This window comes from Mycobacterium sp. NGS49 (assembly GCF_059812565.1).
Window position 1 is genome coordinate 173014 of sequence record NZ_JCALCX010000002.1, and the last position, 114754, is coordinate 287767.

Annotated in this window: 100 protein-coding genes, 1 tRNA gene and 5 pseudogenes (2 of these 106 running past the window's edge); 43 read left to right on the plus strand and 63 right to left on the minus strand. The window is 65.9% G+C overall.

What is annotated here, in order from left to right; translation table 11 throughout:
* Positions 1-1334: the 3' portion of a DUF2339 domain-containing protein gene (locus AC5Y7D_RS02740; protein WP_499921280.1), read on the plus strand. It extends 514 nt beyond the left edge of the window; 1334 of the gene's 1848 nt are visible here — the last part of the coding sequence; its start codon lies off the left edge, out of view; the stop codon is at positions 1332-1334.
* 83 nt (positions 1335-1417) lie between these two features.
* On the opposite strand, the gene AC5Y7D_RS02745 is transcribed toward AC5Y7D_RS02740, so the two are convergent.
* The 6 genes from AC5Y7D_RS02745 to AC5Y7D_RS02770 all read right to left on the minus strand — a co-directional run bounded on the left by AC5Y7D_RS02745 (position 1418) and on the right by AC5Y7D_RS02770 (position 15025).
* A complete protein-coding gene (locus AC5Y7D_RS02745) occupies positions 1418-2428 on the minus strand; it encodes a succinylglutamate desuccinylase/aspartoacylase family protein (protein ID WP_499921282.1) in 1011 nt (336 codons plus the stop codon).
* Entirely contained in the window at positions 2425-3330 is a 906-nt protein-coding gene (gene rimK, locus AC5Y7D_RS02750) for a 30S ribosomal protein S6--L-glutamate ligase (protein ID WP_499921284.1), read from the minus strand. The genes AC5Y7D_RS02745 and rimK overlap by 4 nt, the downstream gene beginning before the upstream one ends.
* Complete coding sequence (locus AC5Y7D_RS02755) at positions 3327-3809, minus strand: ATP-dependent zinc protease family protein (RefSeq protein ID WP_499921287.1); 483 nt, start codon at positions 3807-3809, stop codon at positions 3327-3329. The genes rimK and AC5Y7D_RS02755 overlap by 4 nt, the downstream gene beginning before the upstream one ends.
* 240 nt (positions 3810-4049) lie before the next feature.
* Entirely contained in the window at positions 4050-4442 is a 393-nt protein-coding gene (gene acpS / locus AC5Y7D_RS02760; RefSeq protein WP_499921289.1) for a holo-ACP synthase AcpS, read from the minus strand.
* Positions 4443-4470: 28 nt separating this feature from the next.
* Positions 4471-13755: a fatty acid synthase subunit beta domain-containing protein gene (locus AC5Y7D_RS02765; RefSeq protein ID WP_499921292.1), complete on the minus strand. Its 9285-nt coding sequence runs from the start codon at positions 13753-13755 to the stop codon at positions 4471-4473.
* A gap of 550 nt (positions 13756-14305) precedes the next feature.
* Entirely contained in the window at positions 14306-15025 is a 720-nt protein-coding gene (locus tag AC5Y7D_RS02770) for a DUF1906 domain-containing protein (RefSeq protein ID WP_499921294.1), read from the minus strand.
* Between the two features lie 164 nt (positions 15026-15189).
* On the opposite strand from AC5Y7D_RS02770, the gene AC5Y7D_RS02775 reads away from it, so the two are divergent.
* Positions 15190-16341, plus strand: coding sequence for an aromatic ring-hydroxylating oxygenase subunit alpha (locus AC5Y7D_RS02775; RefSeq protein ID WP_499921297.1), 1152 nt, complete (start codon positions 15190-15192; stop codon positions 16339-16341).
* On the opposite strand, the gene AC5Y7D_RS02780 is transcribed toward AC5Y7D_RS02775, so the two are convergent.
* Positions 16330-17655 carry a lipocalin-like domain-containing protein gene (locus AC5Y7D_RS02780; protein WP_499921299.1) on the minus strand — a complete coding sequence of 442 codons (1326 nt, stop codon included), beginning with the start codon at positions 17653-17655 and terminating at the stop codon, positions 16330-16332. The two genes, AC5Y7D_RS02775 and AC5Y7D_RS02780, sit on opposite strands and share 12 nt — an antisense overlap.
* A gap of 92 nt (positions 17656-17747) precedes the next feature.
* Here AC5Y7D_RS02780 and AC5Y7D_RS02785 point away from each other — a divergent pair, with 92 nt between their 5' ends.
* Complete coding sequence (locus tag AC5Y7D_RS02785; RefSeq protein WP_499921302.1) at positions 17748-19232, plus strand: aldehyde dehydrogenase; 1485 nt, start codon at positions 17748-17750, stop codon at positions 19230-19232.
* On the opposite strand, the gene AC5Y7D_RS02790 is transcribed toward AC5Y7D_RS02785, so the two are convergent.
* The 9 genes from AC5Y7D_RS02790 to AC5Y7D_RS02830 form a co-directional block, all read right to left on the minus strand.
* The gene (locus tag AC5Y7D_RS02790) at positions 19204-19644 is read right to left on the minus strand and encodes a MaoC family dehydratase (RefSeq protein WP_499921305.1); all 441 of its coding nucleotides are present in this window, start codon (positions 19642-19644) and stop codon (positions 19204-19206) included. The genes AC5Y7D_RS02785 and AC5Y7D_RS02790 overlap by 29 nt on opposite strands.
* On the minus strand, positions 19641-20114 hold the full coding sequence (locus AC5Y7D_RS02795; protein ID WP_499921702.1) for a MaoC family dehydratase: 474 nt from the start codon (positions 20112-20114) through the stop codon (positions 19641-19643). Before AC5Y7D_RS02795 ends, AC5Y7D_RS02790 begins: the two co-directional genes overlap by 4 nt.
* Positions 20115-20172: 58 nt before the next feature.
* On the minus strand, positions 20173-20598 hold the full coding sequence (locus AC5Y7D_RS02800) for a nuclear transport factor 2 family protein (RefSeq protein ID WP_499921307.1): 426 nt from the start codon (positions 20596-20598) through the stop codon (positions 20173-20175).
* 21 nt (positions 20599-20619) lie between these two features.
* Positions 20620-22179, minus strand: a complete 1560-nt coding sequence (locus tag AC5Y7D_RS02805; RefSeq protein ID WP_499921309.1) for an AMP-binding protein — start codon at positions 22177-22179, stop codon at positions 20620-20622.
* Entirely contained in the window at positions 22179-23300 is a 1122-nt protein-coding gene (locus AC5Y7D_RS02810) for a Rieske 2Fe-2S domain-containing protein (RefSeq protein WP_499921311.1), read from the minus strand. Before AC5Y7D_RS02810 ends, AC5Y7D_RS02805 begins: the two co-directional genes overlap by 1 nt.
* A gap of 476 nt (positions 23301-23776) precedes the next feature.
* A complete protein-coding gene (locus AC5Y7D_RS02815) occupies positions 23777-24829 on the minus strand; it encodes a hemolysin family protein (RefSeq protein ID WP_499921313.1) in 1053 nt (350 codons plus the stop codon).
* Positions 24822-26195 (minus strand): hemolysin family protein, encoded by a 1374-nt coding sequence (locus AC5Y7D_RS02820; RefSeq protein WP_499921315.1) that lies wholly within the window; start codon positions 26193-26195, stop codon positions 24822-24824. The genes AC5Y7D_RS02815 and AC5Y7D_RS02820 overlap by 8 nt, the downstream gene beginning before the upstream one ends.
* Before the next feature lie 784 nt (positions 26196-26979).
* Positions 26980-27171, minus strand: a complete 192-nt coding sequence (locus AC5Y7D_RS02825) for a ferredoxin (RefSeq protein WP_499921317.1) — start codon at positions 27169-27171, stop codon at positions 26980-26982.
* Between the two features lie 15 nt (positions 27172-27186).
* Entirely contained in the window at positions 27187-29577 is a 2391-nt protein-coding gene (locus AC5Y7D_RS02830; RefSeq protein ID WP_499921704.1) for a CaiB/BaiF CoA-transferase family protein, read from the minus strand.
* An 86-nt stretch (positions 29578-29663) separates the two neighbouring features.
* Between AC5Y7D_RS02830 and AC5Y7D_RS02835 the strand changes: the two genes are divergently transcribed.
* Positions 29664-30485, plus strand: a complete 822-nt coding sequence (locus AC5Y7D_RS02835; RefSeq protein WP_499921320.1) for a FadR/GntR family transcriptional regulator — start codon at positions 29664-29666, stop codon at positions 30483-30485.
* Positions 30482-31210, plus strand: coding sequence for an SDR family oxidoreductase (locus tag AC5Y7D_RS02840; protein ID WP_499921322.1), 729 nt, complete (start codon positions 30482-30484; stop codon positions 31208-31210). The genes AC5Y7D_RS02835 and AC5Y7D_RS02840 overlap by 4 nt, the downstream gene beginning before the upstream one ends.
* Here AC5Y7D_RS02840 and AC5Y7D_RS02845 read toward each other — a convergent pair.
* Positions 31173-32024 carry an LLM class flavin-dependent oxidoreductase gene (locus AC5Y7D_RS02845; RefSeq protein ID WP_499921324.1) on the minus strand — a complete coding sequence of 284 codons (852 nt, stop codon included), beginning with the start codon at positions 32022-32024 and terminating at the stop codon, positions 31173-31175. The genes AC5Y7D_RS02840 and AC5Y7D_RS02845 overlap by 38 nt on opposite strands.
* 74 nt (positions 32025-32098) lie before the next feature.
* Between AC5Y7D_RS02845 and AC5Y7D_RS02850 the strand changes: the two genes are divergently transcribed.
* The 8 genes from AC5Y7D_RS02850 (at position 32099) to AC5Y7D_RS02885 (ending at position 39941) form a co-directional block, all read left to right on the plus strand.
* Positions 32099-33163 (plus strand): acyl-CoA dehydrogenase family protein, encoded by a 1065-nt coding sequence (locus AC5Y7D_RS02850; RefSeq protein ID WP_499921326.1) that lies wholly within the window; start codon positions 32099-32101, stop codon positions 33161-33163.
* Positions 33160-34254 carry an acyl-CoA dehydrogenase family protein gene (locus AC5Y7D_RS02855; RefSeq protein ID WP_499921328.1) on the plus strand — a complete coding sequence of 365 codons (1095 nt, stop codon included), beginning with the start codon at positions 33160-33162 and terminating at the stop codon, positions 34252-34254. Before AC5Y7D_RS02850 ends, AC5Y7D_RS02855 begins: the two co-directional genes overlap by 4 nt.
* Positions 34255-34260: 6 nt before the next feature.
* Positions 34261-35409, plus strand: a complete 1149-nt coding sequence (locus tag AC5Y7D_RS02860; RefSeq protein WP_499921330.1) for an acyl-CoA dehydrogenase family protein — start codon at positions 34261-34263, stop codon at positions 35407-35409.
* Positions 35406-36341, plus strand: coding sequence for an acyl-CoA dehydrogenase family protein (locus AC5Y7D_RS02865; protein ID WP_499921333.1), 936 nt, complete (start codon positions 35406-35408; stop codon positions 36339-36341). The genes AC5Y7D_RS02860 and AC5Y7D_RS02865 overlap by 4 nt, the downstream gene beginning before the upstream one ends.
* A complete protein-coding gene (locus AC5Y7D_RS02870) occupies positions 36338-37828 on the plus strand; it encodes a class I adenylate-forming enzyme family protein (protein WP_499921336.1) in 1491 nt (496 codons plus the stop codon). The genes AC5Y7D_RS02865 and AC5Y7D_RS02870 overlap by 4 nt, the downstream gene beginning before the upstream one ends.
* 181 nt (positions 37829-38009) lie before the next feature.
* A complete protein-coding gene (locus AC5Y7D_RS02875) occupies positions 38010-38600 on the plus strand; it encodes a hypothetical protein (RefSeq protein ID WP_499921338.1) in 591 nt (196 codons plus the stop codon).
* Positions 38601-38605: 5 nt separating this feature from the next.
* Positions 38606-39064 carry a ParA family protein gene (locus AC5Y7D_RS02880; RefSeq protein ID WP_499921340.1) on the plus strand — a complete coding sequence of 153 codons (459 nt, stop codon included), beginning with the start codon at positions 38606-38608 and terminating at the stop codon, positions 39062-39064.
* A 577-nt stretch (positions 39065-39641) separates the two neighbouring features.
* Positions 39642-39941 (plus strand): hypothetical protein, encoded by a 300-nt coding sequence (locus AC5Y7D_RS02885; protein ID WP_499921342.1) that lies wholly within the window; start codon positions 39642-39644, stop codon positions 39939-39941.
* A gap of 230 nt (positions 39942-40171) precedes the next feature.
* Here AC5Y7D_RS02885 and AC5Y7D_RS02890 read toward each other — a convergent pair whose 3' ends face one another.
* Positions 40172-41605, minus strand: coding sequence for a B12-binding domain-containing radical SAM protein (locus tag AC5Y7D_RS02890; RefSeq protein ID WP_499921344.1), 1434 nt, complete (start codon positions 41603-41605; stop codon positions 40172-40174).
* A gap of 230 nt (positions 41606-41835) precedes the next feature.
* Positions 41836-42021: pseudogene (locus AC5Y7D_RS02895) on the minus strand (MinD/ParA family ATP-binding protein); the annotation flags it as partial.
* A gap of 206 nt (positions 42022-42227) precedes the next feature.
* Between AC5Y7D_RS02895 and AC5Y7D_RS02900 the strand changes: the two are divergent.
* The gene (locus tag AC5Y7D_RS02900; RefSeq protein ID WP_499921346.1) at positions 42228-42677 is read left to right on the plus strand and encodes a hypothetical protein; all 450 of its coding nucleotides are present in this window, start codon (positions 42228-42230) and stop codon (positions 42675-42677) included.
* Between the two features lie 18 nt (positions 42678-42695).
* Positions 42696-43799, plus strand: a complete 1104-nt coding sequence (locus AC5Y7D_RS02905; protein WP_499921348.1) for a hypothetical protein — start codon at positions 42696-42698, stop codon at positions 43797-43799.
* A gap of 69 nt (positions 43800-43868) precedes the next feature.
* Here the strand turns inward: AC5Y7D_RS02905 and AC5Y7D_RS02910 are convergent.
* Together AC5Y7D_RS02910 and AC5Y7D_RS02915 are read right to left on the minus strand one after the other, a co-directional pair.
* Positions 43869-44249 (minus strand): annotated as a pseudogene (locus tag AC5Y7D_RS02910) (MinD/ParA family ATP-binding protein); the annotation flags it as partial.
* A gap of 52 nt (positions 44250-44301) precedes the next feature.
* Positions 44302-45435: an FHA domain-containing protein gene (locus AC5Y7D_RS02915; protein WP_499921349.1), complete on the minus strand. Its 1134-nt coding sequence runs from the start codon at positions 45433-45435 to the stop codon at positions 44302-44304.
* A gap of 345 nt (positions 45436-45780) precedes the next feature.
* Between AC5Y7D_RS02915 and AC5Y7D_RS02920 the strand changes: the two genes are divergently transcribed.
* Entirely contained in the window at positions 45781-46098 is a 318-nt protein-coding gene (locus AC5Y7D_RS02920) for a WhiB family transcriptional regulator (protein WP_499921352.1), read from the plus strand.
* Here the strand turns inward: AC5Y7D_RS02920 and AC5Y7D_RS02925 are convergent.
* A complete protein-coding gene (locus AC5Y7D_RS02925; protein WP_499921354.1) occupies positions 46050-46496 on the minus strand; it encodes a 9-bladed beta-propeller domain-containing protein in 447 nt (148 codons plus the stop codon). The genes AC5Y7D_RS02920 and AC5Y7D_RS02925 overlap by 49 nt on opposite strands.
* Between AC5Y7D_RS02925 and AC5Y7D_RS02930 the strand changes: the two genes are divergently transcribed.
* The 4 genes from AC5Y7D_RS02930 to AC5Y7D_RS02945 all read left to right on the plus strand — a co-directional run bounded on the left by AC5Y7D_RS02930 (position 46392) and on the right by AC5Y7D_RS02945 (position 51396).
* Positions 46392-47432: a hotdog fold thioesterase gene (locus AC5Y7D_RS02930; RefSeq protein WP_499921357.1), complete on the plus strand. Its 1041-nt coding sequence runs from the start codon at positions 46392-46394 to the stop codon at positions 47430-47432. The genes AC5Y7D_RS02925 and AC5Y7D_RS02930 overlap by 105 nt on opposite strands.
* A 79-nt stretch (positions 47433-47511) precedes the next feature.
* Positions 47512-48717, plus strand: coding sequence for an amidohydrolase family protein (locus tag AC5Y7D_RS02935; RefSeq protein ID WP_499921359.1), 1206 nt, complete (start codon positions 47512-47514; stop codon positions 48715-48717).
* Positions 48718-48866: 149 nt separating this feature from the next.
* Positions 48867-49292, plus strand: coding sequence for an anti-sigma factor antagonist (locus AC5Y7D_RS02940; RefSeq protein WP_499921362.1), 426 nt, complete (start codon positions 48867-48869; stop codon positions 49290-49292).
* Positions 49293-49431: 139 nt separating this feature from the next.
* Entirely contained in the window at positions 49432-51396 is a 1965-nt protein-coding gene (locus AC5Y7D_RS02945) for a SpoIIE family protein phosphatase (protein WP_499921364.1), read from the plus strand.
* A gap of 8 nt (positions 51397-51404) precedes the next feature.
* Here AC5Y7D_RS02945 and AC5Y7D_RS02950 read toward each other — a convergent pair whose 3' ends face one another.
* Together AC5Y7D_RS02950 and AC5Y7D_RS02955 are read right to left on the minus strand one after the other, a co-directional pair.
* A complete protein-coding gene (locus tag AC5Y7D_RS02950; RefSeq protein ID WP_499921366.1) occupies positions 51405-52640 on the minus strand; it encodes an acyl-CoA dehydrogenase family protein in 1236 nt (411 codons plus the stop codon).
* Entirely contained in the window at positions 52637-53767 is a 1131-nt protein-coding gene (locus AC5Y7D_RS02955; RefSeq protein ID WP_499921368.1) for an acyl-CoA dehydrogenase family protein, read from the minus strand. Before AC5Y7D_RS02955 ends, AC5Y7D_RS02950 begins: the two co-directional genes overlap by 4 nt.
* A gap of 184 nt (positions 53768-53951) precedes the next feature.
* Here AC5Y7D_RS02955 and AC5Y7D_RS02960 point away from each other — a divergent pair, with 184 nt between their 5' ends.
* Both AC5Y7D_RS02960 and AC5Y7D_RS02965 read left to right on the plus strand, forming a co-directional pair.
* Entirely contained in the window at positions 53952-54821 is an 870-nt protein-coding gene (locus AC5Y7D_RS02960) for an Rv1363c family protein (RefSeq protein WP_499921371.1), read from the plus strand.
* Positions 54822-54943: 122 nt separating this feature from the next.
* On the plus strand, positions 54944-55549 hold the full coding sequence (locus AC5Y7D_RS02965) for a hypothetical protein (protein WP_499921706.1): 606 nt from the start codon (positions 54944-54946) through the stop codon (positions 55547-55549).
* A gap of 79 nt (positions 55550-55628) precedes the next feature.
* Here AC5Y7D_RS02965 and AC5Y7D_RS02970 read toward each other — a convergent pair whose 3' ends face one another.
* Genes AC5Y7D_RS02970 through AC5Y7D_RS02985 form a run of 4 tightly spaced genes read right to left on the minus strand, consistent with a single transcriptional unit; the run spans position 55629 to position 59206 of the window.
* Complete coding sequence (locus AC5Y7D_RS02970; RefSeq protein ID WP_499921373.1) at positions 55629-56588, minus strand: alpha/beta hydrolase fold domain-containing protein; 960 nt, start codon at positions 56586-56588, stop codon at positions 55629-55631.
* 34 nt (positions 56589-56622) lie between these two features.
* The gene (locus tag AC5Y7D_RS02975; protein WP_499921375.1) at positions 56623-57795 is read right to left on the minus strand and encodes an amidohydrolase family protein; all 1173 of its coding nucleotides are present in this window, start codon (positions 57793-57795) and stop codon (positions 56623-56625) included.
* Positions 57792-58841 carry an amidohydrolase family protein gene (locus AC5Y7D_RS02980; RefSeq protein ID WP_499921708.1) on the minus strand — a complete coding sequence of 350 codons (1050 nt, stop codon included), beginning with the start codon at positions 58839-58841 and terminating at the stop codon, positions 57792-57794. Before AC5Y7D_RS02980 ends, AC5Y7D_RS02975 begins: the two co-directional genes overlap by 4 nt.
* Before the next feature lie 5 nt (positions 58842-58846).
* Complete coding sequence (locus AC5Y7D_RS02985) at positions 58847-59206, minus strand: Rieske (2Fe-2S) protein (RefSeq protein WP_499921377.1); 360 nt, start codon at positions 59204-59206, stop codon at positions 58847-58849.
* Positions 59207-59326: 120 nt separating this feature from the next.
* On the opposite strand from AC5Y7D_RS02985, the gene AC5Y7D_RS02990 reads away from it, so the two are divergent.
* Complete coding sequence (locus AC5Y7D_RS02990) at positions 59327-60562, plus strand: cytochrome P450 (RefSeq protein WP_499921379.1); 1236 nt, start codon at positions 59327-59329, stop codon at positions 60560-60562.
* A complete protein-coding gene (locus tag AC5Y7D_RS02995) occupies positions 60559-61716 on the plus strand; it encodes a Zn-dependent alcohol dehydrogenase (RefSeq protein ID WP_499921381.1) in 1158 nt (385 codons plus the stop codon). Before AC5Y7D_RS02990 ends, AC5Y7D_RS02995 begins: the two co-directional genes overlap by 4 nt.
* A gap of 83 nt (positions 61717-61799) precedes the next feature.
* Here AC5Y7D_RS02995 and AC5Y7D_RS03000 read toward each other — a convergent pair whose 3' ends face one another.
* The 5 genes from AC5Y7D_RS03000 to AC5Y7D_RS03020 are packed head-to-tail and all read right to left on the minus strand — an operon-like array spanning position 61800 to position 66149.
* The gene (locus AC5Y7D_RS03000) at positions 61800-62582 is read right to left on the minus strand and encodes an SDR family NAD(P)-dependent oxidoreductase (protein ID WP_499921383.1); all 783 of its coding nucleotides are present in this window, start codon (positions 62580-62582) and stop codon (positions 61800-61802) included.
* The gene (locus tag AC5Y7D_RS03005; protein ID WP_499921385.1) at positions 62579-63019 is read right to left on the minus strand and encodes a VOC family protein; all 441 of its coding nucleotides are present in this window, start codon (positions 63017-63019) and stop codon (positions 62579-62581) included. The genes AC5Y7D_RS03000 and AC5Y7D_RS03005 overlap by 4 nt, the downstream gene beginning before the upstream one ends.
* Positions 63020-63054: 35 nt before the next feature.
* A complete protein-coding gene (locus tag AC5Y7D_RS03010) occupies positions 63055-63885 on the minus strand; it encodes an SDR family NAD(P)-dependent oxidoreductase (protein WP_499921387.1) in 831 nt (276 codons plus the stop codon).
* A 12-nt stretch (positions 63886-63897) separates the two neighbouring features.
* A complete protein-coding gene (locus AC5Y7D_RS03015) occupies positions 63898-65133 on the minus strand; it encodes a cytochrome P450 (protein WP_499921389.1) in 1236 nt (411 codons plus the stop codon).
* On the minus strand, positions 65130-66149 hold the full coding sequence (locus tag AC5Y7D_RS03020; protein ID WP_499921391.1) for an LLM class F420-dependent oxidoreductase: 1020 nt from the start codon (positions 66147-66149) through the stop codon (positions 65130-65132). Before AC5Y7D_RS03020 ends, AC5Y7D_RS03015 begins: the two co-directional genes overlap by 4 nt.
* A 102-nt stretch (positions 66150-66251) precedes the next feature.
* Here AC5Y7D_RS03020 and AC5Y7D_RS03025 point away from each other — a divergent pair, with 102 nt between their 5' ends.
* Positions 66252-67748, plus strand: a complete 1497-nt coding sequence (locus tag AC5Y7D_RS03025) for an acyl-CoA carboxylase subunit beta (protein WP_499921393.1) — start codon at positions 66252-66254, stop codon at positions 67746-67748.
* A gap of 73 nt (positions 67749-67821) precedes the next feature.
* Here AC5Y7D_RS03025 and AC5Y7D_RS03030 read toward each other — a convergent pair whose 3' ends face one another.
* Positions 67822-68859, minus strand: coding sequence for a TIGR03857 family LLM class F420-dependent oxidoreductase (locus AC5Y7D_RS03030; RefSeq protein WP_499921396.1), 1038 nt, complete (start codon positions 68857-68859; stop codon positions 67822-67824).
* A gap of 303 nt (positions 68860-69162) precedes the next feature.
* Positions 69163-70296, minus strand: a complete 1134-nt coding sequence (locus AC5Y7D_RS03035) for a PHB depolymerase family esterase (protein ID WP_499921399.1) — start codon at positions 70294-70296, stop codon at positions 69163-69165.
* Positions 70297-70564: 268 nt separating this feature from the next.
* Between AC5Y7D_RS03035 and AC5Y7D_RS03040 the strand changes: the two genes are divergently transcribed.
* The 3 genes from AC5Y7D_RS03040 (at position 70565) to AC5Y7D_RS03050 (ending at position 73272) form a co-directional block, all read left to right on the plus strand.
* Positions 70565-71182, plus strand: a complete 618-nt coding sequence (locus AC5Y7D_RS03040; protein ID WP_499921403.1) for a PaaI family thioesterase — start codon at positions 70565-70567, stop codon at positions 71180-71182.
* Between the two features lie 78 nt (positions 71183-71260).
* A complete protein-coding gene (locus AC5Y7D_RS03045) occupies positions 71261-72898 on the plus strand; it encodes an acyl-CoA synthetase (RefSeq protein WP_499921406.1) in 1638 nt (545 codons plus the stop codon).
* On the plus strand, positions 72895-73272 hold the full coding sequence (locus tag AC5Y7D_RS03050; protein WP_499921408.1) for a lipocalin-like domain-containing protein: 378 nt from the start codon (positions 72895-72897) through the stop codon (positions 73270-73272). The genes AC5Y7D_RS03045 and AC5Y7D_RS03050 overlap by 4 nt, the downstream gene beginning before the upstream one ends.
* A gap of 123 nt (positions 73273-73395) precedes the next feature.
* On the opposite strand, the gene AC5Y7D_RS03055 is transcribed toward AC5Y7D_RS03050, so the two are convergent.
* The gene (locus AC5Y7D_RS03055; RefSeq protein ID WP_499921410.1) at positions 73396-73713 is read right to left on the minus strand and encodes a hypothetical protein; all 318 of its coding nucleotides are present in this window, start codon (positions 73711-73713) and stop codon (positions 73396-73398) included.
* A 74-nt stretch (positions 73714-73787) separates the two neighbouring features.
* A complete protein-coding gene (locus AC5Y7D_RS03060) occupies positions 73788-74537 on the minus strand; it encodes a YoaK family protein (protein WP_499921415.1) in 750 nt (249 codons plus the stop codon).
* A 152-nt stretch (positions 74538-74689) separates the two neighbouring features.
* Between AC5Y7D_RS03060 and AC5Y7D_RS03065 the strand changes: the two genes are divergently transcribed.
* Positions 74690-75757 (plus strand): YihY/virulence factor BrkB family protein, encoded by a 1068-nt coding sequence (locus AC5Y7D_RS03065; protein ID WP_499921418.1) that lies wholly within the window; start codon positions 74690-74692, stop codon positions 75755-75757.
* 218 nt (positions 75758-75975) lie between these two features.
* On the opposite strand, the pseudogene AC5Y7D_RS03070 reads toward AC5Y7D_RS03065, so the two are convergent.
* Together AC5Y7D_RS03070 and AC5Y7D_RS03075 are read right to left on the minus strand one after the other, a co-directional pair.
* Positions 75976-76419: pseudogene (locus AC5Y7D_RS03070) on the minus strand (spore photoproduct lyase family protein); the annotation flags it as partial.
* 5 nt (positions 76420-76424) lie between these two features.
* On the minus strand, positions 76425-76766 hold the full coding sequence (locus AC5Y7D_RS03075; protein ID WP_499921421.1) for a hypothetical protein: 342 nt from the start codon (positions 76764-76766) through the stop codon (positions 76425-76427).
* Positions 76767-76827: 61 nt separating this feature from the next.
* On the opposite strand from AC5Y7D_RS03075, the gene AC5Y7D_RS03080 reads away from it, so the two are divergent.
* Complete coding sequence (locus tag AC5Y7D_RS03080) at positions 76828-77076, plus strand: hypothetical protein (RefSeq protein ID WP_499921423.1); 249 nt, start codon at positions 76828-76830, stop codon at positions 77074-77076.
* A gap of 44 nt (positions 77077-77120) precedes the next feature.
* Here the strand turns inward: AC5Y7D_RS03080 and AC5Y7D_RS03085 are convergent, their stop codons facing one another.
* The 5 genes and pseudogenes from AC5Y7D_RS03085 to AC5Y7D_RS03105 all read right to left on the minus strand — a co-directional run bounded on the left by AC5Y7D_RS03085 (position 77121) and on the right by AC5Y7D_RS03105 (position 81940).
* On the minus strand, positions 77121-78329 hold the full coding sequence (locus AC5Y7D_RS03085; protein ID WP_499921425.1) for an acyl-CoA dehydrogenase family protein: 1209 nt from the start codon (positions 78327-78329) through the stop codon (positions 77121-77123).
* Positions 78330-78334: 5 nt separating this feature from the next.
* Positions 78335-79372 (minus strand): acyl-CoA dehydrogenase family protein, encoded by a 1038-nt coding sequence (locus tag AC5Y7D_RS03090; protein ID WP_499921427.1) that lies wholly within the window; start codon positions 79370-79372, stop codon positions 78335-78337.
* Positions 79373-79374: 2 nt separating this feature from the next.
* A complete protein-coding gene (locus tag AC5Y7D_RS03095; RefSeq protein ID WP_499921429.1) occupies positions 79375-80229 on the minus strand; it encodes an amidohydrolase family protein in 855 nt (284 codons plus the stop codon).
* Positions 80230-80363: 134 nt separating this feature from the next.
* Positions 80364-80654: pseudogene (locus tag AC5Y7D_RS03100) on the minus strand (acyl-CoA synthetase); the annotation flags it as partial.
* A gap of 8 nt (positions 80655-80662) precedes the next feature.
* On the minus strand, positions 80663-81940 hold the full coding sequence (locus AC5Y7D_RS03105; RefSeq protein ID WP_499921431.1) for an amidohydrolase family protein: 1278 nt from the start codon (positions 81938-81940) through the stop codon (positions 80663-80665).
* Between the two features lie 269 nt (positions 81941-82209).
* Here AC5Y7D_RS03105 and AC5Y7D_RS03110 point away from each other — a divergent pair, with 269 nt between their 5' ends.
* Entirely contained in the window at positions 82210-83424 is a 1215-nt protein-coding gene (locus AC5Y7D_RS03110) for a CaiB/BaiF CoA transferase family protein (RefSeq protein ID WP_499921710.1), read from the plus strand.
* 9 nt (positions 83425-83433) lie between these two features.
* Here AC5Y7D_RS03110 and trxA read toward each other — a convergent pair whose 3' ends face one another.
* Positions 83434-83808, minus strand: a complete 375-nt coding sequence (trxA, locus tag AC5Y7D_RS03115; RefSeq protein ID WP_499921434.1) for a thioredoxin — start codon at positions 83806-83808, stop codon at positions 83434-83436.
* 377 nt (positions 83809-84185) lie between these two features.
* Between trxA and AC5Y7D_RS03120 the strand changes: the two genes are divergently transcribed.
* Both AC5Y7D_RS03120 and AC5Y7D_RS03125 read left to right on the plus strand, forming a co-directional pair.
* Positions 84186-85643, plus strand: a complete 1458-nt coding sequence (locus tag AC5Y7D_RS03120; protein ID WP_499921436.1) for an NAD(P)/FAD-dependent oxidoreductase — start codon at positions 84186-84188, stop codon at positions 85641-85643.
* Positions 85644-85656: 13 nt separating this feature from the next.
* On the plus strand, positions 85657-85821 hold the full coding sequence (locus AC5Y7D_RS03125; protein ID WP_499921438.1) for a hypothetical protein: 165 nt from the start codon (positions 85657-85659) through the stop codon (positions 85819-85821).
* Between the two features lie 68 nt (positions 85822-85889).
* On the opposite strand, the gene AC5Y7D_RS03130 is transcribed toward AC5Y7D_RS03125, so the two are convergent.
* From AC5Y7D_RS03130 to AC5Y7D_RS03145, 4 genes are all read right to left on the minus strand, one after another.
* Positions 85890-88808, minus strand: coding sequence for an MMPL/RND family transporter (locus AC5Y7D_RS03130; protein WP_499921440.1), 2919 nt, complete (start codon positions 88806-88808; stop codon positions 85890-85892).
* Positions 88805-89236, minus strand: coding sequence for an MmpS family transport accessory protein (locus AC5Y7D_RS03135; RefSeq protein ID WP_499921442.1), 432 nt, complete (start codon positions 89234-89236; stop codon positions 88805-88807). Before AC5Y7D_RS03135 ends, AC5Y7D_RS03130 begins: the two co-directional genes overlap by 4 nt.
* Positions 89237-89582: 346 nt before the next feature.
* On the minus strand, positions 89583-90413 hold the full coding sequence (locus AC5Y7D_RS03140; RefSeq protein WP_499921444.1) for an enoyl-CoA hydratase: 831 nt from the start codon (positions 90411-90413) through the stop codon (positions 89583-89585).
* A gap of 117 nt (positions 90414-90530) precedes the next feature.
* Complete coding sequence (locus tag AC5Y7D_RS03145; protein WP_499921446.1) at positions 90531-90803, minus strand: GlsB/YeaQ/YmgE family stress response membrane protein; 273 nt, start codon at positions 90801-90803, stop codon at positions 90531-90533.
* A gap of 148 nt (positions 90804-90951) precedes the next feature.
* Here AC5Y7D_RS03145 and AC5Y7D_RS03150 point away from each other — a divergent pair, with 148 nt between their 5' ends.
* Both AC5Y7D_RS03150 and mbp1 read left to right on the plus strand, forming a co-directional pair.
* Positions 90952-91188 carry a hypothetical protein gene (locus tag AC5Y7D_RS03150; protein WP_499921449.1) on the plus strand — a complete coding sequence of 79 codons (237 nt, stop codon included), beginning with the start codon at positions 90952-90954 and terminating at the stop codon, positions 91186-91188.
* Positions 91189-91235: 47 nt separating this feature from the next.
* Positions 91236-91472 carry a microaggregate-binding protein 1 gene (gene mbp1 / locus AC5Y7D_RS03155; protein WP_499921453.1) on the plus strand — a complete coding sequence of 79 codons (237 nt, stop codon included), beginning with the start codon at positions 91236-91238 and terminating at the stop codon, positions 91470-91472.
* 82 nt (positions 91473-91554) lie between these two features.
* On the opposite strand, the gene AC5Y7D_RS03160 is transcribed toward mbp1, so the two are convergent.
* Entirely contained in the window at positions 91555-92559 is a 1005-nt protein-coding gene (locus tag AC5Y7D_RS03160; protein WP_499921455.1) for a dihydrodipicolinate synthase family protein, read from the minus strand.
* A gap of 170 nt (positions 92560-92729) precedes the next feature.
* Here AC5Y7D_RS03160 and AC5Y7D_RS03165 point away from each other — a divergent pair, with 170 nt between their 5' ends.
* Positions 92730-93554, plus strand: coding sequence for a TetR/AcrR family transcriptional regulator (locus AC5Y7D_RS03165; protein WP_499921456.1), 825 nt, complete (start codon positions 92730-92732; stop codon positions 93552-93554).
* A 16-nt stretch (positions 93555-93570) separates the two neighbouring features.
* On the opposite strand, the pseudogene AC5Y7D_RS03170 reads toward AC5Y7D_RS03165, so the two are convergent.
* Positions 93571-93976 (minus strand): annotated as a pseudogene (locus AC5Y7D_RS03170) (enoyl-CoA hydratase/isomerase family protein); the annotation flags it as partial.
* Here AC5Y7D_RS03170 and AC5Y7D_RS03175 point away from each other — a divergent pair.
* A complete protein-coding gene (locus tag AC5Y7D_RS03175) occupies positions 93973-94254 on the plus strand; it encodes a hypothetical protein (RefSeq protein ID WP_499921459.1) in 282 nt (93 codons plus the stop codon). The pseudogene AC5Y7D_RS03170 and the gene AC5Y7D_RS03175 sit on opposite strands and share 4 nt — an antisense overlap.
* A 288-nt stretch (positions 94255-94542) precedes the next feature.
* On the opposite strand, the gene AC5Y7D_RS03180 is transcribed toward AC5Y7D_RS03175, so the two are convergent.
* From AC5Y7D_RS03180 to fabG, 6 genes are all read right to left on the minus strand, one after another.
* Positions 94543-94908 (minus strand): Rv1352/Rv1906c domain-containing protein, encoded by a 366-nt coding sequence (locus tag AC5Y7D_RS03180; protein ID WP_499921462.1) that lies wholly within the window; start codon positions 94906-94908, stop codon positions 94543-94545.
* A gap of 431 nt (positions 94909-95339) precedes the next feature.
* Positions 95340-96038 (minus strand): GntR family transcriptional regulator, encoded by a 699-nt coding sequence (locus AC5Y7D_RS03185; RefSeq protein ID WP_499921464.1) that lies wholly within the window; start codon positions 96036-96038, stop codon positions 95340-95342.
* 4 nt (positions 96039-96042) lie between these two features.
* Positions 96043-97236, minus strand: a complete 1194-nt coding sequence (locus AC5Y7D_RS03190; protein WP_499921466.1) for an acyl-CoA dehydrogenase family protein — start codon at positions 97234-97236, stop codon at positions 96043-96045.
* Positions 97237-97250: 14 nt separating this feature from the next.
* The gene (locus tag AC5Y7D_RS03195; protein WP_499921467.1) at positions 97251-98453 is read right to left on the minus strand and encodes a CoA transferase; all 1203 of its coding nucleotides are present in this window, start codon (positions 98451-98453) and stop codon (positions 97251-97253) included.
* Positions 98450-99673, minus strand: coding sequence for an acetyl-CoA C-acetyltransferase (locus tag AC5Y7D_RS03200; RefSeq protein WP_499921468.1), 1224 nt, complete (start codon positions 99671-99673; stop codon positions 98450-98452). Before AC5Y7D_RS03200 ends, AC5Y7D_RS03195 begins: the two co-directional genes overlap by 4 nt.
* Positions 99670-100404: a 3-oxoacyl-ACP reductase FabG gene (gene fabG / locus AC5Y7D_RS03205; RefSeq protein WP_499921712.1), complete on the minus strand. Its 735-nt coding sequence runs from the start codon at positions 100402-100404 to the stop codon at positions 99670-99672. Before fabG ends, AC5Y7D_RS03200 begins: the two co-directional genes overlap by 4 nt.
* Before the next feature lie 111 nt (positions 100405-100515).
* Here fabG and AC5Y7D_RS03210 point away from each other — a divergent pair, with 111 nt between their 5' ends.
* The 3 genes from AC5Y7D_RS03210 (at position 100516) to AC5Y7D_RS03220 (ending at position 106620) form a co-directional block, all read left to right on the plus strand.
* Entirely contained in the window at positions 100516-101685 is a 1170-nt protein-coding gene (locus AC5Y7D_RS03210) for an acyl-CoA dehydrogenase family protein (protein WP_499921470.1), read from the plus strand.
* Positions 101686-101768: 83 nt separating this feature from the next.
* Positions 101769-105080, plus strand: a complete 3312-nt coding sequence (locus AC5Y7D_RS03215) for a helix-turn-helix transcriptional regulator (RefSeq protein WP_499921472.1) — start codon at positions 101769-101771, stop codon at positions 105078-105080.
* 148 nt (positions 105081-105228) lie between these two features.
* Positions 105229-106620: an HNH endonuclease signature motif containing protein gene (locus AC5Y7D_RS03220; protein ID WP_499921474.1), complete on the plus strand. Its 1392-nt coding sequence runs from the start codon at positions 105229-105231 to the stop codon at positions 106618-106620.
* Between the two features lie 30 nt (positions 106621-106650).
* Here AC5Y7D_RS03220 and AC5Y7D_RS03225 read toward each other — a convergent pair whose 3' ends face one another.
* The 4 genes from AC5Y7D_RS03225 to AC5Y7D_RS03240 form a co-directional block, all read right to left on the minus strand.
* Positions 106651-107727: a phosphotransferase family protein gene (locus AC5Y7D_RS03225; protein WP_499921476.1), complete on the minus strand. Its 1077-nt coding sequence runs from the start codon at positions 107725-107727 to the stop codon at positions 106651-106653.
* 45 nt (positions 107728-107772) lie between these two features.
* Positions 107773-109509, minus strand: coding sequence for an ABC transporter ATP-binding protein (locus AC5Y7D_RS03230; protein WP_499921481.1), 1737 nt, complete (start codon positions 109507-109509; stop codon positions 107773-107775).
* Complete coding sequence (locus AC5Y7D_RS03235; RefSeq protein WP_499921484.1) at positions 109506-112100, minus strand: ABC transporter ATP-binding protein/permease; 2595 nt, start codon at positions 112098-112100, stop codon at positions 109506-109508. The genes AC5Y7D_RS03230 and AC5Y7D_RS03235 overlap by 4 nt, the downstream gene beginning before the upstream one ends.
* 130 nt (positions 112101-112230) lie before the next feature.
* Entirely contained in the window at positions 112231-112851 is a 621-nt protein-coding gene (locus AC5Y7D_RS03240) for a TIGR03085 family metal-binding protein (RefSeq protein WP_499921486.1), read from the minus strand.
* Positions 112852-112975: 124 nt separating this feature from the next.
* On the opposite strand from AC5Y7D_RS03240, the gene AC5Y7D_RS03245 reads away from it, so the two are divergent.
* Complete coding sequence (locus AC5Y7D_RS03245) at positions 112976-113185, plus strand: DUF3072 domain-containing protein (protein WP_499921488.1); 210 nt, start codon at positions 112976-112978, stop codon at positions 113183-113185.
* 20 nt (positions 113186-113205) lie between these two features.
* Here the strand turns inward: AC5Y7D_RS03245 and AC5Y7D_RS03250 are convergent.
* Positions 113206-113288 (minus strand) — tRNA-Leu (locus tag AC5Y7D_RS03250).
* Between the two features lie 163 nt (positions 113289-113451).
* On the opposite strand from AC5Y7D_RS03250, the gene AC5Y7D_RS03255 reads away from it, so the two are divergent.
* On the plus strand, positions 113452-113832 hold the full coding sequence (locus AC5Y7D_RS03255; RefSeq protein WP_499921490.1) for a hypothetical protein: 381 nt from the start codon (positions 113452-113454) through the stop codon (positions 113830-113832).
* Positions 113829-114179, plus strand: coding sequence for a DUF3817 domain-containing protein (locus AC5Y7D_RS03260; protein ID WP_499921492.1), 351 nt, complete (start codon positions 113829-113831; stop codon positions 114177-114179). The genes AC5Y7D_RS03255 and AC5Y7D_RS03260 overlap by 4 nt, the downstream gene beginning before the upstream one ends.
* A 3-nt stretch (positions 114180-114182) precedes the next feature.
* Here AC5Y7D_RS03260 and rdgB read toward each other — a convergent pair whose 3' ends face one another.
* Positions 114183-114754 carry the 3' portion of an RdgB/HAM1 family non-canonical purine NTP pyrophosphatase gene (gene rdgB / locus AC5Y7D_RS03265; protein WP_499921714.1) on the minus strand. Its footprint extends 19 nt past the window's final position, so 572 of the gene's 591 nt are visible here — the last part of the coding sequence; its start codon lies off the right edge, out of view — the gene reads right to left on this strand; it ends in the stop codon at positions 114183-114185.

The following is a 114754-nucleotide window of genomic DNA, read 5'->3' on the forward strand; positions in this document are numbered from 1 at the left end:
TCGGGGCCCGGCTGCGCGGGCGACCCGGCGGGCGCATCGGCGCGATTGCGTTGGCCGCCACGGGTATTGCCGCCGCGTACCTGGACGTGATCGCCGTCGTCACCATCTACCAGTGGGTGGCGGCGCCGGCTGGGCTGGTGGTGGCCGCGGTCGTCGGTGGCGCCGGTTTGGCGCTGGCCCGCCGGTGGGACTCCGAACACCTGGCTCTGCTGGTACTGATACCGCTGATCGCCCTGGCCCCCGAGCTCACCCGTGGCGTGGACCTGCTGCTTATCAGCTTCATGCTCGCACTCTCGGCCGCCGCGTTGCCGGTGCAGTTGGGCAAGGACTGGCCGTGGATGTACGCCGCCCGCATCGCGGCGACCACGCTGCCGCTGCTGGTGGCGCTGCCTGCGGTCAGCAGGCACGACAATGCCTGGGTACTGGGCGGCGCTTGTGCGGTGGCCGCGCTGCTGGCCGTCGCCGGTGGCCTGATCCTGCTGCCGGCCAGCAAGAATCCGTCGACTCTGGCGCTGCTGACGTCGGTCGGCACCGTCCCCGTGCTGGCCAGCGCGGTCTCGGTGAATCGGGCGCTGGCCGCCGTCCTGGCCGCCGCGTTGGCCGTCGGTATGTTGGCCGCCGCGCTCATCGGCAAACGCCCACGGATTGTCACTCAAATCTGGTCGGTATGGGCGGCGATCTCGGCGTTGGTTGCCCTCACGGTTGCGCTCAACGGCTACGTCGAGGGCCCCGTGTTGCTGGCACTGGCCGTCGTCATCGCCATCGTCGGCCGCCACGACGTCGTCGCCCGCTGGGTGGCAACGGGATTCGGCCTGATCGGCATTGGCCTGTTCTACAGCTACGCGCCGCTGTATGCGCTGGTGCGGGCCACCGCGATGCCTGGTTCGGTCGCGGTGTCCACATTGGCCGCCAGCCTGCTCGTCATGACCTTCGCCCTGGTGATGACGCGGGCGTGGATGGATGCCGCCGCCGTCGGGTTGCTGGTCGCAGCGGCGGCGGCCCTGGTCGTCTACGCGATCACCGCGTTCACGGTCACCGCCGGTGTGCTGATCGGCGGCACGGCCGCCGGATTCCTGGCCGGCCACATGGCCGCCACCATCTGCTGGATCGGCATGGCGGCCGCGCTCTTCGTCTACGCCCTGCGCCTGGGCGAGGGGGAACGGCGCACCGGGGCGATCACCGGTGGGTTGGCTCTCACCGGCGCGGCCACCACAAAGCTGTTCCTGTTCGACCTCGCGACCCTGGACGGCATCTTCCGGGTGGCAGCTTTCATCGTCGTGGGTCTGGTCCTGCTGGCCATGGGCGCCGGCTACGCGCGCAGCCTGGCTCGCTGACTCCCGCTCGCGCGTGTCAGCCGTGCTCGCCCGGTCCGCGTACCTCTTTGCATCAGCACTGCGCCACAACGCTTTTCGGTCGATCAGCCGTCGTCGTGCGCGGCCTGGAAGTCCTCCACGCGCTGCGCGACCTCCACGACGTCTTCGAAGCGCGCCACATGGAACAGGGCGTCGCCCTGGTGGACGATCGGTAGTTGGGTTCGGCCGATCACCAGCCCGGAGTGGTCCGCCGTCACCTCGATCTCGGCGTCGCCGAAGGGATCGGCGACCTTGCCGATGAGCTCCCCCCGCTCAACACGCGCCCCCAGCGGTTTGGCGGCGCGGAACATGCCGCTCTCCGGCGCGCGCACCCACGCGCTCGATCGCGCCACGAACGGCTCGGTGCCGGCGCGCCGCCGGCGTGACGGCGAGAGCATGCCGAGGGCACGCATCACGTTGACGATGCCCTGCACTCCGGGTCGGATCGCCAATTCAGCGAAGCGCAGCGCCTCGCCCGCCTCGTAGATCAACGTCGGGATCCCCAATTGTGCGGCGGCCTCGCGCAGTGAGCCGTCCCGGACAGCGGCATTGATCAGCACCGGCACCCCGAAGCTGCGCGCCAGCGCCAGGGTCTCGGGATCGTCGAGATTGCCGCGGATCTGCGGGAGGTTGTCGCGATGGTTAGCCGCGGTGTGCAGGTCGATGCCGTGGGTGCAATTGGCGACGATCTCGGTCATGAATCGGTCGGCGACCTTTGCGGCGAGCGAGCCGCGTCCCGAGCCGGGGAACGAGCGGTTGAGATCGCGCCGATCGGGGAGATAGCGCGACTGGTGGAGCACCCCGTAGACGTTGACGATCGGGATCGCGACAAGCGTCCCGCGCAAACGCGATAGCAAGGGCAGGCGCAGCAGACGCCGGATGATCTCAACGCCGTTCAGCTCGTCGCCATGCACCGCGGCGCACACGAACAGCCGAGGGCCGTCGCGCCGCCCGCGCACCACCTGCACCCGCATCGTCAACGGCGTGTGGGTGTAGAGCTGCGGGACCGGCAGCTCGATGGTGGCACGGGAACCCGGCGCGATTGATTCGCCGCCGATCAGCAGGTCGGCGCTCAACCCTTACCCCTGGTCTTTGTCTTGCCACGCCGGGCGTTCTTCTCGATGAACTCGATTATGAGCCCGGCGACGTCGCGCTTGGTCGCCTCCTCGATGCCCTCTAGGCCGGGTGAGGAATTGACCTCGAGTACCACCGGCCCGTGATTCGAACGCAGGATGTCGACGCCAGACACATTGAGGCCCATGCGCTTTGCGGCACGAACCGCGGTCGAGCGCTCCTCGGGCGTGAGCCTGATGAGCGACGCGGCGCCACCGCGGTGCAGGTTGGACCTGAACTCACCGGACTTCGCCTGGCGCTTCATCGCTGCCACCACCTTGTTCCCGATCACAAAGCAGCGGAGGTCAGCCCCGCCCGCCTCCTTGATGTACTCCTGAACCAGAAAGTTCGCTTTCAACCCCCGAAACGCCTCGATAATGGCCTCAGCAGCGGAGCGGGTCTCGCACAGGACGATGCCATTGCCCTGGGACCCCTCCAGCAACTTCACCACCAGCGGGGCGCCGCCTACGATCTCGATCAACTCCGAGGTCGCGTCGGTGGAGTGCGCGAAGGCAGTGACCGGCAGCCCGATCCCCGCGCGCGCGAGAATTTGCAGCGAGCGCAGTTTGTCGCGCGACCGAGTGATCGCAACGGACTCATTCAGGCAGTACGTGCCCATCATCTCGAACTGACGCACCACGGCCGAGCCGTAGAAGGTGACCGACGCACCGATCCGGGGAATCACGGCGTCGAAGGGATCGAGTTCCTCGCCGCGGTAGTGGACGGCGGGATCGTGCGAGGCGATGTCCATGTAGCACTTGAGGTGATCGAGCACCTCGACGTCGTGCCCGCGGCACTCCGCGGCCGCGACCAGGCGGCGGGTGGAGTAGAGCTCCGCGTTGCGGGACAGAATCGCGATTCTCATCGCTGTGCTCCCGCCCGGCGGGCGGCGCGACGCGGCAATCCGGACAGGTAGGAGCGGGCCGGGTCAACCCGAAAGCGTCCGCGCAGCGCGGTTCTCCCGAGGAGCATCCGGAAGCGCATCGTCTCGCGGTCGGTGAGAGTGATCTCCGCCGAGAAGCGCTCACCGCTGACCTCGACCACGGTCTCGATCACCAGCCGTCGCTCACGGTGCCCACCCGAATCGGCGACGATGCGCTCGTCGAGGACGTCGGCGAGACAGATCCGCTCGACGCTCGGGTCGTTCTGCAGGGGCCGCATCCCGAAGCGCACCCGCCGCCGGCCGTTTTCGATGAGCGGCTCGACGAAGAAGGCGTGCAACGCGGAGGTGCGCGCGCCGGTGTCCACCTTGCACTTGATGTGTTCGATCCCGAGGCCGGGAAGCGACACCCACTCCCGCCACCCGAGCAGCGTGCATTCGCTGTTGTCGATGGTGCCCGCCATGGACGTGTAAGACTCCGACCGGAATTCGAGTTGACCGAAGCGCCGGAGGGCGTGCGACCGGCTCGGCGTTGAGAGCGGTAATGCTATCACCCGCGTGCGTCCAGAACATGAGCCCTGCGGCCCGGGCGGCTGTGGATGTTCCTGTGGCAGTGCGCTTTCGAGCACCTTTCGCGAGCAGACACAAAATCGCATTGGAGCGTGAGCTCCATTGCTGATTTTGCGTCTGCTCGCGAAAGACAGCTAGGTGGTCTCCAGGATCGCGACCGCGGCCGCGGTATCGGCTTCGTGGGTCAGCGACACGTGAATCGTCACATCGGCCAGATGCTTGGCGATCTCGCCGCTCAACCGGACCCGTGGTCGGCCCCACATATCGGTGACCACCTCGATGTCGCGGTGGATGTCCTCCGGCAACACCGGCCGCTGGGCGAACCGCGACCCGGACCAGGCCTTGATCACCGCCTCCTTGGCCGCCCACCGGGCGGCCAGATGACGCGCCGCCGACGAACTCTTGTCCGACGCATCGCGGCGCTCACCGGGAGTGAACGTCTCGGCGAACACCGTCCCCGGCTGATCGACCTGTTCCGCGAAATCAGGAATGGAGACAAGGTCAATCCCGATTCCGACGATGCCCATGGATGGCCAGGTTAACGGATCGGCCGACTCATTCCGCAGGGACCTGATAGGCCCCATAGATCTCGTCGTCGCCCAGCCGTGCGGCCGGGTTCAACAACATCGACGCCTCCTGCCGCTTCTCCGGCGCGTCGTGGTCGAAGCGGCGGTCCGGCGGGCGCTGGTACATCGGCTCACCTCCGGCGATGGCCGAAGCCAGCCGGCGCTGGCCCGCCAGCAGCCGGGCATCGGCACGGCGCTGGTAGTCGGCACGCTGCGCTGGCTCCAACGAGGCGATGAACGCCTGCGGGTGCACCAGCGCCACCAGACCCGACACGTGGCCGAATCCAAGGCTGGTCAACAGCCCCGCCTTGAGCGGGAACTTGTCCCCGAGCCGCAGCGTCTCGCGCAGCCAGACGAAGTGCGCCGAGCCGGCCAGTTCGTCGTCGACACAGTCCAGGCTGCGGTTGGGCGGAATCACCCCGTCGCGCAGCATCTGGCACAGGCCCATCATCTGGAAGACCGCGGCACCGCCCTTGGCATGTCCGGTCAGGCTCTTCTGTGACACCACGAACAGCGGGGCGCCCTCCGAGCGGCCCAGCGAGTCGGCGAGCCGCTCGTGCAACTCGGTCTCGTTGGGATCGTTGGCCAGCGTCGACGTGTCGTGCTTGGAGATCACCGCGATGTCGTCGGCGGTCACGCCCAGCTTGGCCAGAGCGCGCGCCAGCGCCGAATCCTTCCCGCCCCGGCCGGCCCCCAGCGCGCCCAGGCCCGGCGCCGGAATCGAGGTGTGCACCCCGTCACCGAACGACTGCGCGAAGGCCACCACGGCGAGCACCGGGAGCCCCATCCGCAGCGCCAGGTCGCCGCGCGCCAACAGGATGGTGCCCCCGCCCTGGGCCTCGACGAAGCCCAGCCGGCGCCGGTCGTTGGGCCGGGAGAACTTCGAGTCCTCGATGCCGCGGCCACGCATCATCGACGTGTCGGCGGTGGCGGCCATGTCGCCGAAGCCGATGATGGCCTCCAGCGTCAGGTCGTCCAGACCGCCGGCCACCACCAATTCGGCCTTGCCCAGCCGGATCTTGTCGACACCCTCCTCGACCGACACGGCCGCCGTCGCGCAGGCTGCCACGGGGTGGATCATCGACCCGTAGCTGCCAACATAGGACTGAACCACATGCGCCGCAACAACATTCGGCAGAACTTCCTGCAGGATGTCGTTCGGCTTGTTCCGGCCGAGCAGGTTTCCGTGGTACATGGTCTGCATCGACGTCATGCCGCCCATGCCGGTGCCCTGGGTGCTGGCGACCAGGCTCGGGTGCACGTAACGCATCACTTCGGCCGGGCTGAAACCGGCAGACAGGAAGGCGTCCACCGTCGTCACGATGTTCCACAGCGCGACCCGGTCGATCGAGGTGGCCATGTCCGGGCTGATCCCCCACACGGTTGGGTCGAATCCGGTCGGGATCTGTGCCCCGACGACCCGCGACAGCTTGGTCTTGCGCGGCACCCGAACCTCGGTGCCGGCTTTGCGGGTGACCTGCCAGTCGCCCGAGCCGGGGAGCGGCCGCACCACGGTGTGCTCGGGATCGAACTCGGCGAAGGAACGGGCCTCGGCCTCCGAGGACACGACGAAGGTGAAGTCTTTGTCGAGGAACACCGACACCAGCAGCGGCGAGGCGTGGTCGGGATCGATCGCACCGTCGTCGACGAACTCGCGGATGCCACAGCGTTCCACGACGGTGTCGTGATAACGCTCGACCAGCTCGGACTCGTCCACCAGGTCGCCGGACTGCGTGTCGTACCAACCCGGTTGGGGATCGTCTTCCCAGCGGATCAGTCCGGTGGTCCAGGCCAGTTCGAGAACCCCGGCGGCCGACAGTTCGTTCTCGACCTCCATCTCGAAGCGGGTGCGCGAGGATCCGTACGGTCCGAGTTCGGCGCCACCGACGATCACCACCAGATCGGCCGGGTCGACGTCGAGGTCGGCCCACTCCGGTGGCGGAGCCGGGGCGTAACCGCGCGGGGGTGACGGCAACGCGGAGATGGTGCCCTCGCCCGCGGCATCGTCGTCCGCGTGAGCTTCGGCGGTCATCTCTTCACGGGCCTTGGCCGCAAGTTCGGCCATGTCCAGGCCCGCCTCGGCCAGGCCGCCGGTGAGGTCCGCCTTGATCGGCGAACTTGCCGCAGCAACTTTGGATTCCACGTCGCACAGGTCGAGTAACAAGCCGGCCATCTCGTCGGTCGAGTAGGTGGTGACCCCGGCCTCCTCGACGGCGGTGACGATCGCGTCGTTGTGACCCATCAGCCCCGTGCCACGGGTCCAGCCGATCAGCGCGTGCGCCAGGCTGACTCGTTCGGCCCACGACGTCTCGGCGTGCCAGCGGCTCACCACCGCGTCCAGCGCCGACTTGGCTTCGCCGTAGGCACCGTCACCGCCGAACATTCCGCGGTTGGGCGAGCCGGGCAACACCACGTGCAGGCGGGAGGCGATGTCGCGCTCGGCGCCGATCTTCGACAGACCGCTGATGAGCCGTTGCACGGCCCACAGCAGCACCTTCATCTCCATCTCTGCGCGCGCACCGACCTCGGACATGTCGCCGACTACCCGCGGTGCCGCGAACGGGAACAGCAGTGTCGGGTTCTGCGCGTCCTTGATGTGAATCGACTGTGGCCCAAGGCTTTCGCTCTGCTCGTTGCCGATCCATTCCACCAGCGCGTCGATGTCGGAGTAGGACGCCATATTGGCCGGCACCACCCACAGCGCCGCGCCGTAGCGGGCGTGGTCGCGGTAGAGGGCGCGGTAGAACGACAGCCGCACATCGTCGAGCTTGGACGTCGTCGCGATGACGGTGGCACCGCCGGCGAGCAACCGGGCCGCCACCGATGCGGCGATCGAGCCCTTGGAAGCGCCTGTCACGACGGCGATTTCGTTGCTGTAGGGGCCGGGGTCGGGGTTCTCGGCGCCGGCGGCGATCCGCCCGTACAGCGAGGCGTGGATCTGTTTGCCCGCCGCCAGCGACTTGCCCTGCCACCAGGTGGCCTGGGTCGCGACGACGTGCCCGGCGCCCTCGAAGCGTTCGGACAGCCGCAGCCAGTCGGCGTCGATGTCGCCCTCGTCGGCCAGCCACAACTTGACCAGGTCCTCGCGTGCGCTGGCCCAACGGTCGTCGAAGACGACGGCTTTCTTGCCATCGAATGTCGGGGCGACCAGACGCGGCCAGTCGGCGCCCAACTCCGCGGTGACGAGGTCGATCAGCTCGGCATCGGTGGCCCCGGGCGACACAGCCGGCGCGGGGTCGTCCAGACCCAGCTGGCCCAGCACCAGCCGGGCCGCCGACGCCAGCACCCCGTCGCGTCCGGTGATCTGGTCGGTGAACTCGCTCAGCGCCGCAGCGTCGACGGTCGCGCCGCCGCCACCGCCCGAAGACGGCAGCGACACGGGGATTCCGAGCCGCGCACCCACGGCGGCCACCGCGGCGTCGATGACCTTGTCGACCGACGCGGCATCGGCCAGTGCGCCCTCGTGCAGGTGGCCCATGGCGCCGCCGCGAACGCTGGAGCCCTCTCGGGTGCCCAGCGCCACCTCGACAGTGACGTGCTTGGCCCAGCCTTCGCCCAGCTCCCAAGTCTTCATCACGCGCTCGGCGATGGCCGCCGGCCGCTTGCCGGACGGCCCGAGAACCGTGCGCAACTGGTCGTTGATCGCATCGGACAGCACTGGACCGAACGGCTTGTAGGTACGCGCCAGCTTGGTGACCTGCGCCCGCAGCCCGGCCAGGTCGGCCTCGGCGGCACCGTCGATGGCGCCGAGGTTGAGTTCGGAGCCGAGATCAACCAGCAGCTGGTTACGCCGGGACGACGCGCCGTCGGTGATGGACTCGATGGAGTCCAGCGGCTCGATCTGGTCGAGGCGCATCTTGGCCGAGATGGCGATCAGCGCCAAAGTCGCGTCGGCGGCATCGAATCCGATGTCGTCGGGGCGCGGAGCGCCGGACGGAGCTGCGGCGGGAGCCGGGGCGGCCGCCGCGGCCTCTGGTGCCGCTTCCGCTTCGACCGATTCCACCACGTCGTCTTCCGGCTCGGGGTCGGTGTCGGTGGCGAACAGCACCGCGGCGTCACGCTCGGCGTTGAGCACTTCGATTGTGCTGTGGGCATATTCGGGCAGCTTGAGGGTGTTGGCGGCCAGACCCGCGACCGTCGGCGCGGTCTTCACACCGATCTCGACGAAGCGCTCCACACCCAGGCCACCGGCGGCCTCTTCGATGAAGAGCAGGTCCTGCGTCTCGATCCAGCGCACCGGGCTGGCGAACTGCCATGCCAGCAGCTCGATCAGAACCTTGCGGGCCAGGTCACGCGGGCGCTCGTTACGCCAGGTGTCGTAATCGGCGAGGATCTCGTCGAGTGGTTCGGCGGGCACCAGATCCCGGATCTCCTGGATGAAGTCGCGATCCAGCGTGAAGGGCCGCGGCACCAGGTTCGGGATGTAGCGCCCGATGATCACCTCGGGATCCTTGTCGCGCGGCATCAGGCGCTCCAGCGACCGCCGGAATTCGGCGACACCGACTCGCAGCACCCGCGAGTGGAACGGCACGTCGATGCCCGGCACCAGGATGAATGACCGCTTGCCGCCGGTGATTTCGCGGCGGCGCTCGACCTCTTCCTCCAGCGCTTCCAGCCCGCGCACGGTCCCGGCGATCGCGTACTGCGAGCCGCGGAGGTTGAAATTGACGATCTCCAGGAATTCGCCGGTGCGTTCGGCGATTGCGGCGACGAAGTCGGTGACCTCGTCGTCGGGCAGATCGATCTGGGAGGGCCGGATTGCCGCCAGGCGGTAGTTGGACCGGCCCAACTCGTCGCGCGGGACGATGTCGTGCATCTTGGAGCCGCGATGGAACACGGCCTCCAGCAACGCATCCAGTGCGAACACGCCACTGACGCAGGCCAGCGCGGTGTACTCACCGACCGAGTGGCCGCAGGTGATCGCGGTTTCCACGAAGGCGCCCTGCTCCCGCATCTCGGCGACCTGTGCCGCCGCCACCGTCGCCATCGCGACCTGGGTGAACTGCGTCAGGAACAGCACGCCGTCCGGGTGGTGGTAGTGCACACCACTGGCGATGATGCTGGTCGGGTTGTCCCGTACCACGTGCAGCACCGAGAATCCCAGCGTGCCACGGGTGAAGCGGTCGGCCTCGTCCCACACCTTGCGGGCCGCCTTGGACCGGGCCCGGACGTCCATGCCCATGCCCTTGTGCTGGATGCCCTGGCCGGGGAACGCGTAGACCGTCTTCGGTGACGCCAGCCGCGCGGTCGCCGACATCACCGGATCCGACCCGATACGGGCCGTGACTTCCAAAACCTCTGCACCCTGGTCGATTCCGACGCGGTCGACCCGAAAGTCCACCTCGTCGCCGGGACGCACCATGCCCAGGAACCGGGCGGTCCAGCCGATCAGCCGGGCCGGCGGGCGAGCCTGGCCATCGGTGGCGGTCACGGCGTGCTGCGCCGCGGCGGACAGCCACATGCCATGCACGATCGGCGATTCCAGCCCGGCCAGCAGCGCGGCGGCCTTGTCGGTGTGGATGGGGTTGTGGTCACCAGACACCACGGCGAACGGGCGCATGTCTACCGGGGCGCCGATCGTGACATCGCGGCGGCGCCGGCGTGGGGTGTCGGTGGCGTTTTCGGACACGGCGCCACCGGCGCGGGCCGGGTCGGTGAGTTCGGCGGTTCCGGTGCGGCCGAGGATTGCGAACCGCTCCTCAAGGGTGGCGACCACGGCGCCGTCGCTCCCGGTGACGGTGACCGTGACGGGCACGACGCGGCCCATGTCGGTGTCGGTGGCCCTGGAAGCGGTTGCGGCGATGGTCAATTGGGCCGGGACCGTGGGCAGCGGACCGGCCAGCCGCACGGCGTGGTCCAGGTGCACCAGGCTGAGCAGCCCTTCGACCACAGGTACGCCGGTGTCGGTCACCGCCGCGCCGATGGCCGCGAAGACGGCGGGCCAGCAATGTCCGACGAGCGCGTCGGGCACGGTGGTGAGGCTGGGTGCCAGTTGCTCACTGAAGGTGGCGGTCACCCCGGTGTGGTCGGCAACCCGTTCGGGATCCCAGTCCACGGTGAGCGTTGCCGTGCCGTCGTGTACCTCGGGCAGCGACTGCGGTCCGTCGACGCCGGCCGCGATGGCCAGCACGGAACGCATTGCGTCGGTGGCGTCTTCGGTGGACACCACCGGGATGCCGCCGTCAATGGTGTTCGGGGGCAGGGTGAAGTGAATGTCGATCCAGGTACCCGATACCGGAACGCTGAGGCTGACGCTCGCACCGTCGGGCGTGACCTGCAACCGCGATCCGGTGGATGTGTGTGTGGCAGTCCGGTTTTCATGCACCTGCCAGTCGCCGGGCTCGGCGATGCGGTGCACCGGGTTGATGGTGGTGCGGCCCGCCCACAGCACGTCGGGTGCGTCCAGCACCACGGCCAGGGGTCCCCGGATGTCGGCGCGACCGAGCCGGCGCGCGGTGACATCCTGCGGCTCGGCGCCCGAGGATGCCAGCACCTCGAGCACTTCATTTATGGCGGCCTGTTCGAAGCGGTCCAGCAGCTCGCCGACGGGTTCGTCCAGCCGGGTAATGCCGGCGACCGCAGCCGGGCCGGGGATGATGCACACCTGGTCGGCGTCATAGCGCGCGTCGTGGGCCTGCCACAGCGAGTCGCTGCGCCACCAGCGCCGGACGTCCTTGTCGATGACCGGCACGAAGTTGACCGGCTTGCCGAGGGTCTTGCACAGGGAGATGAAGAACGGCACGTCGGCCGGGTGCAGCTGCACGGCCTCGGCGTCGGGGTAGTGCGCTACCAGGGTGGCGATGGCCCGCTCGGGGTCTTCCAGCAGCGCCGAGTCGCCGAACTGGGTTTCGATGGGTCCGAAATCCTGTGGGTGCAAACGCGCTTCGGCGCGCTTGAGCATTTCGGCGAACCGGTCGCGCCAGGTGTCGGCCAGCCACGGGCTGCCGGGGGCGGCGGTGTCTGCGGTCGAATCACCTTCGCCGATAGCGAGTTCGACGTACCGCTGCAGCCATTGCAGGTAAGTCATCTCCGCGACGTCGCCGAAGTACGGTTTGGCGGTCTTTGCCATCGCGGCGATGATCTCGTCGCGACGTTCGGCGACCGCATCGGCATCGCCGGCCACCTCGTCGAGCAGCTGCCCGCAGCGCGAGGCGCTGTTGTCGATCTCGTGGATGTCGGCGCCGAGCTGGCTGCGGCTGGAAGCCATGCCGCCCTGAGCTTTTCCGGCGCCGATCCATTGATCGGTGCCGCCGGTTTCCACCAGCATCTGCTTGACCGAGGGCGACGTGGTGGACTCCAGCGTCGCCATGGCTGCGGTGCCGACCAGGATTCCGTCGATCGGCATCAACGGGAAGCCGTAGTCCTGCGCCCACCGCCCGGACAGGTAGTCGGCGGCCCGCTCCGGCGTGCCGATGCCCCCGCCGACGCAGACAGTGATGTTGGCGCGCGAGCGCAGCTCCGAATACGTGGCCAGCAGCAGGTCGTCCAGGTCCTCCCAGGAGTGGTGGCCGCCGGCCCGGCCGCCCTCGATGTGCATGATCACCGGACGAGTGGGCACCTCGGTGGCGATGCGGATCACCGAGCGGATCTGCTCGATGGTGCCGGGCTTGAAGACCACGTGGCTGATGCCGATCTCGTTGAGTTCCTCGATCAGCTCGACGGCTTCCTCGAGATCGGGGATGCCGGCGCTGACCACGACGCCGTCGATGGCGGCGCCGGACTGACGGGCCTTCTGTACCAGTCGCTTGCCGCCCAGCTGCAGCTTCCACAGATACGGATCCAGAAACAGCGCGTTGAACTGGTAGGTGCGGCCGGGCTCGAGCAGGCCGGCCAGCTCCGCGACCCGGTCGGCGAAAATCTCTTCGGTGACCTGGCCGCCGCCGGCGAGCTCGGCCCAGTGCCCGGCGTTGGCCGCGGCCGCCACGATCTTCGCGTCCACCGTGGTCGGGGTCATGCCCGCCAGCAGGATCGGCGAGCGTCCGGTCAGCCTGGTGAATTTGGTCGACAGCTTCACCCTGCCGTCGGGCAGGCGCACGACGGTCGGCGCGTAGCTCGACCAGGCGCGGGCCACCTCGGGGGTGGCACCGACGGTGAACAGGTTGCGCTGACCGCCGCGCGTAGCCGCGGGCACGATGCCGATGCCCAGACCACGGATCACCGGCGCGGTCAGCCGGGTCAGGATGTCACCGGGGCCCAGATCGAGAATCCAGCGCGCGCCGGCGTCGTGCACGCTGGTGATTTCCTCCACCCAGTCGACCTTGTTGACCAGGATGGCGTTAGCCAGCCGGCAGGCGAGCTCCACATCGAGGCCCACTTTGTCGGCCCAGCGGCCGACGATGTCGATGGCATCGGACAAGCGCGGCGTGTGGAAGCCGACCTCGACCTTCACCGGGTCGAAGAGCGGCGCGAAGACGTCGCCACCACGCACCTTGTTCTTGCGGTCGGCTTCTTCCTTCTCCGAGATCTGCTGGCAGTAGAGCTCGAAGCGCGACAACTGCTCGGGGGTGCCGGTGATGACGACCGAACGGCGGCCGTTGCGGATGGACAGCACCGGCGGCAGCACCGTGCGGACGTCCTGGGCGAACTCGTCGAGCAGCGCCTGGATGCGTTCGGGGTCGGCATTGGTGACCGACACCATCGGCGGCCGGTCACCGAGCACCGAGATGCCCCGCCGCCGGGCCACCAGCGTTCCGGCGGCTCCGATCAGCTGGCCCATCGCCAGCAGTTCGACGTCGCGCGTCCCGCCGGCCTTGAGCGACTCGACCGCCAGGACGCCCTGTGAGTGCCCCGCCAGCGCCACCGGCGGAGTTTCGATCAGGTCCATGCCCTGGCGAGCGAGCGCGCGGATGGCGGCGATCTGAGTCAGCAGCACACCCGGCAGGGACACCGCAGCCGACGTCAGGTGCTTGTCCGACGGGACGGTGTCTTCCGCCGCGAGCGATCTCACCCACTGCAACGGCTCGAAGCCGATCGGTCGCACCACCACCAGCTCTCTGGCGACGGGCTCGAGCAGCAGCTCCACCTCGCCGACCAACTCGGCCAGGTCGGATTCGATGCCTGCTCCGGATACCAGTTCCTCAAGGGTCTCCAGCCAGGCGCTGCCCTGGCCCCCGAAGGCGACCGCGTACGGTTCGCCGGCGGTCAGACGATCGACCAGAGCATGGGTGTCCCCCGCGAGCGGGAGGTGCCCCCAGTGCGGTCCACTACCGTCGCGGTCTGCCGACACCTCCCCGCGCTCCGCTGGGGACCCCGTGTCGTGCTCGTGGATCGTCACTTTGATATCTCCCTGTATGCCTCTGTGTCGCGTGTATGCGTCTGTCGCGTCTCGGTTCGGTCGGCCCCGGTTCCCGGACGGCCCCTGCCAAAAGGCCCCGTCGATTCAGGGCGATTCCACACCGAATCGCAGCCGATAGTCGTCTGACCGAAGCCTCGTCGGCGCCCGATCTCGCTACGAAGCGGCGCCATCAACCTGCATCGGACCCCATAAGAGTGTCATAAGGATCTGTACGTTTTCTTGACGTCGGAAGGTTACTGACGAGTTCTACGCACGGGTAACCGTGTCGCGGGTAACACCCGGTCAAACTGAGGGCGCAGGCGACTCGAACAAACGTCCTGCATGCGAGTGGTTACGGTCGAGTAGCCATAACGGCGCTGTTCAAAGCAGCATTGTTACCAAATCGTTATAAGCAATTCTTTGGTCACGCCGAGCCTGCGCCGCCTGGCGCGCTGCAGCGCCGCTGCTACGCCCGTTGCAGTCAACCGCCGACACTGAGCGAACGAGTGTTTGCTGGATTGTTTGTCAGAGTCTTAGGAACGAAAATGGGTCAGGCCCACTGACCGAACTGGGGCTTGAGGATTTCGTTGACGTCCACCCCGACACCGCCCACTGTGCGCTTGTCGATCTCGACCTGGTGAAGATGAGCGGCCGGGTGGGTGTAGCCCTTGGGTGAGCCCCAGTTGTGCTGCCAGAAGTAAGCGCCCAAACCGTCATGGACGGCCCACTCGATGGTTTTCGAGTTGGCGTATACGCCCGTGCGCTGATGCCCGATCACCGACTCCCAGGACCGCAGATAGGGAACGATCTGGTTTTTGTACTGCTCCAGCGACGGGTCGTCGTCGATCGACGCGTAGATCGGGGCACCCGCGGGACCTCCGGCAGCGGCGTGCAGTTCCGCGCCCCGCTTGGCGTGCTGGATGCCGGCCGCGGCACCGCCCAGCCAGTCGGAGGTGCTGCCTTTACCGAATTGGTAGCACGAGACGATCTCGAGGCCGCTTCCGTGCAAGTCCCGCGCCTCAGCGAGCTCGATCGGTTTGCCCAGCATCCAGGAGCCACCCGGCCGCCGGTCCGAGACGTAGCGAATTGCCCCTACCGCGCCCGCGGCCCTGATTTGACTGGCCGGGATGACGCCGGCCGCATAGTCCAGCAAGGTGCCGAGCGAAGCCGACGCCGGCGCAACGCGCAGCGACGCCGCCCCGACGCCCAGGCCCAGCAGGCCAGGAGTCGCGGCCGCGAGCTTGAGCACGTCACGTCGCGACACCGACACACGCCACAGGGTACGCAACAACCCCATCTGACACGTGGATCTCAGCAGTCACATATCTGTCACTATGTCGCAACGGGCACCGGGATAAGCCCTTCTGGATGATTTCGCTTTTAATATAAAGTTAGTAAAGTTAGCCAGAACGCAGGCGCTTCTCGGGGGTAGAGATGCAACACGACCAACTGATCGACCTCACCCGTCGCGCCCTGAAACTGGCACGCGACAAGGCGACTGACCTCGCGCCGGCCCAGCACCAAGTCGATGCCCGTGGGTACACCTCGGCCGACCGGCACGAACGCGACCGCGCCATGGTGATGGCCAGCCCACAACTCGTCGGCTACGTCTCCGAACTGCCTCGACCGGGCGCCTACTGCACCAAGACCGTGATGGGCCGATCCATCCTGCTGACCAGGACTGCCGACGGTTCGGTCCGGGCCTTCGACAACGTCTGTCTGCATCGACAGGCTCAGGTGGCATCGGGATGCGGCGTAGCCAAGCGGTTTACCTGCCCGTACCACGCCTGGACCTACGACAACACCGGCCGCCTGGTCACGGTGCCGGGCCGCGAAGGCTTCCCCGACGTGATGCCGAAGGCCGACGGGCTGACCGAGCTGCCCGCCACCGAGTTCGCCGGGTTCCTCTGGGTGGCGATGGATCCCGGCGTCACATTGGATGTGGCGGCACATTTGGGGCCGTTGGCCGCGGAGCTCGACTCGTGGGGAATCGGTCGATGGTCACCACTGGGCGAAAAGGTGCTCGACTCCCCCATCAACTGGAAGCTGGCCATCGACACCTTCGCGGAGAACTACCACTTCGCCACCGTGCACCAGCAGACGTTTGCGACCATCGCCCGCAGCAATTGCACGGTCTTCGACGCCTACGGACCGCATCACCGATTGATTTTCCCCCTCAACACAATCCTGGACCTGGATGACACCGCCGAGCACCAGTGGGTTCCGTTGAACAATCTGGTTGTCATCTACGCGCTCTTCCCCAACATCGTGATCTCGGTGACGATCGCCAACGGCGAGCTGTTCCGCGTCTACCCCGGCGACCGTCCGGGCAGATCTAGCACCGTGCATCAGAACTCGACGCCGCTGGACATGTCCGACGACTCCGTGGCGGCGGGCGCACAAGCCGTCTTCGAGTATGCGCACGCCACTGTGCGCGACGAGGACTACCGGTTGGTGGAAGGGCTGCAGGCCAATCTGGAATCAGGCGCGCGGCAGCGACTTATGTTCGGGCGCAACGAACCTGGCTTGCAGCACCGACACATCGCGTGGGAGCGGGCACTCGATGGGGTCGAATCAGGCTTCTGACAAGGCCGTGCTGAGATCGTCCAGAATGGTCGCGACCTGCGGCCGTTGGCCGCCGCGCAGGTCAGCCACCAACGCCTGCGCTTCCTCCCGGCGGCCCGCTGCCAGCAGCGATGTCAACTCACCCGCCGCGGCCTGCAGTTGCGGGTCATCGGCAACGGCGGTGGCCAGCACCTCGACCAGTTCCCAGTCCCGGTACATCGCCAGTGAACGCTCGTTGAACGCGAACCCCGTCACCGGCTCACCCGCCAGCGTGCCGCGGTAACGGTAAGGACCCTCCATGTACTCGATGGGCAGGCCGTGCGCGGGCGCGGCCACCAGCGGCTCCCCGACGACGTCCAATTCCATTGCTGCACAAGTTATCCGATGACGATCAGGCAGATATCTGGCCTTGGTAGGCGGCCGGATCAGGGTCCGGATCGCTTCTGGCCACCGCACGTAACCGGTGATCCTGACGTCGAAGTCCTCGGCGCACTGCGGTGGCCGCGCGTCGGGATAGCTGGTCGTGATGCCGGTAAATGGTTGCAGCGCATTGCCTTCGGTGCGAAGAAACTGCCGCCAGATGCTCATGTCCACGCCGTTGTCGAAATTGATGGTCCGCCACTCGTGGGATCTGGTGCGGGGAGGCTCACCGGTTCCGCCGCCGGCATACTTCGGGAACCACTGCCGGTCGACGTGCCCGGCCGTGCCGCTGACCCGCTCATGCATCTGGCCCCAGCGCAGCGTGCCGTCCATCGCCATGCCGGTCTGGAAGTACGAGTAGGTGTCATCCTGGCCGAAGCAGGCGATCTTTCCCTTGTACGTGTCGGCGCCCAGCGGAGTGGGGGCCCGGGTGGGCGTGACGATCAGATCCAGACGCATGAACCGACCGGCCTGATCGGTTCCCACCAGGCTGATCCCATAGGCGAAGGGCCGCAATGCGCCGTCAGCGTCACGTAGGGCCGACCATCGGGCCGCACCGAAACCGGTGTCGTACGTCAGGTCGAGATGGCCGACGGCACTGGACATCTTGGGCTGTGCCCCCGGACCCATGCTGGCCGGCGGCATGTCGTAGTCGGTGTAGGTCCCGTACTCGCCGGTGTCCAGATCGAACAACGCCAGCGTGTAGAAATCGGCGACGATGCTGCCGCCCGGCCGGTTCTTGTTGAAGATGGTCAGGAAGGCGAAGGACCGGTCGGTGTCGGCGGACGCGAGTTCACCGGCGATGAACCAGGTGTCGGACTCCTGGTCGGGGTGTTGGCCTTCCGCCGCGGGAAACTCCAGTTGGCTGTCGCCGGGCACCAATTCGAACGGGTAGCTACGCCAGTCGCTGGTCACGTCACGCCTCGCCTTGAGGGGAAATCCCGCTTTTTTGCTATGTTAGCATCAATAGTGAAGTTAAAGTCGCCTGCCCTGAGGTGGTTGCCCCGATGACGGCGAATCTCCGTTCCTACGACGAGTTGTTCATCGGCGGCCGGTGGCAGCAGCCGTCGACCGGGGATCGTCTTGCGGTCATCTCCCCGCATACCGAGCAGCCGATCGCCCACGCGCCCGCCGGGGGACCCGAGGATGTCGACGCGGCCGTCACGGCTGCCCGGCGTGCATTCGACTGTGGCCCGTGGCCCCGGCTGTCGGTGCAGGAGCGAATGGGCAAGATCGAACAGCTGGCCGCGGTCTACGGTCGGCACCTCGATGAGATGGCCGATCTGATCACCGCGCAGATGGGCTCGCCGCGCAGTTTCAGCCGGCTCGGACAAGCGGCCGGGGCCGCCTCGATGATTCACCTGGCACTCGCGGCGGCACGCGACTTCCCGTGGGTCGAGCGCCGGCAGGGTGTACTGGGCGAGGCGCAGGTGCGCCGCGCGCCGGTGGGTGTGGTGGGGGCGATCGTGCCGTGGAATGTGCCGCAATGCCTGATCATGCCCAAGCTGATCCCCGCGCTCATTGCAGGCTGCCCCATGATCATCAAGCCGGCTCCCGAAACACCCTTGGACGCCTTGTGGTTGGCCGAAATGATCGAACCGTTGGAACTGCCGGAAGGCGTCGTGTCGGTGGTGACCGGCGGTCGGGAGGTCGGCGAGGCGCTGGTCCGCCATCCGGGTGTGGACAAGATCGCCTTCACCGGATCCAGTGCCACCGGGCGGCGCATCGCGGCCTTGTGCGGCGAGCAGCTCAAGCGGGTGAGTCTGGAACTCGGCGGCAAGTCGGCGGCCATCATTCTCGATGACGCCGACATCGCCAAAACCGTCGTGGGGCTGAAGACCGCCGGCCTGATGAACAACGGCCAGGCCTGCGTCGCGCAGACCCGCATCCTGGTCAGCCGGAACCGCCATGACGACGTCGTCGACGCACTTGCCGACATGATGTCAAGCCTCACCGTCGGGGATCCCGACGACGACAAGACCGACATCGGACCCCTTGTCTCGCAACGCCAACAGCATCGGGTACAGGATTTCATCCGGTCCGGGCAGCAGCAGGGGGCACGCCTGGTGGTCGGCGGTGACGACGCCCCGCTTGCGCGCGGCTGGTACGTGCGCCCGACGCTGTTCACCGGGGCCACCAACGACATGCGGATCGCTCGTGAGGAGATATTCGGTCCGGTCCTGACGGTGCTCACCTACACCGACGAGGACGACGCGATCCGGATCGCCAACGACAGCGACTACGGTCTTGCCGGATCGGTGTGGACCGCCGACACCGCGCACGGCCTGGACATCGCCGCTCGGGTGCGCACCGGCACGTACGGCATCAACATGTACATGCTCGACATCAGCACCCCGTTCGGCGGCTACAAACACTCGGGCATCGGGCGGGAATTCGGGCCAGAAGGCTTGGCGGAGTACGTGGAATTGCAGTCGATCGCGTGCAACGGGAAGTTGCCGTCGCTCAAGACGGTTGGGGAAGCTGCAGAGTGATCTGTACCGGGCAGCACACCACGTCATGCTGATTGCGCACCTCGATCCGCAGGTCGACCAGGTAGCGCGGCGGATTCACCGTGGTGTCACAGCGTTTCGCCACCGCCTGCCCTCGACCGACCATGGTGTCGCCCGCGTAGATCGAACCCACCAGTCGCATTGAGCGTCGTACCACCCGACTGCCGGGCCCCGCCCAGTCGGTCGCGATCCGGTCGGCGAATCCGGCCAGGTGCATGGTATTGACGAAAATCGTTGGATTACCTTGGCTCTGAGCATAAGCGGGGTCGAAGTGGCCCGGAAAGTAGTCCCAGGTGGCGCCGGCGTTCTCGACCACGCGTTGGTAGCTGATCTCATCGACCACTTCGGGAAGGTCGGTGGGAGTGCTGATCGAGTCCCAGTTCAGTTCGGTCATGGGACCGGCTCGGGGGTGAATCTGAACAGGGTGTTGCGGGAGGTTGCGACGACGGCGCCGCCCTGCCGACGGTAGGTCTCCAGCGTCTCGACGAAGTGGCCGACGCCCAGGCGGGTCCGTTTCTCCGGCGACACCGACACCAGCTCCTCCACGGCGGACAGCCGATCCCCTTCCAGGATCGGATGTAGGAACTCGACCTCGTTAGCGGCGTTGATGAAGGTGTTGCCCGGCAACGGAACCCGCAGGGCAAGAGAAGCGGTCGGCGGGCGGCCCACTGGTTGCCAAGGTGGCGGGATCAGCCAACCCATCAACAATGCCGGGGGTGCCAGCAAGCCTCCCCACCGATCACGGGCGTAATCGGCGTCCCAGTAGGACCGGTTCCCGTCCCGAACCATCGCCGCGAACAACTGGATCCGTGCCGCGCTGATCGGTGTTGCCGCCGTGCGTGTCTCACCCGTCGTGCCGACCATCCGCAGCGCGTCTTCGTAGCTGCCGAAGGCGATCTGGTAACTCAGCTCCACTACATGCTCACCCGACCAGGTGGCGGCTGGTCGCCGAATCCCAGACGAGCTCGCGCGAAGCGAAATACCAGCCTCCGCGCTCGTAGATCAGCTCGTCCCGGTAGCTGCCGGTGGACCGCAGCGTCGTGCTGTCGTTGTCGACGGCAGCGAAGAGTATTGCCACACAGTGCTGTGTCGCGTGCACGCCGTCCACGTGGATCTCATGGTCGACGGTGACCAGCCGCTGCCCCTCCCGGCCGTCGAAGGCCGACCACAGGTCGGTGAACGACTCGCCACCACGGACGTACCGGGCGCCGGAATGACGGAAGGTCGCTACCCAAGCGTCGCGGTTCCCGTCGGAGTAGGCCCGGTTGTGCCGCGCGGTCAGATCAAGGATCCCCGCACGGCCGGTCACGGCCGCGAGCATCTGGTGTTCCTGATAGGTCATCGTCATCGTTGTTCTCCAGCCTGCCTTTTACCGACTCACTACGTATCCGTGGCTCTCACGATCCCATGCGCCGCTGGACAATCCCCGAGCACGCAACAGGTCTTTGCGGATCCGCCCGATCACGTTCTTGGGGAGTTCATCGACCTTATCGACAAACCTGGGCACACAGAAGTAGGGCATCCGGGCGCCACAGAAATCCAGCAACTCCCTGAAATCCATTGTCGCTCCCGGTCGCAACGTCACGACCACCAAGATGTCGTCCTCGCCGAGGGCACTGGGGACCGCGATCGCGGCGGCTTCGGCCACGGCCGGGTGACTGAGCACCACGGCTTCTAGTTCCACCGATGAGACGTTCTCACCCCGCCGGCGCAGCGAATCCTTGACCCGGTCCACGTAGGTCAGGTTTCCCTCACCGTCCAGCTTGCCGAGGTCCCCGGTGTGGAACCAGTCCGGATGGGGATCCACCTGCGGTGCCGCCCCGTCACCGGCCCGCACGTACCCTTGGCTCATGACGTGGGCAAATCTCGGCCGGCAAATGATCTCACCGACGCACCCGGCCGGTAGCTCGGTGCCGCCGGTGTCGATGATGCGCACCTCGAAGTTCGGGTTGGTGCGGCCGGAGGTCCCGGGCACCCCGTCGTAGGAAACGCCGTTGACGGCGAGCGGAAAGGCCTCGGTCAAGCCGTACATGGTGACAACGGCGCACCCGTAACGTTTTTCGATCCTCCGATAGGAAACCATGTCGATGGGGGCCGCGGATATGAAACGTAATGGCAGGTGCGCGTCACGCGGATCTTCCGGCAGGTTCAGCAACATCGACACCATCGCACCCGCGCCCACGAAGCCGACGGCGTCGCGTGCCCGCACGTCGTCCCAGACCTCGCCGGGATGGAAAGCGCTGGCAATGACCGTTGTTCCAGCCACCAACATCGGCGCCAGCACACTGGGTGCCGCACTGAGGTGAAACAGCGGCATCGCGGTCCACAGCACCTCCCCCGGCGCGAACTCCCATGCCGCCACCGCGGTGGCCGCCACGGTGAAAAGGTAGTGCCACGATGTGGCAACGGCTTTCGACGGCCCCGTGGTGCCCGAGGTGAAGAAGAGCGAGCCGTTTTCACTCCCGGCGACCGCCGGTACCGAGATGTCTTGCCTCAGCGCCTCGACGACCGAATCATCCTGGACCGAGAGCATGCCCAGATCGGCAATCTCATCAACACGGCTCCGGCGTTCAGCATCGGTAACGACCAGCCTGGCCCTTGACAGCTGCAGGTTGTGCAGCAGAAAGTCGCCCTTGTTGGCCGCGTTCACCGCGGCGCTCACTGCACCGATCCGGGCCGCGCCCAGCCAGAAGTAGATCCACTCCGGGCAGGTCGCGGTGAACAGTGCAACGCAGTCACCTGGTCCGATACCGTTGTCCACCAATATTTTCGCCGCTGCACAGGATCGTTGCCGCAGTTGCTCGAAGGTGATATCGCTTCCCCCGACCGACAGCATCACCCGGTCGGGGTACTGCTCGGCACGACGGTCCAGTACCGCGGGGACGGTGAAGCTGTCGACACCGAAGTCGGCAGGCTCCGGGGGTGCCATCAGGCTTGCGCAGCAGCCGGGTCAGGGTCACCGTCGGCGGTGTACCCGAAGTCGTTGAGCGACGGGTGTTTTCCCGGATAGAAGCGGTGCGCCCAGCGCCGCAGCGCCGCGTAGTCGTGCGCCTCCTCCGGCGCCAGGTTGGGCTTCTCCAGGTATTTCATGTTCTCCCAGGTGAAGAAGTCCTGTTTGATCACTTCCTGCTGCAGCGCCAGGAATTTGGCCGCCCGGCCGGTCGGCGCGTCACCGCTGTCGCCGGGCTCACGGATCGAGGCCTGGGTGTAGAAGTAATCGGTGTAGTCCTCGTCGACGGGGGTCTGGCCGGTCACCTGGCAGGTGGCGACCAGGTCGCTCGGGAAGCGAACGACACCCAGGCCCAGCGAGTAGTTGTCGTAGATGATCTTGGCATCCACCGGGCCGTTCGGCGTCAGCCAGGTCTTGGCCCGGCCGCCGCCGAAGTGGGCGTTGACGGTGGCGTGCAGGTGATAGCCGGATACCTCGAACGAGGCGGTGTTGGCGGGGTTGGCGGCCTTGTGCACGTATTGCACGTGATAGGGGTCGGCGGCGTTCTCGATGATCATCTGCGCGTGCACCTTGACCCGGTTCACCATTCGGGTGTGCGGATGCAGCGGGTAGTACTCGTCGGTTTCCAGCTCGGGCAGCACCGGCGGTTGCCAGTACGGTGCTCGGCCATGCCGTTCGTGCCAGACGAGAATGAAGCCGTACCACTCGGTGGTGGGGTAGGTACGGACCCGGACGTTGTTTTTGCAGCCGATCTTGCTGTAAGGGATCAGCGCGTTGGTGCCGTCGCCGCGCCACTGCCAGCCGTGCCACGGGCAGACGATGTGTTCGCCCTCGACGGTCCCGCCGACGCCCATGTTGGCGCCCAGGTGCTGACAGTAGGCGTCCAGCACATGCACCTTCCCGGATTTGGTGCGGAACAGCACCAATTCCTCGCCGAAGTAGTGCACCCGCTTGACCTCGCCCGCGGCGAGATCGGAGGCGAAGCCGACGATGAACCAGCCTGTGGGGAAGCGGTAGCTGGACAGCGCGATCCCCGACGGCCCGAACTCCTGTTCCGAAGGGTCTTCGGCCGACGCCAGGTCTGAGGATATGTCCGTCACGAGTTCTCCGTTCCCACGCGGCGCGCGGCGATGCGGCCCCCCACACGCTTCACCGCGGTTCGGCGCGTAGATCTATTTTTACTATCTTAGACATTGAACGTCAACGCGGGTGCTGACGCGTGATTCGACGCGGGTTCACACCGGCCCGTGCGACTACGTGGCATCGGTGCGTGCCACCCGATGCCAGCCAGCAATGATCCGCAACAACTCCGCCGTGTTCGGGGTCGCAAAAGACAAACTCGCACAGCCGATCCGCGCATGCTTCGAGTCCCGCCGAGCAACCAGGGTGACAAGATGGCCGGCGGTGGCGAAATCCGCTCGGCGTCCATGACCCGGCGGCACCGCCAATAGCTCAGCGCCGCGCAGCATTCCGCGACTAAGGGATCGTCGTCGGGAACGGCGGGACTTTTGAGCGTCGACAGGCGCGCGGACCATTGCGCAGGCGTCCGTGCTGTCGGCCGCTCTGGGCCGCGCGGTTAGACGCGGTGGGTGCCGTCATGGACTGTGCCGACGAGGTCCTGGAACAAGTCTTCTAGGGCCACCATGGCGACCACCTCGCCGTGGGCGTTGGTGACCACGGCGAGGTGGCTTTTGCTGCGGCCCAGCCGTGATAGGGCCTCGGGCAGCGGGAGCGTATCGCGCACCCGCTGCAGTGGTCGCACCGCTGAGCGGTCGACGATCGCGTCGGGATCGTCGATGAGCGGCAGCACGTCTTTGATGTGGAGGTATCCGATGAAGCGGTTGGGGCCGTCGACGACCGGGAAGCGCGAATACCCGGTCTGCGCGAGCGCGCGCTCGATTGCGTGCACCGTCGGTCCGCTGCCGGGGGCGGCGACCGGTACCGCGTGGATGTCGGTGAGTGGCAAGGCGACGTCGGCCACGGTGCGGTCGCGGATCTGCAGTGCGCGGGTGAGCCGGAGGTGTTCATCGGGCTCGAGCAGCCCCTCGGAGCGGGATTCGGCGATCATTTCGGCCAGTTCGACGGTGGAGACCGTCATGTCGAGCTCGTCTTTGACTTGCACGCCCACCGCCCGGAGCGTGGTGTTGGCGCACCAGTTGTAAAACGCGATCAATGGGCGCGCGACCCGCATCCAGATCAGGTAGGGCGGAATCAGCAGCATTGCGGTCGATTCCGGCCCGGCGATGGCGATGTTCTTGGGTACCATCTCGCCGAGCAGCACGTGCAACACCACCACGATGGTGATCGCAACGACGAACGAGACGCTGTGCAAGAGTGTTTCGGGGATGCCGAACACGTCGAAAGGCTTCTCCAGCAGGTGCGCGATGGCGGGTTCACCGATGCGCCCCAGCAGAATCGAGCACACCGTGATGCCCAGCTGCGCCCCGGCCAACATGAGCGACAAGTTTTCCCCGGCGCGGACGACGGCGACCGCGGTGTGCTTGCCCTGCTCGGCCAGCGCCTCAAGCCGGTCCCGGCGCGCCGAGATCAGCGCGAACTCCGAGCCGACAAAGAATGCGTTGGCGCCCACCAGCAGCACCGTGAGCAGCACCCCCAGCAGATCACTCACCAGCACCCGCCCCCTGGGTGCCGTGTCGGTTGGCCTCGAGTTTGACGAGCTCCAGCAGGTCGATGCGCCGGCCATCCACTCGGGTGACAGTCGCGCGCCAGTGGATCGGTTCGTCATAGGGCGCGGCCGGGTTGACCTCCCGTAGCTGCACCGACTCGCCTTCGACGGCCAGGTGGCCGAGTTCATGCAGCACGAGCCCGGCGATGGTGTCGTAATCACCCTCGGGTGCGCGGTATCCGGTGGCGTCAGCCACCTCGTCGATGCGCAGCAGCCCCGGCACCTGCCAGCCGTCACCGATGGCCATCACCGCCGGCGTGGGTTGGTCGTGTTCGTCGCGTACCTCACCGACGATCTCCTCGATGAGGTCCTCAACGGTCACCATTCCGGCGGTGCCGCCGTATTCGTCGATTACCAGCGCGGTTTGTAACCCGCTTGCGCGAATTGGCCCGAACACGGCGTCGCCTTTCAGCGTCGAGGGCACCGCCACCACAGGCTGGGCCAGATCGGCCAGCCGGGTGTGTGAGCGTTCGGCCCGTGGCAGCCGGAACACCTGCTTGATATGCACGATGCCGATGGTTTCGTCGAGGTCGCCCTCGACGATCGGGAAGCGGGAATAGCCGGTTTCGATGGCCTTGGCGATCAGGTCGGCGACGGTGTCGTCGGCGTGCAGCGCCTCGATCTCCGTCCGCGGGGTCCACAGTTCTTCGGCGGTGCGCGTACCGAACTGCAGCGATCGGTCCACCAGGCTCGCGGTGATCGGGTCCAGTGAGCCGTGGCGGGCCGAGTTGCGCACAAGCGACACCAGTTCCTGCGGCGACCGTGCCGAGCGCAGTTCCTCGGCCGGGTCGATACCCAGCCGCCGCAGGATCCAATTGGCTGTGCCGTTGGTCAACCGGATCAACGGGGTCAGCAGCTTCGAAAACAGCACCTGCGGCCCCGCCGAGGCCCGCGCGGTGGCTAGCGGTCGCGCCACCGCAAGGTTCTTTGGCACCAGCTCGCCGAACACCATCGACACCGAAGTGGCGATAAGCAACGCCGAGGCCAACGCCACGCCCAGCGACAAGTTCTCGGACATACCGAGCGCGGCGAGCGCCGGACTTAGCAGGCGCGCGATGAGCGGTTCGGCCAAATACCCGGTGATGAGCGTGGTGATCGAGATACCCACCTGCGCGCCGGAGAGCTGAAACGACAGCGTGCGGTGCGCCCGCTGCACCAACTGGTCGCGCCGCCCGCCTGTGCGGGCATTGGCGTCCACGGTGCTGCGTTCCAACGCCGTCAGCGAGAACTCCGCCGCAACAAACAGCGCCGTACCGGCGGTCAATGCCACGAAAGCCGCCAGCTCCAGCAACGTGACAAACAGGTTCATCGCTGACTCGAAGAACCACCGGCGGGCCAGGCGCCCTGCCAATCAACAGGAAACTCGGCGTCCGCGTCGCCCGCAGCGCCAACGTCACAGGTGGGAGCATCGGCCCGGAGGGCCACGCTCTCCTCGGTCCCCAGCGGCACGCGGCCCCTTTCGCTTATGCATGATCAACGGTCCCAAACCAACCGGCGCGCCTGAATCTCATACTAACGGCACTCACCCACCCCTCCCCAGCGCTCGCTCGCCACCGCCCCGTCCGGTGTGTGGTCGTACGCCCCCGGTTCGCCAGCCCGCCCGACCCGCTTATCGCCACCGGCATCAGACCCTCTCGGCCGGCGCGCGGGTACAGCATCACCCGGCTGATGCCCAGCGTCTTGGCGATCCGGCACCGGCTCGCCGCGTGGGCGAAAGGCCCCGGCTTGCCTGATCTGGTCGGCGGTCAGCGCGCGGGGTCTGCCAATAGGCAGGTCGCGGGCCTTGCGTGGCGTCGGGCCGCTCCGACGGCGTTATGCCGCGACACGCCGACACAGCCATAGCCGATCAGCGCTCAGGTGCCTAGGCAAAGCCGTTGCGACACAGACAAACCCGCTTTAGCCGGGCGAGTCAGCCCTCCCCGCAGCGCGGTTCCCATCTCGGCGGTTAACTCGCCAGATAGTTTCTCGCGGCGGCGCGGTGAATGTATCCCGCCCACTCTGCTCGATCATGGACGACCCCGAACCAACGGCATGCACCGTTCCGAATGGCCCTGGGCGCCACCAGGTGCCTTCGCACGACTACCCAACCGCCGCTACTCGGTGATGCGCAGGGCCGCCCTAGGGCACTGTTCGACCGCGGCGCGGACGTCGATCTCGCGGTCCGGCGGCACCGGACCGTCGGCGATTTGCACCACGTCCTCATCCCCCAGCTCGAAGATGTCCGCTGCGATGGATTCACAGAACCCGTTGGCCTCGCACATATCCGGGTCGACGATCACCCGCATCGGATGCCCCTTTCCTCAGAGCCCGACTGGTCGGGTCCCGATCACTTTGCCGGCCGCAAGATGCGCGAGTTCGTCCTGAGTCAGACCACACTGATCGCGCAGTACCTCTTCATTGTGCTCGCCGAGCGTCGGCGGCGGGCGCAGCAGCCAATGCCGCTGGCCGGCCAGCAGGGCGAACGGCGGCGTGGGATACAGGCCGGCACCCGTTCGCGGGTGCTGCAGCAACTCGAAAAAGCCACGGGCGCGCAGTTGCGGATTCTCGGTGACCAACGACGGCGAGCCGACAGGCGCTGCCGGAACGCCGGCCACCGCCAACAGTTCGACCGTCGCATCGCGGGGTTGTGTGGCGAACCAGTCCCGCAGCACGCGGTCGATTTCGTCGGCCCGTTCGCGGCGCCCGGCTTCGGTGGCCAATTCCTCATCGCGTAACGCACCCATCAGTTCGACCAGCGCCGCCCATTGACGGTCATCGCACACACTGACCGCGATCCAATCGTCGTCTCCGGCGCACCGGTAGATGTTCTGCAGCGCACCGCCGTGACCGCGGTTTCCCCGCCGGCTCAACGTCTTACCGAAGACCTCGGCCTCGATCGGCTGTACCGCAGTGGTGTTGAGCACGGTTTCCAGCATCGGCAGCTCTACCTGCTGGCCGGTGCCGGTGCGCTCGGCGAAGTTCAGCGCGGCCAGTACCGCGAACGCCGCATGCACGCCGGCCAGCGGGTCACACGCGCCGCGCGGAGTGACCGGAGGGGTTTCGGGCAGCCCGGTCACCCAGGTCAGGCCGCCGATCTGCTCCATGGTGGGGGCGAATCCGACCCGCTCGCGCCACGGTCCGGCCAGGCCGAAGGCCGGCATCCGGGTGACCACAAGGTGCGGGTTGATCTCCAGCAGCAAGTCGGCGGTCAGCCCGAAATGGTCCATCACGCGTGGCGAGAAGTTCTCGATCACCACATCTGCGCCGGCGACCAGGGTGCGGAACAGTCCGCGGCCTTCTTCGCTTCCCAAATCCAGTGTGACCGAACGCTTGTTGGTGTTCATCGCATGGAAGACCCAGCCGTACTCCCACCAGTCGTTCACATCGGTCCGCATACCGCCCGAGTAGCGGATGCCGTCGGGGCGCTGGATAGACTCGACCTTGACCACGTCGGCGCCGAACGCGGCGAGCAGGTGGGTGGCGGCCGGTCCGGCCCAGAAGGCGGTCAAGTCGACGATGCGCACGCCGAGCAGCGGTAGCTCGGGATCGGTGACAAGAGTCCCGGATTCGCTTTGCCCCCAAGGTGATTCGTCATCAGCCGACCCGAGGGTGGGCGCAGCACGCACCGGCGCCGGTCCGCATTCCGTCATCAGCCAGGGCGGACGCGGCTGGTGAAATCCCGCAGGATTCTCGACGAACACCCCGCGTTCGGTGATGTATTCCATGTCGCGGATGGTGGCGCCGTTACCCAGCGCCGCGATCGGCAACCGGAACAGCTGACCCAGCTCGACGATCTCGGCAACGGTGCGCTCGGCCATCCACGCACCGATGGATTCGTAGATGAAGTCGCGGTACTCCCATCGGCCGATCTGGAAGCGTAATTGCGGAATCTCTTCGAACTGAGGGCATTCGACCATCGCCGCGAAGTCCAGCCATTGCTGGCCGGTGACCATCGTGATCCCGACATAGCCGTCTTTGGCCGGCACGATCGACGGCACTTCCAGGGTGCGGCGGACCGGCGGCACCCGCAGCAATTGCGAATGCAGCCACTCGCTGCTCTGCATTGCGGTGATCGCCTCGAGCATGGACAGGTCCAGGTGCTCGCCCGGACCACCTCGCTGCACCCGGCGGCGCACGGCGAGCGCGCCGAACGCCGCGTAGACGCCGCCCATGTACTCGCCCAGGTCACCGCCTATCGAAATCGGGGGACCGGCCGGGTCGCCACGGAAACCGGTGCAACCCGACCACGCCTGCAAGGTGAACTCGGTGGCGGCGCGGTCGGCGAAAGGACCGGTCCAACCGAAGTCGGAGACGGTGACGACAACCGATCCCGGCGATCGGGCCAGCAAGCGTTGCGGATCAATGCCCAGCTCCGCGGCCCGCGCGGGCGCGGTAGCCAGGATCACCACATCGGCCCCGGCCAATTCGGCTTGAAATCGTGGTGATTCCGGTGACACGCTCAGACTGTCCTTGCCGGCGTTGAGATAGCAGAACAGCGGCGATGCGTGGCCGGGCGGGACCGGCGAACAGGTCGCCGTGTAGCCCCGCAACGGGTCCCCTTGTGGCGGCTCCACTTTGCGGACCTGCGCGCCGGCGTCCACCAACAGCTTGCCGCAGTAGCTGCCGGCCAAGCGGTCACTGACCTCGACGACCCGAAGTTCTTGCAGGGGCGTCGGCCGGCGATCGGCCCGGTGACTCACGCGGCTATTTATACCATTACTGCTAAAATAGCTAAGCCAGTCGAGTTCGCGGCCCACCAACCGCGCGCTCTCTCCTGCTGCAGGTTGCGAGGAATCGGATGACCGCCTTGGGCATTGGACCCGACGCCCGTCGCCGGCTCTCGGCGCCGAGAATTGCTGAAATCGTAGCCGACGAGTTGCGCCGTCAGATCATCGACGGCGAATTGGCGGACGGTGATCTGCTGCCGCGCCAGGAAGTGCTCGTCGAGCAGTTCAAGGTCAGCCTGGTCTCGCTGCGCGAGGCGCTGCGAATCTTGGAGACCGAGGGGCTGGTCTCGGTGCGGCGCGGTAACCGAGGCGGCGCCGTCGTACACGCACCGGCCAAGACCAGCGCCGCCTACATGCTCGGCCTCGTCTTGCAGAGCGAGTCGGTCGCCGTGAGCGACCTGGGTGCCGCGCTACAGGAACTCGAGCCCGCCTGTGCGGCCCTGGCCGCCCAGCGACCCGACCGCTCCGACACCCTGGTGCCGGAGCTCAAGCGGGTCAACGACGCCATGGCCGCGAACCTCGAAGACGGGCGGCTGTTCACCGAGATCGGTCGCGAATTCCACAATCTGATCGTCCGCGGCTGCGGCAACCACACCATCATCGCCGTCGTCGGCAGCCTGGAGACGCTGTGGAGCAGCCACGAACAACAGTGGGCCGACGAGAGCTCCGCGCGCGGCACCTATCCCTCGCTGGCCAAGCGGCGGGCGGCACTCAACACCCACCTCAAACTCACCGAGACCATTGCCGACGGCGATGTCGACCGGGCCCGCCGCATCGCGGGCCGCCACCTGGCCGACACCCAGACCTACGTGCTGTCCGGCCGGCCGGAACAACGAATCTACGCGTTGTCTCCGCAGGCATTGTCCCGTCCGCGGGATGTCCGGCGCCCTTGAGAACCCGCAGAACCGCTCTGATCACCGGCGGCAGCGGCGGTATCGGAAAAGCCTGCGCAGCCAGGTTGTGCGAGCTTGGCTACGACGTCGTGGTGGTGGCCCGCCGGGCGGTACCGCTGCAGGCGGCGGCCCAGGAGATCGGTGCCCGCGCCATCGTGGCCGACGCGTCCGACCCCGAGGAATTCGCCACGGCGATAAGCCCGCTCGAGTACATCGACCTCGTCGTGCACGCCTCCGGGGCTCTGGGCGGAACATACGCGCGCAAGCAGACATTCGAGCAGTGGCGCACCATCATCTCGGCCAACCTGGACTCCTGCTTCGTGGTGACCTCGGCGGTGTTGCCCCGGATGCGGCCGGGTTCACGTCTGATCTTCATCTCCTCCTCCGCGTCGCACGAACCGATGATGGCGCGCACCGCCTATTCGGCATCCAAAGCGGGCATGAACGCGTTCGCCCGTGCCTTGGCGACGGAGGTCGACCGGGACGGTATCGCCGTGCACCTGGTGACGCCCGGCCCGGTGGAAACCGAGATGCTGCAAGATGTCCCGTTCGAGATGCACGCGATTCAGGTGTCCGACATCGCCAATGCCGTGGCATGGCTGGACACCGTCGACCCGTCGGTCGACTTACCGGAGATCCGGCTCAGTGCGGTACAACGCGGCCCATTCGCGCGTCCGCCGGTCGTGCCTACCGAAGTGCGCCGGCGTCGTTCGGAAAGCTCCTGATGACCGATTCGCCGAATTCCTCGAGGGTGTGCGGTGCCGCGAAGTCGGCGAACCAGACATAGAAGCGTTCGACCCGCTGCCCGGCCAGGCCGGCGAAGTGCGCGACCAACTCGTCGGCGACGCCACAGACCAGGCCCGGTCCCAGGTGACCGAACCGCCGGACACTCACCTCACGCACGGCGGCGGGATCGGCTCCGGTCCGCGCGAACCCGACCATCTGCTGGACAGAGATCCGGGCGGATCCCGTGGAGTCGGCCAGCCGGGGTAGCCGGTCCAGATGATTCGCCTGCAAGTTCCACCAATCTGCGTACTGGGCAACAAGTTTCATCAGCCTTCGACCGCTGCCACCGAGAATCAGCGGTATCGGATGTGCGGGCTGCGGGTTCTGGCCCCCTGCCCAATATCGCGTGATCGCCTCGAGATTGCGACCAAGTCGTTCCACCCGGGCGACGGGATCCTGCTGACCCACCTCGAATTTGGCGAATTCCTCGGGCCAGGAGCCCGACCCCAGCCCGAGGTCGAACCTACCGGCGGAGGCAGCGGACAGCGTGACGGCCTGCTTTGCCAGCACCGCCGGATGCCGGAATGCATCGCACAGCACCAGGTGTCCGATCCGCAACCGCTGCGTGCCGGCCGCAACCCAGCCGGCGATGCCCATTGCCTCCCAGATGGTTTCACCGGGCTGGCCCGGGGCTTCCAGATGGTCGATGAAGGCGATTCCGTGGAACCCGGCAGCCTCGGCGCGCTGCGCGCGGTCCACGATGTCGGCGAGCGGCAACCGTACCTGCGGCAGGAACAGATACCACTCGACCATGCGACCCACCATTCCCGGCGTCTGCGATTGCGTGCCGCTCGCTAGTTTACTATTTTTATTATGTTAGGGGTGTTATGAATGTTGGACTGACGTCGGAGCAGCTGGCGCTGCGCGACACCGTGCGGGGCATCCTGCGCGCCGAGTGCCCACCCGATGCTGCTCGCCACGCTCTGGAGGATCCGGAGCGCTGGCGCACCCTGTGGAAGACGTTCGTCGACCTGGGCTGGACGGAGCTGGCCCGGTCTGACGTGGCCGGGGAATTCGGCCCCATGGAGCTGACGGTGGTGCTCGAGGAGTGCGGCGCCGCAATCGCACCGGTCCCCTTGTTGAGCAGCATCGGCCTGGCCGCGGGCGCACTTCGCGTCGCCGGCCCGCAGTTCGACGGCGTGTTGAGCGAGATCGCCTCGGGTGCCGTCGCCACCTTGGCGGTGCACTCCCCCGGCGCCCGATCGGCCGGCGCCCCCATGACATTGCGCGACGGGCGCCTGCGCGGACGCGCGGTCACCGTCCCCGACGCAGCCCGTGCGGAGCTGATCGTCACCCTGGCCGATGCCGGCGGCCGCGGGCTGGTGGCAGCTGTCGCACGCGCCGGTGAGGGCGTCACCGTCCTGGCCGGTGAGTCGATCAACCCCGCCCGACCGGTCGCCGACGTCGAGATCGACGCCGCACCCGTCGCCGTGGGCGCGGTGGCATCCGTCGAATCCGTACTGGCGGCGCCACTGGTGGCCGCGGCCGCGGATCTGGTCGGCGTGGCCTCGGCCGCCTTGGCGCGCTCCGTCGACCACGCCAAGACCCGCCGTCAGTTCGGCACCACGATCGGCGCGTTCCAGGGCGTCAAACACGCACTCGCAGACAACTACGTGAGTGTGGAACGCGCCCGCAGTCTTACCTATGCGGCCGCGGCACGCCTCGATGATCCCGACCCATGGACCGTGGCGGCCCTGGCCAAGGCGGCCGCCGGCGAGGCGGCGACCGCCTGCGCCCGTGCCGCAGTCCAGGTGCACGGCGCGCTGGGACAGACCTGGGAGCACGACACTCACCTGTATGTCCGGCACGCATGGCAGGGCGGCGCCCTGCTGGGCGACAGCCGCGCGCTGTACTACGAGGTGGGCCGCCGGTTCGCGGGAGGCACCGAATGACCGCGCTGCTAGACGAATTCGGCACCTGGCTGAGCGACTTCCTGCCGGCCGACTATTACGAGCGGTATCGCGACTACCGCTGGGACATTCCGTTGCGGCGCGACTATCAGCGCGCAGCCTTCGAAGCCGGTTGGCTGCAGCCGACCTGGCCCCGCGAGCACGGCGGCCGGTCACTGGGCCTGCGTGAGGCGATGGAGGTACGCATCGAAGCCGCGCTGCGGTCGGCGCCCAAGCTGCCCAATATTCAGGGGCCCGGCGTCGTCGCACCCGGCATTCGACAGTTCGGTACACCGGCGCAGATCGACCGGCTGCTGGTGCCGCTGCTGCGGGGGGACGAATGGTGGGCGCTGGGCATGTCCGAGCCCGAGGCCGGATCGGACTTCGCCGGACTGCGCACCCGCGCTGAGCGGCACGGTGACGTGTTTCGGGTTACCGGCCACAAGATCTGGACCACCCAGGCCCACGAGTCACGCTGGTGCACTCTGTATGCCCGGACTGATCCGGACGCGCCCAAGCACCGCGGCATCTCCTGCCTGATTCTGGATCTTGAGTCACCTGGGGTGCGGATCGAACCCATTCGGATGGCGTCGATTTCCGACGAGACGTTCTGCGAGGTCTTCCTCGACGAAGTCGAGGTGCCGGTTAAGAACCTGCTGGGTCCGCTCAACGGCGGCTGGAACGTCGCGATGTCGTCCTTACACCATGAGCGCCAGATGATCTGGATCATGAACTGGGTCGAGATCAAGCGGGGTCTGGAGTCGGTCCGCCACGCCGCATCAGGGGGCATCTACACCGAACTCGGCGCGCTGCTCGCCGACGCCGAAGCGCTGCACGCCACCGGGTACCGGGCCTTGGGCAACGAGCTCGCCGGTCGGCCCAGCCCGGAGGCAGACACCATGAAACTGCTGGGATCGATTACCTTGCAACGGGTCTGGGAACTCAGCGCGGCCGCGGCGGGACCAGCCTCAACCGGCGATCCCGACCTGCTGTTCGAACGGCAGGACGCCCTGGCCGCGACCATCTACGGCGGGACCTCGGAGGTCCAACGCAACATCATCGCCGAGCGACTGCTCGGGTTGCCGAAGGGATGACCAACGATGGATTATGACCTCGGTGACGACGCCGGTGAACTGCGAAACCGGTTGCGGCAATTGATTGCCGAGCACATCCCCGCGGACTTCCTGGGCGCCTGTACCGACGATCCCGACGACCTGGCCACCACCGAATCGTTCTGCAAGCTACTGGCCTCCGAGGGGCTGCTGGCGCTGGCCTGGCCGAAAGAGCATGGTGGCGGCGGTGGTTCGATCTGGCAGCAGACGGTACTGCGCGAAGAGATGTGGGCCAACTACGAGCCCCGCGGACCGCAGTACATGGGGATCAACTGGGTCGGCCCGGCAATCATGCGGTACGGGACACCCGAGCAGCAGACCAAGCACCTCTCCGGAATCGCGTCCGGAGAGGTGATCTGGTGCCAGGGATTCTCCGAACCGGAAGCCGGAACCGATCTGGCATCGTTGCGCACCCGCGCCGTGCCGGACGGCAAGGGCTGGCGAATCACCGGGCAGAAAGTGTGGACGTCGTATGCCCGGATGGCCTCCTGGTGCGTGCTGGCCGCGTGCACCCACCCGGATGCCCCGAAACCCAAGCGGCTCACCCTGTTTCTCATTCCCATGGATCGGCCGGGCTTCACCGTCCGGGGTATCTCGTCCATGCTCGGACCTCATCACCTCAACGAGGTTTTCCTCGACGACCTGCCGGCCTATCCCGGCGATGTGCTGGGCGAGCCCGGCGACGGCTGGCGGGTGATGCGCGAGGCGTTGGCGTTCGAGCGGGTCGGCATCGCCCGCTACGCCCGCTGCGAGTCACTGCTGCACCGAATGCAGACCGAACTCGGCGCCGACTGGGACCGGTTACCCGAATCGATTCGCTCCCGGTGGGTTCGCGCGCTCGTCGATCTGCGGGTGGCCCGGCTGATGGCCTATCGGGCCGTGTCTCTGCAGGACGACCCTGCGGCGGGCGCGGCGGCCAGCGCTGCGCGCATCGCCACCACCACCTGCGATCAGCTGGTCGCCGAGTTGCTGTTGGATGTGCTGGGCCCCACCGCGCTGGACAGCGGCAGCTCCGCGGCGCTGTACGGGGCGGTCGACGACCACTGGCGCTATGCGCAGGCCGCGACCGTCGCCTCGGGCACCATCGAGGTGCAGCGGATGCTGGTGGCCCGCGACGTATTAGGAGAACGTCGGTGAATACCGAACTGCCACAAGATATTATCGATTTTTCCGCGGTCGCCGTCAAGCAGCTGACCCGGTTGGGTGGACCGCAGATGGCGCTGCGCGCCGAAACCGACGACAGCCTTCGGTTCGCGGCACGCGACGCGTTAGCCGGGCTCGGCGCCTTCGACCTCGACGTCCGCTCCGGAGCCGACGATCTGCTGGCAGCCGCGGTGCTCTGCCAGGCTGCCGGAGCAACGGCCCTGCCGTACCCGCTGGTCGAGGAAATGCTGGCGGTCGACGGCGCCCGGCTGAGTCTGGTGAACCCTCGAGCCCCGCGCATCGACCACGGCGATCTGCCGGGCGCGTGGCTCGCCACCGATCTGGACGGCACCGGGTACCGGCCTCAACCGGCGGCGCGGACGGCGGCCAAACTGGGGCCGTTTCTGGTGCCGGCCACCTTGTCGGCACCCATTGGCACCCTGCCCGCGGCCGACGTTAACCTTCATCTCGTGCTGGGATCATGGCGGATTCTGGGGGCGATGCAGCAGGCGTTGGACATCGCCACCGGGCACGTCCGGGCGCGGGAGCAGTTCGGGAAACCGCTGGCAGATTTTCAGGCCGTCAGATTCGCCGTCGCGGATGCCGCGGTGGCGGTGCGGGGCCTGCACGAGCTTGCCAAGTACACCTTGTGCCGACCGGATTCGCTACCGGCCCAGATGCTTTCGGCCGATGCACTGATCTTGCGCCTCAAGGCGGCCGATACGGCGCGCCAGCTGCTACGCACCGCGCATCAGCTGCTCGGCGCGCTCGGCTTCTGCGACGAGTCCGACATCAGCGTGCTCGACCGGCACACCCAGCCGCTGATCCGACTGCCGCTGAGCTCCGAGGCGCTGGCCTTGCGACTGATTCCGGATGTCCGGGACGGGCACTTCGAGACGCTGTTCAGCGGGCAAATCCCGGCATGAACCAGCCCGTCGCTGCCGAAGTGCCGCCGAATCCGTTCGCGGACGGCGTCCCGTTCGCGACCAAGCTGACTGAGCTTGCCGAGCAACAGCGCGACGACGCCGCGGTGACGGTCGTCTCGCTGAACGGCAGCGTGCAGGCCCTGACCTTCGGCGAACTCGATGCGCGGGCCAATCAGTGGGGGCGGGCACTGCTCTCGCGGGGCGTGCAGACGGGTTCGCTGGTGGCGATAGCGATTCCGAACTCGATGCACCTCGTGCTGGCCACGCTGGGGTGCTGGAAGGTCGGCGCCGTTCCCATTCCCATGCACTGGGACCTGCCCGAGTGGGAACGCGACCGGGTGCGGACGGTGATCGATCCGGCCGTGGTGGTCGACGACACCAGCCGTTGGGAGTTGGACGCAGTCGCGGCTGCCGCGCCGAGCCGTCCGCTGCCGACAGCCGTCTCCCCCACCGCCAACGGTATCTGTTCCAGCGGGTCCACCGGTGTACCCAAGGTGATCCTCAACCTGGCGCCGTCGCTGTGGATACCGCAGCAGGGTGAGCCGTTCCTGGAGAATTGGACGCCGGTGCCCAGGCCGCAGCGGATCATGGTGCCCGCACCGATGTATCACACCAACGGGTTCGCCCCGTTGTTGATGCTGCTGGGCGGCGACCACCTGGTGATCCTCGAAAAGTTCAACGCGCCAGTGTTTGTGGATACGATCGAGCGCTACCGGATCACCAATTTCACGGCCACGCCGACCATGCTGTCCCGCGTCGCCGCACTGCCGGACATCGGGCGACGCGACCTGTCCAGCATTGTGTTCATCCTGCAGGGCGCCGCGGTGATGCCACCGTCGTTGTTGCACACCTGGTTCGAGTTGCTCAGCCCGGAACAGATCGTGATGGCCTACGGCATGACCGAGAATCTCGGCCTCACCGCGCTGCGCGGCGACGAGTGGCTGAGCCATCCCGGCAGCGTGGGCCGTGGCTTCCGGGACACCGAGATCCGGATCCTGGACACCGACAAACGGCCGTTGGGTCCGGGCGAGCAGGGCGATGTCTACCTGCGTGCGCCGATGAGCGCCGGCTACCGTTATCTGGGCGGGGCTCCCCCGCTGCCGTCGACCGAGGACGGGTTTCGCTCGGCCGGCGACATCGGTCACTTGGATCCGGACGGCTACCTGCACATCACCGACCGGCGCGCTGACATGATCGTCAGCGGCGGTGCCAATGTCTTTCCGGCAGAAGTGGAATCGGCGTTGTCGGGACATCCCGGTATCGCCGATGTCGTCGTCATCGGGCTGCCCGATGCGCGGTGGGGACGGCGAGTCCACGCCGTCGTTCATGCTGCGGGCCCGCTCACCGAGCAGCAGGTGATCGAGTATGCGAAGAGCCGACTCGCACCGTACAAGGTCCCCAAGACGGTCGAATTCGTCGACAGCATCCCCCGCACCGCGGCCACCAAGGTGAACCGCGCCGCCATGATCGCGGCGCGGGGCGGCTGACCGCAACCTGTCACCGCACGCCGACACGCCGAACGTGAGTTCTACGACGTCCGACCCGCGGGTCGCGTCGCGGATTTCGCACTCGGGCGCGGCGGACGCTAGCCCCGGGACGTCCGATCCGTGCGGCATTGGAGAATGTGCTTGGAATGACTGCCGGCCAACTGATTTCGAGAACTCGATAGTGAGCGGATCCGGCGCCCCGAAGTCCACCGCGCAGTCCAAGGCGTTCAAACGCAGTAGTGACGCGGACACCAACCCGATCCCGGTCCGGGAGATCCGCGCCAAGCTCGCGCAAGAGGCCGTGGAGTCGGAAGCTGTCACCGGGGCCGAGGACGTACCGGCGCCTGCGGGACCCTCGGCGGCGGGCACCCGGGTGCTGGACCTGCCGCCGCTGCCACACCGTCCAGTGCCTGAACCGCCCCCGGCCGCGGCGCCCCCGATCCGCCCGGCACCGGTACTCAGCGAGCCACCGGTGTTCATCGAGCCACCCCCGCCGCCGGAGCGACCGACCGCGGAAGTCTCGCCAGCTGTGGAGATGCCGTTCCGTCCCGCGCCGATTCCCGGGCGGCCCGCTCCTGAATCGCCACCCCCGCCGGCACCGCCGCAACCAGTCGCGGCCGCTGTCCCAGAGCAACCCGTGCCACCGCGCCCCGATCCGAGGCTGAACCCACCCGCACCGCCGCCGGTGGCGACGCCGTTCACCAGGGCGGCGCCGAGCGCTCCGCCGCAGCACCCTCAGGACCCGCGCATGCCCTCACACACACCGACCTGAGACTGGTGCGTCGCGTCCGGCCGCTGCCGCAGAGCGGGTGGCGCAAGGTCGTGCACCGCGTCACCGGTATCAACCCCAAAGAGTCCGAACAGGAGAACACCCGGCAGAAGTTGGTGGCGCGGGTAAGTCAACCGGTGCGGGGTGACTACAGCATCGCCATATCGTCGATGAAGGGCGGCGTGGGCAAGACCACGACGACGGTCGGGTTGGGGTCGACGTTCGCGGCCATCCGGGGCGACCGCGTGATCGCGGTGGACGCCAACCCCGACTTCGGCACGCTGGCCCAACGTGGCCCGGACCAGAGCCGGTCGACGGTTCGGGATTTGTTGCTCGACGACAACGTCTTTCGCTACTCCGACATCCGCAGGCACACCTCACAGAGCACGAGTCGGCTGGAAATCCCTGCCTCCGAGCGTGATCCGGCGACGTCCGAGGCATTCTCGAGGCCGATTACCGCGTGGTGATCCGCCTGCTGCAGCGGTTCTACAACCTGATTCTCACTGACTGCGGCACCGGGCTGGTGCATTCGGCGATGTCGGCCGTGCTGGACGAGGCCGACGCCATCGTGTTGGTCGCCTCACCCGCGATCGACGCCGCCCGCAGCGCGTTCGCGGCGCTGGACTGGACTGGACTGGCTAGAACACCACGGCCGCGGGCACCTCGTTCCCAACGCGACTGTGGTCATCAGCGCATCGCCAACCGCTGGGTCGCTGCCGAACCCGAGAAACCCTCGGAGGACGACGCCGCGCGGTTTCATCGTCGCTATCACGCCATGGTCGAAGAAAGGATTGCCGACTGGCTCGACGAGAACCGTGCTACGGCAGGAGCATTCCGGTGCAGCAGCGCAAGCGGATCGAGGAATACTGTGAGCACCAGATCCAGTACCAGTGGCGTCTTTGCACACCCACGCGAGACGGACTCGATGACCAAGACGACGATGACGGGCGCGCCCCGTGGTAGGCGCAATGACGCTCACTTGCGATCGATGATCAGCGTCCGCGGCTGGTGTGGAACGACCTGCGTTGTGGCGCTCCTCGCCGGATGCTCACCGCCGAAAACGCCTGCGACATCGCCGGCCACCACGATTCGGTCGCCCGAGGTTCGTTCCCGGACCACTACAACATCTATAAGCGCACGATCACCTACCAATGGATAGGGGTGGCGCCGCCGGCCAACCAGAAGGGGCGGGCGCGAGCACCATTGGTGTCGGTGTTCGGCGACCGGTACACCAACAAATTCACGACGCACCCGTTCATGGATCCCGATTGTGCGACCAACCCGCCTCCGATCGACAAGAGCCCGGTGTCCACACCGGGTTGGCCCGATCCGCCGGAGCTGTAGCGGTGGTCGAAACTTTCCGACTGCCAACGGAAGTGGTCTACGCGTTGCAAACCGGAAAGCCTCCCCGTACCTGCGGGAGCCGGATTGCGAGGCCGCAGGTGAGCCTTAGGAATCCGTGGTGGACGACGCCGAGCGGTTCCGGAGCAAATATCGCACCGTGGTCGAAGAACGGATCTCGGACTCGACGGCTACCGCGATTAAGCGTCAAACCGTCTTACCGCGAGACGAAGTCAGCTCGCCATTTCCATGACTCGACCGGTGATGGCATCTTCCCATTCATCGAGCCGCGAGAGGAAGAACGCCTCCGCCTCGTCGAAGGTGATCTCAGGGTGCGGACCGATTTGGGCGGCGACATCGTGATATACCCGAGCGGCCTCCGGATCAACGAAATCCCATTGGCCGAGTGGCCATTCGTCGGTGAGGTAACCGGCATTCGAGTACTCCTGGTACAACGGCGTTCCGGGGTACGGAAGGATTCGCCCCATGAATTTGAATGCGTTCGTGTACTTCGTCGCCCGCAGCAGTCGTGCCGTCTCACGTAGTTCGTCGGGCTTGACCGTGGGGTGAAACATGATGGTGCCAGGGATGACCTCGATACCGAGCTGCTGCAAGGAATTGATCGTGTCCGCGGCGTCTTGTCCGCGATTGAGAATCTGCTTGCGGTAGGACCGCAGTTGATCGTATGACCCGGTCTCCACGCCGATGAATACCCGCCGCAAACCCGCCTTGTGCAGGTGTTTGTACAAGTTCAGATCGACGACGGAGTCCAGCCGGATATCGACCATGAAGTTGATGTCGATCCCCCGATCCAGGATGGCGTCGGCGAAGTCAGCGCCACGTTGCTGTGAGCTGGGGTGCTTGGACACGAACAAGTCGTCGCTGATGAAGACGAAATCAAGTTCGAATTCCGAAACCAGATAGTCGATCTCATCGACAACGAGGTCAACCGACTTGGCGCGATAGCTGTCGCGGCCGAGCATGGACGACATCGCTCCGGTACCACAAAACGTGCAGCGATAAGGGCATCCGCGGGTGGAAAACACAGACGCGGCAAAACCATCTGCCACGACGGTGGGTAACTCGTCGCGAGCCGGAGAGGGCAATTCGTCGAGGTCGACCAGCGGAGCCGGTCGGTAGACGACCCTTCCCTGCTCATCACGGCGGGCCACGCCGAGGACATCTTCAACACCGGCACCGTTTTCGATAGCCATCGCGAGCTTGGTGAATGTGACCTCTCCATCTCCGACGATCACGAAGTCAAAGCAGTCGTGTTCGCGCAGGATGCGATCGAAGTTCAGTGTCGCGATCGCATTCCCCAAGGCGATTTGCACGCCTTCCCAGCTTTGTCTTGCACGTTGCGCTAACCAAAGCACCTCGGGAAAGGTGTCGATGGACGAAAAGCCGATAAGTCGAGGCGTACCAGAGCAGCGCACCGCGTCCTGCATGGCGGCCCAAGTCTGCTCGACGGACCCATGCCCGGCAACCAATCCATTGACGCTGATGATGTCGAGACCTTGCGCCTCCGCGTAAGCCTTGATGGACATCAACCCGAGATGCTCCATCGGCAACGACGCATACAACCGGGGATCGCCAAGTTTCTGTTCGCCAACATAGGAACGTCCGTATTGGCGGACGCCGGGCGGATTGACAAGAAGACTCGTCATGTTGGCCTCCTTGAACGAAATCGGCTATGAATGAGTGAAGTATGCATTCCGTGTCCGCGGCGCGTGTCCGGATTGGCTGCGGGTTGGCCTAGATCCTTCCCTTGCGGCGGGCGCAATTTGTCCGCTGATCGGTGCTTCTTTGGGATGATTTTGATGTCCACCGATCGGGGGACACCCGGGACCGGGCCGCGATCACAACCGATGCCACGGTCGTCTCAGATTGCCTGCGGCTACGCCTGTTCCAGCGGTGCACGCAGCCGCCCGAAGTTCTCCGCCACTGACCCCGCCAGTTCGAGATAGGCCTGCCGCGTAGCAGGGTTCAACCGACCGAAATCGACTTCGGCGCCCTCGGCCAAATGTGGGTCGAACGGGATCAGGTGGATGGAGCGGCAGCGTGATTGGAAATGTTCGTACACCTAACGGGGCTTCGCCCCAGCCCGACGAGGCATGTCGTGGTCGGTTTTGGTTTGGGGCTCCGGTCGGAGGGGTTGAGACCGTGACCGGCGGACCGATCCGGTGTATCAACCGCATAGCGCGGTTGGTTGGCCTAACTGGCCGCCCGTCCGATCGGAGCCTTGTGATGACCGTAGCGCGATCCGCTGATGATGTCTTGTCTGAGCATGTGGTCTTTGAGGTCGAATGTATTGATCGGATGTTCTGCAACGTCTATGTGCCGGGGTTGCAGTACGCGGCTGGCCTGGTGGCCTATGTGCATCGGCAGCTGGGGTTGCCGCTCGCTTCGACCGCGCCGCTGGCCCGCATCACCGACGCGTTCGACAAGGCGGTACACCGGTTTGCCCGCGACCAGGGGCTGGCGTGGGTGGATTTCACCAAGGGGCAACGCAAAGACGACATTGCCCACGAGCACTTGGCCCGGTTCACCGGCACCGAGGGGGTGCTGTTCGTGGGCCGCGCCCAGGAGAAGACCAAACTGTTTCGCACCGAGAAGCGCCGCAACGCCAACGGCGATTCTTACCCGTGGATCGTTGCGAGTACCGGGCTGGTCAACCATTTCTACTTCTACTGCGTTGATGAGGACTTCGGCCCGTTCTTCGTCAAGTTCTGCTCCTAGTTCCCCTATAACGCCAAGTTGTGCACTAACGGAAACCATTGGGCCCAGCGCCAAGCCGCCAAGGCCGGCATCGCATTCACCCCGCTGGGTAACGGCTTCGCCGCGGTCGAGGACCCGGCTGCCCTGCAAGTGATCTGCGACAGGCTGGGACCCGGGCACATCGAGGCGTTGCTGGTCAAGTGGCTGGCCCTGCTGCCGCAGCCGTTCACCGCGGTCGATCATGCTGCGGGCTACCACTACGAATTGTCGATCCTGCAGGCCGAATTCTCGCTAACCCAGATGCTCGACAAACCGGTGGCGGGCCGCATGTTCTTAGAACAGGTCATCCGCGACAACCTCGACATCGGTCGCCCTGACCAGGTCACCCTGATCTTCAATCGCCGGCTGGTAAGGCGCGGACCGCGCCGCACGCCCGGGTTGTTTCGCACCCGAGTGATCACCGAGGGCATCACCCCCAGCCTGCACATCGACTACAAGCACACCCGGATCAAGCAGTATCACAAGGAAGGAAAAGCGCTGCGCACCGAAACCACCATCACCGACACCACCGACTTTTCGATCGGCAAACGGCTGACTGATCTGCCCGCCCTGCGGGAGATCGGCTTCTTAGCCAACCGACGTCTGCTGCACGCCCAACGACTCAGCCACGACCCGATCACCGGCGCCGACGCACTTGCGACCCTTACCGGCGCCACCACCACCAGCTCCGGCACCCGAATCCCCGCACTGCGGCTGGCCGAACCCCGCAGCCAGGCCCTGCTTGGGGCGCTACTGACCTTTGGCTGCCAAACCCACGGGTTCACCAGCGCCGAGCTGCGCACCCTCACAACCGAGCTCCGCGGACTGCCAGCGGGAGCCATCACCGCCGGACAAACCACCTACGACCCGCGCCGACTCAAATCCCGAGGTCTGATCACCCGCATCCCGCACACCCACAGCTACGCCGTTACCGACCGCGGCCTGCACACCGCCCACTTCCTCACCTGTGTACATGACCGACTCCTGTCCACCGGCCTGGCGCACCTGGCCGACCACAACAGCGTGCCACCGCTACAGGCAGCATCGCGCGCCTACAACACCGCCCTGGAAAACCTCAGCCGCACAACACTATTGGCTGCATAAACGCCCAATCCAGCCCAGATACGTCAAACTTGACTCAAAATTCCGGCTTCGCCGGATCTAGCGAAGCTAGTCCAGCTTTAGCGCCGCCGAACCCGGGCGGGAGGCACTCAGCACCACGTGAACCTCCCGCACCAGACCCGAATGCCCACGTTGCACAAGTCAATCCAGTGTGGCTGAAGCGCTGCGCGCAGCGTCGATCGCGGGCGAGCTGACCAGCACGTTGGTGTGCGCCAGGTCCAAGACGGCCGACATCGCCGAATGCATGATGCCGGTGCCGCAGTCGGTCACGATGATGTTGTAGTAGTGCCGCAGAATGTCGACCGTTCGCCGATAGTCGTCAGCGCCTAACACTTCCGACACCGCCGGATCCTGCTCGCTGGCAAGCACTTCCAGCCAGCTGGTCGCCATTCACGTGTGATTGCGAAAGTCGGCGTAGCGGTTGATGTTGCGACGACACCCGCCCGGCAGCAGCCGGTCTCGGACGAGCCGCGATACCGGACGTTTAGCTGACCGAAAGCTGTCCGATGAGCGTCGCAATCAGGGCGGCGACGTCATCTGGGACGGGGCGTTCGGCCTCCGCGTCGGACAACAACTCGGCGGGGAGACCCGCAGCGGCGGCGGCCTCGTCGATGCTGAGTTGGGCGCGGTGACGCGCCCCGTAGAGCCGTTGCCCCAGCGTCGCATTCGGCGACCGGGCGGCCATGGCCATCACCTCGTTGTAGGTGCGGCGCACCGTGCTCAGCGCCAGCACAACCGAGGGGGTGCCTCTGGCGTTTCGCGCCGCGCTGGCCGCCACGTTCTCGAGTTTGCGCAGGTCAGCCAGAATGTTGCTGACCTTCGGGGTGAACGCGGGATCCGACGGCTCGGGTAGCTCAGCGGTGGCCGCACTGATGGTGTGCATGGCCAGCTCGACGGCCTCGGCCATCAGCGGCGCCCGGACGGTGTCGGTGAGCGACTCGGTTGGCTCGTCGGCCGCGCCCGGCATCTCTGACGGCGCAGTGCTGGGGCCGTTGATCGGCACCACCGCGGATCCGCTGCGAATGCGGGCGATGGTGCCTGGTGACCACTGCAGCGCTTTCTCGAGCTTGGCCAAGGTGCCGCGGCGCGGCCAGCTGCGTCCCTTCTCGAAGGCGATCAGGGTGCCGGCGTTGATGATCTTGTCCTTGGCCAGGCCACGCTGAGTGATCTCGAGTTCGTTGCGACGCGCGGCCACGGCCTGACCGGCACGCGCGACGCCCGGGTCGACATCGGCCTCCCACCACTCGTCCTCGTCAAGCTCGGGCGTTTCGAGGATGCCGGTGACATCTTCAGCGGGCGCTTGGGGGGTGAGGGTGACCGCAAAACCTTCGGGGTTGGCCAGATGCAGGGTGGTAGCGTGCGCAACCAGCACCGAACTGCGCCGTACGCCGTCGAGGAACATGCCGTTGGTGCTGGTGTCGATCGCCTGCCAGCCGTCGCGATGCGGTTCGAGCCGCACATGCCACCGAGATATCCGCTCGTCGGCAAGCCGGACGGTCGCCGAGTTGTCCCGGCCGATGATGGCGACACCGGCTCGAGGGTCCAGAGTGTGAACCTCGTCGCCGAGTCGTACCACTAGGGCGGGCGGCCATTTGTACACCGCCTGGTCAGACGTCACTGCTTCTCCCCCGGCTCGGACCCCGAATCGTCGGGCACGTCGCTACAGCCATCCTTCAGCACCGCGTTGGTAGATGCTACATCTTTCCCGCGACGCACCCGCAGCCGGCACACTGCAGATAATCGCTTTGACCGGCATGTATGTCGTTTTCTCTCGCAAAGCCCCGCGGCCTGGTACAAATCCGGGCAAGACGTGCGCCACAGTTCAGTTGTAGTACATACGTCTAATACGGGCAAGGTTATTACAAAGTTGTAGCCGCTACGTTTTAGATGTTGCGTCAGTGCTAGATTTGTGGTTATGTCGTCGCAACGACGGCGCACACGCGTCCGAACTGGAAGGAAAGCGATGACTGCAACGGCGATTCCGTTGTCCACACCGCTGAACGAATACGTTCCGGCGTGCACCACCCAGCCGGAGCGGTGGACGACCACCGAGCCCGACGACGAGGCCAAGGCGCTGTGCCTTGTTTGCCCGCGACGGTGGCTGTGCGCAAGCGAGGCCTACCAAGTCACGGGCGTGGAGGGCTTGTGGGCGGGAGTGGTGATCCCCGAGTCCGGGCGGGCGCGCGACTTCGCGTTGCGCCGCCTGCGTGCGCTGGCCGAACGCGGTGGCTATTACGTCCGTCCGCGGCGCCGCGGCCGCCCCCGCGGTTCGCGCAACTGATCCGTGGTGCCGAAGTCGTGCCAAGTGCCTCGGTGTCGATGGCCACAAAGTGAGACACGACGCCGGCATGGCTGTTGGTGACCACGACGGTCGCCGCCGGAGGCGGCGTAGGCGGGCCCCAGGGCCACGCTGCACGCGGCACCGGGCGCTGCGGTGCGTAGGTCCCATTGCTGCCAGGTAGATTCCACGCCGTCGCCGCTGCCCGTGGTCCTGATGTACACCTTGGCGCCTCCGGGCCGGGCGGTAACCTCATTCTCACAGCGTCCGTAACGTCGCCGAAGAGGAGACCGCCCATGGCCGGCCCCACCGATGAAGCCGAAGTCACCCGCGCCGACCGCTTCATCAAGACCGCGGTCGAAATCCTGGGCGAGACCGGGCGCACCGACTTCACCGTGCAAGAAGTCGTGGCCCGTTCCAAGACTTCACTGCGCGCCTTCTACCAGCACTTCGCCAGCAAGGATGAGCTGTTGCTGGCGCTCTTCGAGCGCACCATGAGTCAGGCGGCCGACACCTGGCGTGCCGAGACCGCCGGTCTGGACAGCACCGCCGCGCTCAAGCTGATCATCGACCGCGTCGGCGCCCAGCCGGAGTCGTCGACCCAGGACAGCCTGAACCGGGCGCTGAGCCTCTACAACCAGAACCTGGCCGAGACCCGTCCCCGCGAATACGCCCGGGTCCTCTCCCCGCTGCACCGGCTGATGCGCGACATCATCGGACAAGGCATCACCGAGGGCGTCTTCAATCCCGGCCTGGACGTCGGTGCCGCCGCGGCGATCGTCATGCAAACCATGGTCGGCGCGCTCCGATTGCATTGGCTGGGAACCGAACTGAACGGCACACCGATCGACTCGGGCCAGTTGTACGACTTCTGCAGCCGCGCCCTCGGTATCCGGGAAACCGACGACGACACACCGGATCGCTCACTGGCGGACCTGTTCGCGCAGATCGGCCTGCGCCCGGCCGGCTTTCACCAGGGTCGATCCCAGGACGGGTTCGCGATGACGATGCCGGTCAGCCCAGCCGTGGTCAACACCTCGGGCGCGCTACAGGGCGGCCTGATCGCCACCCTGGCCGACGTGGCAGGCGGCCAACTTGGCCTGCAGTACCTGCAGCCGGGCACCGCGATGACGACCGCCGACCTCGTCATCCGCTACCTGCGGCCGATCCGGCACGGCTCGGCGCTCGCCGTCCCGAAGGTACTGCGAGCGGGGCGCCGGTCGCTGGTGATGCAGATCGACATCTTCGGCGACAGCGACACCGAGTTGGCGGCTACCGCGACCGTGAACTTCGCCATTGTCGGCCTTCCGGACCCGGACACTTCCGCCAACGACTGACCGACTTCAAATCGTCTCCGACGATAGGTGGTAACGTGATTACCATTCACCGAGATCAAGACTTCTACAGGAGATCGCCATGCCGTCTCGCGAACTTCCCTTCCCCGTCTTCGACGCCGACAACCACATGTACGAGCCGCAGGAGGCGCTGACCAAGTTCCTGCCCGAGAACCGCAAGCGCGTCATCGACTATGTGCAGGTGCGCGGCCGCACCAAGATCGTGGTGCGCGGCCACATCAGCGAGTACATCCCCAACCCGACCTTCGAGGTGGTGGCCCGGCCCGGCGCTCAGGAGGACTACTTCCGCAACGGCGCGCAGGGCAAGTCCTATCGGGAGATCCTCGGCGAGCCGATGAAGGCCATTCCCGCCTTCCGCGAACCAGGGGCGCGCCTCGAGGTCATGGACGAGCTCGGCATCGACTACGCGCTGATGTTCCCGACGCTGGCCAGCCTGGTCGAGGAGCGGATGAAGGACGACCCGGAGATGACGCACGACGTCATCCACGCGCTCAACCAATGGATGTACGAGCAGTGGTCGTTCAACTACCAGGACCGCATCTTCGCGACGCCGGTGATCACCCTGCCCATCGTCGAGCGCGCGCTCGAAGAACTCGAATGGGTCTTGGAGCGCGGCGCCCGCACCGTGCTGGTCCGCCCTGCGCCGGTGCCCGGCTACAAGGGCAGCCGCTCATTCGGCCTCGAGGAGTTCGACCCGTTCTGGCAGGCCTGCATCAAAGCCGAGCTTCCGGTGTCGATGCACGCCTCGGACAGTGGCTACTCCGAGTTCGCGAACGTCTGGGAGCCCGGCGACGAGTTCCTGCCGTTCAAGCCGACCGCCTTCCGCAGCTTCGCGATGGGGCACCGGCCGATCCTGGACGCAATGGGTGCGCTGGTGTGCCATGGCGCGCTGTCTCGCAACCCGGAGTTACGTATCCTGTCGATCGAGAACGGCGCCGACTGGGTGCCCGACCTGTTCAAAGGCCTCAAGGGCGTCTACAAGAAAATGCCGCAATCGTTCAGCGAGGACCCCATCGAGGCGTTCAAGCGCTGCGTCTACATCACCCCGTTCTGGGAGGACCGATTCACCGAGATCGTCAAGATGGTGGGTACCGATCGGGTGTTGTTCGGTTCCGACTGGCCGCACCCGGAAGGCCTCAAGGACCCCATCTCCTTCGTTGACGAGCTGACCGACTTCGACGAGGCGGATATCGCCAAGATCATGGGTGGCAACCTGATGAAGTTGATGAAGGTCTCCCAGCCTGCCAAGAAGCCGGTCTCTGCCTGACGATTGGGCGGTCCATGGTCGGATCTCGCCATTCGGCCTAATCCGCCCGCAGATTCTGCTATACACAAGGCAACACTTTGTCGTTCGGTCGCGCAGTGGATATTCCAATCGGGGGGATGCTTTCCGCGCGGCATAGTTGGGGGTGCACGATGAACCTGGGTCCGTCCGACTCTTTCTCCATTCCGGTGCAGTTGAGTGACCGGCTGTCCCTGGAGCTGGGTGAACCGACCAGCACGCTGCGGGCCACCACCGTCCGCAGCGGCTCGGCGGTGGTCATTCGCGCCGGTGGTGAAGTAGACGCGGCCAACGAGCACACCTGGCGGGGTCTGGTGGCCGAAGCTTCGGCGGTAGCCACTCGACCCGGACCACTCGTCGTCGACGTCAGCGGGCTCGATTTCATGGGTTGCTGCGCTTTCGCAGTGTTGGCCGAAGAAGCCGATCGCTGCCGCCGCCACGGCATCACGCTGCGGCTGGTGAGCAGCGACCCCGGTGTAGCACGCATCGTGGAGGCGTGCGCCTTCGGCCACATGCTGCCCGTGCACCCCACCACGGAATCGGCGCTGGCCGCGGCGTAATCGAGCGACCGGCCCGCCCCGGAAAATATTGGTGCGTGGTACGCGTGCGGCGGATTGATAGTCTGGTTGTTGTTGCTTGACGCTGGCGTCAGCGCACCCGACTTGTTTGCTCCATAGGTCCGCGGGAGGTACGGCCAATATGTCGGCCGAGAAGGACTGGGATACGACGGTGGGCGCGGCTGATGACGTGCGGCGCATCTTCGAGAACATCCCTGCGATGGTGGTCGGCCTGGACGGGCCCGACCACCGCTTCATCGCGGTCAATGCGGCCTTCCGCGCCTTCAATCCGTCGCTGAACCCGGTCGGCATGACGGCCAAAGAGGTTTATCCCGAGCTCGAGGGCCAGCAGATCTACGACATGTTCGACCGGGTTTATCGCACCGGCGAGCCACAGTCGGGAGCCGAGTGGCGATTACAGGTCGACCTACAAGGATCCGGACTCGAAGAGCGTTATTTCGACTTCCTGGTCACGCCCCGGCGCGGCCCGCAAGGAACCATCGAGGGCGTACAGCTGGTCTTCGACGACGTGACCGCCCGTGTGCAGGCGCGGCTGGCCGCGGAGGCACGTGTCGAGGAGCTCTCGCAGCGCTATCGCAACGTCCGCGATTCGGCGATCGTCATGCAGCAGGCACTGCTGGCCGCGTCGGTCCCGGTGGTTCCCGGAGCTGACATCGCGGCCGAATACCTGGTCGCGGCCGAGGACACCGCGGCCGGCGGTGACTGGCTGGATGCACTGGCCCTCGAGGGACGGTTGGTGCTGATCGTCGGTGACGTCGTCGGCCATGGCGTCGAAGCGGCGGCGGTGATGTCGCAGCTGCGCACCGCGCTGCGCATGCAGATCACCGCGGGCCACACGATCGTCGAAGCACTCGAAGCCCTCGACCGATTCCACGAGCAGGTCCCCGGATCGAAGGCGGCCACCATCTGCGTCGGCTCACTCGACCTGACTACGGGCGAATTTCAGTATTGCACCGCCGGACACCCGCCCCCGCTGATCGTCGCGGCCGACGCGACCGCGCGCTATGTCCAGCCCTCCGGCGGCGGCCCGCTGGGCAGCGGCACCGGATTCCCGCTGCGCACCGAGCTTCTCGACATCGGCGACGCAGTGCTGCTCTACAGCGACGGCCTGATCGAACGCCCCGGCCGCCCGCTGGTGGCCAGCACCGCGGAATTCGCGGATCTGGCCGGCAGTATCGCCGCCGGCACTCGCGGCTTCGTACTCGACTCGCCCGCCCGGCCGGTCGACCGCCTCTGTTCAGACACACTCGAATTGCTCTTGCGCTCAACAGGTTACAGCGACGACGTCACGCTGCTTGCGGTACAGCGCCGGACGCCCATCCCGCCGCTGCACATCCAGACGGATGCGAATATTAACGCCGCCCGAGGCATCCGGGCCAAGCTGCGGGAGTGGCTTTACGAGATCGGTGCGGACAGCACCGATGTCTCCGATGTGGTGCACGCAATCTCCGAATTCGTCGAGAACGCGGTCGAACACGGTTACGGGACCGAGGTTCCGGACGGCGTAATCGTGGAAGCCGCACTGGGCGACGACGGCAGGTTGCGGGCATCGGTAATCGACCGCGGCGAATGGAAAGACCACCGCGAGGGTGAGAAGGGTCGCGGGCGCGGCCTGGCGATGGCAGAGGCGCTGGTGACCGAATCGCACGTGATGCACACCCTCGACGGCACCACTGCCACGCTCAGCCACCGGCTCACCCGGCCGGTGAAGTTCGTCAGCGATCCGATAGCAAACCGAGTCGCTCACCAGCGCGAGATCGACAGCGAATTCGTCACGCTGGTCACCGAGGGTGGCCGGATCGTGGTGCGCGGCGAGGTCGACTCGAACACCGCGGCCACTTTGGATCGCCAGATCGCGGTCGAGAGCCGTTCTGGCATAGCGTCTTTGACGATCGATCTGAGTGCCGTCACCCATCTCGGGTCAGCCGGCGTCAGTGCCCTGGCCGCGGCACGGGAGCGTGCCCGCAAGCAGGGCGGCGAATGCGTGCTGGTAGCCCCGCCGGGTAGCCCCGCCCACCACGTCCTGTCCCTCGTTCAGATCCCGGTCAGTAGTGGAGACTCGGCAGACATCCTGGTCGAGGACTGACCGGGCAGCTACCGCGTCTTGCCGTGCCGTACCTGGTTGAACGGCACCCCACGGTCGGCGGCGAACTCCCGCGGAAAATTCAGCACCCGCTCCCCGATGACATTGCGGGCCATCTCGGTGGTGCCGCCGCCGATCGCGACCGACTGGCGCGACAGATACCGCAACCCGGTCTGCAGGCCTTCGCCCGGTTCCCCCACCACCCCGGCCGGACCGGCGATCGCCAGCGCGGTATCCATCTCGAGCATCACCGTCTCGGCGTGGAACAGCCGGATCAGCGTGCCTGCGGCCGGCGGCAGTGAACCGTCCCTGACACTGCGGTAGACGTGGTTGATCAGTTGCTCGGCGACCGCACGGTGCACCAGCGCACGGCCTGCCATTTCCTGGGCGCGCTCGCTGCCGACCTGCCCGGTGCGGGCCAGCAGATCGGCGTAATCCACGGGCATGGTGTGTCCGCCCTCGCTGCCCGAGCCGCTGGCGAACTCCGAGCCCTGCCCGACGGCGCGCCGCTCGTGGTAGAGCTGCCGTGACGCGACCGCCCAGCCCTGGTTGACTTCACCGACCACGGCGTCGTCGCCGACGTCCACCCCGTCGAGGAACTCCTCGCAGAACTCGGCACCACCGCTCACCTGGGTGATGCGTCGCAAAGTGATGCCCGGGTGGTTGATGGGAACCAGGAACATGGTCAGCCCGTCGTGCTTGGGCACGTCCCAGTCCGTGCGGGCCAGGCACAGTCCGTAGTCCGCGGCGAAGGCGCTGGTGCTCCAGGTCTTGGCGCCGTTGATGACCCAGCGATCGCCCTGACGTTCGGCACGCGTGAGCACCCCGGCCAGATCCGAGCCGCCGCTGGGTTCGGAGAGCAGCTGCACCAGGACCTCGTCTCCGCGCAGCGCAGCGGCGATGTGCTGCTTCTTCTGCTCTTCGCTGCCAGTGTCGAGCAGGGTGGCGCAACAGATGGTGAAGGTCGGCACGTTGAGGATCAACGGCATTTCGTAATTGCGGGATTCGACGTCGAAAGCCCGCTGGTATTCATAGTCCAAACCCTGGCCACCGTATTCACGGGGAAAGCAGATGCCCGCGAATCCGCCTGCGTGCAGCCGCTTTTGCAGCTCCCGTGCCCGCTGCCAAGACTGCTCGGCGTCGCGCGGCACGGCCGGTGGCGACTCGGGATCGATGCGCGGCATGTTCTCGGCCAGCCAGGTTCTGGCCCGGGCCGCGAATTCAGCAACCGTTTCGATGGAACTCATCTGGCACCGGCCTGGTAAACCCTGACGTTGTGCTCTTCGGGTGTGCCGAACATGGATCGGTACAACGTGATCCGCCGCAGGTAAAGGTGCAGATCGTGTTCCCAGGTAACGCCGATCCCGCCGTGCATCTGCACACATCGCTGCACGATCTCACCGCCCACCTCACCCACATAGGACTTGGCGATGCTCGCCGACAGGCCCGCCTCGGGTCCGCGGGCCGCGACGTCGGCGACGGCCGCGGCCGTCGTTGCGCGACACGCTTCCAGCCACAGCTTCATATCGGCGAATCCGTGTTTGAGCGCCTGGTACGACGCCAGCGGCCGACCGAAGCTGTGCCGGTCCAGCGCCCACTGCACGGTGAAGTCGAAAACGGTCTGCAATATGCCGACCGACTCGGCGCACTGCAACACTTGCGCAATCTGGCTCTGCCGCTCGATCAGACCCTCGGTCTCGGCGGCACTGCCGACCGTCGCGGATGCGACGGCGCCGTCGAACTCCACCCGCGCGTACTGCTTGACCAAGTCGACCGACTGAACGGGCGTGACGCGTACGCCCGGCGCATCGGTCGGTACCAGAAACTGACGTACCTGGTCGGCGCAGCGGGCCACCACCAGCAACACCGCGCTCTGGGATCCGGCCTCGACCCGGTCCTTGACGCCCTGGATACGGAAGTTGCGATCTCCCGAGTCGACGGCGGTCGCGGTAACCGTCGGCTGCAGCGGCGCCCAGCCCCGGCGCGGTTCCGACACCGCCCACGAGGCGACCGTCTGACCGGAGACCAACGAATCGATCAACGCCGCGTGCGATTCCCGTTCGGCGCAGTCCACCAGGCCGGCGAGCACCGTACTGACCGGGAACAGCGGCCCAGGTGCCACCGTCTTGCCCAGCAGCTCGGCGACCGCGGCCAGATCCGCGACCCCGTCACCCGATACGCTGCCGCCGCCCAGTTCCTCCGGAACCAGCAGGCCGGTCCAACCCAGTTCGGCGGCCCGCCGCCACCACGGGGGGTCCCATGACATGCCCGCGGCGTGCAGTTCCCGGACATGACGCAGCGACGCTTCTTTGGACAGAAATGCTTGGCTGGTTGAGGTAAAGAGTATCTTTTCGGGAGAGTCGACAGCGGTCATGATGCCGGCCGGACGTTCCGCGGCATTCCTTCGCCGTCGTGAAGGAAGTCGGGGGAAAAGATTGGGTGATTGATCATCCGCCTGATCGGTCCTCGTCGGAGTTCGCTGGCGACTCCGATGTTACCAATGGGCGATACCGTAAGAGATACCGGAGTTCAGTCGATAATGACGAGCGCTAGCCGAAATGGCTGAGACAGACGACGACGCAGTGCCATCGAAGGCCGACGTGCTGGCGTTGGCCGCGGAAGCCGAGGCCGAAGCCGCCGAGGCCGAGGCGCTGGCCGCCGCGGCACGCGCCAAGGCCCGCGCCGCACGGCTTCGCCGTGAAGCTCTCGCCGCCGCAGACGATGACGACGATGACGACGATTACGACGACGAGGACTACGAGTACGACGAGTCCGACGAGTCCGACGAGTCCGACGAGTACGAAGACTACGAAGAGTCGGAGGAGTACGAAGACGCCGACGAACAAGCAGCCGATTACGACGAGTCGGCCAACTACAGCGAGCTCGAGCCGGAAGTAGCTGCACAGCCGTCCCGCCGGGGCCGGCTGCGCGGCGCCGTGCATTTCCCCAAGCTGTCGACGATCGCCAATGTGGTTGCGGTGCTGCTCATCCTCGGCTTCACCGGGATCAGCACCTACTTCATGTGGCAGCACCACCAAGCCAACGATCGCGAGCAGCAGGCAGCGGCGTTCATCGCCGGCGCCAAAAAGGGTGTGGTCAATATGACTTCGCTGGATTTCAAGAAAGCCAAGGAAGATGTGCAGCGGGTCATCGACAGTTCCACCGGTGAATTCCGGGACGACTTTCAGCAGCGCGCCGCCGACTTCACCAAAGTGGTCGAACAATCCAAAGTGGTGACCGAGGGCACGGTGAACGCGGCGGCGATCGAATCCATGGACGGACACTCCGCCCAGGTGCTGGTGTCGGCGACCTCCCGTGTCACCAGTTCCGCGGGCGCCAAGGATGAGCCGCGCCCGTGGCGGCTTCGGGTGACCGTGACCGAAGAGGACGGACAGTACAAGATGTCGAAAGTCGAGTTCGTGCCGTGAGCGATGACGAACGCGGTGTGGACGTGACCAAGGACCCGGCCCCCGACACCGAGACCGAGGTGGTCGACTCGGTCCCCGATGCGCCCGGCGAAGAATACGAGAACGACGGCGACGATGACGCGGTGGGCGACGTCGATGAGAGCAGCTCCGACGACCTCGACCGCGAGGACGAGGCCGAGGTTCAACCCGTCGAACCGGCTCCGCCCAAGCGCAACTCGCGGCGCAACATCTGGCGTCGGCAGATCACCGTCAAGCCGGTCCCGGTGATCCTGATCGTGCTCGTATTGCTTTCCGGCGGCGTCACGGCCTGGCTCTACACCCATTACCACCAGCCGGATCAGCGGACCAGCCCCAGCGTCGCGCGAGCGGCGATCAAGGCGGCCTCGGATGGCACGGTCGCGTTGCTGTCCTATGCACCCGACAGCCTCGACAAGGACTTCGCTTCCGCCAGGTCGCATCTGTCCGGTGACTTTCTCTCCTATTACGACCAGTTCACGCAGCAGATCGTCGCTCCGGCGGCCAAGCAGAAGCAGCTGAAGACCTCTGCTCATGTGATGCGCGCCGGCATGCAGGAGTTGCATCCGGACTCCGCCGTCGTGCTGGTGTTCGTGAACCAGAGCACGACCAGCAAAGACAACCCCGAACCGTCGATGGCGGCCAGCAGCGCGCTGGTGAACCTGTCGCTGGTCGACGGCAAGTGGCTGATCACCAAGTTCACGCCGGTCTAGCCGCGGCTCCTGCCGAGCGTGTGGTGACAGCGGCGAATCGCGACGGATATCGCCTTGCCTGCACGCTCGGCGCGTGGGCTCAGACGGCGAACGCGCGCCGCAGCGTCTGAGCGTGTAGCGCGCGGTTCTCTTGCGAGACAATCCAATCCGGCACCACCGAGTCGAAGCCGTGGAACGTTGCGGCGACCACATGCAGGCTGGCTGGGACGTAGGCGTGCAGCAACCGGTTGGCGTAGTCGATGGCTTCGTCGCGGCACGGGTCGACGTCTGAACAGCTGACGAATGCCGGCGGCAGCCCTTCCAGGTTCGCGCGGTGTGCGGGCACAAGTTGACCGGTGGCCGTGGGATGCCCGAGGTAGTGGCCCCACGCCCGGCTGACCGCAGGGCCGTTGAGACCCGGGGTGCGCTGGAACTCCCGCCGCGACGGCGTCGCGTCCGAGTCGAGCATGGGCTGATGCAGAATCTGCACCGCGATCCTCGGCCCTTCCGCGTCGAACACCCGCTGGGCCAGTCCGGCGACCAGAGCGGCTCCGGCGTCGCGGCCCATCACGGCCAGGCGACTTGCATCGATGTTCAGTTCGGCGGCGTGCTCGACCGCGTACCACAGCGCCGCCGCCACGTCGTCGAGCGCGGCGGGACAGGGGTGCTCGGGCGCGAGTCGGTAATCGACCGAAATCAGTAGACAGTCTGCGTCGCGGGCCAATTCCACACAGCGCGCATGGTCGGTGTCCAGGTTGCCGGTGACGAATGCGCCGCCGTGTGCGTAGATCACCAGCGGCACAACGGCTTCGGTGGCGCCCCGGTACAGCCGCAACTCCAACGCATCGCCGTCGCGGACCGTTATCGACCGCGACTCAACGGTGACACCGGCGGTGTGGGCCGCGGCGGCCCGCTCGGCGGCGGCCCGATCGGCACGCTCCCGCTCCGCAGCGAGGGTCGCGGCGCTGAAATCGACCATATGCAGCGCCGCGGCGGCGTCTCTGAGCTCGGGATCGATGCGGCCAAGGCCCTGCGGCCGCGTGAGATTCGCTTGTGTCATGCCCCTCTGATCTTCCGGCCACCTGGAACGGACTTCAACGGCTAATCGTGAACCTACCGTCGTCGGTGCTCTCCCCCGGCAGGGCCGGCACGGTTGCGGGCAGACCATACAGCGCGGTCGCGTTGCCGCGCATGATCCGCTCTCGCTGCTTGCGGGGGAAACGGTTGATGGCATACAGGGGCGAGTCGTAGCTCCAGTGCGGGTAGTCCGTCGAGAACATCAAATTGTCGCCCAGGTCCATCATTTCCAGGTACTCGCGGAACTGCACCGTGTCGGCATCCTCGAGCGGCTGAGTGGTGAACCGCACGTGCTCGCGCACATACTCCGAGGGACGTCGGCGCACGTGCGGCAGGTCGCCGCGGCGCGCCTCCCAGATCCGGTCCATGCGCGTCATCACCGGCATCGCCCAGGTAAACCCGCCCTCGATGAACACCACCCGCAGATCGGGGTGGCGGTCGAACGCGCCGTCGAATACCAGGCTCATCAAATGCGACACATACAGCAGCGGCCAGGATGCGAAGAAGTCGTGCCAGTGTGCGGGATTGCCGACCGGGTACAGCGGGATGAGCTCGAACGGGGTCTGCCCCATCAGATGGGTGGCCACCGGCAGGCCGTTGCGTGCCGCCGCCTCATACAACGGGTCGAAATGCGGGCTTCCGAAAGGTATTCCGCGAGTCTGCGGTGTCATCAGCACCTGATGCATGAACGGATGGCCCGCCCAGCGCTCCACCTCGCGCGCCGCCCGCTCCGGCGTTTGCGCGCTGACGCTGATCGAACCGCGCCAGCGGCCGTGCCAATTGTGCCGGTCCAACCAGATGTCGGCGAGCCAGTCGTTGTAGGTCGACTTGAGCACGTGCTCGGCCTGCGGCAGCTGCGCATCGCACATCGGCTCCAGTGAGGCGATGCTGACTCCGGCGTCGACCAGCAGCTGTTTGGCGGCATAGTCGGGGTCGCTGCCGGCGAATCCGCCGCCGGGCGGGGCGGCGTCCAGCCGCATCGACATCGTCTTGTAGGAGTCCGGTGTGTCGTAGAAATGCGGCACCGGCGTCACCGCGTTGCCGGTCGGCCAGATCTTGTCCACCCAGTCAGCCGGTGCGTAGGACTTGAGCACCTCGGTCGAGACCGGCAGCGGGTGCACGTCGGTGTCGACGACCGTGACCGCAATCTCCTGCCCGGTCGGCGACTCGAGTCGTTCCACGATCGTCATGGTGTGGCCCTTTCGCTCACCTTCAACCCGTACAGCTCACTGGCATTGCGCCACAACAGTTTCCGGCGCTGCTCGGCACCGAGACCGTCAGCCGCGTCGGCCGCGGCAGACGTCGACCAGTGCGGGTAGCCCGATCCGTACATCACCAGGTCGGCCTTTCCGGAGAAGTCCAGCCACCGATCCGCCTGCGCGGCGTCAGGCGGCCCGTCCAACGCCGAAGAGCAGAACCGGACATGGCCCGGCAGGTATTCGCTGGGGTAGCGGTCCACCCACGGCGTCTGATCCCGCATCGACAGCCAGAAGGTGTCCAGCCGCCACATCAACGGGGTGAGGATGTCGTAGCCGCCGTCGGCGAACACGAACTTCAATCCCGGATTCCGGCCGAACACCCCCTCGACGATCAGCGTGGCGAGGTGCACGAAATAGTTCAGTGGCATGAAGGCCGCGTAACCGGGGTAGGTGTGGGCGTGTCCGGCGAACGTGGGCGGATGGTCGACGCCGTTGCCGCCGTTGATGTGTACCGCCACCGGCAGACCGAATGCGGCAGCCGCCTCCCAGATCGGCTCGAACACCGGCTTGCCGTAGGGCTCGCGGGACTGCATCGGAATGCCGACCTGGACCAGCTTTGGATGAGCTCCCAGGCGCTCGATCTCGGCGACCGCGCCCCGGGGGTCTTCCGGATTCACCCGGATGGTCCCGCGGAACCGGTCGGTCTTGTCGGGCTCGAGCCACCGATCCAGCAGCCAGTCGTTGACCGCGGCGCAGATCCGGCTGTTCAGCAGGTAGTCGGCGATGTTGCCGCGGGTCAGCGGGTTGAGGATGGCGTAGCTCGCCCCGCCTTCGTCGAACAGATGCCGGCCGACGATCTGGGGATCCGATCCCGGGTAGCCCTCGCCGTAGAGGTCGGTCCGGTAGTCGCCGCCGGGCGCCTGGTACCACTGCTGCTCGACATCGGGGATCGACCGCAGCTTGTGGGCGGCGGGCAAATACCGCCGGATCTCGGCGTTGTAGCGGAAATGCGGTTGCACATTGGTGTCGATGATCATTGCGGTCATGCGGTGACGAACACCTCCCCGTCGGTGACGTCGACCTGGTAGGTACGGACCCGCCGGGTTGGATCGGCCACATTGCGTCCGGTGGTGATGTCGAATTCCCAGTTGTGCCAAGGGCATCGGATAATCTGGCCGTCGCGCACCCGACGCACGCCGTCGGGCTCCTCTGGTGCGGGCTCATTGGTGCCGCCCACCGGGCCCAGGCACAGCGGCGCACCCTCGTGCGAGCAGTAGTTCACGATCGCGTGCAGCGAGCCGCGCACGTTGTACACCCCTACCCCGAACTTTCCGACATCGACGAGCTTCATCGCACCGGGCGGTAGTTCGTCGATCGAGCACACGAATCGGCGTTGCGGCACCCCGCATCACCGCCTTCCGCCCGGCCGCTCGTTGTCTAGATAGCTATTTATATTATGATAGCAACATTCATTTTCCAGCCTGCGTGCGCGGGCGAACTGGTTGCTCAGGGAGGAGCGTTGATGACGCTCAGCACCGACCAAGAAGGCGCGCCCGTCGCGCTCGACTTCACCGGCGAGAACAGTCCCTACCCGTTCTTCGAGTACATGCGCAAGACCGACCCGGTGTGGCACGGCGGACTCATGGACACCGAGCAGGTACCGGAGGAATTGCGGCCCAGCGATGAGTGGGTGCTGTTCGGTTACGACGATGTCTATCAGGGGTTCCGCGACGACAAGACGTTCACCTCGGCCAAATACGACGAGACCATCGGTCTGGTGATGGGCCACACGATTCTCGCGATGGGCGGCAAGGAGCACCATGACCATCGCAGCCTGGTGGCCAAGGCGTTTCGCGCCACCGCCCTGGAACGCTGGGAGCCGTCGGTCATCGGGCCGGTCTGTGACCAGTTGATCGACGAGATCAAGACAGAGGGTCACGCAGATCTGGTGAAGGCGCTGACCTTCGAGTTCCCCACCCGGATCATCTCCGAGTTGCTCGGGCTGCCACGTGAAGATCTCGACATGTTCCGTCGTCTTTCGATGGATCTGATCTCGATTTCGACCGACATCATGGCCGGTTTGACCGCCGCCGGTGAGTTGCACGGATACTTCCTCAACCAAGTCGAACAACGCCGCCGCAAGCCCACTGACGACATAATCGGCGACCTGGTGGCCGCCGAGATCGACGGCGAGAAGTTGACGGACGAGGCCATCATCGCGTTCCTGCGTCTGCTGTTGCCGGCCGGACTGGAAACCACCTATCGGTCGTCGGGTAACCTGCTGCACTCGCTGCTTACCCACCCCGAGCAGCTGGATATTGTGTCCCAGGACCGGTCGTTGATACCGATGGCGATGGAGGAAGGGTTGCGCTACGAGACTCCGCTCACCATGGTCATGCGCACGACCACCCGGGAAATTCAATTGGGCGGCAAGACGATTCCGGCCGACGCACAGATCGACATGTGTATGGGGTCGGCCAACCGCGACGAAACCCGCTGGACCGAACCGAATTCCTTCGACATCCGCCGCCCGCGCCAGGCCCACATCGCCTTCGCCGGCGGCATTCACATGTGCCTGGGCATGCACCTGGCCCGGCTGGAGACACGAGTGATGCTCAACAGCCTGTTCGACCGGGTCAAGGATCTGAAGTTCGTCCCCGACGACGGCACCGGCGAGGAGTCCAAGATCGTCGGCCTGGTCTTCCGCTCCCCCAACAAGCTTCCCGTCACGTTCAGCCCCTTGAACAGTCGAGCATGAAAAGCCGCGCGGCGATCCTGCACGGCATCGGCGGACCGTGGTCGGTGGAAGACATCGAACTCGACGCTCCGCGGGGCGGTGAGGCGCTGGTCGAGATGGCCGCAGCGGGGCTGTGTCATTCCGACGACCACATCCTCAAGGGCGACATGTCGGCGCCCAACGAGGTGATGAAGGCCCTGGGATTGCCGACCATGTTCCCGATGATCGGCGGCCATGAGGGTTCGGGCATCGTGCGCGAAGTCGGCCCTGGCGTCACCGATTTCGCGGTGGGCGACCACGTGGTGATGTCGTTCGTCGCAGTCTGCGGGCAGTGCCGCTGGTGCGCCACCGGCATGGAGTACCTCTGCGACACCGGCATAGGCACCATGGTCCCGGGCATGCCCACGGACGGCACCTTCCGTCATCACACCGCCGACGGACGCCCCCTAGGCCACTTGGCGAAGGTGGGTGCTTTCGCCGAACACACTGTGGTATCGGTCAATTCGCTGATCAAGATCGAGCGTGACCTGCCGCTGGTACCCAGCGCCCTGCTGTCTTGCGCGATCCCGACCGGCTACGGCTCGGCGGCCAACCGGGCCGGGGTGCGCGGCGGCGACACCGTCGTCGTCATCGGCGCCGGCGGCATCGGCACCGGCGCGATCCAGGGTGCCCGGATCAACGGCGCCGCGCAGATCATCGCCGTCGACCCGGTCGAGTTCAAGCAGAAGTCGGCCCTGCAGTTCGGCGCCACCCACAGCGTGGCATCGGTGGCCGAGGCCACCGACCTGGTCCGCGGGCTGACCTATGGGGTGATGGCCGACGCGGTGGTGGTCTCGCCGTCGTTGATCACCGCCGACGACGTGCGCGACGCGGTGGCGCTGACCCGCAAGGGCGGCACCTGTGTGCTCACCGGCATGACGTCGCAGTTGACGCACTCGGTCAACATCAACTTGCAGGACTTCATCCTGATGAACAAGACGTTGGCGGGCACCATCTTCGGTTCGTGCAACGGCAAGGCCGACATCGCCCGGCTGGCCAGGCTGTATCAGACCGGGCAGCTGCAACTGGACGAAATGATCACCAGGCGCTACCGCCTCGAGGACATCAATCAGGCGTACGCGGACCTGCTCAACGGCGAGATCGTGCGGGGCGTGATCGACTACGGCATCAACTAGCCCTGCCGCCGCCCCACCCACCCGCCGAGTGTGAATTCTGCGACGCGACACGCGGCGGGGTGTCGTGAAATTCGCAGTCGGCGCTACGCGCCGTCCGCCTGCTGCTTCGCCTTGTGCAGTTCCTGCAGCTTCTTGAGCCGCATCAGCTTCTCGACCTGACCGTAGGCGTCGATCGGGCTGTGCAGCGACAACCCGCCGTCGGCATGCAGCACTTGACCTGTCACCCAGGACATTTCGAGCACACCGACGATGGCCTGCGCCACGTCGCCGGGCTCGCCCAGCCGGCGCAGCGCGGTCCGCTTGGACATGCCCTCGACCCAGGCCGGCCACTTCTCGGCGTCCGGCAGCATCGGAGTCCGGGTGACGCCCGGCCCGACTGCGTTGACACGGATGCCGTGCACACCCCACTCCACGGCGGCGACCTTCACCAGCATGTCCAGTCCGGCCTTCGATACGCAGTAGGCACCCATATCCCGGTCCGCTACCGTGCCGCTGATGCTTGACACCACAACGATCGAGCCCTCCAGTCCGGCATCGACCATGGCTTGGGCGGCCGCCCGGATCGTGTAAAAGGTGCCGGTCAGATTCACCGCCAGCACCCGCTGCCATTCGGCCGGATCGATGGCCAGCAGCAGACCCGACGATCCGATACCGGCGGATGCCACCACCCGGGTCGGCACCCCGTGCTCGCGGACGGTTCGCTCCATCGCGGCCGTGACGCCGTCGAGATCGGTGATGTCGCAATCGATGTCGCCGCCGGCCACATCCCAAACGACGACGTCGTGGCCGGCATCGCGCAACATCGCGGCGGTTTGCCGCCCGATGCCGGACCCGCCGCCGGTCACCAGCGCCACCGAGGCGCTCACGCCGCGGGCCCGATCAACTCGACCAGCACGCCGTCCGGCGCGGTGATCACCGCCATCGGAACGGTCTTGCCCGCCGGCGCGGGCATGGTGATCTGACGGACGCCCTCGGTGAAGCCGAGCTCTGCCAGCGTGGCCAGAGTGGCGTCCACCTCCCGCTGCAACGAGAGCAGAAAGAAGCCGTGCCGGGGTCCCGAGTAGCCTCGCGGCGTCTCCTCGGCACCGGACAACTCGACCAACTCGACGATGCCACAATCGGGCGTCTGCGGATCACCCAGGAAGACCGATCTCAGCTGATCGGTCCTGACCCCGAACAGCTCTGGCCAATCACCGGTGAAAGTGTGATCGAACAATTCGGTCAGCCCAAGCCCGTCTCGCCAGAAGCGCAACGACCGTCCGACGTCGGCGGTACAGATGGCGGCGTGATGAACACCCAGCACGAATTCCCCTTCCGATAGGGCACCCAGTATGACCGTCAGCTCCGGCTCAGGGCAGCCAGGGTGCGGTCCCAGAGCTGGGTGGCCAGCACGGGATCGTAGGCGCTGCGGTTGGCCTTCGAGATCTTGCGCCTGGAGTAATACTCGCCCGGCTGCCAGTCGACACCCGGGGTGCTGGACGCCAGCCAGGTCAGTTGTTCGGCGCCCTGGTCTGCGGTGGCGGTGAATCGGGCCGTCACCGGAACGTACTTTTTCATGAACATCAGGGACCGCGACCCTGAGGCTTCGCCGAAGTTGGAGTTGACATACCCCGGATGAAAGGTGACGGCGGACAGTCCGGCGGTGTGATGTCGACGATGTAATTCCTTGGTGAACAACACAATTGCTAGCTTGGTGAGAGCATAGGCCATCCCGGGCCGGCGAGCCGCGGTGCGCTCCAGGTCGGCGACCGTGACCCTGGGCAGCAGCCGCTGCGACGAGCTGGTGGTGTTGACGACGGTCGCGCGGGAGTCGACGAGCATGTCCATCAGCTGTGTGGTGAGCAGAAAAGGCGCCAGATAATTCACCTGATAAGTCTTTTCGAAGCCATCGGCGGTCATTTCCACTTCTCTGCACATGCCGCCCGCATTATTGGCCAGCACGTCGACGCGCGAGTACTCGGAACGGATCTGGTCGGCCAGCGCCCGCACCTGGGCAAGGTCGGCGAAGTCGGCGACAAAGAAATCCGCGCCAAGTTGCCCTGCCACGGCGGTGGTCTTGCGTTGCGAGCGGCCGACGACGACAACGTGCGCACCGCTTCGACTTAACTGGCGCGCGGCCGCGGCGCCGATGCCGTCACTGGCGCCAGTGATGACAATAGTCCTGCTCATATCGGTGGCATCCTATGCCAGCGAGTACCGAACAGGCAGGTGCTTGAGACCCCCCACGAAGGTCGCGGCGACCAGTTGCGGATCGCCGGCCAGCTCGATGGATCGCAGTCGGGGCAGCAATTCGGTGAAGAAGCTGCTTACCTCCATCCGGGCCAGCGCCGCGCCCATGCAGAAGTGCACGCCGTACCCGAACGCCACATGCTTATTGGGCTCACGTTCGACGTCGAACCGGAACGGATCGTCGAACACTGCTTCGTCGCGGTTGGCCGACACGTATGACAGCAGCACCGATTCGCCGGCGGCGATCGGGACTCCACGCAATTCGGTATCGCCGGCGGCGGTACGCATGAAGTGCCGAACCGGGGTGACCCAGCGAATCATCTCCTCGGTAGCCCGCGGCATCAGATCGAGGTTGTCGCGCAGTCGGCGGAGCTGGTCCGGGTTCTCCACCAGCGCGTGCAACCCACCGGAGATGGTGGCGCTGGTGGTGTCGTGACCGGCGGTGGCCACGATCAGGTAGTAGGACACCGTCTCGATGTCCGACAACGGCTCACCGTCGATGCGCGCGTTGGCGATAGCGGACGCGAGGTCTTCCGTCGGGTGCTTGCGGCGAGCCTCGGTAACCCCGTTGAAGTAACCGAACATGTCCAGCAGCGCCGGCAACTGGTCCTGCGCCGATGAACCGCGCTTGTATTCGCTGTCGTCGCTGCCGAACAGCTCCTGGGTCAGCTTGAGCATGCGCGGGAAGTCCGCCTCCGGAATGCCGAGCAGCGACATGATCACGTAGAGCGGGAAATTGACCGCGACCTGCTGCACGAAGTCGCACTCAGGGCCGACCGCCACCATCTTGTCGACGTAGCGCTTCGCCAACTCGTCGACCCGAATCTTCAGCGCTCGCATTGCTTTTGGCCGAAACCAATCCGACCCGATGGCGCGCACCGCCCGGTGCTGCGGGTCGTCGAGGTGGATCAGGGTTCGTACGCCCGCGGCCGCCTGCATCTCGTCACCCTCGATCGTCGCCAATACCGGCCGCGGCCAGTTGGTGAAAAGCAGGTTGTTGCGCTCGATGGCCATCACGTCGGCGTACTTGGTGATGGCCCAGAACGGCCGGTAGCCCGGCACCTCGACCCGCGATACCGGCGCGTTGGCACGCAGATGGGTGAGAGCCGCATGCAGCCGCCGCTCGTCGGTGTAGGCCTGTGGGTCGGCGAGCAACTTGGCGGCCTCATCAATCTTAGCCGCGCTCATCGACGAAACCCGCTTAACGCCAACCGAATACAATCCGGCGCGGCGGCATAGAAAATAGGCAGTACGCGGTCGACCACACCCTCGCATCGCTCACGAAGGGCGGCACCGACGTCGCCGGCCGGTCCGACGACCGCGAACGTCCCGAGTATGTCGTCGTCGATCAGCGATCCCATGGTGTCCCATTCGCCTGCCTTGGAAAGACGGTGCAATTCCTCGTGCAGATCGCCCCAGCCATGCAACTCGAGCACCTTGCGGTAGGCCGGCGTGGACCCGTAGAACGCGATCTGTTTACGGGTGGCCGCCATTGCGGTGGCCAGCTCGTCCTGGTTGGTGCCGGTGGCAACCATCACCTCGGCCGACACCTCGAAATCGCCTCGGTCGCGGCCAGAGCGGGCAATGCCGCGCAGCAGGATCGGCATCGTCACTTCGGTGAGATAGCGCTTCGAAACCATGGGGTGACCGAGATGGCCGTCGGCGACTTCTCCGCACATCTCCGTCATCGCCTCACCGACCGCGGCGAGGAAGATCTTTGGCAGCGGGTGGGGGTTCGGCTCCGGTGTGAACATCGGGGTCATGATCTTGTGCGTGTAGAACTCACCCTCGAATCGGAGCTTGGTGCCGTCCTTCCACGCCGACCAGATGGCCCGTACCGCGGTGACGAACTCGTGCATCCGGCGTGCGGGATGACTCCACGGCATGCTGAAACGCTTCTCGATGTGAGCTTGGATCTGGGTGCCCAGCCCGAGGATGAAGCGGCCCTGCGAGTAGGCCTGCAAATCCCAGGCCAGGTTGGCGACGGTCATCGGGTTGCGGGCGAACGCCACCGCGATGTTCGTGCCGAGGTCGATGCGCGAGGTGTGCTCGGCGGCCAGCAGCAGCGGCAGAAACGGGTCGTGACTGGTTTCGGCGGTCCAGCCGCCGTCGTAGGACTGCGCTTCCAGATCGCGGGCCGCTTCGACCACCCGGTCCAGCCTGTTGGGTATGCCACCGTCGATCTTGAGGCCCCCGCTCACCATTGGGCAAAAGCTACAGTAAGCAATTCGGTAGGGTCAACGTCAAGCCGCGCCTCGACTGATGGTGGGCAGCTAGAGTAAGCATTTCGAGTGAGGACCGCAGGCATGGCCAATTCTGAGGACTGGCAGGAGACGCTCGACGATCTCGACCGCCGCCGCCGGCACTCGCGCGGCATGGGTGGGACCGAGCGCCTCGACAAGCACCGCGGCAAAGGCAAACTGGACGCGCGGTCCCGCATCGAGCGACTCCTCGACTCCGGCACGTTTCGCGAGATCGGCACCCTGGTCGGCGGTGACGTGGCCGCGGACGCGATCGTCACCGGCTCGGGCCTGATCAACGCGGCGCCGGTGATGGTGGGCGCCGAGGACTTCACGACTCTGGCCGGAAGCATCGGGCCGGGGGGTAATTCCAAGCGGTACCGGATCGCGGAGTTGGCGTTGCGCGACCGCATCCCGCTGGTGATGCTGCTCGATGGGGCCGGTTTTCGACCCACCGGTGGACACTATGGACGCACGCCCACCGATCTCCTTGCCCAGACTCAATGTTCGGGTCGGGTGCCGACGGTCGCCGCGGTGCTCGGGCCCTCGGCCGGACACGGCGCCCTGGTGGCCCCGATCTGCGACTTCCGGATCATGAGCCGGCACGGCACCATCTTCACCGCCGGCCCCCCGGTCGTGAAAGAGTCGACGGGAGAGGACATTTCGAAGGAGGATCTGGGGGGACCGGAGGTGGCGCTACCCAGCGGGGTGATCCACAACGTCGCCGAGGACGACGAGACAGTGCTCGACGAGATCCGCCGCTATCTGTCGTACTTCCCGGCGAGCGCCTGGTCGTATCCGGCCGCGATGCCCGCCGAGGAAACGACCGCGCCACGTCCGACACCGGAGTTGCTGAACATCGTCTCCCGCGACAGCCGTCGGGTCTACGACATGCGGGCGGTGCTCGACGTGGTCTTCGATCGCCCCGACTGGTTCGAGGTGCAGCCGTCGTTCGGCAAGGCGATCATCTGCGCGCTCGCGCATCTCGGCGGCCATCCCGTGGCAGTGGTCGCCAACCAGCCGCAGGTGCTGGCCGGTTCCATCGACGCCGATGCCGCGGACAAGGCAGCGCATTTCATCCTGGTCGCCGACTCCTTCCACCTGCCCATCGTTTTCCTGGCCGACAACCCGGGAATGTTGCCGGGGAGCCGATCCGAGCGAGCCGGAGTGCTCCGCAGCGGCGGGCGGATGTTCGCCGCACAGACCGCCGCGACGACGATCAAGCTGCATCTGACATTGCGCAAGGCCTATGGCTTCGGCTCCATGGTGATGTCGTTGCTGGGCTTCGACCACCAGTCCGCCACGTTCGCCTACCCGGGCGCCACCATGGGAGCAATGAGTGCGGCCGCACTGAGCCGGGCCTCGCACGCCGGTGCGGACCTGACTGCCAAACTGCGCGATGCCGAGTTGGAGGCGTCCCTCCGCTCGGCCGAGGGCTTCGGATTCGACGAGCTCATCGACCCGCGGGAGACCCGGGACGCGCTGCTGGCCGCGCTGCGGCGCGCGCTGTCGGCGCGGCAGGCCGCTGCCGAACCGGTGACCCGCACCGTGATCCTGCCGTGATTTCACTGCGCGAGCAGACACAAAATCAGGGTGGAGCGCGCGTTCCAATGCGAGTTTGTGTCTGCTCGCGGGTTTAGGTGCGGTAGGCCGATAGCACCGGCTCTAGCTCGTCGGGCGTGGCGCCGTGCAGAATCACCGCGTCGGCGCCGTAATCGAACTCGCGCCGAATGCGCTGCGCGCACTGCTGGGCCGAACCCGTCGCCGACGGCTCCAGCCATTCCTCGGGAATCAGGGTCGCGATGTGCTCGATCTGCTCCGGCGTGGCTTTGTGATCGATCCCGCCGGCGATCGAGGTGACCACCGGATCCTCCCGAAACCGTTGCAGCACAGTGGGGTCCCAGTCGTTGGTCTTGACCATGAGATCGCCGTAGCCCTGCAGGTAAGTGGCCAGCCGAGCGACGGTCTTCTTCAATCGCAACGGTTCGGACAGGTGGTCACCGACCGTGGCGAAGCACGACCACACCCGCACGCTGTCCGGGTCACGACCCGCCTGCTCGGCGGCGGACTTCACCGTCGACACACATCGCCGCAACGTTTCCGGGGTGAAGTACGTGTGCAGGATGACGTCGTCGAAAGCGCGGCCACCCAGCGCCAGCGTCTTGGGACCGAAAGCGACCAGCGCCAGGCGAATGTCTTCGTCGAAGTCGCGATCGAGGAACAGGATCGGATACTTGCCCATCGGCCCGTCGTGATTGAAGATGACCTCGCCGTGCCACAGCCGGCGCATGACCTGTGCCCAGTCCTCCATCTGCGCGGTCGTCACCGCCGGTATGCCGAACGCCCCATAGATCGCGGCGATACCGCGACCGATGCCCAAGGTGAACCGTCCACCCGAGAGCCGGTGCATGGTCGTGGCCCAAGATCCGGTGATCAGCGGATGACGGGTATTGTGATTCGTTGCGGCGGTGGCGATCTGCATGCGAGTGGTCACCGCGCACGCCGCCCCGACCAGAGAAGACGCCTCCTTGACGTTCCAGCGTTCGGAGATGAACGCGGTGCCGAACCCGAGTTCTTCGCCGCGGCGCGCCTCGTCCATGAGGGTCGCCGGCCCCTCGCCCCCCGCCCCGGCCAGCAGGTAGTAGCCCAGTTCGTCGAGCACGCGTTCCGTCATCTCCATACTCCTTGCTGGTTTCGGTGCCACCGACCGTGATGGTCGAGTCATAGACGACGCCGACCTGCTCTCCGTCGTCACCCCGAGGATGATGTTGAGGTTCGACTCGCAGTGAGTCGCACACCGGCCACATGTCGGCGACGCGTTGCACCGCCTGGTGGTGGATCAGCGCGGGTGACTTACCCACCTCGTGACGAATGACGTTGTCAGCCAACAATTCCCCGGCGCGCTGCAGGTCGAATTCTTTCCGCACCACCAGGTTGTGGAGCTCTTCCACCTCGCGCGCATTCCGCACCGCGCCCATCAATCGGATGTCCGCTGCGCCACGTCGTCCCTGACCTCGCGCAGAAATCGTTCGGAGATGGCCTGCACGCGGCGGGAGAACACGTGGCTGACATGACCTCCCGCATACCAGTGCAGCTGGCCGCCCCACTTCTCCTGCAATACCAGGGCCGGCTCCAGCATCGCCATCCTGTCGTGTCGCGCGGCGACGATCAGCCGCCGCCGCGGCGGCGGTGCCGGGTCGGTCGTCAGCGGATCGATCACCGTGGTGAGCCGGGAGACCACGTCGGATTGCAGCAACCGCCGGTAGTCGCTGTGCGACGAGCCCGAGCGCCCGAGGTGTCGCGCGATCATCGCGTTGAGCCCCAGGATGGGCGTGTACAGCGCCACCGCGTCAACCTGGCGCTCGAGATGCGAGACCAGTGCGGCCACCGGGCTACCCATCGAAACCCCTGCTACCACCACAGCGGTGGCTTGCCGTCGCGCCCACCGCACCACCGCACGGACCTCGGAGACCGACCGCATCATGCCCGCCACGTTGCCCAGCGGGTCCATGTCCGGATAGGCCGGCCAATATCCGCGACGACTCCCGTGGCCGGGCTGGATCGGCATCGCGACATTGAATCCCAGCCCGCGGTGGATCCGGTCGATACGCGACATCAGCATGTCCTCAGCTCCGCCCTGTCCGGCACCGTGGATCCAGATCAGCCAGGGCCGGGGGCCGTCACGATGGCGGCACAGGTGTACCGCCGCCCGGGACGGGCCGCCGAATCCCTCGTCGACGAGCGTTTGCGGCAGTGCAGGATCATGGTCGAACGACATGCGCTCGTAGGACAGTCCGGCGACCCGGCGGCGCTTGATGGCGCGCACCCGCAGCGGCGCGGGTTCGGCGTGTGCACCGTCGATGCCCAGCGCCGACAACTCCTCGGCCGCCGCGTTGCAGGCGTCCACCGATCGGATGTTCCTCGGAATGCTGCCCCCGAGCACCGAAAACCCGGTCAACACGAGCTCATCCAGGAACACTTCACCGAATTGGCGCACCCCGCGGGGAGCCTCGGGTACCAATCGGGTGGACTCGTTGAAACCCAACACCGTTCGCGGCAACACCATGCCCAGTTCCCGGGTGATGCCCAGTCCACGCAGCGCCCACGACATGACCGATCACCTACCTCAGCTTGGATCCGGTGTAGCCGCTGGCCGCGAAGCCGCGTCGGCAAGCGCTTCGGTCATCTCGCTCCTTGCGACACCGGCTGAGTCCGCCGATCTGCTGAAATCTATACTGTAACGACTTTAGTATCAGACGGCGGGAGGTGCCGGGGTGAAGGTTCCGTCCACCTGGAAGGTCACCGGTTGGCTCATGATCGGCTGGCCACTCGAGTCCGGTGTCGGCGAAGTGCGGCCGTTGCACGGCTGAAGGAACGCCATGACAGAAACAGCCGACGAGATCCGGGGCGGGTTCCCCGACGTGCGGCCACTGGACGCACCACCAGGGCTGCAGCGTTACATCAGCGAGTTGCGCCGCCTGCAGGACCTTACCGTCTCCACCAACCCCGATGCCGCCGGCTGGGACGCTGCCCGCTCGCACATCGAAAGTGCCTGTGCCGTCTTGGAATCCCATCGGGTGTCCGAGATCGAGGTGCCGGCCGGCCGCGTCCTGGAGATCCCCGGACTGGGCCATCCGCTCATGCCGCCGTGGACCCTGACCGAATCGGGGCCGGACGGGGTCGCCATGCACGGACACTTCACCCAATCCCACGTCGGCGGAAACCACGCGGTGCACGGCGGCATGATCCCGTTGTTCTACGACTGGCTGTTCGGCATGGTGGTCACCGGCGCCGATATCCGTCCCACCCGCACCGCGTACCTGCACGTCGACTACCGAAAGATCACCCCGATCGATGCACCGCTGGCCGCCCGGGGCCACATCGACCGAATCGAAGGCCGGAAGGTGTTCATCGCGGCGAGCATGACAAGCTCCGATGGTGCGGTACTCACCGAGGCGAGCGGCCTGATGGTCCGCCTGCTCCCCCACCAACCGTGATGTCGCGGGCAGACACAAAATCGCACGCTGCGGGGCTTGGATGTGCGATTTCGTGTCTGCTCGGCAGGGAAGGAAGTTGTGCCTGAATTCACTGTGCCCGCTGTCGCCGCGGCCGTCGCCGCCGCGATACCCGACCGCGAACTGGTGATCCAGGGCGGCAAGCGCTTCACGTACGCGCAGATCATCGAGCGGTCGAACCGACTGGCCGCCTACCTGCACTCCCAGGGACTGGGCTGCCACACTGAGCGTTCCGCCCTTCCCGGCCACGAGACCGGCCAGGATCTGCTGGGCCTGTACGCCTACAACGGCAACGAGTTCGTCGAGGCGCTGTTCGGCAGCTTCGGGGCTCGGGTCGCTCCGTTCAACGTCAACTACCGCTATGTGAAAAGCGAGCTGCAGTACCTGCTGGCGGATTCCGGCGCGACCGCGTTGCTGTACCACGCCGCGTTCGCGCCACGGGTGGCCGAGGTGTTGCCGGATCTGCCCAATCTGCGTGTGCTCATTCAGATCGCTGATGACTCCGGGAACGGATTACTTTACGGCGCAGTCGATTACGAGAGCGTCGTGGCCGGCCCCGTCGAGCCTCCGCCGGTGCAGCCCTCACCCGATGACCTGTATGTGCTCTACACCGGCGGCACGACCGGCATGCCCAAAGGCGTGCTCTGGCGCCAGCACGACATCTTCATGACCTCGTTCGGCGGCCGTGACCTGATGAGCGGCCAGTTCGTGAATTCGGTCGACGAGATCGTGGCGCGGGTGACGGCCGGTCCCGGCACCAAAGTGATGGTGCTGCCACCGCTGATACACGGCGCCGCGCAGTGGACGGTGATGATGGCCGTGACGACCGGGCAGACCATCGTCTTCCCCACGGTCGTCGACCATCTGGACGCCGACGACGTGGTCCGCACCATCGAGCGCGAGCGCGTGGCGGTGGTGACGGTCGTCGGCGACGCGATAGCGCGCCCGCTGGTCGCCGCCATCGAGCAGGGCACCGCCGACGTGTCGTCGCTGTTCGTCGTCGCCAACGGTGGCGCCCTGCTCACGCCGTACGTCAAGCAACGCCTGATCGATGCCCTGCCTAACGCCATGATCGTCGACGGGGTCGGGTCCTCGGAGACCGGCGCCCAGATGCATCACATGTCGACCGCGGGAGCGGTGTCGACCGGTACATTCAACGCCGGTCCGGATACCTTCGTTGCGGCCGAGGATCTTTCGTCGATCCTGCCACCCGGCCATGACGGCATCGGCTGGCTGGCGCAACGCGGTTATGTGCCCCTGGGCTACAAGGGCGATGCCGCCAAGACGGCCGCGACCTTCCCGGTGATCGACGGTGTGCGCTACGCGGTTCCCGGTGACCGCGCCCGCCACCGCGAGGGCGGTCACATCGAGTTGCTGGGTCGTGATTCCGTGACGATCAATTCCGGTGGCGAGAAGATCTTCGCCGAGGAGGTGGAGAGCGCGATCGCGTCGCATCCGGCGGTGGCCGACGTCGTGGTTGCCGGCCGGCCCAGCGAGCGGTGGGGTCAGGAAGTGGTGGCCGTCGTGGCGCTGGCCGCAGGCGCCCATGCCGAGGCGCAGGATCTGGTTGCGCACGCCGGTCAGTCGTTGGCCCGCTATAAGTTGCCCAAGGCCGTTGTATTCCGCAGCATGATCGAGCGCAGTCCGTCGGGGAAGGCCGACTATCGCTGGGCACGGGAGCAGGCACTGAACCCGTGAGTGAGCTGCGGCAGGCGCTACTGGGTGGCTGGGTGCTGGAGTCGTTCGTTTCGCGCGACGCTGCGACGGGCGACGTCCGGCACCCGTTCGGCGAGCATCCCACCGGTCTCATCCTCTATACCGCCGACGGTCACATGTCCGCCCAGTTGATACCGGGCACCGACGAATTCGTGTCTTATGGAGGACGGTTCGACGTCGACGAAGCAGCGGCAACGGTCACCCACCACGTGATGATCGCGACGATGCCGGAGTTGTTGCTGCACCCGCAGCTTCGGCACGCTCGGGTCGAGGGCGACCGGCTGACGTTGGCGGCGAGCCTCACCGCCGACGGGAGCACCACACACAACACCCTGGTCTGGCGCCGCGAAAGCTAACCCGCCACGTTGCACCAGCCGGCCACATTCTGCATGTTGACGCGTGTGCAGCGTGATTTCGACGTTCTCCAACGGAGCCATCACACCGTCGTTCGCGTTCGATCTCGGCTTGGATCAGCCTGCTCAGCAGATCGTCACCCGGGTTCTCCCGACGTCGCTGATCAGCCGGTAGTAGATGGCCATGTCGACCGCGGACTTCTGTCCGGCCTCGCTCATTTCGACTTCGCCCGGCCCGCGGTGCAGCGGATCGTCGATCCACAACCGGATCCGTTGTCGATCCTGTTCCGGCACCCCTTGCAACATGGTCATCACGTCGAAGGGGAACAGTGCTGACAAATCCTGGACGAAGTCGAAACCCCCGGGATCCACTGCCGCCAGATACTTGTCGACGACTTGCGTAACCAGAGGTCGCAGCGCCTGGATGGCCCGCGGGGTGCACACCTTGTTGAGCAGACCGCGGGAAGCGCAGTGAACGGCTTCGCGGCCCCGCCCGTCCTGACCGGCCGCGCGGGATCTCAGGCCGGGCTGGAAGCGACCACCGCGGCAACCGGTGCCGGTATGGCTTGGCAACCGCGGATCTGCAGTGCATCGGCGCAGCCCAGCGCCAGGCTGATCGCGGCGGGGATCAAGAGTGCGTATCCCCCGAACTGCGCCCCGGCCACTATCCCGGCTACGCCGCCGGCCAGGAAAAGCAGCAAGGTGACCGACAGGATCGCCGCCTTCCACCTGTCGATGCCGTGCCTGCGGCTACGGCCGATCATGAGTCCAAGATCGGTAATGGTGCCGGTGAAATGGGTAGTGCGCACCGTCATCCCGCGAAAGCTTGATGTGAGCCCGTTCTGCAGGCCGAGGGCTGCCGCGGCCAGCAGGGCCTGCACCCCCGTGTCCATGGCGGTTTCTTCGACTCCGGCGGCGGCCAGCAACAGCAGCAACGCCTGCATCGTCAGCACGATCGCGTGACGTGCACCCAGCGGCACCCGGCGCGATGTCAGCAGCGCGCCGGCGACGGCCGACCCGACCAGGAACCCGGACAGAATGGCGATGAGTACGTGGCTCTCATAACGCCAGGGGTTGGCGGTGTCCATGCCGAGCTGAGTGGTGACACCTGTGAGGTTGCCAACCGGTACGGCCAGGATCATCAGCGCAACCGCGTTCACCAATCCCGCGTTGAATGCCAATGCCGCGCAATACCCGAGTAGGCGCCCTTGCGGAGTCAGCGAACGGGAGCCGCGCGTTGGGCTTTCTCGGTCGGCTTCGGTCTGCATCCGTGTTCCTCCCCAGGTGATCGGCCTTCGGTGGTGGCCGATCCCCATGCTGTCGTCGCGGGCTTGGAGGATTCTTGGGCGATTCTTGGGAACGCCGCGGGGAAAACACGCGCGGCGGGTGTGGACCCCTGCGTCGGGGGGAATCGAATGGTATGGCCCGAGCCCAGCCCGACGCTGCACCCGAGGAAAAGCGGGCACACGCGCCCGATCCCGACGATCCGCGCAAACCGGACTCCCCGGACGACCTGACCAAGGCGTCGTGGTTGTTCGCGCTGCGCAAGACCGCGTACGAGTTCCGCAAAGATCAGTGCCTCGACCTGGCCGCAGCATTGACGTATTACGCGGTGTTATCGGTATTCCCGGCGCTGTTGGTGCTGGTTTCGCTGCTGGGGGTCGTCGGTGAGGGCCGCCGCACCACCGATGCGCTGCTCGAGGTGGCGGGCGGGGTAGCCCCCGCATCGGCGGTCGACATGCTGCGCCAACCGATCCAGCAGGTGGTCGACAATCCCTCGGCCGGCCTTGCCCTGGTGTTCAGCGCGCTCGCCGCCCTGTGGTCGGCGTCGGGGTACGTCGGCGCGTTCGGACGGGCGATGAACCGTGTCTACGAAATCGGCGAGGGGCGTCCGGTCTGGAAGCTGCGGCCGCTGCAGCTGGTGTTGACCCTGGCCGGCCTGATGCTGGCTGCCGCGGTGGCGTTGATGCTGGTGGTCAGCGGTCCGATCACCGAGGCCGTCGGGCGGGCCGCCGGGATCGGGAGCGCCGCGCAAACAGCATGGTCGATCGCCAAGTGGCCGGCCATACTGGCGATCGTCACCCTGGTGGTGGCCATCCTCTACTACGCGACCCCCAACGTGCAGCAGCCGAGATTTCGCTGGCTCAGCATCGGCGCGGCGGTCGCCATCGTGGTGTGGGCCGCGGCTTCGGTCGGATTCGGCTTCTACGTCAGCCGCTTCGGCAGTTACAACAAGACGTACGGCGCGCTCGGTAGCGTCATAGTTTTCCTGTTGTGGCTGTGGATCACCAACGTGGCGCTGTTGTTCGGCGCCGAACTCGATGCCGAGCTGGAACGGGGGCGACAACTGCAGGCGGGCATCGAAGCCGAGCGCGAGTTGCAGCTGCCCCCCAAGGACACACACGTGCTGGCGAAGAGCGAAGCCGCCGAGAAGAAGGACGTCAGGCGCGGCCGGTCGTTACGCCGCACCCGGGGCAGGCGCGAATAAGAACGCCTCAGAACGCGTATCGCACCAGGCACCGCGGTATCTTGGCCGCGATCAGGTCGGTCAGTTGCAGCACCCAGCGTCCCTGCCACGGGCTCTTGTACGCCTTTGGGATGCCAGAACAAGTTGACCTCGTGCAGGCCCTCGTTGCGAGTCAGGAAGATGATTTCGGCCGCCAGTTGCCGCCGGGTGCGCTCGTCGGTGCCGTCAACGATCCTCTCGAGAAGCGCCGCCGAGTCGTCCAGCCAACCCTCGTGCACGATGACCGGGCTGAAATTGAGGTGCACCTGGTAGCCCGCGTCGACGAAATCGTCCAGGGCGGCTATGAGGTCGGCCACCTTGGAGGTACGGATGTCGACCGCGCGTGAGGTCTCCTCGGGCATCAGGCTGAACCAGATCCGGGTGCGGCCACGCGGGTCGTACCGAAGGAGTTCGGGGTTGACCAGCTTCGTCGCAAAACTGGCTTTCGCGTTCGGAATTCGGGCAAACAGCTCAACTAGATCCCGGACGTTGTCGGAGACGAGAGCGTCGGCCGAGCAGCCGCTGTTCTCGCCGATGTCGTAGACCCAGTCGACGGGGTCGCACTGGTTCGGCACCGCCTTCACTCCCTGGCGCGCCGCGTGCCGCTCGAGATAGCCCAGGATCTTCTCGATGTTGGCGAACACCGTGATCAGGTTCGCGTAGCCCTTCCGGCGCGGGAGTAGCAATAGCAGGCCATCGCGCAGCCGTTGGCCGTCGAGGGTGCGATCCAGTCGCTCGACCGCTCGTTGCGGCGAGCCGTCAGGCTCTTCCTCTCTCCCAGGACCAGCACTTCGCGTTTGGTACGCACCCAGTCGTCGACACAGCCCTCGTTGCCGTACAGACCGGGTATCGATTGATGCGAGGGGACCTCGATACGCTCGGCATCGGGGAACCGGTCAAAGACCTGGCGGGCGCGCGGGAGCCGGTCGATACCGGGCTCGTGGTAGGTCCGTCGGATGTCCAGAAGTCGATCGGCGAGAGTCGAAGTCATCGTCAGCTGCAACCTTGGCGCCGTCGGCACCGTTCCCCGTAGATCGTCTACCTTCGAGGGTATGGCCGAAATCTCAGGAGCAGACCCAATCGATGACGTCGCCCCCGGCGACGTCATCTCCGTCGACCGCGGGTCGGGCGAGAAGTCCTACAAGGTGGTGTTCATGGACTCTGCCGAGTCGGAGTATGTTGTCACGCTCGAGGGCGACGACGGCGAAACTTTCCAGATCACCCTGGCGGCCGGCGCCACTGTCAAGAGGTCGCTGGAATCGAAGTGGGAGTCGGCGCAAAGTCCCACAGCGCACACCTGACCTCTAGGGCGAGCAGTCGCAAACTCGCACCTAATCGCCTGAATTCATGCGATTTCGTGTCTGCTCGGCAGGGGTGGTGAGTAGTTGGGCTTGCCCAGCCCGAGCACATGCTGGGCGATCATGTTGCGGAATACCTCCAGCGTGCCGCCGTAGATCCCGGCCAGGGGGGCAAAGCGGTAGAGATACTCCGACGCTCCATCGTCAGCGGCGCCGTCCGTCTCGATCGGAAGCACGGAGGCGGGGCCGGCAATGTCCATCAGGTCCGGCCCGACGTCACGCATGGTCTGCGCCTGGGCGACCCTGCCGAAGATGCTCGGAGTCGACAGGGCCGCCTCCAGCCGAGCCGCGCTGCGGCCCAACCGATATGCCACCGACCCGTCGTCGATCGGGCGCGCACCGTTCGGATCGGGTTGTCCGACCCGGGCCGCCACGGCGTCCACCGCCGCAGCCATGAAGCCGGTCTGGTGCTGCATGATCGCCACATCCTGCAACCCGTCCGGCGCGACCGCGACGGCGCCGTGTTCGGCGTTCAGTGGGCCGCGCAACACCGTCCATCCGCCGTTGACCTCACCGAGTAGGTACTTGTCGTCGACCCGGACGTCGCTGTAGTAGACGATGTTGGTCCGGTCGCCGTCGACGGTGCGGATGCCCTGGATCTCGATGCCGGGTAGATCAAGAGGGACCAGAAACATGGTCAGGCTCTTGTGTTTTCGCGCCTGCGGGTCGGTGTTGGTGATCAAGAAGACGTACTGGCAATTGTGTGCGCCGGTGGTGAACATCTTGGAGCCGTTGATGATCCAGCTCGACCCATCGGCCTCCCGCACCGCCCGTGTCTTACATGTCGCGATGTCCGAGCCGCCCTCGGGCTCGGTGTAACCCAGGCACATCCGCACCTCTCCGGTGAAGACCCTCGGCAGTACCTCTTCGACGAGTTCGGGTTTGCCGAATGCGGCGACGGCCCGCGCCACCATCGCCGTGGTCCCCCATGTCACCCACGGGGTGTGCACCCGTCGTTTCTCCAGTTCCCAGATGCGGCGACGGACCCTGGTGAAACCGCCGTCGGACAACGGCTTCCACTCTTTCTCCAGATACCCGGCCGCGCCGATGGCCAGATGCACACCCTCGTCGAAGTTGTCACCTGTTTCCCGGTCGCGGCGGCGAACCTCGTCGGTCACGTGTTCGGCGAGAAAGGCGCGCACCTCGGCCAGGAAAGCCTGGTCGTCGTCGTCGAGCTCGACGAGGGTGAAATCCATTGCGACTAAGCACTTTCCCGCTCGGCAACCATGCGCCCGACCTGTTTGGCGGTCAAGCCCGGGTCGCCTCCGGCCAGCGCCCAGCCCCGGGCCCGGACCAGATAGGCCGTCGCGGCGGCTTCCACCGAGACACCGAGACCGCCCTGGATATGTACCGCCATGGTCGCCGCCTTGGGCGACTCTTCGGCCATGAAGACGAAGGCGCACCCGGGCAGTTCGGGCCGCTGGTCGGGTTCGTTGTCGAGAAACCATGCGGCGCGACGGGCGAGGTTGCGACCGCCTTGAACGCTGATCGCCATGTTGGCCAACGGATGCGAAATGGCTTGCAGCGTCGAGATCGGTACGCCGAGTGTGTATCGCGACTTGGCGAATTCTGCGGCGATCGTCATCGCCTGCTCGACCAGGCCGGTCAGCGCGGCGGCGGTCAGCACCCGCCATTCGTCGACGGCGCGACGGTACGCCGCAATGGCCTGCGGGCCTGACCCCAGCACCGTCCGCGAATCGGCCGTGTCCGGATCAACCCAGGCCATGGGCAGCTGGCCGAGGTTGGGCACCCGTTCGGGCCGGGTGGCGAAACCCAGCAGGATCAGCTCGTCACCGTCGCGCACGACGAGGCCGTCGGCAACGGCGGCAGACGGGACGAGACGGCGCCCCGCAACAGGTTCCGGGGCAATGTCCAGGCCGAGAATCCGGTTTCCCTCGACCACCTCGGATGTCACGGCGCCCAACCGCTCGGCCAGGCGCGCCGCACAGACGTGGTCGATCCAGGGCACCGGTGCCAGCGCCCGGCCTAGTTCCTCGGCGACCAGTGCCAGATCCACCAGTGTCGCTCCGTCACCGCCCGCGGGCTCCCCCACTGCCATCGAGGTGGCACCCATGGCGCACAACCGCTCCCAGAGGCTCTTGTCGAACCCCGTCTCCTGCGCGGCCCATACGGTCTCGATCGGGCAATGGGTCGCCAGCAACTGGCGGTAGGCGGACTGCAGGGCCCGATGATCCTCGGTCAGGCTGTAGTCGATTCGGCGTAACTCGTAGCGATCCATCGTTACCGTTCCTGATCTGTGTCGGCGCCGAAAAAGAATTCGTTGGCGTTGTTGTAGAGGTAGTTGTCGAGGACGGCGGCGGGTAGGTCGAGGGCGTTGGCCTCGGGCACCACCCGGTGCTGGCGCAGCACCGGCCAGTCGGAGGCGAAAATGACCTTATCCGGACCGCGGGTGCGCATGTAGTGAATAAGGCTGTCCGGTAACCGCTTCGGCGACCACGCCGAAGTCATCAAGCGCAAGTTGCGGTACTTGATCAGCATCCGAATCGCGATGTCCCACCACGGGTCGGCGCCGTGGATCATGCACAGCTGCAGTTCCGGGAAGCGCACGCACACCCGGTCCAGATGGATCGGGTTCTGCACCTCACCGGGGATCGGCGGCCCGGGCAGACCGGTGTTGACGCACAGCGGCAACCCGATCTCGGCGCACTTGGCGTACAGCGGGTAGTACACCGCATCACTCGGCGGGTACTGACCGTCGGCCCAGAAGCTGGGACCTACGACCGCGTAGGCCACCGGCAGGTCAGCAGCTACCGCTGTCAGCTCCCGCAACGACTTCACCGGACGCAGCAGGTTCATGCCGCCCATGGCCAGAACGAACCGATCGGGACGTTCGCCGACGAATTTGCGCGCGGTCACCGAGGGTTTGGGCAGGTTGTCCATAAGAATGGCCTTGCGCACCCCGTGTTCGTCCATCTCGTCGAGCAATTCGGCGAGGTCGACGGGATCGAACATCGACTGCGGGCCATTGAAGTAGTCGTCGCGGACGTTGTTCATGAACGCGGGCTGTACTTCCGTTTCGCCGAAATGCACGTTGACGAGACAGTCGATGACCGGCCGGGGCGGGGGTTGCGTCATTGCTGCGCTGTCCCTGCCGCGCTTGAGGATTCGGCGTGACACCTGGCCCATCGGTAGTCGGCTTTGCCGTTGCCGAGCCGGGTTACCCGGTCGACCGCGCGGAAAACCTTGGGCACCGTGAATCGCGCCAACGCGTTGACGTTGACGGGCACCACCCGCGCCTTCAGGCACGCGATGACCATGTCGGGGTACGGGTCGTTGTGCATGAACAGTGCCACCCGGTCTTGACCGCATTCCCAGTTGGCCAGCCCCGCACGTTCGGCGTGAACGCCAAACCCCCTGCCGGCCAGATAAGCCGCGAGTCGGCGGGTCCGGTCCGCGGATTCGGCGAACGTGCTGCGGCGGGCGTCACAGCCGGTCATCACCCGATCGGGCACGGCGTCGGCAACCGTGTCCAGTACCGCCCCGATGGTCCACTCGCTCATCGGGCTTGCTACACCGACGCGTGCCGCGACTGTGAATCCGTCGACGCCCCGGCCGCGGGTCGCGTCGCGGCATTCACAGTCGCGCCTGAGAAATTTGCACCCAACAGGTCAAGCGCGTTGCCGCGCATGACTTTCCGGACATCTTCCGGGCTGAACTCGGGGAACTGCGGAATGTCGGCGGTGAACGACATGGGATCGGCAAGCCCCTCACCGTGGGGCCAGTCCGAGCCGAACAGAATCTTGCCCACCCCGATCGTCTCGGCGAGCAGTTTCACGTCGTCCTCGTAGTAGGGCGCGATCCAGACGTTGTTCTTCAGCTGCTCCACCGGGTCCGCTTTGAAGTGGTACGGCGCGGTGTTGGCGGCCTTCTTCAGCCGCTTGATCAAGCGGTAGACGAAGTACGAACCGTTCTCGATGCTGGCGACTTTCAGCGTGGGATGACGGGTGAAGACCTGGTGCACGATCATGGAGGCCATCGAGTCGTGGATCGCACGGTCGTCGAGGAGCACCTGCTCGAGTGGATCCTTCCTGCCGAATCCCTCAAAGGTGGCCTTGCCGCCCCACAAGGCGTTGATCGCCAGATACCCGCTGTCGCTGAGGTGGAAGCCGACGGGGACACCGGCTTCGGCCAGCCGCGCCCACACCGGATCGTGCAACGGATCGCCCAGCGAGCGCGGTTGGACACGCCCGGGCACCGGCGCGGGACGTACCAGGACCATCCTGGCGCCCCGGCCGAGCACGAACTCGACCTCATCGACCGCCTTGCCGGGGTCGGCCAGCGAGATGATCGGCGCCGAGATGATGCGATGATCGGTCCGGTCGAATCCCCAGTCCTCGTCAAGCCACTGGTTGAACGCATGCACCGACGCCATCGTGGCGTCGATGTCGGTCTTGAGGGCCTCCTCGACGCCACAGGCGAAGGTCGGCAGCATGAATACCGTCTCCAAATTCTGAGTGTCCATCACCTGCACCCGGGCATCCCGGTGCTGGTACTCGGGATGATCAGCCAGCCGGTCGACCTTCATCAGCGACGCCGGGTCGACGCCCTCGGGAATCTCGCCGCGAAAGAGCAGATCCAGACAGCCCGGCTCGATGATCGGGTCGAAGGTCGGGTTGGGGATGAACTGATTGACGCGTTCGCCGATCACCGCCCAGGTGCGCTTCTCGTCGCGCAACATCCGCACGCCGCGCCGCCTGAATTCGTTGGGCAGGTGCCGCGTGAACGAGTCGATCGGTTCGTAATAGTGATTGTCGACGTCGATCGCCTGGTAGCCCAGCGTTGCCATCGTGGACGTCCTTCCCCAGTGAGCCACCGGCCCGCCGACGCGCGGCTGCCAGTACATACTGTATACCTATCGGTACTGCTTTCTGCAATGACCGCCGAGGCTGCTCAGAATCCGAGGAATGCCTGATCAAAGGACCTGTGTGTGCGCGATTCACCCATGCCGCAGGGCCGTGGTGGCACCCGGGACATAGGTAGCCACATACGGTACTGACTACAGTAGGTCTCACGTCGACGTGGCCGCAGGAAAGAGGTTTGCCGATGATCAGGGTGATGGAGGGCATCCGCGTCCTCGAGGTTGCGCAGTTCACCTTCGTTCCGGCCGCCGGAGCGATCCTCGCCGATTGGGGAGCCGACGTCATCAAGATCGAGCATCCCGCGCGCGGAGACACCCAGCGGGGCTTTCTCAACATGGGTGGCATCCAGATCGATCCTGACCGCCATCCCCTGATGGAGCATCCCAACCGGGGCAAGCGCAGCGTCGGTGTCGACGTGTCGACGCACGGCGGTCAGGAAGTGCTCTACGAACTGGCCAAGGTTTCCGACGTCTTCCTCACCAATTACCTGCCCGCGCAACGGCAGAAGAACAGGTTCGACGTCGAGCACATCCGCGCGGCGAATCCCGACATCGTCTACGCCCGCGGTTCGGCGTACGGCGACAAGGGCCCCGAGCGCGGGACCGGTGGGTACGACGGAACGGCATTCTGGACCCGCAGTGGCGTGGGATATGCCCTGACCCCGGCCGAACTGGGCGGCGCACTGGGACAGGGCATTCCCGCGTTCGGCGACTCCATCGGCGGCATGTTCATCGCCGGGGGCATATCGGCGGCGCTGCTGCACCGGGAACGTACCGGGGAGGCCCTCGAACTCGACGTGTCGCTACTGAGCACCGCCTGGTGGGCGGCGGGCGCGAGCGTCACCCAGGGCATGGAGACGGGACAGGTGATGCGAACACCCATGCCCGGCTCTCTTGCGCCCTCGGTGAATCCGTTCATGGGCAACTACCTGACCTCCGACGGAGGCACCATCAACCTCTGCATCATCAGCCCGACCGGCTTGATCCGGGATACGTTCGAGCACCTGGGGATCCCGGAGGCGGCCGACGATCCCCGCTTCTCCGAGGTGCTGCCGCTGATCCAGAACGCCGATGCGGCCGGCAAGCTCATCGCTGATGCTTTAGCCCGCAAGCCGTTCGCGTACTGGCGCCAGCACCTGAAGACCATGAAGGGCCAGTGGGCACCGTTCCAGAGCCTGCTCGACCTGGCCGAGGACGAGCAGGCGATCGCCAACGACATGATCGCCGAGGTCGAATTGGCCAGCGGCGGAGCACCATTCAAGGTGGTGCGGGGACCGGTCCAGTTCAACCATGAACCGCTGGAAACTTCTCGGGCACCACAGGCCTCCGAGCACACCGAGATCGTCCTGATGGAGATCGGCATGGACTGGGACCGCATCGCCGAACTGAAGGATGCGGGAGCCATCGCCTGACCCCGGCGGCTACGCGCTGGCAGCTGCCTTACGTTGGGCGATCTTGGCCCGCACTTCGTTCATGTCCAGGTCCTTGACCTTGGCGATCAAGTCCGCCAGGATCGCGGGCGGCATCGCTCCGGCCTGGCTGTAGACGAGGATCCCGTCCCGGAACGCCATGATCGTGGGAACGGAGCGGATACCCACGGTCGCGGCCAGGTCTCGCTCCGCATCGGTGTCCACCTTGGCGTGGACGACGTCTGCGTGCTGCTGTGCGGACCGCTCGAACACCGGCGCGAAGGCCCGGCACGGCCCGCACCACGGGGCCCAGAAATCAACCAGCACAATCGGGTTAGCCACGATCGTCGTTTCGAAATCGTTGGCGGTGAGGGACTTGACGGTCATTGTTCTTCCTTGTCTCTCGTAGTGAACATGCAACGGAGAAGTGCTGGACGATCAGTGAGTCGAACCCTCGGCCGTCGCGTGATCGGGCATCGTCTTGCGCAGCGCGCGATGCCGCGAGTTCAGCTTGTCCAGTAGCTTTGTCCGTTCATGCATCTCGTAACATCGATACCCCCTCCGGTATTCCGACGGATAACATCGGACGACCACCGAGGCAGTCGGCAGCCCCGGCGACAGAGGCCGTTCGGCCCTAGGAAACCCGCTCCGGCAGAGGCATTCTGAGTGCAGAGCAATCGGCGCATTGACTGTCCTATATACCCCACAGGGTAGATAGCTAAGGGAACCCGCCAGTACTCGACGGAGAAACGAAGGGAGCACCGATGGCACGAGTCCTCATCCTCGGCGCGGGTATCGCAGGGCACACCGCCGCGTTGCATCTGCGCCGCTGGCTAGACCGCAAGCACGAAGTGGTCGTCATTTCTCCGAACGCCGACTGGAACTGGATCCCATCAAACATCTGGGTCGGCGTTGGTCGGATGGATGCGGCCAAGGTACTCATCCCGTTGCGGCCGATATACCGGCGCAAAGGCATCATCTTCCACCAAGGGCTCGCCAGGGCGATCCACCCGGAGGGAAAGACCGACCAGTCGACGCCGTCGGTGGACTTCACCTACACAGACGCGGCACACCATGACCAGTCCGCCAACCTCACCTATGACTTTCTCATCAACGCCACTGGCCCACAGTTGAACTTCGCGGCCACCCCCGGACTCGGCCCTGAGGGCAACTCCTATTCGGTGTGCACCGCTGCCCACGCCGTCGAGGCCGCCAAGGCGCTTGACGGGGTAATCGCCCGGCTGAAAGCCGGTCACAAGCAACGACTTGTGATCGGAGTCGGGCATGGCACTTGCACCTGCGAGGGTGCGGCTTTCGAATACGCCTTCAACGTCGAACACACGCTGCGCTCTGCCGGAGTGCGTGATCTTGCCGAAATCGTCTATCTGACAAACGAATACGAACTCGGCGACTTTGGTGTAGGTGGCATGAGCTTTGTTGAGCAGGGATTCGTGCAATCCAGCAGACTGTGGACCGAGTCGTTATTCCGTGAGCGCGGGGTCAAAGCCATCACCCAGGCCGCGGTGCACGAGGTTATGGACGGCAAACTGCGCTACGAGCAACTCGACGGCAGAGAGCATGATCTCGACTTCGACTTCGCCATGCTGCTTCCGCCGTTCAGGGGTGCAAGTCTCGCCGCCTACGACAGGGACGGCAACGACATCACCTCCGATTTGTTCGCCGCATCAGGTTTCCTCAAGGTGGACGCGGACTATTCGGCCAAACCTTACGACGAGTGGACTGCTGAGGACTGGCCGCACACTTATGAGTCCACCGCCTATCCGAACATCTTCGCCCCGGGAATCGCATTCGCGCCTCCCCACCCGATATCCAAACCGCGTAAGAGTCCCAACGGGACTGTCATCACCCCTAGCCCGCCGCGTACCGGTATGCCATCAGGTGTCATGGCCAAGACGGTTGCTGAAACCATCCGGGACCGGATCGTCAAGGGCACCAACAGTCCTGCCCACCGCGCCTCGATGGCGAGCATGGGAGCCGCGTGCGTCGCTTCGGCAGGCACTGGTCTTCGTGAGGGCTCTGCGGCGGCCATGACGATGTTCCCGGTGGTGCCCGACCCTGCGAAGTACCCCCAGACCGGCCGCGATATCGCCGGCACCTCAGGTGAACTCGGTTTGGCAGGCCACTGGATAAAGGCGCTGCTGCACTATCTCTTCATCTACAAGGCCAAAGCACGCCCGTTCTGGTGGCTGATCCCCGAGTGAAAGGTACTCCCACATGACCGAAACGGATTCGCAGGTCAACATCCAGACCGCCGAGCGCATCGCCGATGCCCCACTACCCACCGACACGACGCGGCGGAGGCGTCAGAACCTTGCCATTCAGATCTGGCGTTTCGTCCGAATCAATCTCAGGATGATGCGAATCATCCGGGCTCATTGATCCTGCTTGCACACAGCTGAAAGCGCAGGCCAGTCTGCCCCGCCTGGCGGCATCATTCCTGTGGTCGGCTAGGCGTTCGCCGGCACTTGCTCGCGACGTTCGACAGGCTTGACAGCGTCGGTCTCTTCACCCAGGAGAAGGGAGCGTACCAACCGGCGCGGCCCGAACGGCCGGAGCATGTAACTGGCGGGACGTGGCCGCACCTTCAGGGGCCACCAGAACCACCTGCCCAGCAGGGCGGCAATTGACGGTGTCATCAGCGATCGCACGATCAGCGTGTCGAACAGCAAGCCCAGCCCAATCGTGCTGCCGGCCTGGCCGATTGAGCTCAGGTCACTGGCCGCCATGGACATCATGGTGAAGGCGAACACCAGGCCCGCGGCGGTGACGACGCCGCCGGTCTCACCCATCGACCGGATGATGCCGGTCCGCAGGCCCGCGCCGATCTCCTCCTGGAACCGTGAGACGAGCAACAGGTTGTAGTCGGATCCGACGGCGAGCAGGATGATCAACCCGAACACCGGCGCGATCCAGTTCAATTCCAGGCCCAAGATGTGTTGCCACACCAGCACCGAGAGCCCGAATGCCGCACCCAGCGACAACAACACCGTGCCAACGATCACCAGCGAGGCGACCAGGGCTCGGGTGATCACCAGCATCACGATGAATATCAGTGTCAGCGCTGCGATGCCGACGATCAACAGATCGAACTGGGAGCCGGTCTGGATGTCGTTGTACACCGCTGCCGTGCCGGTCAGGAAGAACTTCGCGTTGGCCAACGGCGTGCCCTTGACGGCCTCGTGGGCGGCGTTGAGTTCGGGCTTGACGGCCGCAATGCCTATCGGCGTGGCCGGGTCGGCGTCGTGGGTGATGATGAACCGGGCCGCCCTGCCGTCGGGTGACAGGAATAGCTTCAGGCCGCGCTGAAAGTCGGGGTTGTCGAACGCCTCCGGCGGTAGGTAGAAGTAGTCGTCGGCTTTGGAAGAGTCGAACGCCTGGCCCATGGCGCTTGCGGTGTCGGTCATGCGGGACATCTGGGTGACCAGACCGGAGAAGCTGCTGTGCAGCGTCAGCAATGTCCCTTGCATGGATTGTGCGACCGCGATGATCGGGGGGAACTCGGCCACCATCGCGGGCAGCAGGGCGTCGATGTTGTTCATGTCGCCCAGCAGGGTGGTCATGTCCTCGCTGAACTTGTCCACTCCGTCGATAGCCTCGAACACCGACTTCGCCGCCCAGCAGGCTGGAATGTTGAAACAGTGCTGCTCCCAGTACAAATAGTTGCGGAACGGCCGGGCGAAGTCGTCGAAGTCGGCCAGGTGGTCTCTCATCTCGTCCAGCGTGGCCTTCATCGCACTCATGTCGCCGACCATGTGATGAGTTGTGCCGCTCATCTGCTTCATCAGGCCCTGCATCCGCTGCATCGAACCGATCATCACGCCGAGGTCATCGCTCATGGTGAGCATGTCGGCCATCCGGTCCTTCATGAACTGCAGGTTCTGTTGTATCGGAAGCGACTGCATGCTGACCTGGAACGGGATCGAACTGTGCTCGATCGGGCCACCCAACGGCCTGGTGATGCTCTGCACGCGGGCAATTCCCGGCGTCCGGAAGATGTCCTTGGCGACGCGGTCCAGGATGATCATGTCGCTCGAGTTCCGCATGTCATGGTCGCCCTCGATCATGAGAATGTCGGGATTGAGCCTGGCCGCGCTGAAATGGCGTTCTGCGGCGTTGTATCCGACGTTCGACGGTAGATTCGAGGGGATGTAATAGCGATCGTTGTAGCTGATCGCCATGGTCGGCACCACCAACAGGCCGACCAGCGCGATCAGCAGCGACGCAACGAATATCGGGCCCGGCCAGCGGACGGTCGCGGTTCCCATCCGCCGCCATCCCCGCGTCTTGATCATCCGCTTCGGGTCGAGCAGACCGAACCCAGTCGCCACCGCGACGACGGCCGGTGCCGCGGTCAGCGCTCCGGCGATCACGACGAGCAATCCCAGGGCTGACGGAATGCCGAGGGCCTTGAAGTACGACAGGCGCGCAAAGTGCAGGCAGAAGGACGCCCCGGCAATGGTCAGTCCGGAACCCAGGATGACGTGGTAGGTGCCGCGGAACATGGTGTAGTAGGCCGTTTCCCGGTCTTGCCCGGACTGCCGTGCCTCTTGATAGCGTCCGATCAGGAAGATCGCGTAGTCCGTTCCCGCCGCGATGGCCAGCGAGGACAGCATGGCGACAACGAACGTCGAAAAACCCAACAGGTCGTAGTGCCCCAGCACGGCGACCACTCCTCTGGCCGTGCCCATTTCAAAGCCGACCATTACCAGAACCAGCAACACGGTGACGACGGAGCGATAAACGACGAACAGCATGATCATGATGACCACACCGGTCACGCCCATCATCTTGAACATGCTTTTGTCGGCGGATTCGTTCATATCCGTCGTCAGCGCTCCCGGGCCGGTGACATATGTCTTGATGCCGGCAGGTGGCTTCGACTCGTCGACAATCCTGCGGACGGCATCGACGGACTCGTTCCCGAGGGTGCTGCCCTGATTACCGGCCACGTTGAGTTGGACGTACGCGGCCTTGCCGTCCCCGCTCTGTGAACCGGCGGCGGTAATCCGGTCACCCCATAAATTCTGAACGTGCTGAACGTGTTTCGCGTCGGCCGTCAGCTTCCTTATCAACCCGTCGTAATAGGCGTGCGCCTGGTCGCCGAGCTCTTTGTCGCTTTCCAGGACCACCATCACGATGCTGTCCGAATCGGACTCGTGGAACGTGGCACCGATGCGTTTCGCGGCGATCATCGCGGGTGCATCTTGCGGCGACATTGTCACCGCGTGGGTTCTGGCAACCGACTCGATCGGCGGCACCAGGAGATTGACGGCAAGCGTGAGAAGGAGCCACACCAGAATGATGGGAATGGCGAAGGCGCGCACAAAGCGCATGAAGGGCGGACGGCGGTCAGCGTCGGTATTCATGCGGCCTTCACCAGACAGAAGGTTTGGGCGTGGTGGCCACTGGACGCCTGCTCATCGCGGACATCGCCGTTGACGGTGATGCGACAGCCGATACGGTCGCTGTCTCCCTGGGCTATGACATTGGCGATGACCGCCGGGGAGGTCGTCGAGATCGTGTAGGTCCAGGGCAAACTGCTGAACTTCGCTTCCTCGGCTTGAGCATTCTTGTTCAAGTAGTTCACGCTTCCCGTCGTGCCGCTGGGCCCGAAGACCTCATAGGTCACGGTCTTTGGGTTGAAGGACACGATGGTCTCCGCGGCGGTGCCGGTGGTCGAGAAAAGTTTGTCGGAGCCGAAGACGTCGCGCAGGCGCTGCACGGCCGTACCGCCCATGGCAATCGCCACCACGACGACCAGCGGTATCCAACCTCGCTTCAAAAAGGCGAGCATACGATTTCCCCTGTTTCTTGGCCTTGCCCTCGGTGAGTCTCGCGCGGGCCCGGACGCACCGGAAGGGCCGTTCGGCCTTTGTTACCAAGGCCTTCGGTCGCACATCTGCCATCGTGCGCCCTCATCACGCCCTCCTTCCCGGTAGCAGAGTCCTAGGACCAACGCCTTGAATATACCCTACCCCGTATGGCATAGCGCAGAGTCGTGGCAACGGGATGCTTTGTCTGCGTGCGGTAGACAACTGGGTCTGGCTCAGGTGCGGCCACCCGGGTGGGATGGACCAGAGGTTCGCCGTCACGTCCGAGACGTCGCGGGTACGCGACTCCCCCACCGAACTGTCGGACAGTCAGATTTCCGTCAGGGCGGGGAATCGCGGCGGTCGCTTCTGCAAGAAGCTGACAATCCCCTCCACGACATCGGGCCGGGGCAGTGCCTCCCACATGAGCGCTTCGGCGTCCGCGGTGGCGGTGGCGACATCGCGGGAGGCGTCGCCGTAGGCCTGGCGCTTGATCACCGCCATCGCCGTCGGCGAACAGTACTGGGCGATGCCCTCGGCGTATTCCAGCACTCGCGCCATCAGACCTTCGGGCGCCACCACTTCCTTCACCAGACCCAGCTCGGCCGCTTCGTCGGCCAGAAAGGTGCGGCCGCTCAACAACAGGTCCAGCGCAACGCCCCAGCCCACCAGGCGGGGCAGGATCCAGGAGATGCCGAACTCGGCAATCAGTCCGCGGCGGGCGAACACCGCGCCGAACTTGGCGCCGGTCGCGGCGAACCGCACATCACACATCAGCGCCTGGGTCAGGCCGATGCCGACGCAGGGCCCATTGATGGCCGCGATGACAGGCTTTCGCAACTCGGTGACGAAATGCGGTGGTCGTTCACCTACCAGATCCGCGACACTCCTGCCGGCCGCGCTCGCCAAAGAATCACCGACGCTCCCCGCCGATCCAGACGCACCCAAGTGGGCGCCGGCACAGAACGCCCGACCCCGGCCGGTCACCACGATCACCTTGATCGCCGGGTCCTGTTCCGCGCGATCTACCCCTGAATAGAACGGGCCGGCCATATCCGGACCCCAGGCGTTGAGACGGTCGGGACGATTGAGCGTGACGATCGCGACACCCCGCGGGGTGCTCTCGTACAGCACCGCGGCGTCGTCGTCGGCTGCGCTCATCGGTGACTCCTCATCGGGTACCGCTAGATTGCTCACCCATACCGTATACCTAACGGTATTTCATTCCGCGAGAGCCGGCGGCGCTCGCCGCACCTAGGGCCGGCCAGCTCGATGAGGCTAACGAGACACGCGACGCCCCGTGACCAGCTTCACGATCGCCAGCAGGATGATCGCGCCCAGCAGGCAGGTCAGGAAGGAGAACAACAATCCACCGCCGGCCACGTCGACGCCGAAGCCGCGCAGCAGAAAGCCGCCCAGGAGTCCTCCGACGATCCCCACCACGATGTTGAGGACGAGGCCCATCTGCCCATCGGTTTTCATGATCTTGCTGCCAATCCAACCGGCCAGACCGCCGATGACGATCCACCCGATCACACCCAGAGTGAGCATTTCCAGTCCGAAGTCGCGATTGCCGTCGCAGTGATCGGCACCGGTATGCCCGCCATTGCCGGGTGGTAATCCGGGTTTGGAAGGACACCTGGCTGGGTTATCGGTAGCAAGCGCGCCGGCCGCGCAATCCGGCTTACAGGAGGACACCGTGACCACGACAAAAGCAGTTGCTCACCGCGTAGGACAGGCACGCACCCTGGCCCTGCGCGCCCAGATCGCAATGACACTCACCCAACTCCTGCTGTGGCCGGCGCTGATCGGTACAGCGGTCGCAGTCGCACTGTGGGCACGACGTCGGCTCACCGGCAGCGCGCAGGAGACGTCCGCTTCGGCGCCGCCAACCGAGGTCGTGACCAGTGACACATCGCCAAACCGTTTGCCCTGACCGCTGAAAAGGTAACCCAGGGACAGCAAAACGAAAGGGAGAACACAATGGCGAACGAGAACAGCGGCCCGGCCGAGGCCATCAAGGGCGTCGTGGAAGACGTCAAGGGCAAGGCCAAAGAGGCCATCGGCACGGTAGCGGGCCGCAACGACCTGGTCAACGAGGGCAAGGCCCAGCAGGACAAGGCCGAAGCTCAGCGCGACGCCGCCAAGCACGAGGCCCAGGCCGAGGCGGCACGGGGCGAGGCCAAGGTGCAAGAGGCACGCCAAGAGGCCCAGCAGTAGCCAGCCCACAGCTATCCAGGAGGCCCGGTCCATCGACCGGGCCTCCTGCTTTGAAACCGTTGTCCTGCAGGGTTTTCGACTGTTATCCGACAAGCCCCAGCCGGCGATACGCGGCCTCGATCTGCGACTTGGCCTCGGCCGGCAACTCGGCCTGCGGCGGCCGCGAATGCGGGTACGAACCGATCGGCAACCCCAGCAAGGATGCCGCGTACTTGAACGCTCCACCCCAATGGGTGAAGTAGTCCGGGCGGCCCGGATAGCAGGTCCACCACGAGCCCAGGTCGAGGTCGAACTGGTCCAGCCCAGACTTCCGTCCATAGTCCATCGCATCGAGCAGTCTGTCCGCCATCACCAGATCCCAGTACTCGGAGAACAGCCGGCGCTGAGGCGTTTCGAAGAGATAGCCGACAGTCCCCAGTTGTGCCGGGCAGACAACGCCTGCGCGTAACCAACCGGCCCGGTACACCGTCCGGTCGCATTCCCAGAGCACCAGGCCGGGCGCGAGTTCGTGCAGCCGCCGACTGCTTTCCGGCCGGAATGCGCCCTCTTTGGTAGCGCACACCGCCGGCACTTCATCGTAGATTCGCGCGCTTTCGGCCGCCGTCAGGACGTAACCCGACGAGGGCGAATTGAACATGCCAAGCGCAATGTCCGTGCGCGCCGCGATGTAGGAGAAGAATCGCAGCACGCCCTCGCCGCCATGTGCCTCCATCATCGGCGTCTGGATGTAGGCGATGTCGGCGCCCGCCTGCTGGGCGTGCAACGTCAGTTCGAGACAATCCTTTGCCGTCATGGCCGCGGTACACGCCTGTATGACGACATCGGGATTTGTCCGCCGTCCCTCGTCGATCGCGACTTCCAGCAGGCGCTTTCGCTCGTCGAGCGTCAGCGCCCAGAACTCGGCCAGACCGCTCGTGCACCACAACATCGGATGCCCGAGGTCGCCGACGCAATAGCGAACCAGCGTTCGGTAAGCGTCCCAATCGATGTCGTCGCCGTCGGTTCCGCAGAACGGCGTGTAGAGGGAGTCACCGATTCCGCGCAAGGCGCCGGGCGCCCAGGAACGCGCCTTACTCGCGGTTGCCATCACAGCCCCTCTCAGCCGGCGTGATCGTGGTAATCATCCGGCAGCGGCCGCGTTCGCCAATCCCTGCTCCATGGCTTAGCCTGTGGCTCACTCGGTGGCTGCCGACCCGCCGTGTTCCGCCGGCCCGGCGATCTATACCAAAAAGCCTACGATAGGTATTACAGTAGCAGATGGAAACCCGCACATGCGGTGAAGATCAGTGGAGGTGCCCGGGAGTGGCAAAGCAGGCGACTGCGGAAAAACGGCAGCGGCGCGAACGCGGGTCCATCAATCCCGAGGACATCATCAGCGGCGCTTTTGAACTGGCGGAACAGGTTTCGATCGACAACCTGAGCATGCCGCTGCTCGGCAAACACCTCGGGGTCGGCGTCACCAGCATCTACTGGTACTTCCGCAAGAAGGACGACCTGCTCAACGCCATGACCGACCGCGCGTTGAGCAAATACGTCTTCGCCACCCCATACGTCGAGGCCAAGGACTGGCGCGAAACGCTGCGCAACCACGCGCGCCTGATGCGAAAAACGTTCATGGGCAACCCGATTCTGTGTGATCTGATTCTCATTCGGGCGGCGCTGAGCCCGAAGGCAGCCCGGGTCGGTGCGCAGGAGATGGAAAGGGCCATCGCCAACCTGGTCGAGGCCGGACTGTCACCGGAGGATGCCTTCGACACCTACTCCGCGATTTCGCTGCACGTACGCGGGTCGGTGGTGCTCCATCGACTGCACGAAAAGAACAAGTCATCGGAGGACGGGCTGCGCACCATAGAAGAGGCGGTGGCCGTCGACCCGCAAACCACACCGCTGATCGCCCAAGTCACGGGCAAAGGGCACCGTATCGGCGCTCCGGACGAGACCAACTTCGAGTACGGCCTCGAATGCATCCTGGACCACGCCGGCCAGTTGATCGAGGCGGGCACGTCGGCAGCAAAAGCCACCAAGGCCGCGCCCCGCAAGGCCGGAGCGCGGAGCCGGGCCAAGACCTCGACCACCCGCTAGCGCTGCGGACGGAACCTCATGCGTCGAGTTCCGGAACGTGGAAGTGTCGGTCGCGCAATAGAAGCCTCCTCGGTGCCGTGTTGTGCGCGCGCCTCGACGAGGTTGAACTCACCCGGCGCGAACTGCAGGTTGGTACCGAAGGCGTGGAACAGGTAGCTTGCGACTTCCTCGCCCTGGTAGGCCTGGCATTGTTCGACCGGCCGGAATGCTTCCTCGGCGATGACGACGCCGTCGGCCGGCATCTTGGCCGCTTTCTCCGCCCAGTACCGGGCACGCGCCGTCACCGACCCGGGATCGCAAGTGTCGGTGAAGATTCCGAGGTGTGCGACGTCGTCCGCCTCGATGATGTCGCCGGTCAGCAGCAGGCGCCGGGCCAGCACCGGGCCCAACCGGTGGAAGAACATGTGCAGACTGCCCAATGCCGCAGCTGATCAGCGTGCAGGAGTTACGCGCACACCGATACCTCGACGCCGCAGACCAGGTACCGGCAACCGAACTCCCCGCGTTACAACACATCTGGCCGGCCAGCCGGCTCGCACGCTACCGCGAACGAACCTGTCCGGCGGATCGTCGATGCGATGACCCAGACGGTTACCCCCGCCACCCGGACCGAGACCACGTCGACCTCTCGTCGCAGCGTCCCGGCAGGCTGGATGCGCTCCTGCCCGCCGAAGAGCTGCGCCCACCGGTGCGCGGGTGAGCGGCGCCACCCCCTATCCCGGCGAGGTGCAGTGCGCACTGCGCACCATCGAGGGCGTCGAAGCCGCCTACGTCAGCAACGACGCCGGCAGTGCCGGAGAGCGGGTGGGCGCCGCAGTGCTCTGTCACCGTCTCGATGTCGATCAATTACGTTCCGCAGCAAGGCAACTACTGAGTTTCTTCAAGGTACCCACGGTATGGGCGGTATGGGACCCCGATGATGACGTGCGCCGTGGCGGGACCGGGAAAGTCGATATCGGTCGGCCGCGGGAGCTGCCGACCCACAGCTCTAGGGCACCCGCGTCCAGGGTTGACAGTTCTGCGACTCGAAGGCCTTCACCGATGTGTTGATGTTCGCGAACATCGGACCGACCGAGATATTCGTCTGGAGTACATGCTCCTTGTTCGCATCGGGAGTGCTGTAGGTGAACCATGCGCACATCGAGTCCTGCGTCGGCACGTTGTTGATCCAAACTCCGAACGTCGACGCCGAACCGGCGGTGCGGTAAAGGCCCGGCGCGATATCCGGTCCGACGACGAAAACACCGTTCCCCGGGATCGGATCCAGCGGTTCGGCCGAGGCAGGCGGCGCCAACGCGCTCGCAGACACGCAGGCGGTGAGTATGGCCGTAGCGCGGGCCAGTATGCGCGGCATGCTGTTCTCCCTGCAGTGCGATCTCCTAGTGCACAGTAGGCCCAGGCGCGTTCGACCAGCAACCGAACCGGTCATGCAGTGCCGGAGTGTGGGCGCCGATGGTATTCGTCTTATCGCCGGTTTCGTGCACCTTCTCGGGGTGATGGAGGCAGCTGACAGGGGCCGGCTGTGATCCAGGTGCTCCGTGGGCGTTGCGGGGGGTGATGTATTTGCGGAGTTCGACCATCCTGTTGTCAGGTCCACAGGCCACCGAAGCACCCATGTGAGCTCATCGATCCAGTTCGCCCAGCTGGGTCATCGCCTCCGGGCTTATCCGGGTGTCCGGGCGTCAGCCTCCAGCACCCGGAGCACGGGTGCGGACTGGGCGCAGGCGTTGGCAGCGCTACGCGGGTCGGTGTCCCAACCCGAATGTTGTTAGCGGGTAGCGCCGTTCAGCGAACGCCGTCAGCGCGGCCTTCGTCCTGCATCACCACTCCGCGCTCGATGAGGTGCTCGATCAGCGGAATCGCGCTGGCGGCCAGGTGTTCGGACATGGCGGCGCGGGCCTGCTCCTCGTCATGGTTGCTCAGCGCGGACAGCACCCGCCGATGGTCTTTGACGGCCTGATCGGGCCAGTGCTCGATCGTGGGAAACACCGATTCGGGAGCGTAACGGGTGATCTGCAACATGAGCTGAGCCAGCTTCGCCGAGTCCGCCGCGATGTTGACGGCCCGGTGAAAGTCGTGGTTGAGGCGGACCGTGCGCTCGTCGTCGTCGGCCGCATAGGCGGCCTCGAGTTGGGTCTGGATGTCCTCGAGTTTGCGCAACTGGTCCTCGGTGATGTTCAGCGCTGCGCGCGCGGCCAGCTCGCCGCCGACATAGGCCTGCACGTTGGCCACGTCAGCGAGGTCGCGCCGGGTCAACGGCAAAACCACAAAGCCGCGGCGCGGCTGTTGGGCGACAAGGCCTTCGGCGCGCAGCGCGAACAGTGCCTCGCGCACCGGCGTCACACTGATGCCCAGCTCCAGGGCCAGCTGGTCCAGCCGGACGTACTGGCCGGCGGCATAGGTGCCCTCGAAGATTCGCTTCCGAACGAAACTCGCGACATCCTCCGAGAGCTGCGGGCGCGCGCCAAAATCGGGGACGGTCACGGCTTCACACCCGATACTCGTCGATCAGCCGCTTGCTGATAATCAGCTTCTGTATCTCGCTGGTCCCCTCGCCGATCAGCAGGAACGGCGCATCGCGCATCAGCCGCTCGATCTCGTACTCCTTGGAGTAGCCGTAACCGCCGTGGATACGGAAACTCTGTTGGGTCACCTCCGAACAGAATTCGCTGGCAAGGTATTTCGCCATCCCCGCGGCCATGTCATTGCGTTCCCCGGAATCCTTCAGCCGGGCGGCATTGACCATCATCAGATGTGCCGCTTCCACCTTGGTGGCCATTTCGGCCAACTGGAAGGCGATGGCCTGGTGGTCGGCGATCGGCTTGCCGAACGTGTGCCGTTGCTGGGCGTAACGCACCGCGAGCTCGAAGGCGCGAATGCCGATCCCGCAGGCACGGGCTGAGACGTTGACCCGGCCGACTTCGATGCCGTCCATCATCTGGAAGAAGCCCTGCCCCGGTTGGCCACCGAGGACGTCGTCGGCACTCGCACAGTAACCGTCGAAGATGAGTTCGGTGGTATCGATGCCCTTGTAGCCCAGCTTGTCGATCCTGCCGGGGATGATCAGCCCGGGTACCACTTCGCCGAAACCCGTCGGCTTCTCGACCAGGAACGCGGTCAAGTTCCGGTGCGGCTTGTCCGCGCCTTCGTCGGTGCGCACCAGCACCGCCACCAACGTCGAGCTGCCGCCGTTGGTCAGCCACATCTTCTGGCCGTCGATCGTGTAGGCGCCGTCATCGTTGCGGGTGGCGCGGGTACGAATCGCGGCTACATCCGAGCCCAGTTCCGGTTCTGACATCGAGAACGCGCCGCGCGTCTCGCCGGTGGCCATCCGCGGCAGGAACCGGTGCTTCTGCTCGTCGGTGCCGTGCTGTCGCAGCATGTACGCGACGATGAAATGCGTATTGAGCACACCCGATACGCTCATCCAGCCCCGCGCCAGCTCCTCCACACACAACGCATAGGTCAACAGCGACTCGCCCAGCCCCCCGTACTCCTCCGGGATCATCAGGCCGAACAGGCCCATGTCGCGCAAACCATCGACGATAGCCTGCGGGTAGGTGTCACCACGTTCGAGTTCCGCTGCGTTCGGAATGACTTCCTTATCGACGAATTGCCTCACCGTGGAGACGATTTCGGTCTGTACCTGGGTAAGGCCGAGGGTCTGGGCAAGTCTGGTCATGCGCTGGGTTCCTCTCAGCCTGCGATGGTTTTCGCACTCGCCAGCCGCGCGAAGTCTGCAGCCGTCAAACCCAGGTACTCGGCCAGCACATCGGTGGTGTCAGCCCCGAGCGCCGGCGCGGCCGCACTGGCGGGGTGGACACCGTCGAACGCGGCCGGCATCGCCGGGGCCAGATAGTCCCCGACTCCTGGTTGGTGCAGTAGGGAAAACAGCGGATTCGCGGTGACTTTCGCGTCATCGGCGACTTCGGCGAAGGTACGGTATCGCTCGTGCAGGACGGTGGTCCCGGCCAGTGCGGCACTGATCTCGTCAGCGCTGTGGTCGGTGAACCACGTGCCGAACAGTCCCGAGAGCACGTCGCGGTACCGATACCGGTCGCCCTCGGCAGCGAAGTCCGCATTCAACGCCTCAGCCAGCGCCGACACCGCCGCACCGGTACCAGTCACTTCGACCAGGTCACGAAAGTGCCTCCGGGTCAACAGAACAACCATGAACCTGACCCCGTCCCGGCTGACGAAGTCCTGACCGTACTGGCCGTAGATGGAGTTGCCCACCCTGGGCCGCTGGGTTCCCAGCACCTGGGGCTCGGTCAGCAATCCGAGGTTACCGGCGGTGGCCAGCGCGACGTCTTCGAGGGCGATACTGACGCGAGCGCCCTGCCCGGACCGGTCGCGACGACGCACCGCGGACACGACGGCGAGCGCGGCATAAAGGCCGCAGCTGACGTCCCAGGCGGGTAAGACATGGTTGATCGGACCGGCATGATCGGCCGGCCCGGTGACGAGCGGAAAGCCGGTGGCCGCATTCACGGTGTAGTCCACACCGGTGGACCCGTCCCGGCGCCCGAGCAACTGGACGTGAATCACGTCGGGGCGCCTGGTCACCAATGTCTCGTATCCGAGCCACGTCATTCCGGCGGCATTGGTGACCACGATGCCATCCGATTCGACGACCAGCCGCTGCACCAGTTGCTGTCCCTGCTCAGCGCGCAAATCGACAGTGACCGAACGCTTTCCCTTGTTGAGTCCGGTCCAGTAGATCGAGGTGCCGTCGTCGGTAAGTGGCCAGCGCTGGACGTCGGCTGCGCCGCCGATCGGGTCGACGCGGATGACTTGCGCGCCCAGCTGATTCAAGGTCATGCCGCACAACGGCGCCGCGACGAAGCTCGACACTTCGATGATTGTGGTGCCGGCCAGCGGCAGCGCGGGAGCGGTCATGTCACCCGCTCGAACACGGCCGCCAACCCCTGGCCGCCGCCGATGCACATGGTCTCCAGCCCGAAGCGCGCCTGACGGCGGTCCAGTTCGCGCGCCAGGGTTGCCAGCATCCGCCCGCCGGTGGCACCCACCGGATGCCCTAGCGAGATTCCCGAACCGCGCACGTTGGTGCGATCGTGATCGGTGGCACCGAACTTCCACTCCCGCATCACCGCCAGGGCCTGAGCCGCGAAGGCCTCGTTGAGTTCGATGAGGTCGATGTCGTTCAGGCGGAGACCGGCCTTTGCCAGGGCTGCCTCCGTTGCCGGTACCGGGCCGATGCCCATGACGTTGGGCGCCACGCCGGCCTGGCCCCACGACACCAGGCGCACCAGCGGCGTCAAACCGAGTTCGGCCGCCTTCTCCGGCGTGGTGACCACGCACATGGACGCGGCGTCATTCTGCCCACTGGCATTGCCCGCGGTGACGGTGGAGTCCGGATCCTGTTCGGCCAGTAGCGGTCTCAGCTTGCCCAGCGATTCCGCCGTGGTGTCGGCGCGGGGGTGTTCATCGGTGTCGATCACTTCCTCGCCGTGGCGGGAGCTCACCGTTACCGGAACAATCTCGTCGGCCAGGATGCCAGCCTGCTGCGCTGCCACCGCGCGTTGGTGTGATCGCACCGCAAGATCGTCTTGTTCGCGACGTGAGACGGCGTACTGCCGGCGCAGGTTCTCGGCGGTCTCGAGCATGCCGCCCGGCACCGGGTAGTGCCGTCCGCCGGCGGTGACCCGCCCGCGGGCCAGGCCGTCGTGTACCTGGACACCGGAACGTGCTCCGCCCCAACGCATGTCGGTGGAGTAGAACACGACGTTGCTCATGCTTTCACAGCCACCGGCGACCACCAGGTCGTTGTTCCCGGAGTTGACCTGCAGGCACGCCTGGATAACCGCCTGCAGGCCCGACCCGCAGCGCCGATCGACCTGCATTCCGGGCACCGTGACCGGCAGTCCGGCGTCCAGTGCCACCACCCGCCCGATCGCAGGCGCCTCGCTGCTCGGATAGCAGTGACCGAGAATGACATCCTGCACTGTGCCGGTTGCGATCCCGGTGCGCTGCAGCAACCCTTTCAGTGCCGCGACACCCAGGTCGACGGCGCTCAGCGACTTGAACATTCCGCCGTACCGGCCGATGGGTGTCCGCACGGGTTCGCAGATCACCGCTTCCTGCCGAGCGCCTGTCACAGGTGCCGGCCTCCGGTGATCTCCATGACCGTCCCGGTCATGTACGAGGACAGGTCCGAGGCCAGAAACAAGGCAACGCTTGCCACCTCGCCGGGCTCGCCGGCGCGGCCCATCGGAACCTCGGCCACCTTCGAATCCCAGATGCGCTGCGGCATGGCTTCGGTCATCGCCGAGCGGATCAGACCGGGTGCGATCGCGTTCACCCGAATGCCCAGGTAGGCAAGCTCTTTGGCCGCGGCTTTGGTCATCCCGACGATACCGGCTTTGGCTGCCGAATAGTTGGTCTGGCCGATCATTCCGACCTTGCCCGACACCGACGACATGTTGATGATGGCGCCACGCTTGTTTTCCCGCATGATCGCCGCGGCCAGCCGGGTGCCGTTCCACGTCCCTTTCAGGTGCACGTTGATGACCTGATCGAACTGTTCCTCGGTCATCTTGCGCATGGTTGCGTCACGGGTGATTCCGGCGTTGTTGACCATGATGTCCAGGCCGCCGAAGCGCTCTACGGCAGTCTGCACGAGCGCTTGGACCTCATCGGCTTTCGTCACGTCACACCGCACGGCCACCGCAACGTCATCACCACCGAGCCCCCGGGCCGCCGCCTCGGTGGCCTCGAGATTCACATCGCCGAGCACCACCCGGGCACCCTCGGCAACAAACCGCTCGGCGATCGCGAAGCCGAGTCCTTGAGCCGCCCCCGTGACCACCGCGGTCTGACCGTCCAGCATCGCCACCTGTACCACGCATCCTTCGTCAGGCCCGCCACGGGCACATCAACCCACATCGTATTTCATATATGATATTGCCTTATCGTGCCGAGCGTTCGTGGAGGGAGCGCCATGACTTCAGAGGTGCCCGAAGTCAGCGACGAGGATTTCCAGGAGATCCTGGCGCAGACCCGTCACTTCATCCGAACCGCCGTCGTACCGCGTGAGCAGGAGATCCTCGACGACGACCGGGTGCCCGACGATCTGCGCGACGAGGCCAAGAAGATGGGCCTGTTCGGCTATGCGATTCCGCAGGAATTCGGCGGCCTCGGCCTGAACCTGGTGCAGGACGTCGAGCTGGCCATGGAACTGGGCTACACCTCGTTGGCAGTACGGTCGATGTTCGGCACCAATAACGGCATCGCCGGCCAGGTCCTGGTCGGTTTCGGCACCGACGAACAAAAGGCTCGGTGGCTGGAGTCGATAGCGTCCGGCGACACTGTTGCCTCCTTTGCTCTCACCGAACCCGGCGCCGGATCCAATCCCGCCGGACTGAGAACCAAAGCCGTTCGCGACCAAGAGCACTGGGTGATCAACGGACAGAAGAGGTTCATCACCAACGCCCCCGTCGCCGATCTGTTCATCGTCTTCGCCCGGACCCGGCCCGCCGACGACCAAGGTCCGGGCATCGCCGTATTCCTGGTGCCCGCCGATGCGCCCGGCGTCGAGATAGGCATAAAGGATGCCAAGATGGGCCAGGAAGGCGCTTGGACGGCCGACGTCAACTTCACCGACGTCCGCCTCGACGGCAGCGCGCTGATCGGCGGGAGCGAAGACATCGGCTATCGCGCGGCCATGACTTCTCTGGCACGCGGGCGAGTCCACATCGCCGCGGTCGCCGTCGGCGCGGCGCAGCGCGCACTCGACGAATCCGTCGCCTACGCCGCAACCGCGACACAGGGCGGCACGCCGATCGGAAGCTTCCAGTTGGTTCAGGCAATGCTGGCCGATCAGCAGACCGGCGTGCTGGCCGGACGCGCTCTGGTCCGCGACACCGCACGACAGTGGGTGGACAACTCCGACCGGCGAATCGCGCCTTCGGCGGCCAAGCTGTTCTGCACCGAAATGGCCGGCAAGGTCGCCGATCTCGCGGTGCAAGTCCACGGCGGCAGTGGCTACATGCGCGGGGTTGCGGTCGAACGCATCTATCGCGACGTGCGCCTGCTGCGACTGTATGAGGGCACCAGCGAGATCCAGCAACTGATCATCGGGTCCAACCTGGTGAAGGCGGCGCAGCGCTGATCTTGCTGTTCCCACGGGGTGCGGCGAAAATCTACGCGCAAGCGCTGATGTTTTGATGCTGTGCTCGACGCATGCTGGCTAGCATGAGCGAGATCGATCCACGGGCTGATCTGCCTCCGTTGGACTGGAGCGATACGGGCATGAACGAGCCGCTGCCGACCGGTACTGTCACGTTGCTGTTGGCCGACGTCGAAGGATCGACGCAACTCTGGCAGTCCAGGCCTGACGAGATGACCGCCGCGATCGCCAACCTGGATCGGACACTGGCTCACCTGGTGAGCACGCACCATGGGGTCCGTCCGATTGAGCAGGGCGAAGGCGACAGCTTCGTCGTCGCGTTCGACCGGGCATCCCACGCGGTGGCCTGTGCGCTTGCGTTGCAGCGGGCACCTCTGGCGCCATTGCGTTTACGCATCGGCCTGCATACCGGTGAGGTGCAGTTGCGCGATGAGAACAACTACGTCGGGCCGGCCATCAATCGGACCGCGCGGCTTCGCGAGCTCGCCCACGGCGGCCAGACGGTGCTGTCAGGCACCACCAGCGATCTGATTGCCGATTCGCTCCCGGATGACGCGTGGCTGACCGACCTGGGCACCCACCCGCTGCGCGATCTGCCCCGTCCCGAACGGGTGATGCAGCTATGTCATCCCGACCTGTGCAATGAGTTCGGACCCCTGCGGTTACGCGAAGCCGTTGGGGCTCAACATCTTCCCACACAACTCACCAGCTTCGTGGGGCGCGATGAGGAGATGCTCGAGGTTGCCGACTTGCTGGCCGCAAACAGGTTGGTGACGTTGACCGGAGCCGGAGGCGTGGGCAAGACGCGTCTGGCGGTCGAGGTCGCGGCCGCCGTCGCGGAGAACTACGACGACGGAGCGTGGTCGATCGATCTGGCCCCGATCACGGACCCCGACCTGGTGCCCATCACCGCGGCACGAGCGCTCGGCCTACCCGACCAGCCTGGTCGATCTCCGGAGAACAGCCTGCGACATTTCGTCGGCGATCGGCACATGCTGGTGGTGCTGGACAATTGCGAGCACTTGCTCGACGCCACCGCAGCGCTGATCGCGACGCTCTTGGCTGCCTGTCCCCGGTTGACCGTGTTAGCGACCAGTCGCGAGCCCATCGGGCTGGCCGGCGAAGTGACATGGCGGGTGCCGTCGTTGTCACTGGCCGATGCCGCCGTTCGACTGTTCAGTGATCGTGCGGGCCAAGCGCGGCCCGGCTTCGTCATCAGTGAGGACAATTCAGTGGCGGTGGCCGAGATCTGCCGCCGTCTCGACGGCATGCCGCTGGCGATCGAGTTGGCCGCGGCGCGGGTACGCGCGTTGTCGCCGCAGGACATCCTGACCGGCCTACAAAACCGATTCCGGCTACTCACCGGTGGATCACGCACCGCAGTGCGCCGCCAGCAGACGTTGCAGGCGTCGGTGGACTGGTCGCACGCGTTGTTGACCGAGCCCGAGCGAATCCTGTTCCGCCGACTGGCGGTGTTTGCGGGAGGATTCGACCTGCCGGCCTGCCAAGACGTGGTCAGCGACGGCGACCTGGCCCGCCATCAGGTCCTGGACATCCTGGCCCTGCTCGTCGACAAGTCGCTGGTAGTCGCCGAAACCGCCGGAGGCCCAACGCGATACCGGTTGCTGGAGACGATGCGCCAATATGCGCAGGAAAAGCTCGGGGAATCCACTGAGGCGGTCGACGTTCGGCACCGGCATCGTGATCACTACACCGCGATGGCCGCGGCCCTGGATGCTCCGGCCAACACCAGTCTGGAGCTGCTGCTTGACCAGGCGGAGACCGAGATCGACAATCTGCGTGCCGCTTTCGCTTGGAGCCGGGAGAACTCCGACCCCGATAACGCATTGCGAATCGCCGCGTTTCTGCAGCCGTTCTGGCTGACGCGGGAACGCGTCAAGGAAGGATCGGACTGGCTCGAACTCGGTCTGGCAGACGCCGAAATCGACGGTGCCGTTGTCACGCCCGCAGCGATGGCGCGAGCGCTGGCCGACAAGGCAACCCTGGACAACATGCGCGACACGGAAAGCCTTGCTCGAGCGCAGCGTTCACTGGTCATGGCCCGCGAGCTCGACGATCCCGTACTACTGGCGCGGACGCTCACCGCTTGCGGCCGCGTTGCCGGCTTCGACGCAAGCCTGGCCCGGCTGTATCTGTCGGAAGCGGCCGACTTGGCCCGAGCCATAGGGGATCGGTTGCGGCTGAGCCAGATCCTCTACAGCCAGGCGTTCACGGCAACATTCGGCGCAGGTGATCTCGACACCGCACTCGCGGCCGCTACCGAGGGCCGCGAGCTCGCCGATGAGATCGGCGACCGGGGCTACTCGCGGGGATGCCGCTGGTGTGTGAATGGAGCGCAATTGGTACGCGGCGACGTCGCCGGAGCCGAGACGCACTCACGCGAGTTGATCATTGAATCGGACGCGGCGCATGCTCTGATCTGGCAGGTGAATGCCCGGGTAATTCTGTGCTTCGTGTTGGCGCACCGGGGACAGGCAGACTCGGGCCGCGCCGTCGCGCTCGAGGCGCTCGACGGCGCCGCCGAGATCGGCAGACACCAGGAAGGTGTCGTGTATGCGGCGCTGGCCGCTGCTGAGCTGGCCGGTGGCGATGTCGAGGCGGCCATCGCTGCCAGCGAGGCGAACCGGCAGCGGCTAGAGGGTTTGCCCGTGCTTGCTACCACTACTGCCAAGCCCGCGGCACAGGTGGCGCTCGCACGGGGCGATCTGACGTCAGCACGTCGCCTCGCCGATGAGGACGTTGCTGCCGGGGTGGGCTGGTTCATCGTGCAAGCTCTGACGACTCGGGTGCGAGTAGCTTTGGCGCAGAAGGAATTTAGCCAGGCTGAACGTGACGCGCACGACGCGTTGAATCGTGCCGCCGAGATGCAGGCGCACCTATTTGTCCCGGATCTTCTGGAATGTCTTGCGGGTTTGGCTGGCTACGCCGGCAGCCAGCTGGAAGCGGCCCGGCTCTTGGGTGCGGCAACAGCGATGCGGCAGCGCACCGGAATCGTGCGCTTCCGGGTTTACGACGCGGGCTACCAGGCATTAGTGGAAGCAGCCCGTAATACGCTCGGCGAGGCTGACTTCGACGAAGCGTGGAACGCCGGCCTGGCGCTGTCCACCGAGGAAGCGATCGGCTACGCACAGCGGGGCCGCGGCGAACGCAAGCGGCCGCCCAGCGGTTGGCATTCTTTGACCCCGACCGAGCTCGATGTCGTACATCTAGTCAGGGAGGGGCTGGGCAACAAAGACATCGGCGTCCGGCTGTTCATCTCGCCGCGCACCGTGCAGACGCATCTCACCCACGTCTACAACAAACTCGGGCTCACATCGCGCATGCAGCTGGCACAGGAAGCGGCCCGCTATAAGTAGCAGACACCAACGGCGTAATCAAAGTCTCAGCGGAATCCCTCCGGGTGCGTAGGCCAAGTTTCGCTGTGAGCGAAACCGTCTGTGTTGCTTGGCCTTCTGGGCCTTCGGTGGCCAGTTTTTGTCGGTGGGCTTTCGTAAAATTTCGGGTATGGGTTGCAGCACGCGCGAGGAGGTCACCGAAGCCCATGCCGCCCATCACGCCGCGGTGTCACGGTTGCTCGACCTCAACACCGAAGCACTAACCTCCCCGGAGTTGTTGCGCTGCTTGCAGAACCGCGAAATCCAGCGGCGCCGCCAGTGCGCCGCCGAGCACGCCCTGATCAACCAACTCCGCACGCAAGCCACCGAAAAAGAACTCGGCGGCCGACTCCACACCGTGCTGGCCGACCTGCTGCACATCACCCCCGCCGAAGCCCGCCGCCGCATCGCCGACGCCGAAGCCCTCGGACCGCGCCACACGCTCACCGGCCAACCGCTGCCCCCGAAAATGCCGGCCACCGCCGCCGCCCAGCGCGACGGCAGCCTCGGCGACGGGCACGTCCTGGTCATCCGCAAATTCCTCGACGCACTACCGTCCGCGGTGGATGCGGGCACCCGCGCGGCCGCCGAAGAACAACTCGCCGCCCTGGCCACCGAACGGCGCCCCGACGCCCTGCACGGCCTGGCCCAACAGCTGACGGACTGGCTCAACCCCGACGGCACCTACACCGACGACGACCGCGCCCGCAAACGCGGCCTCACCCTGGGCAAGCAGGAACCCGACGGCATGTCCCGCCTGCACGGCTACGTCGACCCCGAACTACGCGCCACCCTGGAAGCCATCGACGCCAAACTGGGCGCCCCCGGAAAATGCAACCGCGACGACCCAACCCCGGTCGTCGACGACGAGCCCTCCCCAGACGCCGCACGCCACGACATGCGCTCCAAAGCCCAGCGCTTCCACGACGGCCTGCTCACCGGGCTACGCGCGCTGCTGATGTCGGGGAAACTGGGCCAACACAACGGCCTACCCACCTCCATCATCATCACCACCACCCTCAACGAGCTCGAGGCCGCCGCCGGGCGCGGGCTCACCGGAGGCGGCACCATCCTGCCCATGTCCGACGTCATCCGCGAAGCCCGCCACGCCCGGCACTACCTGGCCATCTTCGACAACAACGGCAAAGCCCTCGCGCTCTATCACACCAACCGCCTCGCCAACCCCGCCCAACGACTGGTCCTCTACGCCAAACACCGCGGATGCACCTTCCCCGGCTGCCCGGTACGCGGCTACTACTGCGAAGTCCACCACGCGATCCCCTACGCCACCTCCGGAGTCACCGACGTCAACGGCCTGGGCTTCGGCTGCGGCGAACACCACCCCCTGGCCGAAGAAGGCTGGACCACCCGCACCAACGCCAAAGGCGACACCGAATGGATCCCACCCGGACACCTCGACTCAGGCATATTCAGGGGCCGACCCCGCACCAACCGATACCACCATCCCGAAAAACTCCTCTACGAACACGACCGGGACGACGATAAAGACGAACCCGATTGACTCGCGCCGAAGGCACTGCGCACCTTGCGCTCAACCGATCAGCGTCAGCGTGTCCAGATCCCGGATCGCCTGGCAGCCGCGCGTCAGCATGGTTAGCACCATGTCGTCGCCGCGGTCGGTGGAGGCGGCGAAGGCAAAGCCCAGCGCTGAGATCAACGGGACCTGCAGCACCCCGAGTCGGTAATCACGCCAACATGTTTCGAGTTCATAGTTGGTGACCCCGTGGCTTGATAGCGTTCGGTGATATTCATCGACGAGGCTTTGTTCGATGTCTGCGCGCAGTTGCGGATTCAGACTGGTCGCGGTGAAATACGCGAGATCCCTGGCCGGCAGACCCACGCCGAGGGTCTGCCAGTCCACCACGCTGATCCGCGTCCGACCTGGATCGAACAACATGTTGTCCAGCCGGTAGTCGCCGTGCAGTAGGGCAAACCGATCGTGCTCGGAAAGTAGCCACAGTGCCACTAGACCCATTGCCGTACTGAATGTTTCGCGATCTTCGGCGTTCATTCGATCGCCGAGTTTCGCCAGCGTGATGTCGGCGCTCATCTTCGCCACCTCGCCCATGCCGTTGGCGCCGGCTTCGTCCGGGCGGGCGAATGCGATACCGGGGAATTCCAACCAGACCGGATCGCACCAGGTCGGCGCATGCAGGCCGGCCAGAGCCGTGACCGCGAGTCGCGCTTCCTGTTCGCCGCAGCCGGCTAACTGGTCGCCCTGCACCGCGGGCGCCTGATCGGCCAGCAGCAGGGCGAAATCCATTGCATCGGCGCTGATCTCGCAGTAGAAACACTGAGGGGTCGGCACCCGCACCCGATCAGCGACGGATGTGTAGAACGCACACTCGCTGCGATAGCCGATGACAACCCGGTCGCGCACGGCATCGTCTTGGGCAGGCAGCTTGATCACGAACGTCTGCGGCAGACCACCCGGATCCGACGCGTAGGTGGCCGTCACCCGGTAGGTGGCCCCGGTCTGACCGGTGCCGATCGCCGCGACGTTGGCCTGTGACACCTCGACGGATCGGCCTTGTTGGCTGAGCACCATCGACAACCACTCGGGCGTCACATCGGTGGGATACCGCGGTATGGACAGCAAGGCGCTCATACCAGGGACTGTAAGTCATACCGCATCGGTTTCAGCAGCTGTCTCCTACTCGGTCAGAATCCGCCAGTCGGCGGCTTCGTGCTGCTGGCGCCAGAATTCGCTGAATCGTCCACCGGCAGCCAGTAATTCGTCGACGCCACCGTCCTCGACCACCTGGCCGCTCTCCAGAAACAGCACGCGGTCGGCACGACGGATGCTGGCCAACCGGTGGGCAACGATGACCCGGGTGTGCGAATGCGGGTCGGCGGTGAGCGCCTCGACCACCGCTACCTCGTTCTCGTTGTCCAGCGCGCTGGTGGCTTCGTCGACGAGCAGCACGGGTGCCCCCTTGAGCAGGGCGCGCGCGATGCTGACCCGTTGACGTTCGCCGCCGGACAACGCCGATCCCCCTTCACCGACGATCGTCTCCTGCCCGTCGGGCAGTCTGGCGGCGAGCTCGTCGACTCGCGCCAGGCGCGTCACCCGGGCCAACCGCTCGTCGTCCGCGTCCGGATTGCCGGCCAGCACGTTGTCGCGGATCGTCCCGTGGAAGAGGTAAGGATGCTGGAAGACCACGCTGCAGGCGTTACGACGGGCGTCAGCACGCAGAGTCGCGGCGTCGACGCCGTCGATCAGCACCCGACCACGGCCCGGCTGATGCAGTCCGGCAATGAGTGCCAGCACGGTGCTCTTGCCCGACCCCGAGGGCCCTACGATGGCCGTCGCGGTCGCCGGCTCCAGTGTGAAGCTGACACCGTCCAATACCGGGGGGCCGGAACCGTAACCGAAGGTGACGTTCTCGAACTCGATCCGGGGTGCCGCGGCGGCATCTCGCAGGGTGGCCGCACCCGCGCCCACAGCGGGCGCGGCGAGCACGGTACGAATGCGATCGAGCGTGGCGCGGATGGTCTCCAACGCGGGAGACAGCTCGCTGACGGTCGTGAACGGCTCCAGGTAACGCGCGATCACCACGATCAGCGCGGTCGCTTCGGGCACCGTCAGCGTGCCACCCACCGTCAGTGCGGTCGTGGTGCCGGCCAGCAGAATCAATGCCAGCTGGCTGGCGATGCTGAACAAGAGCTGGCCTGGGACTTGCCAGGCCAGTAGCCGCATCGCCGCGCCGTGTTGTGCCGTTAACGCGTTGCCTACCCGGCTGCGTGCCGGTTCGACGCGCCGCGCGGCGCGCAGCGCCTGCTGGGTGCGGGCGAACTCGATGATGCGCTCGGTCAGCACGCTGTTGGCATTACCTGCCGTGGCATCGGCCTTGCGCGATAGGCGCACCGACGCCCACAGCGCCCCCAGCAGCAACGGAACACCGGCCATGGCGGCCACGCCGAGTTGCCAGGAAACGGGCAGCAGGACCACTGCGATCACTGCCGGGAGCAGTACCGCACTGATCAGCGGAGTGAGCAGGTTGACCACCAGACCGACGAGTTCCGGCCCTGTTGCGGCGATGGCTTGCCGTGCCGTCGCGGTGTTCTCGGGGGTGAACCACTCCAGCCGGATATCGGGTATCCGGTCGGCGATGTCGTGCTGCGTGTGGTCGAGCACGGCGAATCCGAGGTCGAAACCGATGCGTGCAGTGCCGGTGTCGATCACCCAGCCGAGCACGGTGGCGGTGCTGAGCCAGCCCAGCCACACCAGCGCGCTACCTGGCGATGGGCCGAACAAGGCGCCGATCAGCGGCACCAGCAGCACCGCGCCCACCGCGCGCACCACCACCGAGACGAGGGCGAGAACCGCATATGTGAGCACTCTGCCGCGGCGGTCTGGCGGCACCAGGCCAAGCCAGGTGCGGATCATCGTGCCGTCCCCTGACCCACCGAGACGCGACCGGGCTGACCCGTTTCCCACAGGCGTCGGTAGCGGCCGTCGATGGCGAGCAGCTCGTCGTGGGTGCCACGTTCGGCGATGCGGCCGTGATCGAGCACGACGATCTGGTCCGCCCCGGTGATGGTGTGCAGCCGATGTGCGATCACCAAGACCGTGCGGTCTCGGGTCAAACGGTTAAGTGCTTGCTGGACCAGGTATTCCGACTCCGGGTCGGCGTATGCGGTGGCTTCGTCCAGGATGAGGACCGGTGTGTCGGCGAGGATCGCACGGGCTATGGTCAACCGTTGCCGCTCTCCGCCCGAGAGCGAGGCGCCGGCGCCCAACATGGTGTCGTAACCGCGCGGCAGGCGCAGGATGCGCTCGTGGATCTGCGCTTCGCGAGCCGCGGCCCGAATCTGCTCAGCGGTGGCGCCCGGAACCGCCAGCGCGATGTTCTCGGCGACGCTGCCCTGGACGAGCTGGGTCTCCTGCAGAACGAAACCGACACGGGTGTACAGCTCGTCGGCTGTCAGCGACCGAATGTCGCGTCCGCCAACCCGGATAGCACCCTGCTGAATATCGTGGAAGCGAGCCAACAATGCGGCGAGGGTGGACTTCCCGGAGCCCGAGGGGCCAACGAGCGCGGTGACGGTGCCGGGCCACAACTCCAGCGATACGTCGCGAATCACCGGGACATCGGAACGATAGCCGAAGCTCACGCGGTCGAACACCACCGCCGGCGACGCACCGGCCGGATCGGTGGTGTGGTCTTCGACCTCGAGTTCCGGCTCGGCAAGCGCGATTTGCAGGCGCCGCGCAGCCAGCGTTCCACCGCGAATACCGGCCATTCCGTAGCCGATGCCGAGCAACCGGGCACCGAATGTGGTGCCCAGCAACAGGAACGGCAGGAGATTGACCGGATCCATCCGATGAGTGACGACGAGCAGCGTTCCGGTGGCCGCGATGAGCCACAGGAACGTCGAGGGACGGGTGGTGAGATCCATTGCCGTCTTCTTGCCGGCCAGCGGACGCTGCCAGGCGATCAGGAACTCGATGTACTCGTCCAAGCGGCGGCGGAACGTCGACGCCGCGGCCCCGCCAAAGACGCGGATCACCGGTTGGCCCTCCAGATAGGCACCGGCTTCGGTGCTCATCTTTTCGGCCCACCGCTGCGATTGGGCGATCCGCGGGCCGGATTGAATCACCAGCGCGGAGGACATCAGGAGATAGACGACGACGGGCACGAACAACACGAGCGCGACCCGCCAGTCGACAATGAACAGATACACCAGCACCGCGACTGGCGCCACGACGGCGTTGACCGCGTCCGGTATGGCATGAGTGACCAGATAGTGCAGCGCCAGCGTGTCGTCCTGGACCAGCTGTTTGATCGCCCCCGAGCCGCGAGAAGTGAACCAGCCCAACGGCAGTCGCGACATTTTGCCCAACAATCTGGACCGCAGCCCGCGGGCGAACCGAGCGTCGATGACGTGCAGCCACATGGACAGCACGGCGCCGAGCAGGGTGCCCAATCCCAGCAGCGAGACGGCTGCTATGCCCAGGCTCCACAACCCCGATTCGTCGGCACCTGCCACTAACAGCCGGGCCAGTTCCACCAGCAGCACGAACGGGGCCAACTGTGCCAGCGTGATCAGCGCCTGCAGCACACCGGAAACGACGAGCGCCCCGCGCAGCGGCGCCAGCAGCCGGCCCGCCGCTTGCGCACGCCACCTGCCCGGTGCCGCAGGTCTGACGAGACCGGAATCAGCGGAATCGTCCTTTGCTGCAGCGTTTTCCGGCTGCTCAGCGACGGCACCGGCCGGTTCTGGCTCGTCCCCACGACGGGTGCCCATTTCCTTGCCCGCGCTCCAGTAGGCCTGCGCGTGCACCTCGGACTTGGGAAATCCGAAGGCATCGCGCAGTCGCTTCCGGACGTTCTTGAGCGCATTGGCCTCCGCGGTGGCCCACGCGTACCAGTTCGACCAATCGCGGCTTTCGATGGCCTCGGACAGCGACCTCTCGTCACGTCGGCGCACCCAGTGCACCCGCAGCCGGGGGTGCCGGGCAATGGGGATCAGCGGGTCGTTGGCGTCGTGCTGCTCGAGGTACATCTCGATCGGGATGTCCTCGGGGACGGTGCCGATGATGCCATTCATCCCCGGGATCGACGCGGAGTCACCGACCAGCAGATAGCCCGCCGGCTGTTCAGCGGGCGGGTCGAAGCGCGAGGAGCCCATCAGCGACGTGACCGAGATCGTCGCGCCCGGCTGGACGTTGCGCGCCCATGTCGAGGCGGGACCGGCGGGCTCGTGCAAGACCACATCGACCGCGAATCGACCGGTGGCCGCATCGGCTTCCGAGAGCGTATAGCCGCGCTGGAACTCGGTTTTCGACCCCTTCGGATCGGGGAACCAGAACCGCAGCCACGCCGCCGGCTCCGCTTCGGCGTCCTCGAACAGCGTCGGCGACTCCATCCGGATGCGCATGAAATGCGGAGCGACCATTACCGTTTCGAGCACCGTCGCCATGTGGTCACGAGCGCCGAAGCCCTTGAGCATGGCGCCCGAAAAACCGCGTGCCATCAACGATCCTCTCCCGCGGCGGCGCGCGCCGTCACCACCCTGAAACTGAGGCGGACCGCTCGGCCAAACAAGCTACCCCACAAACTAAGGCTAACCTTACCTCAGCACAAGACCGCGGTTGCGAAGCCGGCTACAGCCCTTTGGGTGCCTCACGCACGGCCTGCACCGCCGACTCGTCGCCGTGAAAGTCCACCCGAGCGGCCCGTCCGACCGCAAAAAGCAGCAGTTCCTCGGGCTCGCCGGTGACCGTGACGGCCGGTCCGTGTCCGACGGTGAGCAGCGTCTTGCCCCCGGTGGTGCGCAGCGCCACTCGCCCGGGAACCTTGGCCAACGTCAGTCGGCCCATCAGCGGCACCGTGCGGGCAAGCCGGCTTCTCAGGGCGGGTTCGATCTCGCGAGGCTCCCAGCCGGCGCCCGCGCGGCGCACATCCTCGTGGTGGATGAACATCTCCGCGACATTGATCACCGGGTCAAGCAGCTTGAACGGCGAGTACGTCGGCGGACCGGAGGCAACCTTGTCCACCAGTTCGTCCCAACCGCTGCGCTCGGCGACGTCGTTCTGCACCTTTTCGGTGTGGCCGGAGAAGAAGGGAATGATGATGCCGGGGGCCGCGTCCAGGCGGTACTCCCTGACCACCAGGTGCGCGGTCAGGTCGCGGGTGCGCCACCCTTCGCACAGGGTGGGCGCCTCCGGTCCGGCGGCGCGGATGGTCTCCACCAGCGCCGCCCGCTCGCGTTGTGCAATCGACACGTACTCTCCCCTCGCTTCACGGGACGCATGGCGCAACACCCGCCCTCTGGATCGTATCGATTCGCCCGACGGGATGTTTCGAAAGTTTGTGCGATGGCAATTCGGGGTGCGGAGGTGACAGGAGATGAGTAATAGCGAGGCACCGCAGCCGAACCCGGAGAAGGACCCCGCCGACTGGGTGACCGGAGACGAACCGATGACCGGTCCGCAGCGAAGTTACGTGCGCACGTTAGCCCAAGAAGCCGGTACGAACGTGCCGGACGATCTGACCAAGGCACAGGCGTCCGAGGTGATCGAGGAGTTGCAGCAGCGGACAGGCCGCGGCACCGGCTAGGTTGCGCTCGAAGGCAGGGGTGCGGGCGGAGGGACTCGAACCCACACGCTCTAAGAGCACCGGCACCTAAAGCCGGCATGTCTGCCAATTTCATCACGCCCGCTGCGTTGCTCGATCGTACCGTTGCGCCGCACGACCAGACCTGCGGCGGTGTGTGCGGCGAGGTGGGGGCAGGACAGGGGACGCGGCTGCACACGTTGGTGTGGCCCGACCGATAAGCGCCCGCTCGGAGCCCTCGCAACACGGCCACGCGGTACCGTCGTGGGGTGTCCACCCCGGTCCGCACGAGACGTCGCAGGCCCGCAGCCATCGCATTGGTGATTTTCGCGGCCTGTGGCTGTCTGGCGCTCGGCTGGTGGCAGTGGACTCGATTCCAGTCGGTGTCGGGCTCTTACCAAAACCTCGGCTACGCCCTGCAGTGGCCGATGTTCGCCGCGTTCTGCATCTACGCGTACCGCAAATTCGTCCGCTATGAAGAAGAGCCGCCCGCACCGCGCGACACCGTTACCGAGATCCCCCCCGGCCTGCTGCCGGAACGGCCTAAGCCGCCGCCGCCTCCCGAGGACCCCGCCCTGCGCGAGTACAACGCCTATCTGGCCGAGCTCGCCGAAGACGATGCCGCAAGGCAGAGAAGGACCACTGCATGAGCACGCCTGAGACACCCGAACGCAGCGCTTCGGTGTTCCCCGTCGAGAAGATCCGCACCGCGCTGCTGGCGTACCGGATCATGGCGTGGACGACCGGTATCTGGTTGCTGGTGTTGTGCGGCGAAGTCGTCTCGCACCTCGTTTACCACCACGAGATCCGGTGGATCGAGGTCGTGCACGGCTGGGTGTACTTCGTCTATGTGCTCGCCGCGTTCAATCTCGCGATCAAAGTCCGGTGGCCGATCGGCAAGACCATCGGGGTGCTACTCGCCGGCACCATCCCCCTGCTGGGTCTCATCGTCGAGCACCGCCAGACCAGAGAGGTGAAGGCGAACTTCCCGGTCTGACGCTTACAACGCCCGCAGCGCCGGCAGCAACAGTGCCAGCGCGCGACCGCGGTGCGATACGGCGTCTTTCTCGGCCGGGCTGAGTTGCGCGGCGGTTCTGCCATCGGCGCCGGCGGGAAGGAACACCGGGTCGTAGCCGAATCCGCCGTCCCCCCGCGACTCGTGGGCGATGGTGCCGGGCCACTCGCCGCGCACGACCACCTCGTGCGCGTCGGATACCAGCGCGCACGCGGAGACGAACGCCGCGCCACGCCGCTGGTCGGGCACGTCGCGTAACTGCGCCAACAGCAGTGCGGTGTTGGCGGCGTCGTCGCCATGCCGGCCCGACCAGCGCGCGGACAGTACGCCGGGCATACCGTTCAACGCCGCCACTTCCAGCCCCGAATCGTCGGCGACGCTGGGCAGCCCGGTGGCGGCGAACGCGTCACGCGCCTTGGCCAGCGCGTTGTCCTCGAAAGTGGCCCCGGTTTCGGGGGCCTCGTCGAACGGCGCCACGTCCGCAAGCGACACCAACGTCACCCCGGACAGGCCGGCGCCGTCCAACACCCGTTGCAGTTCGGCCAGCTTCTTGCGGT

What these genes read in the sequence shown, in the direction of transcription:
- rimK (WP_499921284.1), bottom strand. Translation starts at nt 3,330, where the DNA reads ATGAGAATCGCGATTCTGTCCCGCAACGCGGAGCTCTACTCCACCCGC.
- AC5Y7D_RS02755 (WP_499921287.1), bottom strand. Translation starts at nt 3,809, where the DNA reads ATGGCGGGCACCATCGACAACAGCGAATGCACGCTGCTCGGGTGGCGG.
- acpS (WP_499921289.1), bottom strand. Translation starts at nt 4,442, where the DNA reads ATGGGCATCGTCGGAATCGGGATTGACCTTGTCTCCATTCCTGATTTC.
- AC5Y7D_RS02775 (WP_499921297.1), top strand. Translation starts at nt 15,190, where the DNA reads ATGCAACACGACCAACTGATCGACCTCACCCGTCGCGCCCTGAAACTG.
- AC5Y7D_RS02785 (WP_499921302.1), top strand. Translation starts at nt 17,748, where the DNA reads ATGACGGCGAATCTCCGTTCCTACGACGAGTTGTTCATCGGCGGCCGG.
- AC5Y7D_RS02790 (WP_499921305.1), bottom strand. Translation starts at nt 19,644, where the DNA reads ATGACCGAACTGAACTGGGACTCGATCAGCACTCCCACCGACCTTCCC.
- AC5Y7D_RS02795 (WP_499921702.1), bottom strand. Translation starts at nt 20,114, where the DNA reads ATGGTCGGCACGACGGGTGAGACACGCACGGCGGCAACACCGATCAGC.
- AC5Y7D_RS02800 (WP_499921307.1), bottom strand. Translation starts at nt 20,598, where the DNA reads ATGACGATGACCTATCAGGAACACCAGATGCTCGCGGCCGTGACCGGC.
- AC5Y7D_RS02805 (WP_499921309.1), bottom strand. Translation starts at nt 22,179, where the DNA reads ATGGCACCCCCGGAGCCTGCCGACTTCGGTGTCGACAGCTTCACCGTC.
- AC5Y7D_RS02820 (WP_499921315.1), bottom strand. Translation starts at nt 26,195, where the DNA reads ATGAACCTGTTTGTCACGTTGCTGGAGCTGGCGGCTTTCGTGGCATTG.
- AC5Y7D_RS02825 (WP_499921317.1), bottom strand. Translation starts at nt 27,171, where the DNA reads ATGCGGGTGATCGTCGACCCGGATATGTGCGAGGCCAACGGGTTCTGT.
- AC5Y7D_RS02835 (WP_499921320.1), top strand. Translation starts at nt 29,664, where the DNA reads ATGACCGCCTTGGGCATTGGACCCGACGCCCGTCGCCGGCTCTCGGCG.
- AC5Y7D_RS02845 (WP_499921324.1), bottom strand. Translation starts at nt 32,024, where the DNA reads ATGGTCGAGTGGTATCTGTTCCTGCCGCAGGTACGGTTGCCGCTCGCC.
- AC5Y7D_RS02850 (WP_499921326.1), top strand. Translation starts at nt 32,099, where the DNA reads ATGAATGTTGGACTGACGTCGGAGCAGCTGGCGCTGCGCGACACCGTG.
- AC5Y7D_RS02855 (WP_499921328.1), top strand. Translation starts at nt 33,160, where the DNA reads ATGACCGCGCTGCTAGACGAATTCGGCACCTGGCTGAGCGACTTCCTG.
- AC5Y7D_RS02860 (WP_499921330.1), top strand. Translation starts at nt 34,261, where the DNA reads ATGGATTATGACCTCGGTGACGACGCCGGTGAACTGCGAAACCGGTTG.
- AC5Y7D_RS02870 (WP_499921336.1), top strand. Translation starts at nt 36,338, where the DNA reads ATGAACCAGCCCGTCGCTGCCGAAGTGCCGCCGAATCCGTTCGCGGAC.
- AC5Y7D_RS02885 (WP_499921342.1), top strand. Translation starts at nt 39,642, where the DNA reads ATGCTCACCGCCGAAAACGCCTGCGACATCGCCGGCCACCACGATTCG.
- AC5Y7D_RS02890 (WP_499921344.1), bottom strand. Translation starts at nt 41,605, where the DNA reads ATGACGAGTCTTCTTGTCAATCCGCCCGGCGTCCGCCAATACGGACGT.
- AC5Y7D_RS02920 (WP_499921352.1), top strand. Translation starts at nt 45,781, where the DNA reads ATGACTGCAACGGCGATTCCGTTGTCCACACCGCTGAACGAATACGTT.
- AC5Y7D_RS02930 (WP_499921357.1), top strand. Translation starts at nt 46,392, where the DNA reads ATGGCCGGCCCCACCGATGAAGCCGAAGTCACCCGCGCCGACCGCTTC.
- AC5Y7D_RS02935 (WP_499921359.1), top strand. Translation starts at nt 47,512, where the DNA reads ATGCCGTCTCGCGAACTTCCCTTCCCCGTCTTCGACGCCGACAACCAC.
- AC5Y7D_RS02940 (WP_499921362.1), top strand. Translation starts at nt 48,867, where the DNA reads ATGAACCTGGGTCCGTCCGACTCTTTCTCCATTCCGGTGCAGTTGAGT.
- AC5Y7D_RS02945 (WP_499921364.1), top strand. Translation starts at nt 49,432, where the DNA reads ATGTCGGCCGAGAAGGACTGGGATACGACGGTGGGCGCGGCTGATGAC.
- AC5Y7D_RS02950 (WP_499921366.1), bottom strand. Translation starts at nt 52,640, where the DNA reads ATGAGTTCCATCGAAACGGTTGCTGAATTCGCGGCCCGGGCCAGAACC.
- AC5Y7D_RS02955 (WP_499921368.1), bottom strand. Translation starts at nt 53,767, where the DNA reads ATGACCGCTGTCGACTCTCCCGAAAAGATACTCTTTACCTCAACCAGC.
- AC5Y7D_RS02960 (WP_499921371.1), top strand. Translation starts at nt 53,952, where the DNA reads ATGGCTGAGACAGACGACGACGCAGTGCCATCGAAGGCCGACGTGCTG.
- AC5Y7D_RS02970 (WP_499921373.1), bottom strand. Translation starts at nt 56,588, where the DNA reads ATGACACAAGCGAATCTCACGCGGCCGCAGGGCCTTGGCCGCATCGAT.
- AC5Y7D_RS02975 (WP_499921375.1), bottom strand. Translation starts at nt 57,795, where the DNA reads ATGACGATCGTGGAACGACTCGAGTCGCCGACCGGGCAGGAGATTGCG.
- AC5Y7D_RS02980 (WP_499921708.1), bottom strand. Translation starts at nt 58,841, where the DNA reads ATGATCATCGACACCAATGTGCAACCGCATTTCCGCTACAACGCCGAG.
- AC5Y7D_RS02990 (WP_499921379.1), top strand. Translation starts at nt 59,327, where the DNA reads ATGACGCTCAGCACCGACCAAGAAGGCGCGCCCGTCGCGCTCGACTTC.
- AC5Y7D_RS02995 (WP_499921381.1), top strand. Translation starts at nt 60,559, where the DNA reads ATGAAAAGCCGCGCGGCGATCCTGCACGGCATCGGCGGACCGTGGTCG.
- AC5Y7D_RS03010 (WP_499921387.1), bottom strand. Translation starts at nt 63,885, where the DNA reads ATGAGCAGGACTATTGTCATCACTGGCGCCAGTGACGGCATCGGCGCC.
- AC5Y7D_RS03015 (WP_499921389.1), bottom strand. Translation starts at nt 65,133, where the DNA reads ATGAGCGCGGCTAAGATTGATGAGGCCGCCAAGTTGCTCGCCGACCCA.
- AC5Y7D_RS03020 (WP_499921391.1), bottom strand. Translation starts at nt 66,149, where the DNA reads ATGGTGAGCGGGGGCCTCAAGATCGACGGTGGCATACCCAACAGGCTG.
- AC5Y7D_RS03025 (WP_499921393.1), top strand. Translation starts at nt 66,252, where the DNA reads ATGGCCAATTCTGAGGACTGGCAGGAGACGCTCGACGATCTCGACCGC.
- AC5Y7D_RS03030 (WP_499921396.1), bottom strand. Translation starts at nt 68,859, where the DNA reads ATGACGGAACGCGTGCTCGACGAACTGGGCTACTACCTGCTGGCCGGG.
- AC5Y7D_RS03035 (WP_499921399.1), bottom strand. Translation starts at nt 70,296, where the DNA reads ATGTCGTGGGCGCTGCGTGGACTGGGCATCACCCGGGAACTGGGCATG.
- AC5Y7D_RS03040 (WP_499921403.1), top strand. Translation starts at nt 70,565, where the DNA reads ATGACAGAAACAGCCGACGAGATCCGGGGCGGGTTCCCCGACGTGCGG.
- AC5Y7D_RS03060 (WP_499921415.1), bottom strand. Translation starts at nt 74,537, where the DNA reads ATGCAGACCGAAGCCGACCGAGAAAGCCCAACGCGCGGCTCCCGTTCG.
- AC5Y7D_RS03065 (WP_499921418.1), top strand. Translation starts at nt 74,690, where the DNA reads ATGGCCCGAGCCCAGCCCGACGCTGCACCCGAGGAAAAGCGGGCACAC.
- AC5Y7D_RS03075 (WP_499921421.1), bottom strand. Translation starts at nt 76,766, where the DNA reads ATGACTTCGACTCTCGCCGATCGACTTCTGGACATCCGACGGACCTAC.
- AC5Y7D_RS03080 (WP_499921423.1), top strand. Translation starts at nt 76,828, where the DNA reads ATGGCCGAAATCTCAGGAGCAGACCCAATCGATGACGTCGCCCCCGGC.
- AC5Y7D_RS03085 (WP_499921425.1), bottom strand. Translation starts at nt 78,329, where the DNA reads ATGGATTTCACCCTCGTCGAGCTCGACGACGACGACCAGGCTTTCCTG.
- AC5Y7D_RS03090 (WP_499921427.1), bottom strand. Translation starts at nt 79,372, where the DNA reads ATGGATCGCTACGAGTTACGCCGAATCGACTACAGCCTGACCGAGGAT.
- AC5Y7D_RS03095 (WP_499921429.1), bottom strand. Translation starts at nt 80,229, where the DNA reads ATGACGCAACCCCCGCCCCGGCCGGTCATCGACTGTCTCGTCAACGTG.
- AC5Y7D_RS03105 (WP_499921431.1), bottom strand. Translation starts at nt 81,940, where the DNA reads ATGGCAACGCTGGGCTACCAGGCGATCGACGTCGACAATCACTATTAC.
- AC5Y7D_RS03110 (WP_499921710.1), top strand. Translation starts at nt 82,210, where the DNA reads ATGGAGGGCATCCGCGTCCTCGAGGTTGCGCAGTTCACCTTCGTTCCG.
- trxA (WP_499921434.1), bottom strand. Translation starts at nt 83,808, where the DNA reads ATGACCGTCAAGTCCCTCACCGCCAACGATTTCGAAACGACGATCGTG.
- AC5Y7D_RS03120 (WP_499921436.1), top strand. Translation starts at nt 84,186, where the DNA reads ATGGCACGAGTCCTCATCCTCGGCGCGGGTATCGCAGGGCACACCGCC.
- AC5Y7D_RS03125 (WP_499921438.1), top strand. Translation starts at nt 85,657, where the DNA reads ATGACCGAAACGGATTCGCAGGTCAACATCCAGACCGCCGAGCGCATC.
- AC5Y7D_RS03130 (WP_499921440.1), bottom strand. Translation starts at nt 88,808, where the DNA reads ATGAATACCGACGCTGACCGCCGTCCGCCCTTCATGCGCTTTGTGCGC.
- AC5Y7D_RS03135 (WP_499921442.1), bottom strand. Translation starts at nt 89,236, where the DNA reads ATGCTCGCCTTTTTGAAGCGAGGTTGGATACCGCTGGTCGTCGTGGTG.
- AC5Y7D_RS03140 (WP_499921444.1), bottom strand. Translation starts at nt 90,413, where the DNA reads ATGAGCGCAGCCGACGACGACGCCGCGGTGCTGTACGAGAGCACCCCG.
- AC5Y7D_RS03145 (WP_499921446.1), bottom strand. Translation starts at nt 90,803, where the DNA reads ATGCTCACTCTGGGTGTGATCGGGTGGATCGTCATCGGCGGTCTGGCC.
- mbp1 (WP_499921453.1), top strand. Translation starts at nt 91,236, where the DNA reads ATGGCGAACGAGAACAGCGGCCCGGCCGAGGCCATCAAGGGCGTCGTG.
- AC5Y7D_RS03160 (WP_499921455.1), bottom strand. Translation starts at nt 92,559, where the DNA reads ATGGCAACCGCGAGTAAGGCGCGTTCCTGGGCGCCCGGCGCCTTGCGC.
- AC5Y7D_RS03165 (WP_499921456.1), top strand. Translation starts at nt 92,730, where the DNA reads ATGGAAACCCGCACATGCGGTGAAGATCAGTGGAGGTGCCCGGGAGTG.
- AC5Y7D_RS03175 (WP_499921459.1), top strand. Translation starts at nt 93,973, where the DNA reads ATGCCGCAGCTGATCAGCGTGCAGGAGTTACGCGCACACCGATACCTC.
- AC5Y7D_RS03180 (WP_499921462.1), bottom strand. Translation starts at nt 94,908, where the DNA reads ATGCCGCGCATACTGGCCCGCGCTACGGCCATACTCACCGCCTGCGTG.
- AC5Y7D_RS03190 (WP_499921466.1), bottom strand. Translation starts at nt 97,236, where the DNA reads ATGACCAGACTTGCCCAGACCCTCGGCCTTACCCAGGTACAGACCGAA.
- AC5Y7D_RS03195 (WP_499921467.1), bottom strand. Translation starts at nt 98,453, where the DNA reads ATGACCGCTCCCGCGCTGCCGCTGGCCGGCACCACAATCATCGAAGTG.
- fabG (WP_499921712.1), bottom strand. Translation starts at nt 100,404, where the DNA reads ATGCTGGACGGTCAGACCGCGGTGGTCACGGGGGCGGCTCAAGGACTC.
- AC5Y7D_RS03210 (WP_499921470.1), top strand. Translation starts at nt 100,516, where the DNA reads ATGACTTCAGAGGTGCCCGAAGTCAGCGACGAGGATTTCCAGGAGATC.
- AC5Y7D_RS03215 (WP_499921472.1), top strand. Translation starts at nt 101,769, where the DNA reads ATGAGCGAGATCGATCCACGGGCTGATCTGCCTCCGTTGGACTGGAGC.
- AC5Y7D_RS03220 (WP_499921474.1), top strand. Translation starts at nt 105,229, where the DNA reads ATGGGTTGCAGCACGCGCGAGGAGGTCACCGAAGCCCATGCCGCCCAT.
- AC5Y7D_RS03225 (WP_499921476.1), bottom strand. Translation starts at nt 107,727, where the DNA reads ATGAGCGCCTTGCTGTCCATACCGCGGTATCCCACCGATGTGACGCCC.
- AC5Y7D_RS03230 (WP_499921481.1), bottom strand. Translation starts at nt 109,509, where the DNA reads ATGATCCGCACCTGGCTTGGCCTGGTGCCGCCAGACCGCCGCGGCAGA.
- AC5Y7D_RS03235 (WP_499921484.1), bottom strand. Translation starts at nt 112,100, where the DNA reads ATGGCACGCGGTTTTTCGGGCGCCATGCTCAAGGGCTTCGGCGCTCGT.
- AC5Y7D_RS03245 (WP_499921488.1), top strand. Translation starts at nt 112,976, where the DNA reads ATGAGTAATAGCGAGGCACCGCAGCCGAACCCGGAGAAGGACCCCGCC.
- AC5Y7D_RS03260 (WP_499921492.1), top strand. Translation starts at nt 113,829, where the DNA reads ATGAGCACGCCTGAGACACCCGAACGCAGCGCTTCGGTGTTCCCCGTC.